106 protein-coding genes, 3 tRNA genes and 2 pseudogenes (1 of these 111 cut by a window edge) are annotated in these 111230 nt (G+C 67.1%); 44 read left to right on the forward strand and 67 right to left on the reverse strand.

Annotated elements, in window-relative coordinates; genetic code table 11:
* Window positions 1-88 precede the first annotated feature (88 nt).
* Window positions 89-541, forward strand: a complete 453-nt coding sequence (locus FGL94_RS01430) for a hypothetical protein (RefSeq protein WP_144920241.1) — start codon at window positions 89-91, stop codon at window positions 539-541.
* Window positions 542-676: 135 nt separating this feature from the next.
* Here the strand turns inward: FGL94_RS01430 and FGL94_RS01435 are convergent, their stop codons facing one another.
* A complete protein-coding gene (locus FGL94_RS01435; RefSeq protein WP_144920243.1) occupies window positions 677-877 on the reverse strand; it encodes a VNG_1110C family protein in 201 nt (66 codons plus the stop codon).
* Window positions 878-1079: 202 nt separating this feature from the next.
* Here FGL94_RS01435 and FGL94_RS01440 point away from each other — a divergent pair, with 202 nt between their 5' ends.
* The 4 genes from FGL94_RS01440 (at window position 1080) to FGL94_RS01455 (ending at window position 5281) form a co-directional block, all read left to right on the forward strand.
* Window positions 1080-2189 (forward strand): OBG GTPase family GTP-binding protein, encoded by a 1110-nt coding sequence (locus tag FGL94_RS01440; RefSeq protein ID WP_144920246.1) that lies wholly within the window; start codon window positions 1080-1082, stop codon window positions 2187-2189.
* 408 nt (window positions 2190-2597) lie between these two features.
* Window positions 2598-3785: a redox-regulated ATPase YchF gene (locus tag FGL94_RS01445; protein ID WP_144920248.1), complete on the forward strand. Its 1188-nt coding sequence runs from the start codon at window positions 2598-2600 to the stop codon at window positions 3783-3785.
* Window positions 3786-3882: 97 nt separating this feature from the next.
* A complete protein-coding gene (locus FGL94_RS01450) occupies window positions 3883-4713 on the forward strand; it encodes an amidohydrolase family protein (protein WP_144920250.1) in 831 nt (276 codons plus the stop codon).
* Window positions 4714-4753: 40 nt separating this feature from the next.
* The gene (locus tag FGL94_RS01455; protein WP_144920252.1) at window positions 4754-5281 is read left to right on the forward strand and encodes a DUF371 domain-containing protein; all 528 of its coding nucleotides are present in this window, start codon (window positions 4754-4756) and stop codon (window positions 5279-5281) included.
* A 112-nt stretch (window positions 5282-5393) separates the two neighbouring features.
* On the opposite strand, the gene FGL94_RS01460 is transcribed toward FGL94_RS01455, so the two are convergent.
* Window positions 5394-5996 carry an NUDIX hydrolase gene (locus FGL94_RS01460; protein WP_144920253.1) on the reverse strand — a complete coding sequence of 201 codons (603 nt, stop codon included), beginning with the start codon at window positions 5994-5996 and terminating at the stop codon, window positions 5394-5396.
* 160 nt (window positions 5997-6156) lie between these two features.
* Between FGL94_RS01460 and proS the strand changes: the two genes are divergently transcribed.
* From proS to FGL94_RS01475, 3 genes are all read left to right on the forward strand, one after another.
* Entirely contained in the window at window positions 6157-7632 is a 1476-nt protein-coding gene (proS, locus tag FGL94_RS01465; RefSeq protein ID WP_144920255.1) for a proline--tRNA ligase, read from the forward strand.
* 115 nt (window positions 7633-7747) lie between these two features.
* Complete coding sequence (locus tag FGL94_RS01470; RefSeq protein ID WP_144920257.1) at window positions 7748-8851, forward strand: hypothetical protein; 1104 nt, start codon at window positions 7748-7750, stop codon at window positions 8849-8851.
* A 143-nt stretch (window positions 8852-8994) separates the two neighbouring features.
* Window positions 8995-10161, forward strand: a complete 1167-nt coding sequence (locus FGL94_RS01475) for a helix-turn-helix transcriptional regulator (RefSeq protein ID WP_144920259.1) — start codon at window positions 8995-8997, stop codon at window positions 10159-10161.
* A gap of 12 nt (window positions 10162-10173) precedes the next feature.
* On the opposite strand, the gene FGL94_RS01480 is transcribed toward FGL94_RS01475, so the two are convergent.
* From FGL94_RS01480 to FGL94_RS01495, 4 genes are all read right to left on the reverse strand, one after another.
* Window positions 10174-10305 carry a rubrerythrin-like domain-containing protein gene (locus tag FGL94_RS01480; protein ID WP_144920261.1) on the reverse strand — a complete coding sequence of 44 codons (132 nt, stop codon included), beginning with the start codon at window positions 10303-10305 and terminating at the stop codon, window positions 10174-10176.
* A gap of 234 nt (window positions 10306-10539) precedes the next feature.
* Window positions 10540-10612 (reverse strand) — tRNA-Thr (locus tag FGL94_RS01485).
* 565 nt (window positions 10613-11177) lie between these two features.
* A complete protein-coding gene (locus FGL94_RS01490) occupies window positions 11178-12167 on the reverse strand; it encodes a class I SAM-dependent methyltransferase (RefSeq protein ID WP_144920263.1) in 990 nt (329 codons plus the stop codon).
* Window positions 12168-12243: 76 nt separating this feature from the next.
* Window positions 12244-12522 carry a ribonuclease P protein component 4 gene (locus FGL94_RS01495; protein ID WP_144920265.1) on the reverse strand — a complete coding sequence of 93 codons (279 nt, stop codon included), beginning with the start codon at window positions 12520-12522 and terminating at the stop codon, window positions 12244-12246.
* A gap of 133 nt (window positions 12523-12655) precedes the next feature.
* On the opposite strand from FGL94_RS01495, the gene FGL94_RS01500 reads away from it, so the two are divergent.
* From FGL94_RS01500 to FGL94_RS01520, 5 genes are all read left to right on the forward strand, one after another.
* On the forward strand, window positions 12656-12850 hold the full coding sequence (locus FGL94_RS01500) for a methytransferase partner Trm112 (protein WP_186313309.1): 195 nt from the start codon (window positions 12656-12658) through the stop codon (window positions 12848-12850).
* Between the two features lie 90 nt (window positions 12851-12940).
* The gene (locus FGL94_RS01505) at window positions 12941-13522 is read left to right on the forward strand and encodes a DUF7524 family protein (RefSeq protein ID WP_144920267.1); all 582 of its coding nucleotides are present in this window, start codon (window positions 12941-12943) and stop codon (window positions 13520-13522) included.
* A 101-nt stretch (window positions 13523-13623) separates the two neighbouring features.
* Complete coding sequence (locus FGL94_RS01510; RefSeq protein ID WP_144920269.1) at window positions 13624-13812, forward strand: DUF1918 domain-containing protein; 189 nt, start codon at window positions 13624-13626, stop codon at window positions 13810-13812.
* A gap of 21 nt (window positions 13813-13833) precedes the next feature.
* Window positions 13834-14343 (forward strand): RNA-binding protein, encoded by a 510-nt coding sequence (locus tag FGL94_RS01515; protein ID WP_144920271.1) that lies wholly within the window; start codon window positions 13834-13836, stop codon window positions 14341-14343.
* 82 nt (window positions 14344-14425) lie between these two features.
* Entirely contained in the window at window positions 14426-15859 is a 1434-nt protein-coding gene (locus FGL94_RS01520; protein WP_144920273.1) for an FAD-dependent oxidoreductase, read from the forward strand.
* Window positions 15860-15934: 75 nt separating this feature from the next.
* Here FGL94_RS01520 and FGL94_RS01530 read toward each other — a convergent pair whose 3' ends face one another.
* The 5 genes from FGL94_RS01530 to FGL94_RS01550 all read right to left on the reverse strand — a co-directional run bounded on the left by FGL94_RS01530 (window position 15935) and on the right by FGL94_RS01550 (window position 20234).
* The gene (locus FGL94_RS01530; protein ID WP_144920275.1) at window positions 15935-17179 is read right to left on the reverse strand and encodes an RNA-guided endonuclease InsQ/TnpB family protein; all 1245 of its coding nucleotides are present in this window, start codon (window positions 17177-17179) and stop codon (window positions 15935-15937) included.
* A 162-nt stretch (window positions 17180-17341) separates the two neighbouring features.
* Complete coding sequence (locus tag FGL94_RS01535; protein ID WP_144920277.1) at window positions 17342-17902, reverse strand: hypothetical protein; 561 nt, start codon at window positions 17900-17902, stop codon at window positions 17342-17344.
* On the reverse strand, window positions 17899-18393 hold the full coding sequence (locus FGL94_RS01540; protein ID WP_144920279.1) for a phosphopantetheine adenylyltransferase: 495 nt from the start codon (window positions 18391-18393) through the stop codon (window positions 17899-17901). Before FGL94_RS01540 ends, FGL94_RS01535 begins: the two co-directional genes overlap by 4 nt.
* Window positions 18394-18452: 59 nt before the next feature.
* Window positions 18453-19079 carry a winged helix-turn-helix domain-containing protein gene (locus FGL94_RS01545; protein WP_144920281.1) on the reverse strand — a complete coding sequence of 209 codons (627 nt, stop codon included), beginning with the start codon at window positions 19077-19079 and terminating at the stop codon, window positions 18453-18455.
* Window positions 19080-19154: 75 nt separating this feature from the next.
* Complete coding sequence (locus tag FGL94_RS01550; RefSeq protein WP_144920283.1) at window positions 19155-20234, reverse strand: glutamate--cysteine ligase; 1080 nt, start codon at window positions 20232-20234, stop codon at window positions 19155-19157.
* A gap of 916 nt (window positions 20235-21150) precedes the next feature.
* On the opposite strand from FGL94_RS01550, the gene FGL94_RS01555 reads away from it, so the two are divergent.
* Window positions 21151-21513: a hypothetical protein gene (locus FGL94_RS01555; protein ID WP_144920285.1), complete on the forward strand. Its 363-nt coding sequence runs from the start codon at window positions 21151-21153 to the stop codon at window positions 21511-21513.
* Window positions 21514-21847: 334 nt separating this feature from the next.
* Here the strand turns inward: FGL94_RS01555 and FGL94_RS01560 are convergent, their stop codons facing one another.
* Window positions 21848-22402: a DoxX family protein gene (locus tag FGL94_RS01560; RefSeq protein WP_144920287.1), complete on the reverse strand. Its 555-nt coding sequence runs from the start codon at window positions 22400-22402 to the stop codon at window positions 21848-21850.
* 155 nt (window positions 22403-22557) lie between these two features.
* Complete coding sequence (gene nth, locus FGL94_RS01565) at window positions 22558-23241, reverse strand: endonuclease III (protein WP_144920289.1); 684 nt, start codon at window positions 23239-23241, stop codon at window positions 22558-22560.
* A gap of 125 nt (window positions 23242-23366) precedes the next feature.
* Here nth and FGL94_RS01570 point away from each other — a divergent pair, with 125 nt between their 5' ends.
* The 4 genes from FGL94_RS01570 to FGL94_RS01590 all read left to right on the forward strand — a co-directional run bounded on the left by FGL94_RS01570 (window position 23367) and on the right by FGL94_RS01590 (window position 26106).
* On the forward strand, window positions 23367-23732 hold the full coding sequence (locus tag FGL94_RS01570) for a hypothetical protein (RefSeq protein ID WP_144920291.1): 366 nt from the start codon (window positions 23367-23369) through the stop codon (window positions 23730-23732).
* Between the two features lie 91 nt (window positions 23733-23823).
* Entirely contained in the window at window positions 23824-24879 is a 1056-nt protein-coding gene (locus tag FGL94_RS01575; protein ID WP_144920293.1) for a VOC family protein, read from the forward strand.
* On the forward strand, window positions 24876-25589 hold the full coding sequence (locus FGL94_RS01580; RefSeq protein WP_144920295.1) for an alpha/beta hydrolase: 714 nt from the start codon (window positions 24876-24878) through the stop codon (window positions 25587-25589). Before FGL94_RS01575 ends, FGL94_RS01580 begins: the two co-directional genes overlap by 4 nt.
* A gap of 241 nt (window positions 25590-25830) precedes the next feature.
* Window positions 25831-26106, forward strand: coding sequence for a transcriptional regulator (locus tag FGL94_RS01590; protein ID WP_144920297.1), 276 nt, complete (start codon window positions 25831-25833; stop codon window positions 26104-26106).
* A gap of 21 nt (window positions 26107-26127) precedes the next feature.
* On the opposite strand, the gene FGL94_RS01595 is transcribed toward FGL94_RS01590, so the two are convergent.
* Both FGL94_RS01595 and FGL94_RS01600 read right to left on the reverse strand, forming a co-directional pair.
* Complete coding sequence (locus tag FGL94_RS01595) at window positions 26128-26805, reverse strand: type 1 glutamine amidotransferase domain-containing protein (protein WP_144920299.1); 678 nt, start codon at window positions 26803-26805, stop codon at window positions 26128-26130.
* Window positions 26806-26937: 132 nt separating this feature from the next.
* On the reverse strand, window positions 26938-27222 hold the full coding sequence (locus tag FGL94_RS01600; RefSeq protein WP_144920301.1) for a DUF357 domain-containing protein: 285 nt from the start codon (window positions 27220-27222) through the stop codon (window positions 26938-26940).
* 80 nt (window positions 27223-27302) lie between these two features.
* Here FGL94_RS01600 and FGL94_RS01605 point away from each other — a divergent pair, with 80 nt between their 5' ends.
* The 5 genes from FGL94_RS01605 (at window position 27303) to FGL94_RS01625 (ending at window position 30902) form a co-directional block, all read left to right on the forward strand.
* Window positions 27303-28037, forward strand: coding sequence for an RNase P subunit p30 family protein (locus tag FGL94_RS01605; protein ID WP_144920303.1), 735 nt, complete (start codon window positions 27303-27305; stop codon window positions 28035-28037).
* Window positions 28021-28650 (forward strand): class I SAM-dependent methyltransferase, encoded by a 630-nt coding sequence (locus tag FGL94_RS01610; RefSeq protein WP_144920305.1) that lies wholly within the window; start codon window positions 28021-28023, stop codon window positions 28648-28650. Before FGL94_RS01605 ends, FGL94_RS01610 begins: the two co-directional genes overlap by 17 nt.
* A gap of 4 nt (window positions 28651-28654) precedes the next feature.
* Window positions 28655-29134, forward strand: coding sequence for an Rpp14/Pop5 family protein (locus tag FGL94_RS01615; protein ID WP_144920307.1), 480 nt, complete (start codon window positions 28655-28657; stop codon window positions 29132-29134).
* 4 nt (window positions 29135-29138) lie between these two features.
* Complete coding sequence (gene psmA, locus FGL94_RS01620; protein ID WP_144920308.1) at window positions 29139-29930, forward strand: archaeal proteasome endopeptidase complex subunit alpha; 792 nt, start codon at window positions 29139-29141, stop codon at window positions 29928-29930.
* Window positions 29931-30008: 78 nt separating this feature from the next.
* Window positions 30009-30902 (forward strand): SDR family oxidoreductase, encoded by an 894-nt coding sequence (locus tag FGL94_RS01625; RefSeq protein WP_144920310.1) that lies wholly within the window; start codon window positions 30009-30011, stop codon window positions 30900-30902.
* Between the two features lie 29 nt (window positions 30903-30931).
* On the opposite strand, the gene FGL94_RS01630 is transcribed toward FGL94_RS01625, so the two are convergent.
* Window positions 30932-31441, reverse strand: coding sequence for a hypothetical protein (locus tag FGL94_RS01630; RefSeq protein WP_144920312.1), 510 nt, complete (start codon window positions 31439-31441; stop codon window positions 30932-30934).
* A 221-nt stretch (window positions 31442-31662) separates the two neighbouring features.
* Between FGL94_RS01630 and FGL94_RS01635 the strand changes: the two genes are divergently transcribed.
* The 3 genes from FGL94_RS01635 (at window position 31663) to FGL94_RS01645 (ending at window position 34704) form a co-directional block, all read left to right on the forward strand.
* The gene (locus FGL94_RS01635) at window positions 31663-33588 is read left to right on the forward strand and encodes a beta-CASP ribonuclease aCPSF1 (RefSeq protein ID WP_144920314.1); all 1926 of its coding nucleotides are present in this window, start codon (window positions 31663-31665) and stop codon (window positions 33586-33588) included.
* 93 nt (window positions 33589-33681) lie between these two features.
* Complete coding sequence (locus FGL94_RS01640; RefSeq protein WP_144920316.1) at window positions 33682-34053, forward strand: methylglyoxal synthase; 372 nt, start codon at window positions 33682-33684, stop codon at window positions 34051-34053.
* Between the two features lie 117 nt (window positions 34054-34170).
* Window positions 34171-34704 carry a DUF7332 family protein gene (locus tag FGL94_RS01645; protein WP_144920318.1) on the forward strand — a complete coding sequence of 178 codons (534 nt, stop codon included), beginning with the start codon at window positions 34171-34173 and terminating at the stop codon, window positions 34702-34704.
* Window positions 34705-34718: 14 nt separating this feature from the next.
* On the opposite strand, the gene FGL94_RS01650 is transcribed toward FGL94_RS01645, so the two are convergent.
* The 11 genes from FGL94_RS01650 to sugE all read right to left on the reverse strand — a co-directional run bounded on the left by FGL94_RS01650 (window position 34719) and on the right by sugE (window position 46457).
* Complete coding sequence (locus FGL94_RS01650) at window positions 34719-35282, reverse strand: hypothetical protein (RefSeq protein WP_144920320.1); 564 nt, start codon at window positions 35280-35282, stop codon at window positions 34719-34721.
* 70 nt (window positions 35283-35352) lie between these two features.
* Window positions 35353-35673 carry a transcription factor S gene (locus tag FGL94_RS01655; protein ID WP_050023206.1) on the reverse strand — a complete coding sequence of 107 codons (321 nt, stop codon included), beginning with the start codon at window positions 35671-35673 and terminating at the stop codon, window positions 35353-35355.
* A 100-nt stretch (window positions 35674-35773) separates the two neighbouring features.
* Complete coding sequence (locus FGL94_RS01660; RefSeq protein WP_144920322.1) at window positions 35774-36667, reverse strand: alanyl-tRNA editing protein; 894 nt, start codon at window positions 36665-36667, stop codon at window positions 35774-35776.
* Window positions 36668-36730: 63 nt separating this feature from the next.
* A complete protein-coding gene (locus tag FGL94_RS01665) occupies window positions 36731-37537 on the reverse strand; it encodes a DUF7289 family protein (RefSeq protein WP_144920324.1) in 807 nt (268 codons plus the stop codon).
* Window positions 37534-38043: a DUF7266 family protein gene (locus FGL94_RS01670; RefSeq protein ID WP_144920325.1), complete on the reverse strand. Its 510-nt coding sequence runs from the start codon at window positions 38041-38043 to the stop codon at window positions 37534-37536. Before FGL94_RS01670 ends, FGL94_RS01665 begins: the two co-directional genes overlap by 4 nt.
* Complete coding sequence (locus FGL94_RS01675; RefSeq protein WP_144920327.1) at window positions 38036-39025, reverse strand: DUF7261 family protein; 990 nt, start codon at window positions 39023-39025, stop codon at window positions 38036-38038. Before FGL94_RS01675 ends, FGL94_RS01670 begins: the two co-directional genes overlap by 8 nt.
* The gene (locus FGL94_RS01680) at window positions 39013-39657 is read right to left on the reverse strand and encodes a DUF7288 family protein (protein ID WP_144920329.1); all 645 of its coding nucleotides are present in this window, start codon (window positions 39655-39657) and stop codon (window positions 39013-39015) included. Before FGL94_RS01680 ends, FGL94_RS01675 begins: the two co-directional genes overlap by 13 nt.
* Window positions 39658-39659: 2 nt before the next feature.
* On the reverse strand, window positions 39660-40232 hold the full coding sequence (locus FGL94_RS01685) for a DUF7287 family protein (protein ID WP_144920331.1): 573 nt from the start codon (window positions 40230-40232) through the stop codon (window positions 39660-39662).
* Complete coding sequence (locus tag FGL94_RS01690; protein WP_144920333.1) at window positions 40222-42264, reverse strand: type II secretion system F family protein; 2043 nt, start codon at window positions 42262-42264, stop codon at window positions 40222-40224. The genes FGL94_RS01685 and FGL94_RS01690 overlap by 11 nt, the downstream gene beginning before the upstream one ends.
* A gap of 27 nt (window positions 42265-42291) precedes the next feature.
* Window positions 42292-45984 (reverse strand): ATPase, T2SS/T4P/T4SS family, encoded by a 3693-nt coding sequence (locus tag FGL94_RS01695; RefSeq protein ID WP_144920335.1) that lies wholly within the window; start codon window positions 45982-45984, stop codon window positions 42292-42294.
* Between the two features lie 149 nt (window positions 45985-46133).
* The gene (gene sugE, locus FGL94_RS01700; protein ID WP_144921391.1) at window positions 46134-46457 is read right to left on the reverse strand and encodes a quaternary ammonium compound efflux SMR transporter SugE; all 324 of its coding nucleotides are present in this window, start codon (window positions 46455-46457) and stop codon (window positions 46134-46136) included.
* Between the two features lie 140 nt (window positions 46458-46597).
* On the opposite strand from sugE, the gene FGL94_RS01705 reads away from it, so the two are divergent.
* Both FGL94_RS01705 and FGL94_RS01710 read left to right on the forward strand, forming a co-directional pair.
* Window positions 46598-47206: a trimeric intracellular cation channel family protein gene (locus FGL94_RS01705; RefSeq protein WP_394348592.1), complete on the forward strand. Its 609-nt coding sequence runs from the start codon at window positions 46598-46600 to the stop codon at window positions 47204-47206.
* Between the two features lie 53 nt (window positions 47207-47259).
* Window positions 47260-47961 (forward strand): DUF1405 domain-containing protein, encoded by a 702-nt coding sequence (locus tag FGL94_RS01710; protein ID WP_144920339.1) that lies wholly within the window; start codon window positions 47260-47262, stop codon window positions 47959-47961.
* Window positions 47962-48047: 86 nt separating this feature from the next.
* On the opposite strand, the gene FGL94_RS01715 is transcribed toward FGL94_RS01710, so the two are convergent.
* Window positions 48048-48120, reverse strand: a tRNA-Arg gene (locus tag FGL94_RS01715).
* 52 nt (window positions 48121-48172) lie between these two features.
* Complete coding sequence (locus FGL94_RS01720) at window positions 48173-48469, reverse strand: Sec-independent protein translocase subunit TatA/TatB (RefSeq protein ID WP_144920341.1); 297 nt, start codon at window positions 48467-48469, stop codon at window positions 48173-48175.
* Between the two features lie 189 nt (window positions 48470-48658).
* Between FGL94_RS01720 and FGL94_RS01725 the strand changes: the two genes are divergently transcribed.
* A complete protein-coding gene (locus tag FGL94_RS01725) occupies window positions 48659-49129 on the forward strand; it encodes a redoxin domain-containing protein (RefSeq protein WP_144920343.1) in 471 nt (156 codons plus the stop codon).
* Between the two features lie 11 nt (window positions 49130-49140).
* On the opposite strand, the gene FGL94_RS01730 is transcribed toward FGL94_RS01725, so the two are convergent.
* From FGL94_RS01730 to FGL94_RS01750, 5 genes are all read right to left on the reverse strand, one after another.
* On the reverse strand, window positions 49141-51159 hold the full coding sequence (locus FGL94_RS01730; RefSeq protein WP_144920345.1) for an AMP-binding protein: 2019 nt from the start codon (window positions 51157-51159) through the stop codon (window positions 49141-49143).
* A 51-nt stretch (window positions 51160-51210) separates the two neighbouring features.
* The gene (locus tag FGL94_RS18755) at window positions 51211-51336 is read right to left on the reverse strand and encodes a hypothetical protein (protein ID WP_277752599.1); all 126 of its coding nucleotides are present in this window, start codon (window positions 51334-51336) and stop codon (window positions 51211-51213) included.
* A gap of 690 nt (window positions 51337-52026) precedes the next feature.
* The gene (gene gyrA / locus FGL94_RS01740; RefSeq protein ID WP_144920347.1) at window positions 52027-54537 is read right to left on the reverse strand and encodes a DNA gyrase subunit A; all 2511 of its coding nucleotides are present in this window, start codon (window positions 54535-54537) and stop codon (window positions 52027-52029) included.
* Window positions 54534-56471: a DNA topoisomerase (ATP-hydrolyzing) subunit B gene (gene gyrB / locus FGL94_RS01745; protein ID WP_144920349.1), complete on the reverse strand. Its 1938-nt coding sequence runs from the start codon at window positions 56469-56471 to the stop codon at window positions 54534-54536. Before gyrB ends, gyrA begins: the two co-directional genes overlap by 4 nt.
* An 89-nt stretch (window positions 56472-56560) precedes the next feature.
* Window positions 56561-57535, reverse strand: coding sequence for a hypothetical protein (locus FGL94_RS01750; protein ID WP_144920351.1), 975 nt, complete (start codon window positions 57533-57535; stop codon window positions 56561-56563).
* Between the two features lie 142 nt (window positions 57536-57677).
* Here FGL94_RS01750 and FGL94_RS01755 point away from each other — a divergent pair, with 142 nt between their 5' ends.
* Window positions 57678-58889 (forward strand): iron-containing alcohol dehydrogenase family protein, encoded by a 1212-nt coding sequence (locus FGL94_RS01755; protein WP_144920353.1) that lies wholly within the window; start codon window positions 57678-57680, stop codon window positions 58887-58889.
* Window positions 58890-59331: 442 nt separating this feature from the next.
* Here FGL94_RS01755 and FGL94_RS01760 read toward each other — a convergent pair whose 3' ends face one another.
* The 4 genes from FGL94_RS01760 to FGL94_RS01775 form a co-directional block, all read right to left on the reverse strand.
* Window positions 59332-60834, reverse strand: coding sequence for an MATE family efflux transporter (locus FGL94_RS01760; protein ID WP_186313310.1), 1503 nt, complete (start codon window positions 60832-60834; stop codon window positions 59332-59334).
* A gap of 99 nt (window positions 60835-60933) precedes the next feature.
* The gene (locus FGL94_RS01765) at window positions 60934-61362 is read right to left on the reverse strand and encodes an EamA family transporter (RefSeq protein ID WP_144920356.1); all 429 of its coding nucleotides are present in this window, start codon (window positions 61360-61362) and stop codon (window positions 60934-60936) included.
* A gap of 30 nt (window positions 61363-61392) precedes the next feature.
* Window positions 61393-63102, reverse strand: coding sequence for a histidine kinase N-terminal 7TM domain-containing protein (locus FGL94_RS01770; RefSeq protein ID WP_144920358.1), 1710 nt, complete (start codon window positions 63100-63102; stop codon window positions 61393-61395).
* A gap of 158 nt (window positions 63103-63260) precedes the next feature.
* Window positions 63261-64484: a UbiA family prenyltransferase gene (locus FGL94_RS01775; RefSeq protein ID WP_186313311.1), complete on the reverse strand. Its 1224-nt coding sequence runs from the start codon at window positions 64482-64484 to the stop codon at window positions 63261-63263.
* 193 nt (window positions 64485-64677) lie between these two features.
* Between FGL94_RS01775 and FGL94_RS01780 the strand changes: the two genes are divergently transcribed.
* Window positions 64678-65445 (forward strand): VOC family protein, encoded by a 768-nt coding sequence (locus FGL94_RS01780; RefSeq protein ID WP_144920360.1) that lies wholly within the window; start codon window positions 64678-64680, stop codon window positions 65443-65445.
* Window positions 65446-66126: 681 nt separating this feature from the next.
* Here FGL94_RS01780 and FGL94_RS01785 read toward each other — a convergent pair.
* From FGL94_RS01785 to FGL94_RS01825, 9 genes are all read right to left on the reverse strand, one after another.
* The gene (locus FGL94_RS01785; protein WP_144920362.1) at window positions 66127-68952 is read right to left on the reverse strand and encodes a hybrid sensor histidine kinase/response regulator; all 2826 of its coding nucleotides are present in this window, start codon (window positions 68950-68952) and stop codon (window positions 66127-66129) included.
* 49 nt (window positions 68953-69001) lie between these two features.
* Window positions 69002-69421 carry a Zn-ribbon domain-containing OB-fold protein gene (locus tag FGL94_RS01790; protein ID WP_144920364.1) on the reverse strand — a complete coding sequence of 140 codons (420 nt, stop codon included), beginning with the start codon at window positions 69419-69421 and terminating at the stop codon, window positions 69002-69004.
* Window positions 69418-70584, reverse strand: a complete 1167-nt coding sequence (locus FGL94_RS01795) for a thiolase domain-containing protein (RefSeq protein ID WP_144920366.1) — start codon at window positions 70582-70584, stop codon at window positions 69418-69420. Before FGL94_RS01795 ends, FGL94_RS01790 begins: the two co-directional genes overlap by 4 nt.
* Before the next feature lie 73 nt (window positions 70585-70657).
* Window positions 70658-71410: a proteasome assembly chaperone family protein gene (locus FGL94_RS01800; protein WP_144920368.1), complete on the reverse strand. Its 753-nt coding sequence runs from the start codon at window positions 71408-71410 to the stop codon at window positions 70658-70660.
* Between the two features lie 98 nt (window positions 71411-71508).
* Window positions 71509-71691: an RNA-protein complex protein Nop10 gene (locus FGL94_RS01805; protein ID WP_050034107.1), complete on the reverse strand. Its 183-nt coding sequence runs from the start codon at window positions 71689-71691 to the stop codon at window positions 71509-71511.
* A gap of 37 nt (window positions 71692-71728) precedes the next feature.
* The gene (locus FGL94_RS01810) at window positions 71729-72529 is read right to left on the reverse strand and encodes a translation initiation factor IF-2 subunit alpha (RefSeq protein WP_144920369.1); all 801 of its coding nucleotides are present in this window, start codon (window positions 72527-72529) and stop codon (window positions 71729-71731) included.
* Between the two features lie 18 nt (window positions 72530-72547).
* Window positions 72548-72721, reverse strand: a complete 174-nt coding sequence (locus tag FGL94_RS01815) for a 30S ribosomal protein S27e (RefSeq protein ID WP_004050354.1) — start codon at window positions 72719-72721, stop codon at window positions 72548-72550.
* Between the two features lie 2 nt (window positions 72722-72723).
* On the reverse strand, window positions 72724-73005 hold the full coding sequence (locus FGL94_RS01820; RefSeq protein WP_053771189.1) for a 50S ribosomal protein L44e: 282 nt from the start codon (window positions 73003-73005) through the stop codon (window positions 72724-72726).
* 101 nt (window positions 73006-73106) lie between these two features.
* On the reverse strand, window positions 73107-73784 hold the full coding sequence (locus FGL94_RS01825; protein WP_186313312.1) for a cyclase family protein: 678 nt from the start codon (window positions 73782-73784) through the stop codon (window positions 73107-73109).
* A 100-nt stretch (window positions 73785-73884) separates the two neighbouring features.
* Between FGL94_RS01825 and FGL94_RS01830 the strand changes: the two genes are divergently transcribed.
* Complete coding sequence (locus tag FGL94_RS01830) at window positions 73885-76122, forward strand: S9 family peptidase (RefSeq protein ID WP_144920373.1); 2238 nt, start codon at window positions 73885-73887, stop codon at window positions 76120-76122.
* A 74-nt stretch (window positions 76123-76196) separates the two neighbouring features.
* Here the strand turns inward: FGL94_RS01830 and mce are convergent, their stop codons facing one another.
* Window positions 76197-76583: a methylmalonyl-CoA epimerase gene (mce, locus tag FGL94_RS01835; protein WP_144920375.1), complete on the reverse strand. Its 387-nt coding sequence runs from the start codon at window positions 76581-76583 to the stop codon at window positions 76197-76199.
* Between the two features lie 125 nt (window positions 76584-76708).
* Between mce and FGL94_RS01840 the strand changes: the two genes are divergently transcribed.
* Window positions 76709-77509: a formate/nitrite transporter family protein gene (locus FGL94_RS01840; protein WP_144920377.1), complete on the forward strand. Its 801-nt coding sequence runs from the start codon at window positions 76709-76711 to the stop codon at window positions 77507-77509.
* 37 nt (window positions 77510-77546) lie between these two features.
* Here the strand turns inward: FGL94_RS01840 and FGL94_RS01845 are convergent, their stop codons facing one another.
* On the reverse strand, window positions 77547-79223 hold the full coding sequence (locus tag FGL94_RS01845) for an acyl-CoA mutase large subunit family protein (protein ID WP_144920379.1): 1677 nt from the start codon (window positions 79221-79223) through the stop codon (window positions 77547-77549).
* Window positions 79224-79356: 133 nt separating this feature from the next.
* On the opposite strand from FGL94_RS01845, the gene FGL94_RS01850 reads away from it, so the two are divergent.
* Window positions 79357-80022, forward strand: a complete 666-nt coding sequence (locus tag FGL94_RS01850) for an O-methyltransferase (protein WP_144920381.1) — start codon at window positions 79357-79359, stop codon at window positions 80020-80022.
* 47 nt (window positions 80023-80069) lie between these two features.
* Here FGL94_RS01850 and FGL94_RS01855 read toward each other — a convergent pair whose 3' ends face one another.
* The gene (locus tag FGL94_RS01855) at window positions 80070-80726 is read right to left on the reverse strand and encodes an HAD family hydrolase (RefSeq protein ID WP_206664906.1); all 657 of its coding nucleotides are present in this window, start codon (window positions 80724-80726) and stop codon (window positions 80070-80072) included.
* A gap of 95 nt (window positions 80727-80821) precedes the next feature.
* On the opposite strand from FGL94_RS01855, the gene FGL94_RS01860 reads away from it, so the two are divergent.
* Window positions 80822-81493 (forward strand): metallophosphoesterase family protein, encoded by a 672-nt coding sequence (locus FGL94_RS01860; protein WP_144920383.1) that lies wholly within the window; start codon window positions 80822-80824, stop codon window positions 81491-81493.
* A 40-nt stretch (window positions 81494-81533) separates the two neighbouring features.
* Here the strand turns inward: FGL94_RS01860 and FGL94_RS01865 are convergent, their stop codons facing one another.
* Window positions 81534-81851 (reverse strand): hypothetical protein, encoded by a 318-nt coding sequence (locus FGL94_RS01865; protein WP_144920385.1) that lies wholly within the window; start codon window positions 81849-81851, stop codon window positions 81534-81536.
* 149 nt (window positions 81852-82000) lie between these two features.
* Here FGL94_RS01865 and FGL94_RS01870 point away from each other — a divergent pair, with 149 nt between their 5' ends.
* The gene (locus FGL94_RS01870; RefSeq protein ID WP_144920387.1) at window positions 82001-83077 is read left to right on the forward strand and encodes an NAD(P)/FAD-dependent oxidoreductase; all 1077 of its coding nucleotides are present in this window, start codon (window positions 82001-82003) and stop codon (window positions 83075-83077) included.
* Between the two features lie 600 nt (window positions 83078-83677).
* On the opposite strand, the gene FGL94_RS01875 is transcribed toward FGL94_RS01870, so the two are convergent.
* Entirely contained in the window at window positions 83678-84028 is a 351-nt protein-coding gene (locus tag FGL94_RS01875) for a hypothetical protein (protein ID WP_144920389.1), read from the reverse strand.
* Between the two features lie 97 nt (window positions 84029-84125).
* Between FGL94_RS01875 and FGL94_RS18135 the strand changes: the two genes are divergently transcribed.
* Entirely contained in the window at window positions 84126-84278 is a 153-nt protein-coding gene (locus tag FGL94_RS18135) for a hypothetical protein (protein ID WP_186313313.1), read from the forward strand.
* Between the two features lie 913 nt (window positions 84279-85191).
* Here the strand turns inward: FGL94_RS18135 and FGL94_RS01880 are convergent.
* The 8 genes from FGL94_RS01880 to FGL94_RS01915 form a co-directional block, all read right to left on the reverse strand.
* On the reverse strand, window positions 85192-85914 hold the full coding sequence (locus tag FGL94_RS01880; RefSeq protein ID WP_144920391.1) for a M48 family metallopeptidase: 723 nt from the start codon (window positions 85912-85914) through the stop codon (window positions 85192-85194).
* On the reverse strand, window positions 85907-88867 hold the full coding sequence (locus FGL94_RS01885; RefSeq protein ID WP_144920393.1) for a type I restriction endonuclease subunit R: 2961 nt from the start codon (window positions 88865-88867) through the stop codon (window positions 85907-85909). The genes FGL94_RS01880 and FGL94_RS01885 overlap by 8 nt, the downstream gene beginning before the upstream one ends.
* Window positions 88860-90266, reverse strand: a complete 1407-nt coding sequence (locus FGL94_RS01890; protein WP_144920395.1) for a restriction endonuclease subunit S — start codon at window positions 90264-90266, stop codon at window positions 88860-88862. Before FGL94_RS01890 ends, FGL94_RS01885 begins: the two co-directional genes overlap by 8 nt.
* On the reverse strand, window positions 90259-91761 hold the full coding sequence (locus tag FGL94_RS01895) for a type I restriction-modification system subunit M (RefSeq protein WP_144920397.1): 1503 nt from the start codon (window positions 91759-91761) through the stop codon (window positions 90259-90261). Before FGL94_RS01895 ends, FGL94_RS01890 begins: the two co-directional genes overlap by 8 nt.
* A 425-nt stretch (window positions 91762-92186) precedes the next feature.
* Complete coding sequence (locus FGL94_RS01900) at window positions 92187-92849, reverse strand: hypothetical protein (RefSeq protein ID WP_144920399.1); 663 nt, start codon at window positions 92847-92849, stop codon at window positions 92187-92189.
* 271 nt (window positions 92850-93120) lie between these two features.
* Window positions 93121-93651 carry a hypothetical protein gene (locus tag FGL94_RS01905; RefSeq protein ID WP_144920401.1) on the reverse strand — a complete coding sequence of 177 codons (531 nt, stop codon included), beginning with the start codon at window positions 93649-93651 and terminating at the stop codon, window positions 93121-93123.
* 270 nt (window positions 93652-93921) lie between these two features.
* Window positions 93922-95067, reverse strand: a complete 1146-nt coding sequence (locus tag FGL94_RS01910; protein ID WP_144920403.1) for a tyrosine-type recombinase/integrase — start codon at window positions 95065-95067, stop codon at window positions 93922-93924.
* A 186-nt stretch (window positions 95068-95253) separates the two neighbouring features.
* Window positions 95254-95324, reverse strand: a tRNA-Gly gene (locus tag FGL94_RS01915).
* Window positions 95325-95557: 233 nt separating this feature from the next.
* On the opposite strand from FGL94_RS01915, the gene FGL94_RS01920 reads away from it, so the two are divergent.
* Together FGL94_RS01920 and FGL94_RS01925 are read left to right on the forward strand one after the other, a co-directional pair.
* Entirely contained in the window at window positions 95558-96082 is a 525-nt protein-coding gene (locus FGL94_RS01920) for a DoxX family protein (RefSeq protein WP_144920405.1), read from the forward strand.
* Window positions 96083-96095: 13 nt separating this feature from the next.
* On the forward strand, window positions 96096-96380 hold the full coding sequence (locus FGL94_RS01925; protein WP_144920407.1) for a hypothetical protein: 285 nt from the start codon (window positions 96096-96098) through the stop codon (window positions 96378-96380).
* Window positions 96381-96615: 235 nt separating this feature from the next.
* Here FGL94_RS01925 and FGL94_RS01930 read toward each other — a convergent pair whose 3' ends face one another.
* The 3 genes from FGL94_RS01930 to FGL94_RS01940 form a co-directional block, all read right to left on the reverse strand.
* On the reverse strand, window positions 96616-97320 hold the full coding sequence (locus FGL94_RS01930; protein WP_144920409.1) for a class I SAM-dependent methyltransferase: 705 nt from the start codon (window positions 97318-97320) through the stop codon (window positions 96616-96618).
* Window positions 97321-97404: 84 nt separating this feature from the next.
* A complete protein-coding gene (locus FGL94_RS01935) occupies window positions 97405-99645 on the reverse strand; it encodes a type II secretion system F family protein (protein ID WP_144920411.1) in 2241 nt (746 codons plus the stop codon).
* Window positions 99642-101312, reverse strand: coding sequence for a type II/IV secretion system ATPase subunit (locus tag FGL94_RS01940; RefSeq protein WP_144920413.1), 1671 nt, complete (start codon window positions 101310-101312; stop codon window positions 99642-99644). Before FGL94_RS01940 ends, FGL94_RS01935 begins: the two co-directional genes overlap by 4 nt.
* Before the next feature lie 128 nt (window positions 101313-101440).
* Between FGL94_RS01940 and FGL94_RS01945 the strand changes: the two genes are divergently transcribed.
* Complete coding sequence (locus tag FGL94_RS01945; RefSeq protein WP_144920415.1) at window positions 101441-101902, forward strand: DUF5793 family protein; 462 nt, start codon at window positions 101441-101443, stop codon at window positions 101900-101902.
* A 140-nt stretch (window positions 101903-102042) separates the two neighbouring features.
* Window positions 102043-102369 (forward strand): HalOD1 output domain-containing protein, encoded by a 327-nt coding sequence (locus FGL94_RS01950; RefSeq protein WP_186313314.1) that lies wholly within the window; start codon window positions 102043-102045, stop codon window positions 102367-102369.
* A gap of 24 nt (window positions 102370-102393) precedes the next feature.
* Here the strand turns inward: FGL94_RS01950 and FGL94_RS01955 are convergent, their stop codons facing one another.
* Window positions 102394-103122: a helix-turn-helix domain-containing protein gene (locus tag FGL94_RS01955; protein ID WP_144920417.1), complete on the reverse strand. Its 729-nt coding sequence runs from the start codon at window positions 103120-103122 to the stop codon at window positions 102394-102396.
* A gap of 295 nt (window positions 103123-103417) precedes the next feature.
* On the opposite strand from FGL94_RS01955, the gene FGL94_RS01960 reads away from it, so the two are divergent.
* Complete coding sequence (locus FGL94_RS01960; RefSeq protein WP_186313315.1) at window positions 103418-104917, forward strand: lipopolysaccharide biosynthesis protein; 1500 nt, start codon at window positions 103418-103420, stop codon at window positions 104915-104917.
* 11 nt (window positions 104918-104928) lie between these two features.
* Here FGL94_RS01960 and FGL94_RS01965 read toward each other — a convergent pair.
* Window positions 104929-105423 (reverse strand): annotated as a pseudogene (locus tag FGL94_RS01965) (RNA-guided endonuclease InsQ/TnpB family protein); the annotation flags it as partial.
* Between FGL94_RS01965 and FGL94_RS01970 the strand changes: the two are divergent.
* A pseudogene (locus tag FGL94_RS01970) lies at window positions 105422-106315 on the forward strand (IS200/IS605 family accessory protein TnpB-related protein); the annotation flags it as partial. The pseudogenes FGL94_RS01965 and FGL94_RS01970 sit on opposite strands and share 2 nt — an antisense overlap.
* A gap of 807 nt (window positions 106316-107122) precedes the next feature.
* Here FGL94_RS01970 and FGL94_RS01975 read toward each other — a convergent pair.
* Both FGL94_RS01975 and FGL94_RS01980 read right to left on the reverse strand, forming a co-directional pair.
* Entirely contained in the window at window positions 107123-108778 is a 1656-nt protein-coding gene (locus tag FGL94_RS01975) for a DUF2070 family protein (protein ID WP_144920419.1), read from the reverse strand.
* Window positions 108779-109810, reverse strand: a complete 1032-nt coding sequence (locus FGL94_RS01980; protein WP_144920421.1) for a glycosyltransferase — start codon at window positions 109808-109810, stop codon at window positions 108779-108781.
* A gap of 310 nt (window positions 109811-110120) precedes the next feature.
* On the opposite strand from FGL94_RS01980, the gene FGL94_RS01985 reads away from it, so the two are divergent.
* Window positions 110121-111230, forward strand: partial view of an NAD(P)H-hydrate dehydratase gene (locus tag FGL94_RS01985; protein WP_144920423.1) — the 5' portion only. 363 nt of this gene lie beyond the right edge of the window; 1110 of the gene's 1473 nt are visible here — the first part of the coding sequence; the start codon lies at window positions 110121-110123; the stop codon falls past the right edge of the window.

Below are 111230 nucleotides of genomic sequence, written 5' to 3' on the forward strand. Positions count from 1 at the left end.
TGACTCGACGGACTGACGCGGAGCCGATCGGCGGAACATACGAAGGCTATTTGTACGCGGGAACGGACCGGCTAACAACGAACTCACTATGGTCTCACTCACGCTCTTGAGCACGGCACTGATGGGGCTGCTCGTCGTGGCCACCTTCGTCGCCGTCGCGCAGATCGGCGGGAAGCGCACCGCTCCCGGCGCCGGATCGACCAGCAGGTACGACGCGATAACTGGGACCCTCGGCGAGATCGCCCGGAAGCCGGTGACCTGGGCCGTTACCTTCGTCGCCATCGCGGTCGGCATCGGCGCGGTCGCGCTCCTCGCCGTCGGCAACTTCGGACTGTCGGAAGGGCTCTCCGGAAGCCTCCTCACCGCCGTGTACGCCGCTGTCGGACTCCTGCTGACTGGCTTCGTCTTCCTCGGCGCCTACTTCGGCGCCCGCGGCCGCGGTCTCGGGAACGCCCACGGGGTCGCTGCCGGGTCGTTCGCGTCGGGGCTCGTGTTCCTCGTGCTCATCGCGGTCGAGTTGCTCATCGGCATCGTCGGGTAGCTCGGTCGGGCGGGACGTTTCACCCCGCCCGGGGTCATTATCCTCGTCCCTCGACTCCGAGTAAAGACCGTCAGCTTCGGCGTGGATCGCCGTCTCGTAGGGACAGGCCCCTTTTCGAATTCCTCGTACGGACCGTCAGGCGACTGCGACGCCGTTTCGGGCGAGGAAGTCGCTCGCGGCCTTGATCTCGACGGGACTGCCGATGATTCGGTAGTGGTCGTCGCCTTCGACCACCGTCACGGTGAACTGCTCGCAGACACCGTCTCGCAGCCCGTCGAGCGCACGTCGCGGAAGGACGATCTGCGTGCTGTCACGGAGGCTCGACGGATCGGGCATTCGACGTGTCGTCCGTCGCGGTAAGCCGATATAATCGTGTCGAAAAATTGCCGAATAGAGCCAGACCCCTTCGACCGCGTCGGCAGCGGCGTGTCGCGCGTCGAGCCGCGGAGCGCTCGCTGAAAATCGGATCGCGAACGGATGACGCGGCCGCGAGGCGGAAGGAACAACTTTAACGAGCCGAGCGGCCGACTGTACGCCAATGGGACTGGAGGACGAGATCGAGGACCTCCGCGAGGAGATCGCCAACACGCCCTACAACAAGGCCACGGAGGCCCACGTCGGGCGGTTGAAGGCGAAGCTCGCGGAGAAGAAGGAGAAGCTGGAGAACCAGTCCTCCGCCGGCGGTGGCCACGGGTACGCCGTCGAGAAACACGGGGACGCCACGGTCGCGCTCGTCGGGTTCCCGAGCGTGGGGAAGTCCACCCTCATCAACGCCCTCACCAACGCCGACAGCGAGGTGGGCTCCTACGAGTTCACGACCCTCGACGTCAACCCCGGTATGCTGCAGTACCGCGGCGCGAACATCCAGATCCTCGACGTTCCGGGGCTGATCGAGGGCGCCGCGGGCGGGCGCGGGGGCGGCAAGGAGGTGCTCTCCGTCGTCCGGACCGCGGATCTGGTCGTGTTCATGCTCTCCGTGTTCGAGATCGAACAGTACGATCGCCTCCGCGAGGAGCTGTACAACACCAACATCCGTCTCGACACGGAGCCGCCGAACATCAACATCCGGAAGACGCATAAAGACGGGATCGGGGTGACGATGAGCGACGACGTGAGCCTCGCCGAGGACACCGTCAAGCAGGTGCTCCGCGAGTACGGCTACGTCAACGCGAAGGTGACGATCCCCCACGACCTCACGATCGACGAGCTGGTCGACGCCGTGATGGACAACCGCGAGTACCTCCCCTCGATGGTCACCGTGAACAAGGCGGACCTCATCGACAAGAGCTACCTCCCGACAGTCAAGGAGGAGCTCCGCGAGCGCGACCTCGACCCCGACGACGTGCTGTTCATCTCCGCCGAGGAGGAGCTCGGGCTCGACGGGCTCAAAGAGCGGCTCTGGGAGGAGCTCGGGCTCATCCGCATCTACATGGACAAGCCCGGCCGCGGCGTCGACTACGAGGAGCCGCTGGTCCTCTTCGAGGGCGACACGGTTGGCGACGCCTGCACGAAGATCGGCGGGGAGTTCGACGAGCGGTTCAAGTTCGCGCGGGTGTCGGGGCCGAGCGCGAAACACGACGACCAGCAGGTCGGAAAGGGGCACGAACTGGCCGACGAGGACGTGCTCCGAATCGTCGCTCGGAAGTGAGCTTTTAAACTGCTGTTGGCGGCGGATCGGTCTTGACTGGGTTCGAGCCACCGGTTGATTGCTTATAAGTCGTTGCTGGCAGAGCGATGGTGAACACCGCCAAAGCCCCAGCCGCTCGGCAATACGTGATCGACCGTTTCCCGATAAACACCGCCAAAGCCCCAGCCGCTCGGCAATACGTGATCGCGACTGTCCCTTTGAGTCCCACCACCCACACACCGCAGCCTCACGCCTCCCCAGCCTCGCGGTTCGCGCTCTCCGAGCGCTCACCGCGTCCCTCGCGCGTGCGACTCGCGGCCGCTGGCCGCTCGTCGGCACGCGCCACCGCAACTGCATAGTGGATCCGTTGTCGGTCGCCTCCCGGAGTCCGACCGAAAGGCGCTTTTCGCGCGGCTGCGACCGTCGGGTATGATCACGGTCGCGCTCGCGGGCAAGCCGAACGCCGGCAAGTCCACCTTCTACACCGCCGCCACGATGGCCGACGTCGACGTGGCCAACTACCCGTTCACGACGATCGACGCCAACCGCGGCGTGACACACGTCCGCACCGAGTGCCCCTGCCTCGACCGCGACGAGCGCTGCGGCAACGAGAACTGCCGCGACGGGAAGCGGTACGTCCCCGTCGAACTCCTCGACGTGGCCGGGTTGGTCCCGGGCGCTCACGAGGGAAAGGGGCTCGGCAACCAGTTCCTCGACGAGCTGACGAACGCGGACGTGGTGCTCAACGTCGTCGACGCCTCGGGCGCGACCAACGCGGAGGGAGAGCCCGTGGAGGTCGGTGCGCACGATCCCCTCGACGACGTGGACTTCGTCGAGGAGGAGATGGACCTGTGGCTCGCGGGGATCGTCGACCGCAACTGGGAGAGCGTCGAGCGGCAGTCGCGCTCGCCCGACTTCGACCTGGAGGCGGCGGTCACCGACCTGCTGACCGGATTCGGCGCGACCGAACACGACGTGACGGCGGTCCTCCGCGATCTGGAGTACCCCGACGATCCGAAGGCGTGGACCGACGCCGACCGCGAGGATCTCGCGCGGGCGATCCGGCGTCGGACCAAGCCGATCGTCGTCGTCGCCAACAAGGTCGACGCCGCTCCCCAGGGGGCGGTCGACCGGCTCCGCGAGGGGACGGACAAGCCGGTCGTTCCCGCCACGGCCGACGGGGAGCTCGCCCTGCGCCGCGCCGCGGAGGCCGGCGTCCTCGACTACGATCCGGGCGACGAGACGTTCGACGTGGTCGGCGAGGTTTCGGACGGCCAACGTGAGGGGTTGGAGGCGATCCGCGGCGCGATGGACGAGCACGGCGGCACGGGAGTCCAGACCGCGCTGAACGCGGCCGTCTACGACCTGCTGGACCGGATCACGGTTTACCCCGTGCAGGACGCCTCGAAGTGGACGGACGGGACCGGGAACGTCCTCCCGGACGCGTTCCTCCTTCCGACGGGGGCGACTCCCCCGGACCTGGCCTACGCGGTTCACACCGATATCGGCGAGGGGTATCTCCACGCCGTCGACGCGCGCTCCTCGCGCCGGATCGGCGAGGGTCACGATCTCTCGGAGGGCGACGTGGTGAAGATCGTCTCGACCGCTGGCCCGTGAGGGCGGTGAACGGGGAGCGTGGAGGCGGTAGACGGCGGCTCAGCGAGCGACGGTGAGACCGACAGGCACATGCGGATCGCCCGAGACGGGCCGGTAGATGCTCGGGCTCGAACACGACTTCCGGATCGTCGACACCCGCGCGACGCTCGACCCCGACGAGTCGTCGGTCGCGACTCACGGACGGGACATCTCTCCCGAGCTGCTGGAACGCGAGATGCTGCAGGCCGGCGTCGTCCGCGCGGTCGCGAGCCCGGGGCGGCGCGCGCCCGGACGGAGCTACCTCCGCGCGAACAACGCGGTCGCGCGCCTCTCGATCGACCGCCCGTTCGTCGCGTTCGCTCGTCTCAACGGCCCCCGCGACCCGGGAAGCGGTCCCCTCTCCGCAGTGAAGAACCTCCGCGCCGAGCGCGACGACCACCACGCCCGCCCCGACGACGTCGAGCAGTACTCCTACGACGACCGGTTCCACGGGTTCACCCTCGTTCCGCACGCCGACGGCCTCCCGAACGAGGACGTGCTCACCCGGCTGGAGGACGCAGACCTCCCCGTGATCGTCCACGCCGGCAGGGAGTTCCCGCCGGAAGCGGTCGAGCGCGAGCTGCTCGGCTACGACGTGCCGATCGTGCTCGCCAGCTTCGGCGGCTACCCCCTCGACGCGGACCTGATGAACGAGACGCTCGACCTGTTGGACGAGCACGACCGACTGTACGTCGAGACGAGCGCCGTGCGGTACCGCGAGGTGCTCGAACGCGGCGTCTTAGAACACCCCGACCGCGTCCTCTTCGGGTCCGGCGCGCCCGACGTGCACCCGAACGTCGGCGTGATGGAGGTGCTCACCCTCGACGTCTCGGAAGACCTGATGCGCCGCGTGCTCGCGAAGAACCCCGCCCGACTGATCCCCGCGCTCGCCGAGGGCGCCGACGTCTGAAGCGACGGGCACTTGTCGCGGCGCCGCGGACCGAGGTGGCATGAGCGACGCCGAGAGCGCCGATCCGAACGACGCCGAGTCCGCCGGCGACCCCGGCGACGACCCCCTCGTCGAGCTCGTCCGCGCCGTCGGCCACGAGCACGTCACCGCCGAGCACGCGAGCACCGTCGAGATCACGACGGACGACTGGCTCACCCCCGCCGGCGACTGCATCGTCGGCGTCGAAGCGGACCGCGCGCCCCGAGACTTCTCGGCCGCGTTCCGCGACGCGTGCCGAGACGCGGCCGCGACGATCACGGCGACGTTCGCGGTCGGCGAGCCGGGCGACGACGCGGTCGACACCGGCGATCCCGCCCACGTCGACGAGATCGTCGGCCGCGGCGACCCCGGACTCGCCCTCCTCGACGATCGATCGATGGTCGGTCGGACGAGCGACTACACCGACGACGAGCGCACGATCTTCGTCGACGGCGACGGCGCCGCCGCGGACCTCGACCGCGACCTCGTGACCGCGCTCGCCGAGGGCGCGCCCGTGGCTCTGCGGCTGGAAGTCGAACCCGCTGAGTGAGGCGAGCGACTCAGTCAGTTATAAGCGAACGGCGGCGGAGCCGGCCGTCGGTTACTTATAAGTGAGTGACCGTCGATTCGGAGAATTCTGTCATCGACTTACTTCCAACCGTTTAAATCGGTAGCTCCGCGTCCGCCCCGACCACCCGATCGACCTCCTCGGGCGCGCGCCAGTCGGTCGTCCGCTCGAGGAGCTGTACGACCATCTGGCCGGTCGCGCCCCAGACGGTGTATCCGTCGATGTGGAAGAAGTGGATGCGGTGATCGCCGTACTCCGGGTGGCCAACGCGACGCTCCGTCTCGTAGTTCGCGGGGTCGATCAGTCCGCTGACGGGGAGCACCGCGACCTCGGCGACCTCCGACTCGTCCGGGACGTACTCGCGGTCGGGCGCGACGCCGACGAACGGCCGGATCCGGTAGGCGGAGGAGGTCCGGGTGTCGTCGAGCCGGCCGACCACGTCGACCTCGTCGGGGCGCATGCCGACCTCCTCGTCGGCCTCGCGGAGCGCGGTGTCGGTCAGCGTCCGGTCGATCGGCTCGCGGCCGCCGCCGGGGAAGCTCATCTGTCCGGGGTGTCTCCCGAGGTGGGCGGCGCGCTTGGTGAACAGCAGGTGGGCCTCGCCGTCCCGTTCGATGACGGGCGCCAGCACGGCGGCCTCGCGACGTGCCCGGGTCACCTCCTCGGGCGTGTGCCGACGCAGCCCCGTCAGGTCCATACCGGGCGTAGGCGCCCGGACGGGGTTAACGTTTCTCCGTGTTCCGGCGGTTTGAAACGACCCGGCGGGCGGCCGACGAGCCGACGAGGCGGTTTCGGATTCGAGACGCGGCCGCACGGCTTCGGACGTTTTAAGCACGCGACCCACCCTTCACAGGACAATGAGCGACGACGACCAGGAGCTCGGCATCACCGAGTCCAAGTCACACAACACCGGCGAGTGGTACGCCGAGGTCGTACAGAAGGCGGGGCTGGCGGACTACGGCCCCGAGGGGATGAGCGGGTTCATCGTCACCCGCCCCCGCGCGTACGCGGTGTGGGAGCGACTGCAGGGGTTCCTCGACGCGAAGTTCAAGGACACCGGGGTCCAGAACGCCTACTTCCCGCTGTTCATCCCCGAGTCGTACCTCGAACGCGAGAAGGACATCGTCGAGGGGTTCGACCCCGAGGTCGCGTGGGTGACCGAGGCGGGCAACAAGGAACTCGAAGAGCGGCTCGCGGTCCGACCCACCTCCGAGTCGATCATCACGCCGTACATCAGCCAGTGGGTGCGGAGCCACCGCGATCTCCCGCTGCGCGTGAACCAGTGGTGTTCGGTCGTGCGCTGGGAGGCGACGGAGACGAAGCCGTTCTTCCGTACGAAGGAGTTCCTCTGGCAGGAGGGCCACACCGCGCACGCGACCAGGGAGGACGCGTGGGAGGAGACGATGACCCGTCTCGACCAGTACGCCTCCGTCTACGAGGACCTGCTGGCGATGCCCGTGCTGAAGGGGCAAAAGCCCGACCACGACAAGTTCCCCGGCGCGGAGACGACGACGACCGTCGAGGCGCTGATGCCGGACGGCAAATCGGTGCAGGCGGGCACCTCTCACCACCTCGGGCAGTCGTTCGCCGAGGCGTTCGACATCACCTTCTCCGACGAAGACGAGGAGGAGCGGCTCGCGCACACCACCTCGTGGGGGCTCTCGTGGCGCGCGCTCGGCGCGCTGATCATGACCCACTCCGACGAGCAGGGGCTGGTGCTCCCGCCCGGCGTCGCCCCCGAGCAGGTCGTCGTCGTCCCCATCTGGCAGGAGGACACGAAAGACGACGTGTTGGAGTACGCCCAGGGCGTCGCCGACGACCTCGACGACGCGGGGGTCCGCGTCGAACTCGACGACCGCGACGAGCGCAACCCCGGGTTCAAGTTCAACGAACACGAGCTCAACGGGGTCCCGCTCCGGATCGAGATCGGCCCCCACGAGGTCGAGGACGGCGAACTCACCCTCGTCCACCGACCCGACGGCGAGAGCGTCGTCGAGGACCGCGACGGGGTCGTCGAGACGGTCCGCGACCACTTCGACGAGGTGTACGCGAAGCTGTACGCCGCCGCCGAGGAGACCCTCGACGGCGAGGTGCGCGAGGCCGACGACCGCGCAGACATCCTCGGGACGCTCGGCCAGCACGGCGGCTACGTGAAGGCCCCGTGGTGCGGCGACGAGGACTGCGAGGAGCCGATCAAGGAACCGATGGCCGCCGAAATCGTGATGGTCCCGTTCGAGGACGAAGACCCCCTCGCCGAGGGAGACCACGACGAGACCTGCGCGATCTGCGACGACGACGCCGAGCGGACGGCGTACTTCGCGAAGTCGTACTGAGCCGAGACGGTCGCTCCCGCGAAATTCTCTCCCGCCGCCGTCCCGCGTTTAATCCGCGTTGATCCGGCTTAACGGAGATCGGTTTATATAGGGATACGTCGCGTACCGTCAGGTAATGAACCGAGGGATCGCGCTCATCGCCGTCGCGGTCGTGTTGGTCGGCGTCGCCGGGATCGCCGCGGCCGGCCCGGTCGGAACGGCCGTCGCGCAGGACGACCCGGCGGCGACGAACGAGACGGGCGAGGGCAACGAGACGACGAACGGGACCGACATCAGCCCCGGCGAGCGCCTCTCCGGGGTGATCGGGGTCCAGCAGGCCGAGATCTCCGGCGAGGTCGACTCGCGGGCGTTCGAGGTCGCGCTCAACCGAACGGAGACGCCCGAGGAACGGGCCGAACTGATCGCCGAGCGACTGAACGGGACCGAGGAGCGATTGACCGAGATCGAGCGGCGCCAGCGGGAGCTCCGCGAGCGCCGCGACGCCGGAGAGCTGAGTCAGGGCGGGTTCGCCGCGCGGATGGCGGAGACGGGCGCTCGGGCCGAGACGATCAAACGCGAGGCGAACCGGAGCGCAGACGTTGCCCGCGAGCTCCCGCAGGCGGCGAGAGAGAACCGCCGGCTCGACGAGGAGCGGCTCAACGAGGTCCGCCAGCGGGCGAGCGAGGCGAGCGGCCCCGAGGTCGCGGCCGTCGCCCGCGGCGTCGCCGGCGACGACGTGGGCGGCCCGCTGGCGTCCGAGCGGCGCGGGCCGCCGGAAGACGTTCGGACCGGCGGGGGCCCCGATCGCGGCGACGGACCCGGCGCCGGCAACGGTTCGGAGACGGGCGACAACCCGGACGCGGGTGGCGGTCCGCCGGACCGAGGTAACGGGACGGACGCCACCGGCAACGCGACTGAGCCGACGAACGCCGCCGACGACTCGACGAACGCGGTCGAGAGTCCGATGAGCGACGCCGGGAACGTCGCGAACGCGAGCAAGGACGGCGACCGTGGGACCGGAGCCAACGACGGGAACGCGACGCCCCCGCGCGACGACTCGTCTCCGCCTGCCGACGGTGGTGACGGCGGCGACGGCAGTGACGGAGCGAGCGCCGGCAACGGGAACGGACCCGGTGCCGACGCCGCGAACGCCGTCGGTACGGTCGCGCAGCGTCTCGTCGGACCGTTGACTGACGGGACAGACCTCGTCCGGCGGATCGTCGTCGGCATCGATGGATAGGCCGGAATCAGTGCGGTTGCGCCGCGGGGTCACCGCGAGCGGACGGACTGGCGCTCGCGTGCGAGCGCCGAGCGGTCCGACCGCGACCCGCCCTCACTCGCGAGATGGGAAGCGATTTATCCGAGCCTCGTAACTGTCCGTTCGTGCAGCGAACGGTGCTCCTCCTCGTCGTCATCGCGATCGTCGCCAGCGCCGGTTTCGCGTCGATCGGGACCGCACAGAGCGCTGCCGGAGTCCCGGCCGGCGGCTTCGAGCAGATGGACGTCGACCCGGACGACGTCCTGATCGAGATCTCGGTCGAGCCCGACGGCGACGCGGTCTGGGAGACGCAGTATCGGGTCCGTCTCGCGAGCGACGACGAGAAGCAGGCCTTCGAGGAACTCCACGCGGACGTAGAGTCCGATCCGGACGCGTACACGGGGCGGTTCGGCGAGCGGATGAACGCGACGGCCGGCGCGGCCGAGAACGCGACGGGCAGGGAGATGGCCGTCTCGAACGTCACGGTGACCGCCGAGCGGCGCGAGCTCCCCCAGTCGTACGGCGTCCTCACGTATCGGTTCGAGTGGAGCAACTTCGCGGCCGTCGACGGCGACCGGCTCGTCGTCGGGGACGCGATCGACGCGCTGTTCCTCGACGAGGCCTCGTCGCTCATCGTCTCGTGGGAGGACGGCTACCGGCTCGGCGAGGCGTCGCCGTCGCCGACCGAGACCCGCGACAGCGCGGTCGTCTGGCAGGGTCCGAAGGACTTCACGGAAGGTCAGCCGCGCGTGGCGATCGAGCCGGAAGGCCGCTCCGCCGGCCCGGTCCTGTTCGTCGCGGTCGGCCTGCTCGTGGCGGTCGTCGCGGCGATCGGCTACCGGCGTCGACCGCGGGGCGGTTCGGGTCCCGAACGCTCGTCGGACGCGCCGGCCGCGGCCGTCAGCGAGTCGGCTGCCGACGCCGACGACGCGGAAGCCTCGGAGGGCGCAGGGCCCGCGGCGGCCGCGACCGACGCCGACGAGGGGTCCGACTCGGCGCCGCCGATCGACGACGACCTGTTGAGCAACGAAGAGCAGGTGATCCGGCTCGTCGAGGCCAACGGCGGTCGGATGAAACAGAAGCAGGTCGCCGAGGAGCTCGACTGGACCGCCGCCAAGACGAGTCAGGTCGTGACGGGGCTCCGAGACGAGGGTGACCTCGACGGGTTCCGACTCGGCCGCGAGAACGTCCTCTCGCTCCCCGACTACGACGCGACGACCGACAACGGCGAGTCGGACGGCGACGACAACAGCGAGGCGAACGACGACGACAACGCCGACGACGAGGCGTGACGCCCGCCCTCGTTACAGGTCTCTCGACCGTCCGAGGTGTCGGAGCTCGCCGCCGCACTCGCAGGTGCCGCCCGTCTCGGAGCGCTCGCCGCATTCGAAACACTCGTACAGTTCTCGCCCGTCCGTGTCTGATTCCGGTCGCATATCGTGCGGTATGCTACCGAAGTGTATAGATTCGCCCCTAATATTATTTACAGACTATAATCAAAACTCCGTGTTTCTGTGGACGAATGATCGACTCGGGAGGGAAACACGAAACGACGAGGGAGATACGTGGCAAAAAATGGAGGTGAAGAGAGGATCGCGATCGCTCTGAATCGCTTCACCCACGATCCAAAATTCTCCCGCGGCTCTTCACTCACGGTGTTCCGTCAGAAGAGCCGGAGGAGGGATTTGAACCCTCGACCTATTCCTTACGAAGGAATCGCTCTGCCAGCTGAGCTACCCCGGCGCGCGTCTTACCATTCCCGAACGGAAAAATAAGGGTTCCGAAACCGCGGCGCCACGCCCAGCGAGATCACGCGAAACCGGCCGGTTCCGCGCGAGTCGATCGGCTGTGGGCGTCTGTCCCGGAATGCGGTCGATATCGTCCGAATAGATGAGTAGAATAAGCGATCGTCACAGGAATATAAGGAAAAAACACATATACGTGTTCGAACCTCGATTATCCCGTGATCGCACCGATCGTGCGCCGCGATGGCGGGGATCGACTCCCCCGACGGTGTCTGCCCGGTCGGAGCCCGTACCGGGCGTCGCTCGTCCGCCGGTCGCGACCCCCACCGCGACCCGGCGCGGCAGTCACCCCTATCAGCGATCCAACACGGCCGGCGTGTGACTCACGTCTCCGACGTGCCAAGCGCGAAATCGCCTCTGGCCCGACCGTCTCGCGGCCGTGGACTCTTGTCATGTGACGGGCCCGCAGCCGTCCCGACCCGTCGGCGTTCCCCGGGCGGGACGGCGCTCACGCTGTCGCTGGTCCTGCATCGGACAGCGCCGCCACTCCCGGAACGCCTCGCTCACGCCCGCGAGAGGCGAACGTCCAGACAGACGTTGTACTCGTGTGGCGCGTACGACCGAACGACGCGTTCGGTCTCGACGGTCACGTCGTACGCGTCGCCGGCGGCCTCGCGGATCGCCCGCGTCCCGGGGCCGAACGGGTCGTCCTCGTGTTGGATGTCGTAGTAGTGGACGACGCAGTCGTCGCCCGCCAGCCGAACGGCCGTGTCGAGGAACTCGCCGGCCGAGTGCGGGAGGTTCATCACGAGCCGGTCGGCGGCCCCGGCGTACTCGTCGGCGATCGCCCGCACGTCGCCGGCGATCGCGGTCACGCGGTCTGCGACGCCGTTGCGCTCGGCGTTCTCCCGGAGGTACTCGACCGCGCGCTCGTTAAGGTCGCAGGCGACCACGTCGGCGCCGCGAGTCGCCATCGGGACGGCGTAGGGGCCGACGCCGGCGAACATGTCGATCGCGGTCTCGTCGGGGTCGACCTGCTCGATCACGCGGTGGCGCTCGGTGGCGAGCCGCGGGGAGAAGTACACCTCGGCCACGTCCAACAGGAACTCGTGGCCGTACTCGCGGTGGACCGTCTCGGTGCCGTCCCCCGCTAGCACGTCCCAGCGGCGGACGCGCAGTTCGCCCTCGATCGGGGAGGCCCGGTTGAGAACCGTCTCGCAGGGCACGTCGGAGGCCATCACCGCGTCGGCGATCTCGCGGGCGCGCTCGTCGTCGTCCTCGTCGACGATGACGATGTCGCCGAGCCGCTCCAGCGAGGGCTCGTAGCCGAGGATCGCGGCGGGGGTCCGCGGGCGGTCGCGCTCGGCGGCGTCGCGCTCGACGATCGCCGTCGTGAGTTCGCCGGGGACCGCCTCGGGGTCCGCGACGGGGATGTAGATCGTGTCGCCGTCGACCGCGATCTCGTGGTCGCCGTCGAGGGCGTCGGCGTCGGCGAGCCGCTCGCGGACCGCCTCGCCGCGCTCGCGCTCGACCGCGACGCAGGGGACGCTCATTGTCGCGAGAACGCGGGGCGAGCCATAAACGCTGACGCTTTCGCGGTCCGAGGGCGGGGCTGGGGGCCGCGGCGGGTCACTCGAACGGGTACCGCGCGGTCGACCCGCACTCGCGACACCGGACGACGACCCGTCCGGGTCGGAGACGGACGCGGCTCGTCTTCCCCGGGCGGAGGTAGACGCCGCAGTCGTCGCAGGTCTTCCGGGAGAACTCGGCGGGGACGCCGCAGCGGTTCCGCTCCGCGATCCGGCGCGCGAGCGCGACGTACTCCCGCGCGCGGTCGTACTCGTCGTCGACGACGGCCTCGCGAGCGAGCGCGAACAGCCGGTCGATCCGTTCCGACGGGATCCCCATACCTCGCCGGGCGTGACCGACCGGCAAAGTCGTTGCCATCGAGGAGCGGATCTCCGGGGACGTCCAGAAACGCTCTGGGCCACGCGCTCGTCAACCCGCACGCTTTTTTAACGGTCCGCGCGAACGACGCCGCATGAAGGAATCCCTGATGGACGTCGTCTGCTGCCCGCTCGACAAGGCCGACCTGGATCTCGACGTCGACGAGCGAGACGACGAGGAGATCCTCGCGGGGACGCTCACGTGTACCGACTGCGGCGAGACCTACCCGATCGAGGACGGTATCCCGAACCTCCTCCCGCCGGACATGCGCGAGGAAGCGGCGGCGTAGGACGCGCACGCTTCCCCTCTTCCCTCGTCCCGCACTGACAGCCTCCATCCGTACTGCATCTTTTTTTAGTGTGAGTGCGTCGACCCGAACGTGTCGACACTCTCCGTCGAACTGAACGGGGACGCGGTTCACTCGATCGGGGCGCCCAACCGGTTCGAGACGACCGGCCCGTTCGCGGTCTCGCTCGAAAACGCGGGCCGTTCCACGCACGTCCACCTGCACTTCGACGACGACCTCGACCGGGTCGTGTCGGTCGACGAGGCGAACCACTTCGTCGACGACGAGTCCACGAGACACGTCCACGTCTCCGTCGACGACGTGACCGAACCGGTCCGGGGAAAGCTGAAGATCGTCACCGGCTACGGCTCTGAGACCCGGTACGTGAACCTCCGGATCGACCCTCCCGAGGACACCGTCCGCGAGGAGGTCGTCGTCGACGAGGCGTTCACGAAGCCGCCGGAGCGCACGCCGGAGGTCACGCCGTCTCAGCGCGCGGCGAACGCGGTCGAGCGGCTGATCGAGCGGGGCGGCGTCCCCGGGGCGATCGCCGCGTTCCTCGCGCTCGCCGCCGGTGTCGCCATCGCGCTCGCGCTCGACAGCGCGGTCGTCACGGCGGCCGTCGTCGTCGTGCTGACGGTGTCGCTCGGGGCGGCGATTCTGGCGGTGTGGTGACGGAAGCGGGCGGGAGCGGCGGCGTCTCTCTCGCCGCCGGCTCCTCCCGCCGATCGCCGCGAATCCGGGCGCTTTTAAGCGTGCCAGCGGAAGGTTGGCGCATGAGCTTCGAGAAGGAAGACGAGGTCGTGCTCCACGACAAACACAGCGAGCACGACGGCGAGACAGGTACGATCACGCAGGTGATGGAGACGATGTTCGGCGACGCGACCTACACGGTCAGCTTCGAGGACGGTCAGGAGACCGGCGTCCCCGAGGACGACCTCGACGCCGTCGAGAGCGAGGAGTAACTCTCCGTTTTCCCGACCCGCATGCCTACAGTCCCCTTCCACTACGTCGACCTCCGGGCGTTCGCGTACGCCACAGAGGACGAAAAGCGGGTCGCGGACGCCCTCCGGACGTTCCTCCCCGAGCAAACCGAACTAGACCGCGTCGAGAACGTCGGCCACCACGGCGACCGGATCGTCGTGCTCTCGGCTCGGATCGAGAACGCCGACGGGATGCGTCACGTACTCGATCGGCTCTCCGGGCTCGACGAGGTCGACCGCGTTATCGACGAGCTAGACCAGCGGGTCGACGACAACTGCGCGCTGTTCCTCCGCGTCGACAAGCAGGCCGCGTTCCGGGGCGAGGTCCGACTCGGCCCCGGAATCACCGTCCGCGCGAAGGTCGAGGCGTACCCGGCGAAGAAGGAGGCCGCCGTCGAAAACGCCCGGGAGACGCTCGGGCGGTTGGCCGACGGCGGGGACGACGGCGGTGACGGCGACAACGACAGCGCCGACGACGCCGCCGGGGACGGCGACAGCGCCGACGAAGCGTAACCGGACGGCGGGCGCGGCGTTCCGGGCGCCCGATCCGCACTCCCGGCGTGGATTTTTACGACCTCCTGCCGTCGGTGCGTTCATGAGCGATCCGTTCGTCGTCGTCGGTGCCGACGCGGCAGGACTGAGCGCGGCCAGCAAGTTCCGCCGCGAGGCGCCCGATCGCGACGTCGTCGTCTTCGAGATGGGCCGGTGGATCTCGTACGCCTACTGCGGGATGCCGTACTTCATCGAGGGGCGCGTCGAGCGCATGTCGAACCTCCTCTCGCTGTCGCCGAGCGAGGTCGACGAGCGCGGGATCGACCTCCGGCGGGGCCACAAAGTCGTCGGCGTCGACCCGGACGCGGAGACCGTCGCCGTCGAGACCACCGAGGGCGACTCCTTCGAGCAGCCCTACGACGACCTGCTCGTCGCCACGGGCGGTCGCGCCTCGACCGGCTCCTTCGACGTGCGCGGGGTGGACGGCGCCTTCACCCTTCATAACATGGACGCCGCCGCCGCGATCGACGCGTACATCGCCGAGCCGGACGCGTACGACCACGAACGCGCCGACGTGAGCGCGGTCGACCGCGAGCGCGTCGAGCGCAACGCCGCGATGCCGGCCCCCGAGACGGCCGCGATCGTCGGCGGCGGCTACGTCGGCGTCGAGATGGCCGAGGCGCTCTCCGGTCGCGGGCTCGACGTACACCTGTTCCATCGCTCCGGACACCTCCTCTCGGACTTCGGCGAGGCCGTCGGTGAGCGCGTCGAGACCGAGCTGGACGCGAAGGGCGTGACGGTCCACACGAACGCTCCCGTCGTGGAACTCGTCGGCGACGACCGGATCGAGGCGGTCGTGATCGAGGGGGAGGACCCGATCGAGGCCGACCTCGCGGTCGTCGGCGTCGGGATCCGACCGAACACCGAACTCCTCGACGGTACCGGCGCCGAACTCGGCGAGGGCGGCGCGATCCGCACGGACGAGTACGGGCGGACGAGCCTCCCCGACGTGTACGCCGCAGGCGACTGCGCGACCGCGATCCACGCCGTCACCGGCGAGGAGGCGTGGATGCCGCTCGGTCTCACCGCGAACCGAGCCGGGCGAGCGATCGGCGCCACGGTCGCCGGCGACCCCTCGCCGGTGGGCGAGATCGCGGGCACCGCGGTCGTGAAGGCCTTCGACATGGAGGCCGGCCGCGTCGGACTCGTCGGGGACGAGGCGGCCCGGGATGCCGGCTTCGACCCGGTCCGCGAGACCGTGACCGCCGGCTCTCGGTCCGGCTACTACCCCGGCGCGGCGCCGACCGACGTGACCCTCGTCGCCGACCGCGACACGGGACGTCTCATCGGCGGGAGCATCGTCGGTCCCGACCGGGCCGCGATCCGGATCGACACGCTCGCGACCGCGCTGGAGGCGGACATGACCGTTCCCGAGGTCGAGCGGCTGGATCTCGCGTACGCGCCCCCATTCTCGCCGGTGTGGGACCCGATACTCGTCGCTGCGAAGGTGCTTAACGGAACGCTCGACGGGCAGTAAACTACCCTACCCTACTCCCTCGGCGCTCTGCGCCTCGGTCCTTGAGGGTAGGGCTTTGATGTGGACTCCCGGCAATCAGTCGCCAGCAATAGGCTGGTAACTCTCACCGTTCAACATCCCACCATTTATACGCACGTCTACTGGTGCGTCTCCGCTCCCCGACTTGGGCGAGGAACGGAGGCTGTGTTTCCGCTTTCGGGCGTATCGCACCCCGATATTCTTCGCCGCGTTGTAATCCGCGTTCACTTCGTACCCGCACTTCTGGCACTCGAACTGTTCTCCCTGACGGTTCGCTTCGTGCGTGAACCCACAGTCTGTCCGAGAACACCGTTGGGACGTGTGGTTCGGCTCAACCTCCACCACGGAGACACCTTGTTCAGGCCCCTTGTAGGAGATGTACTCGTAGAGGCGTCGGAACGCCCAGACGTGGTGCCACTTCGCGTCCGGAAGCCGCTCACGGATGTCCGTTAGGTCCTCGAACACGATCAGGTTGCAGTCGTGTTCGACGGCTTCCGAAACGATCTCGTTGGCAACCGTGTGGATGTACTGTTTCCGCCACGCTTCTTCGCGCTTCCCGAGCCGAAGCAGGGCGTTGTGTGCGGCCTGCGTACCGCGCTGTTGCATCTCACCGCGCCGCTTCTCGAACTCGCGGCACCAATGGTCGTACTCGTCTCCCTGCCAGAACGTGCCGGTCGAAGCAACTGCAAGGCTGTTGACGCCGAGGTCGATACCGAGGACTGTTTGGTGCCCGGTATCTGCCGAACCCTCGGACTCGTCGTCATCGTCCTTCCGGGTCGTAATGTGGAAGTAGAACTCGTCGGTCGCCTTGTCGTACTGTAGTGTACTCGCCCGGAACTCGTACTCGTCCGAAAGAACATACCGTTCGTAGGGTGTCGGGCTGTCTGCTGGGAGTTCAAACTCGCACTCAACACGCCCGTTGACGGTTGAAAGCGAGACTTTATTCCGGTAGAACGTCGCACTCCGCTTGTCGTAGACCATGCTCCACGACGTGAACTCTGGTTGGCTCACACGCTTCCCTTGTTTCCACCGTTTAACGACACCTTTCGTTGCTTGGACGGCACGTCGGATAGCCTCTTGGACGAGGTTCGCGGTGAGTTCAGTTTCCGCTCGCAGTTCCTCATAGAGCGCGTCTCGCGCAGTTGAGTTCGCCGTAACGCAGTTCGTGTAGGAGCGCTCGTCCCAACAGAACTCGGCGGCATGGTTCGCACAGTGAAGGAACTGGCGAGCTGACTCGTGGAGGTCGTCGCGTCGCTCGCCGGGAACGACGAGCTTGACCGGCGCGGTTCGACGCACCTCCATGCTTCAGATGAAGAGCTATCGGTTCTTAACTATTTGGGAGTCAGGTGGCCACAGTATGTCGGTTGTGTCGTACCATGTCGGTTTCCTCTCCGACCTACTCGCTCGCTACACTCGCTCCTTGAGGTCGGAGGCTCCACCTTGTATAATGCTGAACGAAGAGAATCAGTCGTCCGCGCCTGCGCTTTCCCCCTTCCCCTCCCGCTCCTCCCTCTCCTCCGCGGGGACCGCGTCGCTTTCTCTCTCATTCCCTCCGATCCCGGCGATAACGCGCCCGATCGCGTAGCCGGCGAGACCGACCGCGGCCGCGCCAGCGACGGCGACGCCGAGCGGTTCGGCTACGGCGGCGAGGAAGGGGACGGGGTCGGAAAGCGGGATCGCGTACGGTTCCGGACCGGTCGTCCGCAGGAGGACCGCCGCGAAGGGGCCGTACGCGAGGAGGACCGCGGGGAGCACGCCCCCACCGACCGCGGCGAAGGCGACGACGCCGACCGCGGTCAGCACCGCGAGTGTCCCGGCGACGGGCGCGGCGAGGCTCTGCGGGACCCCTGTCGCCCCCAGCGCGGCCGCCGTTGAGGCGCCGATCGAGACCGCGTCGAAGGCGACGTACGAGACCGCGAAGCCGACCGCGCTCCAGACCGCGGCGCGTTCGAACCCCGTCTCGCCGAGGGCGACGCGGGCGAGGAGCGCGGGGCGTCCGGAGTCGTCGTCGTTGTCCGTCGTCATTCCGGGCGAGTCGCCCCCCGCCCCTCCCGGTCGGGGGTGAGGTTGCCGTGTTCGTCGATCTCGCCGGCGACGATCCGGGTCGAGGAGATGCGCTCGCCGTCCTCGGCCGCCACGTGGTCGACCACGACGAGTTCGAGGGGGTCGTGGCCGCGCTCCTGGCGTATCTCGTTGATCTGCTTCCCGCCCTCCCTCGTCTCCGGGGAGACGATCAGTGCGTCGAACTCGGGCTCGACGGCGATGCCGGTCGGGTCCGTCAGCTCGCGGACCTCGAACTCGCGGCCGTGCTCGTCGGCGAGGCCGGACAGTTCGGCTTCGAGGTCGCGCTTCCGGCGGTCGTACGGGCGGACGTACCGCTCGACGTGTCGGGTCTTCGGCGCGAGCTCGTCCGACGTGAGCCCGACGGTCACGTCACCCAGCTCGAACGCCCGTTCGAACAGCTTCCGGTGGCCGTCGTGAACGGGATCGAACGTACCACCCAGCGCGACGTTCATGCGCACTGATTGCGCGGACGGGACTTAAAAGGTCTCGAAGCGGGAGCGCGTGGTGTGGCCTAGCGGTCGTCCCCGTCTTCGTCGCCGTCGTCGGCCTCGCCGTCCTCGTCGGCTTGTTCCCCCTCGTCTTCCTCTTCTTCGTCATCCCCGTTGACCGAGATCTGGACCGGCTCCGCGTCGCCGTCGGGCGACTCGCCGCCGAGTCGGCGGTCGAGGTTGAACACGGCGTTGAGCTCCCGCTGCACGTCGCCGACGACGCCCTGTACCAGCTCGCTCGGCGCGATCGCCTCGTACTCGTAGGGGTTGTTGCCGGCGCCGCTCGCCTCCCGCTTGTCGCGCTCGACGGTGCCCTCGTCGTGCAGCTCCGCGAGCGCCTCGCGGACCGTGCTCGGGTAGAGCCCGGTGCCGTCGGCGACTTCGTCGCTGGTGCTGTTCGGGTTATCGCGGAGGTAGACGTAGATCCGCGCGCGGGTCTCCGTGTCGAGCAGCCACGACAGGAGATCGACGACGTTGTCGTCGAATCCCTTGACGGCCTTGTCCGCGCTCTCGCCGAGCCGCTCCTTGGTCTTCCGGAGCTCCTCGCGGGTCCGCTCGGTCGGCGACTCGTCGGCGGTGGAACCGGGACCGTCGGCGGCGTCGGAAGCGGGATCGTCGTCGGGGTCGTCGACGGAATCGTCCGTGGTCATACCGGAAACTCCGGTCCGCGCGCCCAAAAGCGTTTCTCGTCGTTTCGGTTCCAACGGAACCTCGCGTCCTCCCGCCTACGGTGACAACACGAGGTCCTCACAGAGCGCGTCGAGACCGCCCTCGTCACGGAGCCGGCGCTGGCGTTGACTGCCGCTCTCGGCGTCGTACACGTCTCGGATCCCCTCGATTCCGAGGCGGTCGCACTCGTCGGCGACGACCTCGCCCAGCGAGACCGTCTCCTCGCCGTCGCGTGCGATGAAGGAGGCGTCGTGACCGTGGCGGATCGCCCGCCACTTGTTCTCGTCTAACAGCTCCCGGCGGAGGGCCGGTGCAGATTCGTCGTCCGCGTAGCGCTCGGCGTAGTCGACGACGAGCGCGTGGACGTACTCGACGAGCGCGAGGGTGACCGCCGGGTCGCGCTGGGCGTCGGGCGCGCGCACCTCGACCGTGCCGTGGCCGGTGTGGGGGCGCACGTCGAACCAGAGCTCGCCGCGGTCGTCGATGGATCCCCGCTCGACCATCCGGCGCTCGAAAGCGTGGAAGGCGTCGAAGTCGTCGAACGCCGATGGAACACCGGTGTTCGGGAGGTTCTCGAAGACCTTCGCGCGGGCCGAGGCGAGCCCGGTGTCGAAGCCGTTCCAGAACGGGGAGTTCGCCGAGAGGGCGAGCAGGATCGGGCAGTGCCACCGGAGCCGGTTGGCGATCCACACCGCCTTGTCCGCGTCGTCGACGCCAACGTGGACGTGGAGCCCCGCCGTGGTGTTGCGGTGTTGGGGGTACTGAATCCGGTCCAACTGCGCCTGATACCGCGGCTTCTCGGCGTGGTCGAGTTCGCGCCACTTCGCGGCCGGGTGGAGCCCCGCGGCCGCGATCCGGTAGCCGTCGGCGGCGGCGTGGTCGACGAGCGCCTCCCGAACCGTCGAGAGGGCGGCGGCCGCGTTCGACGGGTCCTCGATCAGCTCCGTCTGCGCCTCGATGGTGCACTTGAACAGCTCGTGGTCGAACCCCTCCGGGACTTCCGCCGGGGGGTCGCGGCCGTAGACGAGATCGTCGGTCCCCGAGGTCGGGCGGCCGTCGGCATCGACGATGTAGAACTCCTCTTCGATGCCGAGGGTCCCCATCCGGGCGAACGCGTCCCGCGAACCGAGTTCCATTACCGCACCGTATCGGCCGCGCGGTCTTATAAGGATTGGAAGCCGAAACGGCGAGCCGGTGTCGACGGTTCGAACTTAAAAACACGACTGCGGCGGCGCGTGCCTGCGAGTGGCCGCCGAAGGCGGCCGCGAGGAGCACGCGGGAGGTAGCCGGCGCTACGCGCCGACTACCAGAGGGACCTTCGATCCCTCGCTGGAGTCGGTCGCCGAGCGAAGCGACGGCGACCGACGAGGCTGGGGAGGTGTGAGGTGCCGTGCGAGGTGGGACTCGAAGGGGCAGCCGCGAGGCGGGCGCAGGCGATGCGAGCACCGCAGCGAGCAATGCGAGCGAGGAGCGCGGCGAGCGTGCGCCCGCCTCGCGGCTGGGGCTTCGGCGGTGTTGGTCGAGATCAGCTCTTTATAAGATCTTGGCTCCCTTGGAATCCTATTCTTCAGGCGATTTCTCGCCTGAAACAGCTGGTCGATGAGAGGTGCGAACTATCCTATGCTCGGAGATAAAACTAATAGACAGCGCATGGTACTCGGTTCTATGGGGTACAACGCCCTCGGCTTGGAGCAGGTCTTGATACTCTTGCTGGGCGTCAGCATGGTTTTGATTGGTGGAGCAGGTCTACTCGGATTCTTCTAACTGAGCTTACTGTACTGAGCGGTTCGTGAGTCCACTGTATTGACCGCAACCGCTGCGGAATGTGTCACTTATCGAGGTTTTAAATAGAGTCAACATGTTCCATCGTACGGCCGAGCGGTTGGAGGTTCGGAAGCGTTCACCGTCGGTCCGTCAGCACCGATTTATAAACGATCGGCTCTGTTGAAATCCTATTCTTCAGACAGGTTCCCACCAGAAACAGCCGGTCACTGAAGAGTGCTTCGTGACTAATAACTGTAATTTATTATGTTCGGACGAAAAGGAGTTACCATGCCCTCCCTAAAGCGCGGTTATATTGTTGCGGCGCTGGTGCTGATTGGCGTCTGTGGACTTGCGTATTGGACAGTCATGGCCCGAGTTCTAATCGGAGCGGGGTTCCTGCTTTCAGCGCTCGTCGTCGCCGTGCTAGTGTATTACGGCGGCGCGGAACGCCACACACTCACTCGCGCTGTGATCGCTGTCACGGTTGTCTACGGCGTCTTCACGGTCCAACTGCTACCGGCTGTCGTCGCCGCCAGTGTCGTCTACCTCTCCGCGTGGCTCACCGGACCTGACAGTCCGTTCGACGCACCCGACACGGAGATACTCCCAGTTAGACAGACGACTACCGAGGAGTCGGAAGGCGCTGACTGACTGCCCGGATAACTCGTACAGATCGGTCTGCTATCGTTCTTTACCGAGCGATTCCTAAGGCACCTGTACTGACCGCGAGTGGGTTAAAATATATCACTTGCTGAGGATTTCAACAGAGCCAAACGATCGGCTGTGGCCTCGTCCGTGTCTTCCGTGATTCGATCGCCTCACACATCGCGATCGATCGCGAAATCGTCGCTCCCATTCACAAATCGAGCATCAAAAGCGAACCGACCGAGCCGGACTCAGCGTGTCGAAAACGAGTCGGCGGCGCGCGTTCACGCGCCCGATCGATTCTCTCACCCCGATTCCTCTCGCCCGATACCGTCCCCGTTCAGCCGAGGACGTACCGGAGCGCCGGGAACTTCTCGATCAGCGCCTGCCCGCCGACCTCCAGTTGCTCGATGTAGGCGTCGAGGCCGAGGACGCGGCCCGCGCCGAACGCGGCGACCGTGAGGAACACGATCGCGTACACCAGCGTCGAGTCGAACAGCGCGAGCGCGTCGCCGCTCCACCCGCCGAGGTAGAACAGCGCCATCTGCATCGCGCCGCCGAACGCGGCCAGCCGGACGAACGCCCCGGCGATGAGCGCCGCACCGATGAGCAGCTGCGTGACCGGGACGACGACGTTGACGACCTCCATCAGCGCCGCGTTCGACGCCATCGCGGCGAACAGGCCGCTGACCGGGCTCGCGGGGTCGATGTTCGCGAGGTACCCGGCCGCGTCGAACGGCCACTCCGAGACCTTCCCGAGGCCGGCGAACAGGATCATTCCGCCGATGGTCGCCCGAAGCAGGACGATGAACAGCGCCGACAGCGAGTGCGCCTTCCCCAGGAGCGTGACGCCGCCGATCTCTCCGCCGAACTCGTTTGTGGTTTTCGTGGACATAGTGTCTCTCCTCACTTACGGATACGCCGTGTGTATGAATAAACCCGGAAGCGAGTTCCCTTTCAGAGGGAACGGATCGGCGATCTCCCCCGATCGTTTGGGTCTTTAAGTACTCTGTCCCGAACACGGTAGTCCGCTGCGTCTCCCTACCCGGTTCACCACGCCTCGCCGCTCGCTAAGTCCACGTCGCCGTCGCCCTTCTCGGAGGGGCACACGTCCGCGAGCACGCAGTCGGCGCACTCCGGGTTGATCGCGGTGCAGGTGGCGCGGCCGTGGTCGATCATGAGGTGCGTGAACTGCTGCCAGTCCTCCTCGGGAACCACGTCGAGGAGGTCCTGTTCGATCTTCGTCGGGCTCTCTTCCTCCGTGATCGCGAGCCGGCGGGTGAGGCGCTGGACGTGGGTGTCGACGACGATCCCCTCCACCACGTCGTGGCCGTGCTGGAGCACGACGTTGGCGGTCTTACGACCGACGCCCGCCAGATCGGTCAGCTCCGACATCGTGTCGGGGACCTCGCCGTCGTGTTTCTCGGCGATATCGGCGCAGGCCGACCGGATGTACTTCGCCTTGTTGTTGTAGTAGGTGATCGAGTTGATCGCCTCCGCGAGCTCCTCTTGGGGCGCGTTCGCGTACTCCTCGGGCGTCTCGTACGTCTCGAACAGATCCGCGCACACCTCGTTCACGCGCTCGTCGGTACACTGCGCGGAGAGGATCACGGCGATGAGCAGTTCCAGCCGGTTCGAGTAGTTCAGCGAGATCGTCGAATCGGGGTACTCCTCGTAGAGCCGGTCGAGGACCTCCTCGACCTGCTCCTCCCGCGGCTCCAGTGGCGTTCCCATGCCGATCCCTCCGCGCGGGCGCCATTGAACGATCCGGAAGCGTCGCGCTCTCCCCCTCTGCGCCTCCGCTCCCCGTCTCCAAACCGAACCGGCAGATTCACGTCGTCCCCCCGACACGTCGAGGCGTGTCCCGGTCCCGCGATCGACGGCGACGACGCCCGACCTACCGCCGACGGCCACAGCAGTTCTACTGGCTGTGGATCGCCGCGACGGCGACGTACGGGGTCGGTGACATCGTCTCGACGATCGCCTTTCTGGAGTACGTCCCGGCCATCCGAGAGGCGAACCCGCTCGTCGTCTTCGCGCTCGACGCGTTCGGACTCGGCGGCCTCGTCGCCCTGAAGATCGCCGTGTACCTGTTCCTGATCTGGGTCAGCGTCCGCGGCGCCCGCGAGGGCGACGGACTCCTCTACTACTACCCGCCGATTCTGCTGACGGTCGTCGGGACCTACCTCACCGCGAGCAACGTTCGACTGCTGTGGCTCTCCTGAGGCGGCCGGCGGCGATCTCTACCCGATCGCCTCTCCGTTGCCTCCTTCCCCGACCGACACCGGTTTGCGCCGGCGCGACCCACCTCTAGGCATGCCCTCGGACACCCCCGGCCTTCACCACGTGACGGGGATCGTCGGCGATCCCGGCGAGCACGCCGCGTTCTGCGCGGAGACCCTCGGGCTCCGCCTCCTGCGCCGGACCGTGAACTACGAGGACACCCACCAGTACCACCTCTACTTCGGCGACGCGACCGGCTCGCCCGGCTCGGTGTTCACCGTCTTCCCGGACCCCCACGGCGACCCCGGCCGCGCCGGGAAGCCCGGGTACGCCGCCGTCGCCTTCGCGGTCCCGCCCGGCTCGCTCGGCTACTGGCGCGAGCGACTGGCCGACCGAGAGGTCGCGGTCGGGGACGCCGCCGGGCCTGACGAACCCGCCGCTTCCGACCGATTCGGCGACCGCGTCCTCTCCGTCTCCGACCCCTCCGGCACCCGAGTCGAACTGGTCGAAAGCGACGCGGACGGCGACCCGTGGATCAGCGACGTCGACGGAGACACCGGCAACCGCGACCCGACCCCCGGGTCCGATCCGGTCCCCGAGTCGGCCGCGATCCGCGGGCTGTACGGCGTCACCGCGCTCCCCGCGGACCCGTACGGGACGGCGAGCGTGCTCGACACGCTCGGCTTCGAGTACGAGGCGGAGACCGGCGACCGGATCCGGTACCGCGCCCCGGGCGACCGCGCGACCGTCGTCGACCTCCTCGACCGGGACGCGCCGTACCTCCGCGAGGGACCGGGCGCGCTCCACCACGCCGCCGTGCGCGTCCCCGACCGCGAGGCGCTGCTCGAGTGGCACGACCTGTTCCGCGACCGCGGCTACGACGTGTCTCGGGTGAAGGACCGCCACTTCTTCCACTCGCTGTACGTGCGCGGCCCCGGCGGGCTCCTCGTCGAACTCGCGACGGAGGCACCGACGCCCGACGGCCCGCAGACCGCCGGACTCGCGGACCCCGACGCCTCCGGCCACGCGACCGAGCTGTACCTCCCGCCGCGGTTCGAGGACGACCGCGAGCTGATCGAGAGCCAGCTTCCCGACTTCGAGATCGGGAGGGGAGGGGACGCGAGCACCCGAGCGGACGCCGACCGATGACTCGGACGCTCTCCGGCGTCGAAGGGCCGCACGCCGCCGCCACGTTGGAGACCGGCGGCGCCCCGGCCGCGGCCGCGGAAGTCGCGGTCGTGCTCGTCCACGGTCGCGGCGGGACGGCCGAGGGACTGCTCCGCCTCGCCGACGAGTTCTACCGCCCGGGCGCGGCGCTGCTCGCCCCGAACGCGGTCCGCTCGAACTGGTTCCCGGCCGGCCACGACGCGCCGATCGCCGCCAACGAGCCGGCGCTGACCTCGGCCGTCGACTGCGTCGCCGCGGCCGTCGACGCCGCCGGCGATATCGGGCTCCCTCCCGAGCGCGTCGTCCTCGTCGGTGTCTCGCAGGGCGGCGCGGTCGTGAGCGAGTTCCTCCGCCGTCGCCCGCGGCGGTACGGAGGCGCGTTCGTCGTCTCCGCGGCGCTTCCGGGCGAGGACCCGACGGAGCGATCGGTGATCGTCGGAGAGGACGGCGGGGCGGCTGAGAACGGAGACCTCGCCGGCACGCCCGTCGCGCTCGACAGCAGCGAGGGCGACCCGTACGCCCCGGTCGAGCGCGTGCGTGCGACCGCGGATGTGTTCCGCCGGGCCGGCGCGGCGGTCGACCTCCGGATCGACGAGGGCGACGGCCACGGCCTCTCGGACGCGACGATGGCGCGGATCGGCGATCGGATTTCGGCGCTGCTCGACGGCGACGACGCCTCAGACGCCGAGTGAGAGACGACCCACGATCCCACGCCGCTCTCCCACGAGATGGCGGCGGAGGCGCCCTCGTTCGACGCCGGCGGCTACGCGGTCGCGCGCGAGAGGGATATCCCGGTTCGACGGCGAGGCGGTGGTCGAACCGACCGCGGACGCCACCGCGCTGGCGGTGTTGGCGCCGAACGCCGACGAGTGAGGCGGGGAGAGAAGTTGACCGCGCCGTCGGCGTTTTATATGTCGCCGTCGAATTCGGCCCATGGAGACGACCCGCCAGCGCATCGCCGACATGCTTCGGGAGGAGCCGGCGACCGCGAGCGACCTCGGGGAGACGCTGTCGCTGCCGACTCCGGTGGTGTACGACCACGTGGAACACGTCTCGCGGTCGGTCGACGGCGACGCGGAGCTGCTGGTCGCGCCGCCCGAGTGCCGCGACTGCGGCTTCGACGGCTTCGACGACCCGATCAACGAGCCCTCTCGGTGCCCGGAGTGTAAGAGCGAGCGGATCGAAGAGCCGGCGTTCGTGATTCGGTAGCGGCCGGTCCTTTTAAATGGCCTACAGCTCGTCCAGTAGCGTCGCCGCCGCGTCGGCCGACGAGCCCGGTCCGCGCGCGGTGATCAGGTCGCCGTCGACCGTGACGCTCGTGTCGGCGTCGAGCTCGGCGTCCCAGTCGGCGCCCGCGAGGACGACCTCGTCTTCCACCCAGTACGGGAGCTTCCGGCCGTCCGGCATCACGTCGTCGTCGTCGACGATGTCCTCCTCCCACGCGTTCGGGAAGCCGGTGACGGAGCGCCCCTCGACGAGGGGCGTCCCGTCGGCCTCGCGAGTGAACGCGAGGATGCCGACCGCGTGACAGACGACGAGCGCGACGCCCTCCTCGCCCGCGACCGCGTCGAGCAGGAGCTGGCGAGCGTGCCGGTCCTGGTTCACGTCCCAGACGGTGCCGTGGCCGCCGGGGAACACGACGGCGTCGTAGCCGTCGGCGCCGACCGTCGCGATCGGTTCGGGGTCGTTGAGTCCCGGATGCTCCTCGTCGACCTCGCGGAGCTCCGCGACCCGTTCCTCGCCCCCCGCGGCCTCCGGGTCGAGCGATCGCTCGTCGACGACCGGCGGCGACCCCGAGGGGGTCGCGACCGTCACGTCGACGCCCTCCGCTTCGAGCGTGGTCAGCGGCTCGATACACTCCTCGGCCCAGTACCCCTCCTCGCTTACGACGAATAGCGCGCTACTCATGCGTGGTTCCCCGTTGGCGCGCTCGACGTAAAAGGCGCCCGCGCCCGGAAGCGACGAGGGGCGTCGCGAGGTTTATAAGTGCACGATCGAGGCGGGCGCCGCGGCGCCGTCTCGCGGTGCCGCGGTCTCGGCTCAGGTCGTGAACAGCTCGGTGTCGTCGGGGACGGCGAACAGCCCCATCCGAACCCCGGCGTCGAGCCACCCGTAGCCGTACGAGTACGACGCGAGCGCGTTGACGGGGTCGCCGTCGTCGCGGAAGTGCCGCCCGTCGTCTAAGTACGACTCGGCCATCTCCAGCACGTCGGCGGCGGCCTCGCCGAGCGGGGTGTCGGCGGGCGGACGTGACTCCGCGACCGCCAGCGCGTCGGCGAGCATCCGCTCGTAGCGGTCCGTCTTCTCCTCTAAGTCCGCGGCCATGCGAGCCGTTCCGGGGAGCGGTTCAAAAAACCCGTCGGCGAAGCGCAACCTCGATACCCCCGGAGCCGAAACGGGCGGGCATGTACGAGGCCGTCCACGCTCACCCCGACGGCGACGCGACCGCCGCCCGTCACGCCGCCACCGCGGCGCGGTACGGCTACGAGGGGGTCGTCGTCCGGACGCGGGAGGCGCTCGATCCGGCCGGGAGTGGAGGCGGGCCCGGCCGATCCCCATCGGAGGCCGCCGCGCTCCGCGAGGAGTACGGGATCGACGTCGTCGACGCGGTCGAGATCGACGCCGACGACGCCACGAGCGCCTCGGGCGCGGTGGGTAACTACCGGTCGAGCCGCACGGTCGTCTGCGTCGTCGGCGGCGACGACGGCCTCAACCGGTTCGCGGTCGAGGAGCCGCGCGTCGACGTGTTGGTCCGGCCGATGGACGGCTCGGGGGACTTCAACCACGTCCTCGCGAAGGCCGCGCGCGACAACGGGGTCCACGTCGAGTTCGACCTCGGCCCGCTGTTCCGGGCGACCGGCGGGAAGCGGGTCCGGGCGCTGTCCGACCTCCGGAAGCTCCGCGAGATCGCCACCTACTACGACGCGCCCCACGTCGTCAGCGCGAACCCCCGATCGCACCTCGAACTCCGGGCGCCGCGCGAGGTCGTCGCCGCCGCGGAGGCGGTCGGGTTCGACGCCGAGTGGGTCAGGGAGGGGATCCGCGCGTGGAGCGAGATCGCGGCCCGAAACCGGGAGCGACGCTCCGAGGCCTTCATAGAGCCGGGGGTCCGACGGGGCAGGTATGAAGAAGACGGTTGAGGAGCACGCCGCGCGCTTCTCGGAGAAGGCGGCCGAGTACGACGACTCGAAGAGCGACGAGTACCACGCCTGCGCGGGCCTCGTCGTCGACTACGCCGACCCGAACCCGGACGACGTCGTCCTCGATCTGGGCGCCGGCACCGGCGCCATCGCGCTCGCGCTCGCACCAGATGCCGAGCGCGTGCTCGCCCGGGACGTCAGCGAGGGGATGATGGACGAGGGGCGCCGCAAGGCCGACGAGCGCGGGCTCTCGAACGTCGAGTTCACCTACGGCGAGTTCCGCGATCCCGAGGTCGACCCCGACCAGCGGGTCGATATCGTCACCTCGAACTTCGCGCTCCACCACCTCGCGGACGACGAGAAGCGCGAGGCGATCCGCGAGATGGCCGCCACGGGCGCCCGTCGGATCGTCCTCGGCGACGTGGCGTTCTTCGAGGAGCCGGACCCCGACGCGCCCTTCTACGGCCCCGAGGTCGACGACCCGGCGACCGTCGGCACCCTCGTCGAGGCGTTCACGGGCGAGGGGTTCGCGGTGACCGCGGTCGAGCGCGTCCACGACCAGGTGACCGTGATCGTCGCCGAGCGGCTCGACGGCGACTCGGACGAGGAGTAGACCGATGAAACACCTCCCCAAACACCTCCGACCGCGCTGGCGCTACCTCGCGGTCGGGATCGAGACGTGGCCCGACGCCGACCTCGGACGGCGAGGCTTCCAGCGCGCGCTGTGGTACGCCGCGGGCAACCTCCTCGGCGACGCCGGGAGCGCCGACGCCGACCTCACGCTGCTGTCCTTCTCGCACGACGGCGGCGAGGGCGAGGCGATCGTCCGGGCCCGCCACGGCCACGTCGACGACGCTCGCGCGGTGATCGGATGCGTGAGCGACGTCGACGGCGACCCCGTCGGGATCCGCGTCCGCGGGATTTCGGGGACGGTACGTGCCTGTGAGGAAAGATATATGGGTCGCGCGGGCGGTAACTCGACACAGCGAGACGTCGCGTTCGAGGACGCCGAGCGGTCCGCTGTCGTGCGCGGCGACGCGCGCGACGTGCGGACCGGGTCGGGATACGTCGGCGCGGCGGCGTTCGACACCGAGTGATATCATGCAGGGACAATCCCAACAGCAGGCGTACGACCGAGGAATCACAATCTTCTCTCCCGACGGCAGGCTCTACCAGGTCGAGTACGCCCGGGAGGCGGTGAAACGCGGGACCGCGAGCGTCGGCGTTCGCGCCGAGGACGGCGTCGTCCTCGCGGCGGACAAGCGCGCCCGGTCCCCGCTGATGGAGCCGGAGAGCATCGAGAAGCTGCACAAGGCCGACGACCACGTCGGCGTCGCGAGCGCGGGCCACGTCGCCGACGCCCGCCAGCTCATCGACTTCGCGCGCCGGCAGGCGCAGGTGAACCGCCTGCGCTACGGCGAGGCGATCGGCATCGAGACCCTGACGAAGAACATCACCGACCACATCCAGCAGTACACGCAGGTCGGCGGCGCGCGCCCCTTCGGCGTCGCGCTGATCGTCGGCGGGATCGAGAACGGCGAGCCGCGCCTCTTCGAGACCGACCCGTCCGGGACCCCCTACGAGTGGCAGGCGCTCTCGATCGGCTCCGACCGGAGCGACCTCCGGGACTACCTCGAAGAGGAGTACGAGGAGGGCCTCTCGACCGACGAGGCGCTCGCGCTCGCGCTCGACACCCTCGCGCAGTCGAACGACGGCGAGCTGTCGCCCGACGGCGTCGGCGTCGCCACGATCACGGTCGAGGACGAACAGTACGAGGAGCGGTCGGCCGACGAGATCGAGGAGATCCTCGCCGATCGCGATCTGCTCCCGAACGACGACGAGGAGGCGGACACCGCTGACGCCGACGACGCGGACGCCGACGACGAGGAGTAACGCGACGGCGGGCGGTCTGCGTGCGCGCTCTGTTTTTGCCGGCGTGGTCCCCGTTCCCCGCCAGCGGTCGGGAGAGTTATGCCGCCGGGGACCGACCGGCGACGCGTGCAGAAGACGGTACTCATCACCGGCTGTTCCTCGGGCATCGGACGCGCCGCGGCGCGCGCGTTCCTCGACGAGGGGTGGACCGTGTACGCGACCGCGCGGAACCCCGCGGACATCGAGACGCTCGGCGAGGCGGGCTGTGAGCTGGCGACGCTCGACGTCACGGACCAGAGCGACGTGGACCGCGTCGTCGACCGCATCTTGGACGAGGAGGGGGCGATCGACGCGCTGATCAACAACGCGGGCTACGGCCAGTTCGGCCCGGTCGAGGACGTGCCGACCGCGAAGGTTCACGAGCAGTTCGACGTGAACGTATACGGCCCGCATCGGCTCATCAAGGCCGTCCTCCCCGGGATGCGCCGCGAACGCGACGGGACGATCGTCAACGTCTCCTCCGTCTCCGGGCGGGTGTCGTTCCCCGGCGGCGGCGTCTACAGCGGCTCGAAGTTCGCGATCGAGGCGCTGTCTGACGCCCTCCGCAACGAGGTCGCCGAGTTCGGGATCGACGTGGTCGTCGTCGAACCGGGGCCCGTGCGGACGAACTTCTCGAGGCGCGCGGAGCGGGAGGCGGGGAACGGCGACGGAGACGATAGCGCGGACGACGCGGACGACAGCGGGCTCGACCGCTCCGGCGCTTACGAGGAGTTCTACGCGATCTTCGAGGACACGCAGCTGCTCGGGGGCGACGGTCCCGGCGCGGTCGAGCCCGAAGTGGTCGCCGACGCTATCGTCAACGCCGCGAGCGCGACGCAGCCGCCGGCGCGGGTCCAGCCGGGAACCGTCGCCCGGGTCGGCGTGCTCGCGCGGTTCCTCCCCGACGCGATCCTCGACGCGGGGTACGGCCTCGTCCGGAAGTTCACGAGCTGACCGCAGCTCGGCGGCGGTCGAATCGACCGCTACTCGTCGCCACCCGGAGTAACCGCGAACGGGCTCTCCTCCTCCCGCCAGTCCCAGCCGGGGACCCGCGTCTGGAACCCCGCCGCGATCGCGGCGTCGAGGTCGTCGGCGCCGGCCGCGCCCGCGCCGTCGGCGGTCGCGTCCTCGCTCACGTGCACGTCGACGAAGTGGAACGTCGCCTGCGCGAGCAGCGAGAGGGGCCGTCCGCCGGCGATGGTCGCGGCGAGTTCGCGACCGAGGACCTCGTCGACGACGAATCCGGGGTAGTCGCCCGCGACGTCGAGGTCGCGGAGCAGCGCGACGCAGCCGGCGACGTTGACCGCGACCTCGCCGTCCGCGAACACCGCGTCGACCTCGCTTCGGTACGTCTCGGGGGTGACGGAGTCCACCTCGGTCTCGAATATCCGTCCGAGCCGTTCGCGGGTCTCGTTGACGACGGGGACGACGACCGGCGCGCGGTCGCGGACCCACGCGTGCTCGTCTCTGACCGTCTCGGGCGTGATACGCATGTCCCGCCGTTCGCGGGCAGGGGGTTTGCCATTTGCGAAGGGTTTTATAACGACCGGGATAATCATCAGACAAGCGGGTTTTCGCTGGCTGTTCCCGCACGGAACCACCTACGGACAGTACTACCACTATGCCTACCCCGTCACGGTCGACCGTTCGGCGTCGTACCGCGTACCCGCACGCGGCGCGACTCGACGGCGACCACGACGATCCGCGGTGAGATATGAGTCAAGTCGATAAGCAACTCGATACCCTGAAATCAGAGATCGAACAGGAGATTCCGAACGACATCACGGTCACCGACGTGAAATACGAGGGACCGGAGCTGGTCGTGTACACGCGCGACCCCAAGGAGTTCGCCGGCGACGGCGATCTCATCCGACGGCTCGCCTCCAAGCTCCGGAAGCGGATCACCGTCCGCCCGGACCCGAGCGCCCTCGCCCCTCCGACGCGCGCCGAGGAGGAGGTCCGGTCGGTGATCCCGGAGGAGGCCGGCGTGACCGACCTCGACTTCCACGAGGACACCGGCGAGGTCGTCATCGAGGCCGAAAAGCCCGGGATGGTGATCGGCCGCCGGGGATCGACGCTCCGAGAGATCACCCAGCAGGTCGGCTGGACCCCCGAGGTCGTTCGGACGCCCCCGATCGAGTCCTCCACAGTCTCGAACGTGCGCGGCTTCCTGAAGAACGAGCGCGAGGAGCGGCGCGACATCCTCGAACGCGTCGGCCGGCAGATCCACCGCGAGGAGATGTCCGACGACGAGTGGGTCCGGATCACGACGCTCGGCTGCTGTCGCGAGGTCGGCCGCGCCGCCTTCATCCTCTCGACGCCCGAAACGCGCGTCCTGATCGACTGCGGCGACAAGCCCGGAGCGGAGGGCGAGGTGCCGTATCTGCAGGTCCCCGAGGCGCTCGGCGCCGGCGCCGCGACCCTCGACGCGGTCATCCTGACGCACGCCCACCTCGACCACTCGGCGCTCATCCCGCTTCTCTTTAAGTACGGCTACGACGGCCCGATCTACACGACGGAGCCCACCCGCGACCTCATGGGCCTGCTCACCCTCGACTACCTCGACGTCGCCGCTAAGGACGGGCGCACGCCCCCCTACGAGTCGTCGCAGGTCCGCGAGGCGATCAAACACACCATCCCGCTGGAGTACGGTGACGTGACCGACATCGCGCCGGACGTGAAGCTCACCTTCCACAACGCGGGCCACATCCTCGGCAGCGCGGTGACGCACTTCCACATCGGCGACGGCCTCTACAACGTCGCCTTCTCCGGGGACATTCACTACGAGGACACCCGGCTGTTCAACGGCGCGGTCAACGACTTCCCGCGGGTCGAAACCCTCGTCTTGGAGTCCACCTACGGCGGCCGAGACGATTACCAGACCGACCAGGCCGACTCCGAGGAGGCGCTCAAGGAGGTCATCAACGAGACGTACGAGCAGGGCGGGAAGGTCGTCATCCCCGCGTTCGCCGTGGGACGCTCTCAGGAGATTATGCTCGTCTTAGAGGAGGCGATGCGGAACGGCGATATCCCGGAGATGCCCGTCCACCTCGACGGGATGATCTGGGAGGCGACCGCGATCCACACCACCTACCCCGAGTACCTCCGAGACGACCTCCGCGACCGGATCTTCCACGAGGACGAGAACCCGTTCCTCGCCGACCAGTTCAACCACATCGACGCCGGCGAGGACGAGCGGCAGGACGTCGCCGACGGCGACGAGTGCATCATCATCTCCACCTCGGGGATGATCGAGGGCGGTCCGATCATGTCGTGGCTCCGCCACATCGGCCCCGACCCGGACTCGAACCTCGTGTTCGTCGGCTACCAGGCGCAGGGGACGCTCGGCCGCCGGATCCAGAACGGCTGGGACGAGATTCCGGTCGACGGCTGGGGCGGCGGCGGCCGCGGCGACACTCTCACCCTGGAGATGGGGACCGAGGTCGTCGACGGCTTCTCCGGCCACGCCGACCGGCAGGGGTTAGAGAACTTCGTGAAGACGATGAACCCGCGCCCCGAGAAGGTGCTGTGCGTCCACGGGGACGAGCGCTCCGTGCAGGACCTCTCGTCGGCGCTGTACCACGACTACAACATGCGGACGTTCGCGCCGAAGAACCTGGAGACGTTCCGGTTCAAGTGAGGCCCGTCCGGCGCGACCGCTGAGCGGGACCCACCCGCCCGGCGCGTTGCACCGAGGAGAGTTTTTAAGCACCACCGCGGCGACCCTCCGCCCATGCGTATCGCGCTCATCGCTCACGACGAGCTGAAAGACGAGATGGTCGAGTTCGTCACCGCCCACGCCGACGCGCTCGGCGAGTGCGACCTTGTCACCACCGGCACAACGGGGAAACGCATTGCCGACGAGACGGGGCTGGCGGTGAACCGGCAGGCCTCGGGACCGTACGGCGGCGACCTCCAGATCGGCGGAATGATCGCCGACGACGCGATCGACGGCGTCGTCTTCCTCCGCGACCCGCTCACCGCGCAGGCCCACGAGCCCGACATCTCCGCGCTCCTGCGCGTCTGCGACGTGAAAGACGTCCCGCTCGCGACGAACGTCGCCTCCGCGGAGCTGCTCGTCGACGGGCTCCTCGACGAGGGATAACCGCGACAGCGGTGTTCGCAGTCGCTTCTCGACGTTCCCCGACTCCCACCGTTCCGAGTATCAAACAGGATAACCGACCCCGCGCCGTTTTTATCTGTCGGGGCGTACCCCTCGTCGATGACCAGTCGCCCCCGGACCGGGATCGCCCCCCTCGCCGCGCTTTCCGTCGCGCTGCTGCTCGTCTCGGCGGCCGTTGCCGGTGGGGCGTTCGTCGGCGGCGCGGCGGCGACGCCGAGCGGTGGCGACGCCACGGGCGGCTCGAACGACGGAGGCGCCGAGAGCGACGTCGACCGCGTCGATCCCCCGACGCGGTGCTTCGCCGGCGAGGGGTACCCGATCTCGATCGGTGACGAGGGACCCGCGATCGAGGCGCTCGTTCACCTCTCCGTGCTGACTGACCCCGCCGCCGGCAACGAGTTCGGAATGGAGGCGGCGGGGACGCTCGACGGCGATCCGATCGTGACGATCGGCGCCGGCGCCAGGCTGACCGCGCGGGAGGCCGTCGCGAACGGGGTCGACCCGTTCGCGGCGTTCGACGTGTTGTACGCCTACGAGCTTCGGCTCCCGATGTTCGACGGGTCGATCGACGACTCGGAGTACCGAGACGACGGGTCCCCGATCGAATCAAGCGCGGGCGCGGTGCCGTGTTAGGCAAACGGAGTCCCTTATAAATCACTCCCGTCGCGGTCCGCGGGCGACTCGATCCCCCGCACGATCCCCAGGAGATCCCGACGCGCGTCCGACGGGCTCCCTCCGGACGGATACGACGCCCCGTCGAGGGGGTACGCTCCCCCGCCGAGCAGGTACTTGTCGGCCGCCCAGACCGCGAGCAGCGCCTCGACCGGCACGCGCCGGCCGCCAGCGCCGACACGGGCGACGCCGCGGAACGTCGAGAGCGTCGCCCGCGACGCGCTCGGATCGTCGACCGCGATCTCCCGATCGCCGCGGTGTTCCACTTCCTCTATGTCACGATCGGCGAGGCGGTCGCGAAATCCCGATCGGGCCTGTCGCTCGACGAGCGCGGTGAGGGCGGGGTTCGGTGCGGTCGCCGGGCGAATTCGCAGGCAACTCGCGAAGCAGAACGGGCGAGGCGGTTCCGTCCCGTCGCGCTCGTACCGCACCGTGCTTGCGTCGACCGAGACGAAGCCGGCGGCGAACGCCCGTTCCGTCGTCTCGTCGACGCGTCGCCAGCCGTCGAGACGCTCGCGGGGAACGACGGGCGGGTCCATGGGCGGCGTTCTCCGCCGAGGTAGTAAAAGGGACGCGGCGATCGGCGGCGTTCGACGACCGCGGGCCGTCTCAGTGGTCGTCTTCGCGCCACTTGTGTTCGCACTCGGTACAGACGAAGAATCGGGTCTCGGACTCGTCGGCCGACCGGATCTGCTGCATGTACCAGTACGCGCGGTCGTTCCCGCACTCCGGACAGTGGGCCGTCGTCTTCGGGAGCCCCTTGTCCTCCGCGTCGCTCACGTCGACGATCTCCGACTCGACCTGCGACTCGGTGGTCCACTGGTCGTCCTCCTCCTCGCGTCCGATCTCGTAGCCGCAGGAGCCGCATACCCAGTGGTCCTCGCCCTCGCCGGACTTCATCATCGATCCGCACTCGTCGCAGAACTTCATGGCGGAACCAACCGCGGATCGTATATAAACGGCGGGATCGCGGGCCGAGGAGCGGCGGGATCGCGGGCCGAGGAGCGGCGGGATCGCGGGGCGGTGCCGCTCACTCCTCCCCGGCGACGTGCTCGGCCAGCGCGAACCGGACGCGCTCCTCGTCGCTCCCCTTCGTCTCCCGGCCGGTGACGATTATCTCGCCGATATCGGCTGTGTTGCCGACGTGCGTCCCCGCGCAGGCGGTGCGGTCGTACGGTTCCGCGCCGCTATCGCCGCCGTCGCCGTCACCGTCGGCATCGCCGCCATCGCCGACCTCCGCCCTCCCGACCGCGCCGATCTCGACGATCCGGAGCTCCGCGATCGAGTCGGGAAGGAGATCGATCCGGGTGCGGTCGGTGTCGAGGGTCGCCTCGGCCTCTCCTCGGTCCATCGCGTAGCTCCGGACGGGGCGTTCGTCGCCGACGAGCTCGTTGAGTCGAGTCTCGATCCTCGCGAGGTCGCCGTCGGTGAACCGATCGTAGGCCGCGTCGAGGTGCGCGTGGTCGTCGTAGAGCTGGTTTCCCGTCGTCTTCGCGTCGAACTCGGCCAAGAGCAGCGCGGAGAGCAGGTGCTGTGCGGTGTGGTACCGCGAGTGCGCACGCCGCCGCGCCGCGTCGATCTCGCCGACAACGGTTGTCCCGGGTTCCGGGGATGAGACGGTGTCGGCACTCGGATCTACCGGTTCGAGGGTGTGGTACACGGCGTCTTTCTTCTGGACGTCGACAACGCGCCAGCGTCGATCGTCGGCGTCCCCGTCGGCCGCGACATCGTTGCCGTCTCCGACATCGCCGCCGTCGGCCCCCTCCCCGTCCGCGACCCGGAGCGCGCCCGTGTCGTGAGGCTGCCCCCCGCCCGCGGGGTAGAAGTGCGTCCGGTCGAGGACGACCCGGTCGTCGAGCGCGCGGTCGACGGTCGCCTCGAAGGTCGTCACCGTGTCGTCGGCGAGGTACAGCTCCTCAGTCATACCCGAAGGGTGCGGCGCCGCCGGCTTAGGTGGTGCGTTCGGGGATTCCGACGGGAGCCCCGATCAGCGCTGGAGTCGGATGTCGACTGCGGCGTCCGAAATGAACACCTCGTCGCCGTGATCGAGGTCCACGACGACGGTGCCGTTGGCGGTGTCGGTCGCTTCGTTCACCGAGAACCCGTCCGTCCGCTCGAAGTACCGGCGCCACGCGTCCGCGTGCGTCGACTCGATCCGGAGGTCGAAGGGGCCGTTGTCGGCGTCGGCGTCGGCGACCTGAACGAGATTCGGCGGAGAGCGTCGGTCCACCGCGATCTGCACCGTTCCGTCCCGGTCGACGGTCTCGGGACCGAGCGCGTACAGCCGGACGATCGGGAGCGTCGTCCGCCCGTCGGCCGCGACGAACCGCGGCCCCGAGCGCATCACCGCTGCGCCGTCGTCGCTTCGGAACCACGCCCCGCCCTCGTACGCGATGGACGTGTCCCCGTGCGCGTACGTCAGGGCGCGGAACTCGAACCCCCTGACCACCCCGTCGGACGCGTTTCGCAGTTCCACGCTGGTCGTCTCCGCGACCGACAGCGTCCCGCCGCTGAGTCGGATCTCCGTCGATCGGCTCGGGTCCCCGTACCGCTGGATGTCCCTGACATTGTCGTCGAACACGTCGAAGGCGCGCTCGACGTTCTCGACGCGCTCGGCCTCCTGTCTGTCCTCGATACCGGTGATGCCGACCGCGAACACCGCTCCGATCGTCACCGTGACGAGCGAGAACACCAACACGTAGCCGACGACGTTGCTCACGCCCCGCTTGTCGCCCGCGAACGCGGCCAGCCCGCAGTCGCCGGTCGAAACGGTCGACCGTCGGCGGTCAGTCATCGTTCGACCACCGTCAGATTGCCGGTGCCCGCGCCGCCGTGGTCGTACTCGATCCGGATCGGTCCGCCGCGAACGCTTGCCGGCGTGACGTTCACCCGTGCCGCGTGCTCGACCACGAGCCTCGCCTCCGGGCGGTCGGTGCGTAGCGTCACGGCGTCGTCGTCGACCGCGATCCGATAGGGAACCCCCGCCACCCGCGTCGGGAGGTCGACGGAGACCGAGACGGTGGCGTTCGTCGCGTCGGCCGCGTTCGACCGGTCGGTCTCCGCCGCGCGGGCGAGCCGGTCGGCGCTCTCGACGTTCGCGGTCGCGGTCTGTCCGAGGACGGAGAGTTCGCTCTGTACGGTTCGGTCGGTCTGGGAGTCGACGACGCCGCCGACGCCGATGACGACTCCGGAGAGCAACACCGCCCCGATCGCGAGCGTCAGGACGTAGCCGACGGTGACACTCACGCCGCGCTCGTCGCCGAGGAGGCGCGTCGGCCCCGAGTCGGAGCGCTCACGCATCGGGCTCACCCGGGGCGACCCGGACGGCGGTCTCGAACCGGAGTTCCGCGGTCCGGTAGCGGAGGTTGATCGCGGCCTCGTACACTGCCGGCGTCGCCGTGAGATCGGGATTGGAGGCGACGGCGTCCTCCGAGACGGGCCGCACGGTCGCGGTCACCTCGCCGTCGGCGGCGTCCGCGTTCATGAGGGCGATCTCGTAAGCGTCGTCGGGCGCGACGAGCGTGGTCGGCCAGGTCCCCGGACAGGGGCGGTCGCCCAGCCGCTCGTCGGTCAGGTCGACGGCGACGCGGTCGCGTCCGTCCGGCGGCGTCTCGCACCGGACCGTCGGGTCTCCGCCGTCGTTGCCGACCGCGACGGTGACGTTGCCGTCGGTTCCGTCGTACACGTACACTTGGTGGCTCCCGCCGGTCGAGTCGTTGAGGTCGGCGTGGAACGCGTCGTCGACGGCACTGGTCGCGTCCGTCTCTGCGAGAGAGCCCGGGTCGACGTCGAGCACGAAGCCGCGCGTCCGGTCGACGTCGGCGGCGAGGGTCGCCGCGTTCGGGTCGACCGTGCCGTTCCCGGCGATGTCCCCCGTGATCCGGCTCCCGTTCCGAATCTCCAACAGCTCGATCCGCGTCACGCCGCCCCGTTCAGCGTACGATCGGGAGGCCTCCGCGTCGAGGTCCGCGACCCCGTCCCGGACCGTCTCGGCGGCGTCGGCGTGATTCTCCGGTCCCGCGCGGTTGGTCGCGTCGATCAGCTCACCGGTCCCGCCGACCGCGGTCGCTCTCACCTCCAACGCCTCGCCGTCGGCCGATTCTATCCCGCGGGTCGCGACGTTCTCGCTGTAGATTGTCGCATTTAAAAGCACCACCAGCGTCACCAGCGAGACCGCCATCACCAGTCCCGCGACGAGCAGGAGCTGGCCGCGGTCGGCCACGGAGGCGTTCCCGCCGAAGAGGCGGTCCCGGTCCGGCGGTCCGATGCTCACATCCGCCATACGACGATGCGCACCTCCACGTAAGCGAACAGCGGCCCGGGCCCGGTCTCGGTCGCGTAGAACTCCCGATCGGCATCGTCAGCCACCCCTCGAAGCGTCGTTTCCTCGTACCCCGGCGCGGTCAGGTTCGCGTCGGCGGCGAGCGCGACCGTCCGCGTCGCGCTCACCGCGTTGTCGCTCGGCGTCCCCATGTCGATCAGCGACGTCGTGATCCGCTCCGTGCGGGCCGACGTGTTGTAGTGGCGGAGGTCCACGTTGACGGCGATCCGTCGGTCGACGAACGTCCGATTCAGCGCCTCTCCGAAGCCGCCGAGCGCGGCGTCGAACCCGTTCGGCCCGTCGGCCCGCGGGTAGCCCTCCCCGTCGACCTCCGCCGGACTCGACGCGAACGTCTCGTTTTCCGGGTTCCAGTGCAGGATCGCCGCCTGCAGGTCGCCGCTCTCGGCGCTCGTCGCCAGCAGGTCGGTCGCGACCGCCCGCTGTTGGTTCTCGATGTGCTGGTTCGACGTGCTGGCCGACAAGGGGGTCACCGCGGTCGCTTGCAGGGCGAACGTGAGTCCCGCGACGAGCAGGATCGCCGCCGCGAACGCCTCCAGCGTGTGCGCCTGTGCCCGATCGTGTGTCGTGTTCATGATCACCACACCCGCACCGTGAGTCGGTACTGCGTCCCGCCGATCGAGACGAGCCGCTGTGAGACGGTGACGTCCTCGCCGGCCACGTCGCTCGGATCGGCGGTGGTCCGATCGGGCTCGACGTCGAACCGGCCGTGACGCGTCGCGATCGAGAGGTTCGACGCGTTCGTACTCGGATTCCGCTGGTCGGGCGGGTGGATCACCACCTGTACGTCGCCGTCGATCCCGAACTGAGTCGCCGGGTCCGCGGCGATGTCGGGGTGGCAGTCGGCGTCGGTCCCGAGCGTCGCGTTCGAGCCGAGGAAGGCGACGGTACAGGCCGGCGACAGCACGCCGGGTTCCGCCGGCGACGCCGCGAGCAGATCGCCGGCGACGCCGGCGGCGACGCGGTCGCTCACTACCGGCGAAGCGGTCGACGCCGCCGAGAAGGGGTCGAAAAGCGTCGGCACGAAGGCGATCACGAACGCGAGCGTCAACAGGAACACGCTCGCGCCGACCGCGAAGTCGATCGGGGTCTGCGCGCGGGCGGTCGTCTGTCGCCGCCGATCGCTCGGCGCGGTGCGTCTACCCCACATAGATCCACACCCCCAACGCGAGCGTCATCAGGACCACGGCGAACTTGACGCCGGAGACGATGTCGGCGTTCCGGATGTATCCGCTGATGAATCCGGAGAGGATCGCCTGCAGCGTCACGGCGTGGAAGAACAGAAGCGAGAGCACGTCCGGGTCGACGCCCCCGCCGCCCCCGAAGCCGGCGCCGCCTGCGCCCCCGGCCGACCCGCCGTCCGCCTGCGAGGAGAGCCCGCCCATCACGTCGATGAACTGCGTCTGGAGAATTGCCATCACGCCCAGCAGGGTGACGTACGTCATCACGATGATCGCCACCTGCATCCGGGTCTGGGAGATCCGATTGCGCTCGATGTCGTCCTGGTTCTCGGAGGCCTGCGCCGCCGTGGTCAACACGTCCGTGATCTGCGAGGACGCCTCCTGCGCCTCCGAGATGAGCTTCACCGTCCGGGCGAGTCGCGGGACCGCGTACTTGTTGTTGAACTCCACCAAGGCGTCTCGCAGGCTCATCCCGTAGTTCACCTTCGCGTGGACCACTTCGAACTCCTCGGCGAGTTTCCCGGTCGACGTCTCCGAGACCGTCTCCACCGATTCGAGCAGCGTCTGTCCGGTGTCGTTCGCGGACGAGAGCTTCCGGAGGCTCTCGGAGAGCTTCCCCGTGATCGCCCGCTTGGACCGCTGGCTCCACTCGTGGAACACCGCCAGCGGCGCCAGCACGAGGTACGCGGGGACGTACACCCAGACGAACGTCGACCACACCGGGCGGTCCACCCAGCCGTCGAAGGCCGTCGGCGCGTTCCCCGAGGCGACCGTGACGCCGACGATGACGAGCGCGGTCGGCACGGTCAACGCGAGCGTGTACAGCGGATTATCCCGGAGGAAGATGTGCGGCGCGGAGACGATCTGTTTGGTCTTGTACGTCCCCTCTCGGTTCCGGATCCGATCGAAGACGCCGAACCGACCGACGAACGCCTCGATCAACCCGAAGTGGAATAACCCCTCTTTGCTTGTCTGTCGGAGCCGCTCGCTGCCGCCGTCGGGGCGAAGGTAGCCGTCGCCGGGCTCGTCCTGCTTGACGGTGGAGACGAGCACGAGGAAGCCGACCCCGGTCAGCGGGATGAGGGCGTACACGGTCGCGTACAGCAGCCGTTCGTCGGACTCGCCCATCATCCCCATGATGACGAGGATGATGATGAGAAGCAGGGGGAACAGCGACAGCGTCATGTACATCTCGCCGAACAGCTCCAGCGTCTCTAAGGTCATCTCGCGCTCCTGTTTCGACGTGCGGAGGTGTTTCTCCTTTTTGTCCTTCAGGAAGCTCTCCATGTCGCCGCCGGAGTTGACGATCGAGAGCATGTCCGCGAGGAACTGCGAGAGCTCGTCGGAGGGGGTCTCAAGCGACTGCTGACGGATCGCGTTCCGGTAGTCGGTGCCGAAGTACTCGGTCTCGTTCACGATGCTCTGGAACTCGCGAGACACCTCGCCGTAGGTGTCCTCCGCCGTCGCCATCGCGCGCAGAATTTCCAACTGGTTGAGCCCTCCGACCGACAGCGCGTACATGAACGACACCGAGTCCGCGAGCAGGAGGTTGATCTCGCGTTCCCGCGCCGACGCCCGCGAGTACGGGATCGCGACCACGCCGCCGAACCCGATCGCGAACCCGATCGATCCGAACACGAGCCCGCTGACGAGGACCGCAGTGGGCACGACGAGCGAGCGCAGGAACTCCTGGATCGCCGGCGTGGGCGCCGGCACGCCGAGCGAGAGCGCCTCGGGGTCGATCAGCCCGAGCGAGAACACGCCGTAGCCGGTCAGCGTCCCGAGCGCCCAGAGGAGCCCGCCGACGAGCAGGCCGACGCCGAGCGCCCGGGAGACGTACATCTCCACCTGGTCCGGCATGCGGGCCTCCGCGAGCTTGCGCTCCACGTCGCCGACGAAGTCGCCGTCGGCGTCGAACAGTAGCTCGAAGACCGGGTAGAACAGCTCCGCGAGGATGTTCCCGCCGACGGAGCCGTCGCCGACGCCGGTGTCGAGGCTCACGCGACCCACCTCGTTCGGGTCATGAGATTACCGCTCCTCCGAGGACTCGACGGAGCCGAACCCCCAGTCGTCGATGTCGCCGTCGCCATCGGTGGCTTCGTCCTCGCTCTCGCCGTCGCTTTCTTCGGCGCCCCCGTCTCCGCTTTCGGCCGGGATTTCCCCGCCATCGGCGTCCGCTCTGACGCCGGAATCGGTCTGTTCCGGGGTCGGTTCTGGCGTCGGCTCCGAGTTCGTCTCCGGCTCCGAGTCGAGCACGTTGACCCCCTCGTCGAACGGTTCGTCAAAGTCGATGCCGCCGTCCGCGTCCCCCGTGTCCCCCGCGTCGCTCCCCTCGCTCAGATCCGACGCGTCGCTCGCGTCACCTCCCCCTCCGGCGTCGCTCTCGGCGGTGAAACCGTCTGTCGCCGTCGAACCGGCTCCGAACTCCTCGTTCGGCGGTGTCGCGTCAGCGACGACGCGTCCCTCGTCGGGCGCAGCACCCTCGTCGGGACCGTCGGTTTCGCCGACGTCGTCGACCGCACCCGACGCCGCCCCGGCCGGGAGTTCCCCGTCGAGCGCCGCGGCCTCGTCGGCCGCCCGCGCGAGCGCCTCGCGGTCGGATCCGGGCTCCGCCTCCACGTCGCGGGCCGGCGCGACGTCGAGCAGGGCGTCGGCGACCGAGTCGGGCATCCGGCCGCGGTACTCCGCGAACAGATCTTCGGCCTCCGCCAAGATCCGCTCGACCTCCTCGCGGCCCGCCTCGTCGGGGTCCGGTCGCGGCACCATCTCCTCTTTGTCGCGGTCGACGTTGATCAGGACCGACTCCATCTCCCGGAGGTCCTCCAGCGAGCGCTCTAACTCCTCGTTGGCCATCAGCGCGAGCACCGTCTCCGGATCGTTGATGAACGCCTGGAACGTCGCCGCCACCTGCGCGTAGCTGTTGAGCCCCCGGTCGATGAGGTACGCCAGCACGACGCGGCGCTTCCGCAGCTCCTCGTCGAGCGTCTCGCGGCTCCACCCGCGGTCGAACATGATGTCTTCGAGGGTGTTCGAGTCGCCCATCTGGAGGAACTCGTCGGTCTCCGCCTGCCACTGGAACACGTCCTGAACGTTTATCTCGTCGTTCTCGGCGTCGTAGTGGTTGATCTCGGTCAGCGACTTGTTCCGGCGCACCTTCTTGCCCTGCACCCGCGTGGAGGTCTGGACGGAGACCAGATCGAGGGCGGTGAACATCGTCTTCGAGACGTTGATCGGGTCGGTGGTGAACCGCTTGAGCACCTCGCCGACCGTGTCGGCGTGGAACGTGGTGTAGGTGGTGTGGCCGGTCGACATCACCTGGAAGGCCGTGCGGCCCTCCTCGCCGCGGATCTCGCCCATCACGATGTAGTCGGGGCGTTGGCGGAGCGCGGCCTCCAGTAAGTCGAACTCGTCGATGTCGCCCTTGTCGTCGTCGGAGAAGGAGGGACGGGTGACGGAGGCGATCCAGTTTCGCTGGGGGAGTTCGACCTCGCGGGTGTCCTCGATCGAGACGATCTTCGCGTTCGAGGGGATGAAGAGGGAGACGGCGTTCAGGCTCGTCGTCTTCCCGGAGGCGGTGCCGCCCGCGAAGATCAGGCTCTTGTGGTTCTCGATCGAGAGCCAGAGGAACGCCATCTCGTCGAGCGAGAACGTCTTCCAGTTGATCAGGTCGATCGGGGTAAAGGGCACGTCGTTGAACTGCCGGATCGTGTAGTTGGTCCCGTGGTCAGACACCTCGCGGCCGAGCGTGAGCTGGGCGCGGGAGCCGTCCGGGAGGGTGGCGTCCACCTGCGGGCGCCGCTTCGAGATCCCCTTCCCGGAGCGCTGCGCGAGCTTCACGACGAAGTCGTCGAGCTCGTCGGTGCCGTGGTAGACGTTGGTGATGATCTGCTCGTAGTCGGAGTGATAGACGAAGACGGGTGAGCTGTACCCGTCACAGGAGATGTCCTCGACGTTGATGTCGTACTTGATCGGGTCGATCCGCTCGTAGCCGATGAAGTCCCGCTTGAGGTAGTACAGCAGCTTCTCGACCTGGTGCTCCGAGAGGGTCTTCGAATCCTCTGCGAGCACCGCGGGCTCGGGTCGGGCGAGTATCTTTGCGGGCGCCGGGTTCGACTCGGTCGGCGGCTCGTACCCGAGCGATTCGGTGATCCGCCCGGCGATCCCCTCCGTGAGGTCGAAGCCGAAGCGGTCGACGAGGTCGTCCACGAGGTCGTCGACGGGCCCTCGGTCGCCGTCCGCGCGCTCGTAGAGGTCGTACCGGTCGAGCAGCGTCAGCGTCTCGTCGACGATCACGCCCTCGCGGAACTCCTCGTCGCCGCCCGCGATCGACTCGTCGGCGTACTTGATCGAGGTCCGGAGCTTCCCGGTGAGGAACTCGACCAGATCGGTCTCGATCTCCGTCCGGTATGGCTGGACGGCGTAGTACTTCACCTCGTTCTCCTTCGTCGACCGGAACACGATCACGAACGCGTACGGCTTGTTCACCCAGTACCGCTCGATCTCGCGGAAGTGGCGCTTCTTGGGCATCGGCACCGCCTTCTCCAGGTCGTACCGGTTCGCGAGGGTGGTGTCGCCCTCGTCGCTCGAGAAGAACGCGTCCTCGTCGATCTCCGGGTTCACGTCGACCGTGCGCTCGTCGACCAGGTCGGCGAGGTCGGCCGCGGCGCCCCCACCGGCCCCCAACAGCTCCTCGGTCCGATCGGGGTCGAAGCCCAGCGCCTCGACCTTGTCGTCGTGCGTGAACTCCAGCGGTTCCTCTTCCCCCTCCTCGTTCTCCTCGGTCGGCGGGTTCCCCTCCTCGTCGAGGAAGTACTCGTCGCGGTAGTCGTCCCACGTGTAGTAGCCCTTCAGCACCGGCACCTCGTAGAGGTTGTACCGGGCCGAACACAGGTCCCAGAGAACGTCTCCGACCGCCGCGGCCGCCCCCACGCGGTAGCCGGTCTCTGACGGGTCGAACCCGAGGAAACCGCTCGGATCGATGTCGATCCGGTCCCACTCCTCGCCCGTCGGCGCGCGGCGCGGAACCGACTCCACGTCGGCGCCCGCGGCGACCACGACTCCGGAGACGCCCGCGCCGTCGACCGCGATACCGGGGCGCTCGCTCGTCTCGCCCGCCTTGTCGACCGCTTCGGTTGGGTCGTCGGCTTCGGCGACCTCATCGCTTCCGTCCCCGTCACCGACTTCTTCGTCGCCGCCCTCACCGTCGCCGTCGCTGTCAGTCTCGTCTCCAGTGTCCTCGTCTCCGGCTTCTTCGTCGCTGTCGGCCTCATCGCTGTCGGCCTCGTCGCCGTCGTCCCCTTCAGTGGTCTTCTCGGCCGGCTCTGCAGGATCGGGAGCCACCGCCGCGGTCGAGATCCCGGCGGGGGCGACGGCCGCGCCGCTGAGAACGACGTGGTCGGGCCCGACCACGAGGGTGCCCGCCTCGGGCGTCCCGTGTCCCGGCACGGAGGTGTCGCCGTCGGCCTCGTACGGTTCGTCGACGCCGGCAGCGCGGACCACTCGATCGACGCCCTCCTCGAAGTGAGCGTCGACGGCGGTCGCGGGAACGACCGGCTCCTCACCGATGTCGGCGTACAGCTCGTTCGCGGCGTCGTCGCGGCCGCGTTCGCGGAGGAACGAGCGCCACGAATACCGCCCCACCGACACCGGCGGATCGGACGCCGGCGATCCCGCCGTCTCGTCGGACGGGAGGGGCGAACGCTCGGCATCCCCGGTTGTCATACTTACGGGAACACTTCGATCGTTGAAAAAGGTGTCTCGCAAAAACCCGCGACTGATAATCTCCGGATGGAAGCCGTGTTCCCTCACTGGAACGTCCCTCGCGGTTCGCCAGCCGTCAGTCGTTCATTGCAGGTTTGATCGCGGGGTCCTCAGTGCCCGCCGGAGACGATGTGGAGCCCGACGATTCCGAAGACGATCACGGAGATAAAGAGGAGGCGAGCGCCCGTCGCCGGCTCGTCGAACAGGACGATCCCGAGCGACGCGGTTCCGACGGCGCCGATCCCGGTCCACACGGCGTAAGCGGTTCCGATCGGGAGGTCCTGTACCGCCTTTCCCAGCAACACCATGCTGACGACGAGCGCGGCGACGGTGCCCGCCGTCGGTATCGGCTCCGAGAAGCCGTCGGAGTACTCTAGCCCGACGGCCCACGCGATCTCGAACAGGCCGGCGACGAACAGGATAAGCCACGACATCACGCCGAGTTCGCCCACCGCGTCGAGAAGGGTTTCGATGTGCTCCGGCGACTGCGGCACACTCAATATTCCCGCGCTCGTAGCCGGCAGCAGTGACCCAGAGCCTCGTTACGGTGTTGTTCGGCGACCCGTTTGCCGTCATGAACACGATCGGCTTGGTCGCGTTCGCACTCGTCGGGTCGTCGAAGGCGATCCGCGAGGAGTTCGACCTCTTGGGGATCGTCATCGTCGGGCTGGCGATGGCGTTCGCCGGTGGGGCGACCCGCGACCTCCTCGTGTCCCGCGTTCCGCTCGCGCTGCAGTCCCCGATCGAGATCGGGCTAGGGCTCCTCGGCGTCGCCCTGGCGATCGGGCTGAACGCCGTGCTGTCAACCCCGGAGACGCATCCGGTCACCCTCGTCTCGGACGCCATCGGACTGGCGGCCTTCGCGACGGCCGGCGCGATCGTCGCGACCGAGGTCGGCGTGTCGGCGTTCGGCGTCGTGACGATCGCGACGATCAACGCCGTCGGCGGCGGCGCGTTCGCGGACATCCTCCTCGACCGGGCGCCGTTCATCCTCTTCGAGGACTTCTACGCGAGCTGTGCGGTCCTCGGCGGCAGCGCGTACTGGGTCGTGGGAACGCTGGGGGCGACCGCGGGGGCCGCCGCCGCGGCGTGTGCGATCGTGACGGTGGGAACCCGGCTGGCCGCGGTCACGTACGGCTGGAACCTCCCGACGGCACAGAACCTGGAACTGGAGCGGGAGTGATCCGACCGCACGCAGAAGGCGGCCTTTAGGTCGTCGCGGTCGAAACGGGCGGTGTGACACGCTCCGACGCTCCCGGAGGGCTCCGATCGCTCGGTCGGCTCCGACGCGCGCCCGTCCGGCGTCGCGTCCGGGACGCGATCGCCGAGGAACTGCTCGGTACGCCGCGGAGTCTCGCCGTCGTGCTCGGGTTTACCGGGTTCATGCTCGCGGTCGGGATCGGGTACTACGCGCCGACCGCCGGCGGGGTGCCGGTCCCGCTGTGGCCGTTGTACGCGGACTCGGCCGTCGCGGTCGCGCTCGGCGGGATCGCCCTGTTGAGCCTCGTTCCGACGGTCCGCCGCGGGGGACACGTGACCGACGTCCCGGTCTCTCGCGGGCTGGCGTACCTCCAGACCGTCGCGTTCGTCTGGCTGATCCAGTTCGGCCTCTGGCCGCTCGTCTCCCTGAACCTCGCGTTCGGCGAATATCTCGCAGCCCCCGACGCGTGGATCTACTACTGGGGCGTGCTCGGGACGCACCTCTGTTTCGTCGGGCTCGCGCTGCTGTTCCCGGCGTTCGGCCGGACCACCCGCGGCGCGCTGGCGCTGGCGCTGGCGCTCGCCGTCGGCAACGTCGCCCTCGACTACGGGGTCGGCTACCACCCCCCGCTCCTGTACGAGCCCGGCCCCCTGCTGGCGGGCGCGACGCTCGCGATCGGCGTAGTGTCGGTGTGGCTCGCGAACCGATCGTTCCGGCGGCTCGGCGATGATACTTAAAAACCCGGCACGGCGGGATCCACGCGAGCGAGCGCAGTGAGCGAGTGAGGGTCAGCCGTGTCCGCGACTGAGCGGTAGCGAAGGAGCGGGCACGGCGGGATTCGAACCCGCGATCGAGAGGTTAGGAACCTCTCGCCCTGTCCGCTAGGCCACGCGCCCGAGGCGGGTAAAGAAAACGTCGCTGCGGGATCGGTCGGCGCCGCGGAGCCGATTACGCGCTGGTCTCTTTCTCGGTCTCGGTCTCGAAGTCGTCGTCCTCGTCGTCGATCGTGGAGTCGGTCGTGGAGTCGGCCTCGATCGGCGACTCGTCTTTCTCGTCGCCCTGCATCTCCTGTAGTTCTTCCTCGACCTGTTCACGCCCCTTCTTGAACTCGCCCATCGCCTGGCCGGTCGATCGAGCGAGCTTCGGGATCTTGTTCGCCCCGAACAGCAGGACCAACACGAGCAGGATGATGAGGAGCTCCGGGCCCGCCGGAATGCCGCCGATCAGTGGAATCGCACTTGCCATCTCTACACGACCGTAGCTCTCTGGCGACTATAGTCTTTTTGCCTCGACGAACGGGACGCAGATACCGCCCAAGCGCGCCCAAATCCACCGATCGCGGCGGTCCCACGTTCAAGGCGATCCGGACCGGATCCGAGCCGAACACGCTGCCGACGACGAAACGGTGATACCTCGCCGCCGCGACCGATCGATATGACCGACGTCGGCGACGACGCTCCGACCTTCACCGCTTCGCTCGTGACCGACGAGATAGAACCGTTCGACCTGTCCGACCACCTCGGCGCCGAGCCGGTCGTGCTCGCCTTCTTCCCGGCCGCCTTCTCGAACACCTGCACGGACGAGATGGAGGCGCTCCGCGACGAGTTCGACCGCGACGACTGCACGCTGTTCGGCGTGAGCACCGACCTCCCGCACGCGCTCGCCGCGTACCGCGCCCAGTACGACCTCCCGTTCGCGCTCGTCGCCGACCCGGCCCACCGCGGGATCGAGGCGTACGACGCGATCGAGTCGTTCGAGCGCTACGGCGTCGACACGGTCGCACAGCGCGCCGTGTTCGTGATCGACGGCGACGGCGTCGTGACGTACCGGTGGCTCGCGGACGACTCCGGACAGGAGCCCGACTACGACGCCCTCGAAGCGGCGGTAGACGAGGCGACCGACTGAGCGGAGGCCCCTCACGCCGGATCGCGCAGGTCCTCTAACGCCTCCGGGTTCTCCATCGACGAGAGGTCGCCGGGGTCCTCACCGTTATAAACGGACGCGATCGCGCGCCGGATGATCTTCCCGGACTGCGTCTTCGGGAAGGCGTCGACGAACAGCAGCTCGCGCGGCCGGAACGGCTTCCCGTGCTCCTCGCCGACCAAGGCCCGTAGCTCCTCGCGGAGATCGTCGCTCGGCTCCACGCCGGGTTCGAGCACGACGTACGCGACCACCGCGGTCCCGGTGGTGTCGTCTGGGACGCCGACCGCGGCCGCCTGATTGACGGCGTCGTGGTCGATGAGCACGCCCTCGATCTCGGCCGGACCGACCTTCCGGCCGGCGACGTTCAGGGCGTCGTCGGCGCGCCCGTGGAGGAACCAGAACCCGTCCGAATCCTTCTGCGCGAAGTCGCCGTGGTCCCACAGATCGTCCCACGTCGACCAGTACTCCTCGAGGTAGCGCTCGTCGCCCGACCACAGCGACTTCGTCATCGAGGGACAGGAGTCGCGCGCGACGAGGAACCCGCGCTCGCCCGACTCCCTGACCGACTCGCCGCTCTCGTCAACGATGTCGACGTCCATCCCGAGTCCCGGCCCGCCGAGGGTGCAGGGCTTCAGCGGTTGGTTCGGCATCGGCATCAGGAAGCAGCCGCAGATCTCCGTGCCGCCGGAGATGTTGATTATCGGGCACTCCCCGCCGCCGACCGCGTCGTAGAACCAGCGCCACGACTCCGGGTCCCACGGCTCGCCGGTGGATCCGAGGATGCGGAGCGAGGAGAGGTCGTGGCCCTCGACCCATTCGTCCCCGTGCTTGCGGAGCGCCCGGATCGCGGTCGGCGAGATGCCGAACTGGGTGACGCCGTGCCGGTCGATCAGCTCCCAGAACCGGTCGGGCTCCGGGTGGTCGGGCGCGCCCTCGTACATCACCACGGTGCCGCCGAAGGCGTGGTTGCCGATCAGCGTCCACGGACCCATCATCCAGCCGATATCGGAGACCCAGAAGAACCGGTCCGCGGGCTTCTGGTCGAAGCCGAAGTGGATCTCCTTCGCGCACTGCGTGAGGACGCCAGCGTGGGTGTGGACGATCCCCTTCGGCTCGCCGGTGGTCCCCGACGAGTACAGCAGCATGGACTCCTGGCCGCTCGGGAGGCGCTTCGTCTCGTAGCCGACCGGCTGCGACCCGACCGCCTCGTCCCACGTGGCGTCGCGGTCGGGGGTCCACGGGATCGGTTCCTCGGCGTCCCCGTCGCCCGCGGGAGTCGCCCCCAGCCGGTCGTACACCACGGTGTGCTCGACGCGGCCCGCCTCCTCGATCGCCGCGTCGGCGGTCGCTTTCAGCCGCACCTCGCTCCCGCGGCGGTAGAATCCGTCGCCCGTGAAGAGGACGGACGGCTCGGCGTCCGCGATCCGGGTCGCGGTCGCCTCCGTGCCGAACCCGGAGAAGATCGGCACCGCGATCGCGCCCACTTTTAAACAGCCGTAGAGGATCGAGACGACCTCGGGTACCATCGGCATGTAGAGCCCGACCGTGTCGCCGGTCTCGACACCGACCGACTCCAGGTAGTTGGCGACGCGGTCGCTCTCGCGTTTGAGCTCGTGAAACGTGATCTCCCGGACGTCGCCGGGTTCTCCCTCCCAGATCAGCGCCACCCGGTTGCGGTTCGGTGAGTCGACCGCGGCGTGTCGGTCGACGACGTTGTGCGCGACGTTGATCTCGCCGCCGGGGTACCAGTCGGTGAACTGCGGGCCGTCGGCGTCGTCGCGGACCGCGTCGTACTCCGTATAAAAATCGACGTCGAGGTAGTCGACGATCTCGTCCCAGAACCAGTCGACGCCGGATTCAGGTTCGCCCGCGATTCCTGAGGTGGTCCGGGCGATCAGCTCCTCGTAGTCGTCGATCCCGTACTCGCGCATGAACGCGGCGACGTTCGTCGACTCGGCGAACGACACGCTCGGCTCGTGTACGATCTCGTCTATCCCCTCGTACTCGTCCATCTCGTCTCGCCGTTTTCGCGGTGACCGTAAGTAATTTTCCTGAACGTTCGGTTACCGCGGACCGACGCACTCGCCGGCGACCGAGACGGTCTCGGCGTCGACGGCGACCGTCCCGTCGTACAGGGCGCAGACCCCGGCGTCCCACGCGAGTTGCCCCTCCCAGTCGGCACCCGTCACTGTGACCTCGTGGCGACCGGTCGTCCCGACCGTCGCCTCGAACGCGCGGGCGACGCCGGGGGGCGATCCGGTCGGTTTCCTCCGGGTACGTCGTCCCCCTCGACTAAACCGTCCGCGTCGACCGGCTCGTCGCCGGCGTTTCCGGATTTGAATCCCGTACACCCGGCCGTTGCGAACGCGACGCGAAGCGTGGCGCTGTTGGTGTTCTATTCTCTAGGGACTTCTCGGTCGAAGCAGTTGGTCGCTGACGATTGTCTCTCGATCGATAGTGGGAGTGAGTATATCGAATTGGGTGAGTGGTTGTTTATAAGTGATCGAGCGGTGTTGCTGTCGGCTGTTTATAAGCGACCGACGGCGGGGTGAACACCTCCAAAGCCCCAGCCTCGTCGCTGGCGGCGATCGCCGCCAGCGACTCCCTCGCGCGGCGTTCCTCGCGGCCTGTCGGCCACTCGGAGGCGCGCGCCACCGCGTCGTTTTTTTATAAGCGATCGTCGCGATCGCTCATGTCATTTTAAATATCGCATCTCCACAACCGATCTGCAACACTCACTCCCGCCATCGAGCGCCGCTGTGTCCGTATCGACTGTACCCGAGAAGACTGAACACTTACCAGGGATCTCATCGAGGCCGGGCCACGGTAAAAGCGATCGAGCCGCGGGGTACCGAAACAGGACGACTCGACCGGTGCGCTTACTCGGCGTCGCCGTCAGTCGTTTCGACGTCCTCCCCGTCAACGGCCTCGTCGGCGGCGTACGCCGACTCGGGGACGATATCGACGGAGGCGACCGTGTCGTCCGGTTCGAGGTTCATCACGATGACGCCCTTCGTGTTGCGGCTCACGGTCGAGATCTCCTCGACGCGCGTCCGCATGATCTGGCCGTCGTCGCTCATCGCGAGCAGGTGGTCGCCGTGGGTGACCGCCTCGATGGCGACCGCCTCGCCGTTGCGGTCGCCGGTCTTGATGTCGATCAGCCCCTTCCCGTTGCGGGACTGCAGACGGTACTCGTCCAGATCTGACCGCTTCCCGTACCCGTTCTCGGTCACGGTGAGCACCCAGTTGTGGTACTCCTCGTCGATGGCGGCGACGCCGGCGACCGCGTCGCCCTCGCGCAGGTCGATGCCGATCACGCCGCGGGCCGTGCGGCCCATCGCGCGGGCTTCCGACTCGTCGAACCGGATCGCCATCCCGTTCCGGCTGCCGATGACGATGTCCCGCTCGCCGTCCGTCACCTCGACGTCGACGAGCTCGTCGCCGTCCTCCAGCCGGATCGCGCGGATCCCCGTGGTGCGGATGTTGCCGAACTGGTCGACGGCGGTCCGCTTGATGTACCCGTCGCGGGTGACCATCGTGAGGAACTCGTCGTCGTCGAGGTCCTCGGTGTTGACGACCGCCTCGATCTCCTCGCCGTCGTCGAGGTCGATGAGGTTGACCGCGGACTTCCCGCGGGCGGTCCGGGACATCTCCGGGATCTCGTAGGTCTTCAGCTCGTAGATCTGCCCGCGGTTGGTGAAGACGAGCAGGTAGTCGTGGGAGTTGGCGGCGAACACGGAGGAGACGCGGTCGCCCTCTTTCAGGTCGGTGCCGATGATCCCCTTCCCGCCGCGGTTCTGCGCCCGGAACGTGTCGAGCGACATCCGCTTGATGTAGTCGTCCTCGCTCATCACGACGACGCACTCCTCCTCGGGGATGAGGTCCTCGTGAGTCACGTCGCCGACGTCCTCGATGAAGCTCGTGCGGCGCTCGTCGTCGTACTCGTCTTTGATCTCCCGGAGCTCTTTGATGATCACCTGATCGAGCTCGTCGGGGTCGCCGAGGATCGTCTCCAGCCGCTCGATCCGGGCGGTCACGTCCTCGTACTCGGACTCGATCTCCTGGGTCTCCAGCGAGGTGAGCGACCCGAGCTGCATCCGGACGATGTGTTCTGCCTGCGCCTCGCTGAACTCGTAGTCGGCCTCGAGCGCCGCCTTCGCGGCGTCTCGGTCGTCGGAGTTCTGGATCGTCTCGACCACGTCGTCGACCTGTTCGAGCGCCTTCAGGCGACCTTCGAGGATGTGCGCGCGGTCCTCGCGCTCTTCGAGCTCGTGTTCGGAGCGTCGCCGGACCACGTCGCGGCGGTGCTCGACGTAGTGTTCGAGCGTCTCTTTCAGATTCAGCACCTGCGGCGAGCCGTCGACCAGCGCGAGGTTGATGACGCCGAAGGTGCGTTCGAGGTGACTCTCGAGCAGTTGATTCTTGACTACCTCGGCCATCGCGTCGCGTTTGAGGTCGACGACGACGCGGATCCCGTCGCGGTCGGACTCGTCGCGGAGGTCGCGGATCCCCTCGATCGACCCCTCGTTGACGTCCTCGGCGATGCGCTCGACGAGCCGGGACTTGTTCTGCTGGAAGGGGAGCTCCGAGATGACGATCCGGCCCTCCTCCTCGTCGACCTCGAACTCGGCGCGGACGCGGAGCCGCCCCCGGCCCGTCTTGTACGCCTTGTGGACCGCGTTCCGGCCGACGATGTTCGCGCCGGTCGGGAAGTCGGGCCCCTTGACGTGTTCCATCAGGTCCTCGACCGTGCAGTCGGGACTCTCGATCAGTTCGACGGTGGCGTCGATCACCTCGCCGAGGTTGTGCGGCGGGATGTTCGTCGACATCCCGACCGCGATCCCGGAGGAACCGTTGACGAGCAGGTGCGGGAGCGCCGACGGGAGCACCTCGGGCTCCTCGAGCCGGTCGTCGTAGTTGGAGGTGAAGTCGACCGTGTCGCGCTCGATGTCGGCAAGCAGCTCCTCGGCGATCGGAGCCATCCGGGCCTCCGTGTACCGCATCGCCGCCGGCGGGTCGCCGTCCACGGAGCCGAAGTTCCCCTGCCCGTCGATGAGGGGGTACCGCATCGAGAAGTCCTGGGCCATCCGCGCGAGCGTGTCGTAGATGGCGCTGTCGCCGTGCGGGTGGTAGTCACCCATCGTCTCGCCGACGACGGAGGAGGACTTGCGGTGCGAGGAGTTGCTGGTGACGCCCGCCTCGTGCATCGCGAAGAGGATGCGCCGGTGGACGGGTTTGAGCCCGTCGCGGACGTCGGGGAGCGCGCGGCCCGCGATCACCGACATCGCGTAGTCGATGTACGACTGCTCCATCTCGTCTTCGATGCGGGCGTTCGTCACCTGCGCGGCGCGGACGTCGTCGGGGTCGACGTCGGGCACGTCCGAGCTCATATGTCCACCCACTCCGCCTCGGTGGCGTGCTCCTTGATGAACTGCTTGCGCGGCTCGACCGCGTCACCCATCAGCACGTTGAACATGCGGTCGGCGGCGGCCGCGTCGTCGACGTTGATCCGCTTGAGCCGCCGGTTCTCTGGGTCCATCGTCGTGTCCCACAGCTGGTCGGGGTTCATCTCGCCGAGTCCCTTGAACCGCTGGACCTGGTCCGGGTCGCCGTCACACTCCTCCGCGACGATCCGGTCGCGCTCCGCCTCGGTCATCGCGTCGTACGTCTCGCCGCGGTACCGGACGCGGTACAGGGGCGGCTGGGCCGCGTACACGTAGCCGGCCTCTAGGAGGGGCTTCATGTGGCGGTACAGGAGAGTGAGGAGGAGCGTCCGGATGTGGGCGCCGTCGACGTCGGCGTCCGTCATGATGATGATCTTGTTGTACCGGACGTCGTCGATGTCGAACTCCTCGCCGATCCCCGCGCCGATCGCGGTGATCAGCGCGCGGATCTCGTCGTTTTCGAGAATCCGATCGAGTCGGTGCTTCTCGACGTTGAGGATCTTGCCTTTAAGCGGGAGGATCGCCTGATTCTCGCGGTTGCGGCCCTGCTTGGCCGAGCCGCCGGCGGAGTCGCCCTCCACGACGAACAGCTCCGCCTCCGTGGGGTCGCGGGTCTGACAGTCGGCGAGCTTGCCGGGCAGCGCCGTCGACTCCAGCGCCGACTTCCGTCGGGTCAGCTCCTCGGCCTTCTTCGCCGCCTTGCGCGCTCTGGCGGCCTCCGCGGCCTTGTGAACGACCTTCCGGGCGGTGTCGGGGTTCTCCTCGAAGAAGGTGCCGAGCTTCTCGTGGGTCGCGGACTCGACGATGCCGCGGACCTCGCTGTTGCCGAGCTTCGTCTTCGTCTGCCCCTCGAACTGCGGGTCGGGGTGTTTCACCGAGATGACCGCCGTGAGCCCCTCGCGAACGTCTTCGCCCTTGAGGTTCGCGTCGAGGTCGTTGACGAGCCCGTGCTCGTTGGCGTAGTCGTTGACGGTTCGGGTCAGGGCGGTCTTGAAGCCGGTGAGGTGGGTGCCGCCCTCGCGGGTGTTGATGTTGTTCGCGAACGCGTGGACGGAGCCCTGCAGCTCCTCGGTCGCCTGCATCGCGACCTCGACGTGGATGTCGTCCTGCTCGTCCTCGAAGTAGATGACCTCGTCGTGGATCGGCGTCCGCGTCTCGTTGAGGTAGCCGACGAACTCGCGGATGCCGCCCTCGTAGCGGAACGTCTCCTCGTCGCCCGCGTCGGCGGCGGACTCCTCGTCGCGCTCGTCGACCAGCGAGACGGCGACGCCGGAGTTGAGGAACGCGAGCTCGCGCAGGCGGTTGGCCAGCGTCGAGAACTCGAAGGCGGTCGTCTCGAAGATATCCTCGTCGGGCCAGAACCGGATGTACGTGCCCGTCTCCTCGCCGTCGTCGAGGTCGCGCACGCGCTCGAACCCGTCTTCTGCGGGCTCGCCGCGGGCGAACTCGTGGCGGTAGACGCCGCCGTCGCGTTTCACCTCGACCTCCAGGCGCTCGGAGAGGGCGTTGACGACGCTGACCCCGACGCCGTGAAGCCCGCCGGAGACCTGATAGGACTTAGAGTCGAACTTCCCGCCGGCGTGGAGGACGGTCATGATGACTTCGAGGGCCGGTCGGTCGTACTTCTCGTGGGTGTCGACCGGGATCCCGCGGCCGTCGTCGCTGACGCTAACCGAGCTGTCGTCGTGGATCGTGACCGTGATCTCGTCGCAGTACCCCGCGAGCGCCTCGTCGATGGAGTTGTCGACGACCTCGTAGACGAGATGGTGGAGCCCCCGACCGTCCGTGGACCCGATATACATCGCCGGACGTTTACGGACGGCCTGCAGGCCCTCGAGGACCTGGATCTGGCCGGCTCCGTATTCGCTCTGCTCTGACATAGAACTTGGTGGAGGTAATCCATGCCGGGTTATAAAGGCGGCGCACGCGCGCGGGCGTGTGAGAGCCACCGTATAAAGAATCCGACAACTCACCGTCCGTCGAGTACAGACCGGGCCCGTTCGATGACCGCGGCGCGGACCCGCCTCGGATCCGCGTTCGCCCCGCCGCCGAACCGAACGGGCGTCTCCCTCGCGATCGACTCGACGACTCGGTCCGCGACCGCGTCGACGGTCGCGCCCTCCTTCCGCCGGGCGAGGTCGTCGACGACGCGCTCGAATCGCTCGTCGGTGGCGTACGCCGCGGCGATCGCCTCGGGGTCGTCGAGCGGCGGAACGTCGCGGTCGCCCCCTCGGCGGCTCTCGTCTGCATCTGTCGCCTCTCCCCCCGCGAGCAGCTTCCCGCGTCCCCCGCGCTTGTTGCGCACGACGACCCCGGCGGCGGGACCGTCGCGCCACGCCGACTCGGGAATCACGTACGCGCCTGGGTCGAAGTCGCGGCCGTTCACCTCGCGCTCGACCGCGTTGACCGGATCGAGGCCGACCCCCTCGAAGATGGACGCGGCGGCGTCGGGCGGTCGGAACGCCCCCGCCTTCGGTCCCTCTCGCGACTTCGCCTTCGGTCCCTCTCGCGACTTCGCCTTCGGTCCCTCTCGCGACTTCGCCTTCGGTCCCTCTCGCGATCCCGCCTCCGACCCCTCCCCCCTCCCGATCCACACGTCGGATCCGAGGAACGGCGGGAGCCGGTCCCAGTCGTAGTCAGTTCCCCGATGGTGGGTGGCGACGCCGAAGAAGACCACGTCCTCGGGGTCGTCGACGGCGTCTCGGAGGGCTTCGCGATCGAAGCGATCTCGGACATGCCTCACGGCGGACCGGAGCGCGAGCGGGACCGCTTCCGGCCCCGAGTACGTCGTTTCGGGGTCGCCGAAGCTGAGGAGGCCGGACTCGTCCATCCGAAATCGGAGTCCCGTCCCGTCGATCAGTTCGAGGAGCCAGAGGTGACCCGTGAGGAGCCCCTCGGCGGCCTGCGAGCCGCGAACGTCGGGGAGGGATGGAAACGAGCGCATGATGGCGTCGGTGATCGTCGAAGCGTGGGGCCCGGAGCGGGTTGGCTCTTTGGGGTCGCCCGCGGGACCGCGTGTGACGGACGCCCAGAGTGTGCCGCTCGTTCCCACAGCTACAAACCGCCGCCCGGCGTACCGGCGTTCGATGCTACCGATCGCGGACTCCTTCGAGCACGACTATCAGGGCTGTGAGATCCGGTACGGCCGCGGCCGCGTCGCCGAGCTCGGTGACGCCCTCAGAGAGCGAGGGCTCGGCGACGCGCTCGTCGTCTGCGGCTCGAACGTCGGCGCCAACGACGACCTGATGGGACCGATACGCGAGGGGCTCGGCGACCGGCTCGCGGGGGTATTCGACGGGACGACCCCGGACAAGCGCGTCGAGACCGCGTTCGACCTGCTCGACAAGCGGGCCGAGGCCGGCGCGGACGCCCTCGTCGCGGTCGGCGGCGGGAGCAGCCTCGACATCGCGCGGCAGGCGACGCTGCTCGACGTCGACGGACGGGACATCGCCGACCTCCGAGCGGACGCGGAGGAGGGAGCGGACGCGCTCGGCGACCTCGCGCCCGGAACCGACCCCGCGCTCCCCGTTGTCGTCATTCCGACGACGTTCGCGGGCGCGGACGTCTCCACGGGCGGCTCGTTGGAGGTGCTCGACGCGGACGCGTCGCCGACCGGTCAGCCGATGACCGTCAGCGGCGAGGGCGCGATGCCCGCGATCGACCTCGTGGACCCGGCGCTGTTCGAGACGACCCCGCGGTCGGCGCTGGCGGGCTCGGCGATGAACGGGTTCAACAAGGGGATCGAGACGCCGTACGCCGTCGACGCCTCGCCCGTGAGCGACGCGACCGCGGTCCACGGGACCCGGCTCCTGCGGGACGCGCTCCCGCACGTCGCCGGCGACCGCCCCGACGACCCCGCGGCGACCGACCGCGCCGTGGTCGGCGCGCTGCTCGTCCAGCTCGGGCGGAAGATCTCGGTGATCCACGCGTTCGGTCACGGGTTCGCGCGCCGGTACGACGTACAGCAGGGGGCCGTCCACGCGGTGGTCGCGCCGCACGTCCTCGCGTACCTCTTCGACGAGGTGGACGCGAGCCGGCGGGCGCTCGCGAACGGCCTCGGCGTCGCGACCGCGGGCCGCGACGACGCCGCGATCGCCGAGGACGTGGTCAGCGAGGTCGCCGCGGTCCGCGACTCCCTCCCGGTCCCCTCGCGACTCCGCGAGCTGGACCCGGTCGAGGAAGGCGACTTCCCCGCGATCGCCGAGTACATCGCCGACGACTGGTCGATGGACCGCGCGCCCGCCGCACTCGACGCGACGCCCGAGGCGATCGCGGGCGTGTTGCGCGAAGCGTGGTGAGGTCGATACGTCGATAGCGACGGGTGACTGCGAGGACCATTTATAAACAGATATGCGGTGGCGCGTGCCTGCGAGCGGGCCGGAGGCCCGCGAGTCAGCACGCGCGAGGGAGCCCGCGGCCGCCAGAGGCGGCCGCGGCGAGGCTGGGGAGGCGTGAGGCTGTGCGGTCGGGTGGGACTCAAAGGGGCAGCCGGCGAGGCGGGCGCAGGCGACGTAAGCACCGCAGGAACGAGCGAAGCGAGTGACGAGGAGCGCAGCGAGCGTGCGCCCGCCTCGCCGGCTGGGGCTTTAGAGGGGTGTTCGTCGTCGATCTGTGGTTAACCATTTATAAATAAGCGGCTGGGCCCTTGGAGGCTGACACTATCGGTTTTTCGTCAACCATTTATAAGCGAGTGGCTAGCACTTTGACGTTGTTCGCTACCGAGTTCCCGACGCTCTCGTCTTAATCATCAGCAGGCGCGTCCGGCCGGTACGCCTCGCTTATTTTCTTCCACTTCCCGGAGTGGAACCGCCAGTAGTTGATCGCGGCGGGGATCGTCGTCTCGGCGACGAACGCGAGATACACCCCCCACAGCCCGATCGCGGGGAGCGCGATCTCCGGGATCGTTACGCCGATCCCCGGCACGTCGATCGCGGGCGTCGCCTCGCGGGCCCCGACGTACGCCAGCGGGATCGACACGCAGAACATTCCGAGGAACTGGCTCGCGAAGGGGATCTTCGTGTCGCCGGCCGCGTCGAGCGGCCCCGCGGCGCCGCCGGAGATCCCCTGGAAGACGACGGCGACGCAGGCCGCGTACACGAGGTTCACGGCGATCGGGATCTCGGGGCTCTCCGGCGTCTCGGCGAACAGCGTCACGATGTCGGTCGCGAAGACGGCCGTCACCGCCGCGAAGACCACGTACGTCGCCACGGAGAAGCGGATGATGTCGCGGGCGTACGCCTCCGCCTCCGCGGGGTCCTCGCCGCCGAGTTCCTGCCCGACGAGACTGGAGGAGGCGAGCCCGAACCCCCAGCCGGGGGCGTTCATGATCCCCCAGATGCGGCGGGCGATGACGAACGCGGCGACGGTGTTCTCGCCGAACACGTCGAGGATGGCGAGCATCGGGAACTCCGCGACGGTCCACACGAGGTTGCGCGCGCCCACCGGGAGCCCGATCTCGACGAGGTCGCGGAGCATGTCCGGGTTCACGTACGAGCCGAACGGACTGATCGAGATCGGGAACTCGCCGATCCCGGGGACCCGGCCCCGCACGAGTCCGATCGCGAACGCGGCGACGGCGAGCACGTTCGAGAGGACGGTGCCGAGCGCGGCGCCCTCGACGCCCCAGCCCAGCCCGAAGATGAACGCGGCGCTGAACACGATGTTCGCGAGCGCGCCGCCCGCCCGGACCTGCATCGCGGTGTACGCGTCGTCGCAGCCGACGAGCACCCGGCTGCCGACGAGGTTGAGCGCCGCGAAGGGGACGCCGAGCCCGACGATCCGGAGGTAGTCGGCGCCGAACGCGATCGCGTCCTCGTTGCTACTTAACACGTCGATAAACCGCGTCGGGTACGTCCAGAAGGCGGCCGACACGGGGACCGTGATGAGGATCGCGAGGAGGACACTCGCACGGATCGCATCGCCCAGCTCCCCGTACGCCTCCGCGCCGAAGCGCTGGGAGACGAGGGCGATGGTACCGCCGGCGACGCCGCCGCCGAGCGCGAACGCGAGCCCCCAGTAAGGGCCGGCGAAGCCGACGCCGGCGACCGCGCTGGTGCCGACGGCGACGCCGACCATCGCCACGTCGACCGCGTTCTTCGACATCCGGGCGATCCCCGTGACGATCCGCGGCCACGCGAGGTCCGTGGTCCGGACCACGCGGTGGCGGTCGATCACCCCCGCCTTCGCGAGGGCGAAGCCGATGTAGAGGATGAGCGCGCGGAAGAGGTTCGGGAGGCGGGCCACTGCGGATACGCCCCTTTTTCCGTAGGTGATAAAGGGATTTCGTCACGCGGCGGGCCTTTCCGGATCGGGAGACCGAAACGAGCGACGACGAGGCCGACTTCAGGCACCCGACACGAGGTACACCGACGCCACGGCGAAGGCGATCCCCAGCGCCTTCCGCGCTGTGAACGACTCCCCCAGGAGGAGGAAGCCGATCACGGAGGAGAACACGAGGAACATCGCGAAGATGGGCGTCACGACGCTCACCGGACCGAGCGCGAGCGAGCGGTACAGCGCCAGGATTCCGATCCCGAGAAAGACCCCGGCGGCGAGCACGTGCACGATTTTCGGCGAGGCGAGGTGCCCGGTGAATCCCTGTCCGGTGTACGCGAGCACGCCGACCGCCATGCAGATGAGAAGCGAGTTCGAGACGACGACGGCCACGTCGCTCGGGATCGCGTCGGGGCCGGTCGTCGCGACGCGCATCAGCGGCGAGACCAGAGCGTACGCGCCCATCGCGAGCAGGGCGTACGGGAGATAGGTGTCCATAGTTCGGCATGGCCGGCGGCGGACAAGTGCCTACCGACCTGCGTTTCTCCCACCGGCCGCGCCCTCGTCGCCCCCGATCGGTACCGAGACCGCGACGACCGTCCCCCGCGGCTCCCGCTCCGCGAACGAGACGCTCCCGCCGACCTGATCGACCCCCCACTTCACGATCCAGAGCCCCAGCCCGCTGCCGTGTTCCAGCGGCGTCTCCGTGCCGCGTTTCAGGACCTCGCGCTCCGCGTCGTCGATCCCGGGGCCGTCGTCGGCCACGGAGAGCTCGACCCACCCCTCGTCCGTCACGGCGCTGAGCCACACCGAGGGCGGCTCGCTGTCGTTGTGCCGGACCGCGTTCGAACACAGGCTCTCCGCGACCACCCGCAACACCGCCGGGACCCGGACCGCCGGCACGTCGCCCTCGACGGAGACGTTCGCGTCCGGGTACTCGGTCCGAAGCGCCGCGGTCACCTCCCCGACGAGCGCGTCGAGCGCGACCGGCGGCGCCGACTTCGCCATCGGATCGAACAGCTCGCTGGCGGTCCGGGTGCGCTCGCTGAGGTCGAGGATGCGAGAGGCGCTTTTCTTGACCACCGTCAGCGCGTGCTCGTCGGTCGGATCCTCGCGGAGCAGGTCGGCGTACCCGTGGATCAGGTTCGTCTCCGTCCGCACGTCGTGTCTGAACACCCGGTTGAGCACGTCCAGCCGCTGCTGTTGCCCGAGGTACTCGCCCACGTCGTGGAACACCACCACCTCGCCGGTCGGCCGGTCGTGTCCGTCGGAGATACTCCGGACGGTGATATCGTACGGATGGCGGCCGTTCGTCCCCACGATCGAGAGCGGGGACCGGTCCGACTCCTCGACCGAGATGTCGCCGTACCGCGGGACGACCGCGTCGACCGGTTCCCCGACTGCGGCCCGCCGGTCGATGCCGAACGTGTCCGCGGCGCTCTGGTTCAAGTCGATCACGTACCCCTCGGTCCCGATCACGAACGCCGGGTCGTGGAGGTGTTCGAACACGAGCTGTCGCGCGCGACGACGCGGCGCCGGCGCGAGCGTGAGCAGCCGGAACCGGGAGAGCGCCAGCAGGTACGCGACCCCCGACACCGCGAACGCCAGCGGGGTCGGGTCGAGTCCGGCGACCGGGAACGCCCCGGTGAGGTGGAGGAGACTGCTGGCCCACGGCGCCGCCGTTCCCACCAGCAGTGCGGCGCTTTGGCCCCGGAAGGATCGCGCGTCGTCGCGGATGAGTTGCAGGATCGGGAACGACCCGAACAGTCCGAGCAGGTACGTGTACCCGGCGATGACGTAGTACCACGGCCCCGTGTCGACGCGGAGGAACGAGCCGACCGCGGTCGACGCGACCTCGCGGTCGGCGACGATGAGCCCCCACGGATCGCCGGCCGCCACGAGGGCGATCGTGACGACGGGCGTGACAAAGAGCGCCGCCACGAACCCCGGCGTCACGTACCGCTCTCGCCCCGTGTACTCCAGCGCGAACAGCAGCCACCCCACCGGAATGACCACCACGCCGAGCCACTGCACGTCGTACCAGAGCGATTTCGCCGCGACCGTCGGCGCCTCCAACTCGAAGACGAGGAACGTCGTCCACCAGACCTGCCCGACGAGCAGCACCGTCAGCCACGTCGCACCGGCCTCCGGCCGCTCGCGCCACGCGAGGATCGCCGCGGACGTGCCGGTAACGACGGCGGCAAGCAGCGCGACCGAAAGCGGGCTCAGCCCGATCACGGTTATTTTGCACGTAATCGGAATATAAATCATTTTGCTCTAGCGGTCGGTGATTCCCGTCTCCCGCAGGGTCGCGAGGCGGGAGACAGCGAGGCCGGCTCACGCTCGGTTCCCACGGTCTCCCATCCTGCGTCGGGTCCAGCAGACCCGGCGGTTCCTCACGCCGCGACGAACACGAGCGCGACCGCCACGACGAGGTAGCTGCAGTCGGGGGCGATACCCAACACCGCGTCGTTGGCGACGCGACCGGCGAGCGCGGTGACCCCGAGCGACGCCGCGATCCCGACGCCGAGCGCCGCGGCGACCCCCGGCGCGAGGACCCCGGCCGCCGTCGCCGCCGCCAGCGTCGCCGCCGTGGCGGTGTCGACCCCGTACAGCACGCGGCGAGTCCGAGCGACACCGAGGACGATCGGGAGCGTCGCGACGCCCGCCGCGGCGTCCGCCTCCACGTCCCGGACGTTCGGGAGCTCGGCGTCGACGAACGACCGAAGCAGGAAGTACGCGAACGCGACCGCGACGGCCGGCCCGATCGGCGCCGCGCCGGGCGACGCGGGACCGAGAGCCACGGAACCGGCGAACGCCAGCGGGAGGAGCGTGACCGCGAGCGCCCACCCGGAGGCGACGACGACGGAGCTGACGACGGGCACCTCTTTCAGTCGCGGGAGCCGCAGCCCGGTCCCGAAGTCGCCGTCAGGTGTGATCGATCGGACCGCCCGCCCGAGGTTCGGGAGCCAGTCGGAGGCGTACGCGATCCAGAACGCACCCGGGAGCAGCGCGACGCCCAGCGCGAGCGGTCCGCCGACGGTCGCGAGCGCCAGGGCGAACCCGTAGGCGACGGCGGCGGCGACCATCAGCTGATCGCCGTACCGGCGCGCGATCCGCGCGCGTTCGGGTGTCGACCGGGCGTCTGCCGCCGCGTCGGAGACGTGGTCGACGGTGTACACCGCGAACGCGACGAGCCCGACCACGGCCGGCGCGGGCGAGAGCGGCACGCCCAGCAGGACGGTCGCGATGACCGTCTCGATCGCGGCGATCGCCGCCACGAAGGGGGAGCCGGAGGCGAACCCGACGATCGACTGTAACAGTGCGGAACCGGGGGCGGTCGGTTCGGTTGCGGTCGATCGGACCGGTCCGGTTGCGGTCGGTTCGGTCGACACCGCCTCGGTAGGCGGCGACGAATCCGCGGTGGCGGCCGGTTCGGTGGGTCGTGTCGGGTCTCTCTCGACCGTCGCTCCGGTCCGAGCGGATCCGGCTGCGACCGTCGCTTCGGTGTCGATCCCCCTCGATTCGGGGATCGGTTCCGCGTCGAGAGTTGGTTCGGCGCGATACGACTCGTCGATGCCGTCGATCGTGGTCGACGGCGGGTCTCGTGTGTCTTGCATCGATCGGCGGGCGGCGCCGTCCGCGGCACCCCCCGCGGATTACGTATCAGACCGAGAGAATATCTATCAATCCCAAAGTAACCGAAGAAAACGCGGACGAGGTTTGTCGCGACCCCCGCCGCGCGACGGGTGGGGCGCGGCCAGCCTCCCACCCCTTCAGTACGCTTTTGAGGCGAGCGACCGATGATCGGGTATGGACGGAACCTTCGATCACGTGATGATCCGCGTCGAGGACCTCGAAGAGAGCCTCGACTGGTATCAGACGCACCTGAACTACGAGGAGAAGGGCCGCTGGGAGGCCGACACCTTCACCAACGTCTACCTCGGCCCCGAGGAGATGCACGAGGACGGCGCGACCCTAGAGCTCACCTACAACCACGGCGACCACACCTACGAGATCGGTGACGCGTGGGGCCACATCGCCGTGCGCGTCCCGGAGGACGCCCTTCAGGAGTCGTACGATCAGCTGATGGCGGAGGGCGTCGAGGACTACCGCGACCCCGAGTCCTGCGGGAACCGCTACGCGTTCGTGAAGGACCCCGACGGCCACGAGATCGAGATCGTCAAGCGCGACTACGGCGCGAAGTGGAGCATCGACCACACGATGATCCGCGTCGAGGACGCCGACGAGGCGCTCGGCTACTGGACCCGCAAGTTCGAGCACACCGAGGCGCGCGGGCGCTGGGAGGCCGACACCTTCGCGAACTACTTCATGGCCCCCGAGGACGCGCCGAAGGAGGCGATGAAACTGGAGCTCACCTACAACTACGACGGCCGCGAGTACACGATGGGCGACGGCTGGGGCCACCTCTGCGTCCGCGTCGACGACCTCGACGAGGCGTGGGACACCCTGATGACTCGCGAGGCGGTCGACTACCGCGATCCGGAGTCGTGTGACCACAACTACGCGTTCACGAAGGACCAGGACGGCCACGAGATCGAACTGCTCACCCGGGAGTAAGTCGGGTCGGGCGGGCGTTCGGGTTTTTGAGACGGTTGCGATCCGTGTTCGCTGAGCGTCCAGCGTCGCACGCGGTCAGTTCCGACAGCCAGTGATCGATAGCGAGAGTACGTATCGCACGTCGTGAGTGGGTACGTATCGTACGTCGTGAGTGGGTACGTATCGTACGTCGTGAGTGGGTACGTATCGCACGTCGTGAGTGGGTACGTATCGTACGTCGTGAGTGTGGTCGTTTATAAGGCGGATCGTGGTGTTGCTATCGGCTGTTTATAAGCGATCGACGGCTTTGCGGTGAACACTTCCAAAGCCCCAGCCGTGAGGCCGCAGTACGCTCGGTGTGCTCCTCGCTCGTGTTGCTCGCTCGTGTTGCTCGCTGCGGTGCTTCCGTCGCCTACTGCGGCCTCACGGCTGCCCCTTTGAGTCCCGCCCGGCACCGCAACCGCACAGCCTCACACCTCCCCAGCCTCGTCGCTGGCGGCAGTAGCCGCCAGCGACTCCCTCGCGCGGTGCTGCTCGGCCGCGAAGCGGCCTCGCAGGCACGCGCCACCGCACAGCCGCGTTCATTTATAAGCGATCGTCGCCATCGCTTACGACAATTTAAATACCGGATCGCGATCACCGATCTGCAACACCCACCCCCGCTATCGATCGGGGGTCGGCTCGTAACAACCGCCTATCACGTCACTCGCCCGCCGGCTCCACGCCGGTCACCTCGAACCGGGCGCCTCCCTCACGCCCCGCCGTGACCCGAACCGACCAGCCGTGGGCCGTCGCCACCTGCTCGACGATCCGCAGGCCGAAGCCGGTCCCCTCCTGTGAGGTCGAGTAGCCGACGTCGAACACCTGATCGCGCTCGTCTTCGGGGATCCCCGGGCCGTCGTCCTCGACGAAGAAGCCGACCTCGTCGCTCGCGTCGCCTCCCGCTCCGTCGTCGCCGCCATTCGCACCGCCCCCGAGCGCGCCCACGGCGATCGCCACGTCGTCGCCGCCATTCGCACCGCCCCCGAGCGCGCCCACGGCGATCGCCACGTCGTCGCCCCCGTGTTCGACCGCGTTCCGCATTAAGTTCTCGACGAGCTGCCTGAGCCGGCTCTCGTCGGCCCGGAGCCACAGGTCATCGTCGACGGTCAGCGTCGCGTCCGCGGTCTCGACGGTCTGCCAGCAGGACTCGACGACGGCGGAGAGCCGAACCGGCTCCGTCTCGCTGACCCGCTCGCCCTCGCGGGCGAGCGTGAGCAGGTCGGCGATCAGCGTGTTCATCCGCTCGTGGGCGGCCGCGGCCGCGTCGAGGTGCTCGCTGTCGCACTCGTCGCCGGCCAGTTCCACCCGCCCTTGCGCCACGTTCAGGGGGTTTCGGAGGTCGTGGGAGACGACGCTGGCGAACTCAGCCAGCCGGTCGTTCTGGCGCTCCAGTTCCGCGCTCCGCTCGTGGAGGCGGCTGGTCCGCGCCGCCGCGTTGAGCGCCGTTTCGGCCGCGGTCGCGAGGATCCGCGCGAGGTGCTCGTCGGTCCCGTCGAACACGCCGGGCTCGGTCTCGCCGACGGAGATGGTCCCGTGTGCACCGACGGGGAGGATCATCAGACTCCGGAGTCCCGTCCCGCTGTCGACCGCGCCCGCCGTCTCGATGTCGTCGTACACGCGGGGGTCGCCCGCCTCGAACGCCCTCCAGTTGAGGCTCCCACTGTCGGGAGTGAACACGCCCCGCTCGGGGAGCACCTCCTCGACCGCTTCCGACACCGCGACGGGCACGAGCCCGCCGGCGTCCTCGTCGTACAGCCGGACGGTGACCACGGAGAACCCGAGCACCTCCTCGGCGGCCTCGACGACGCGCTCGGCGATCTCTTCCGGGGAGTCGGCTCGGATCAGGCTCCGCGTCGCGTCGTGGAGTCGCTCTAAGCTGGTCTCACGGGCGACGCGGTCCAACGCGGCCTCGAGGTGGTTCGCGAGGATCTCCGCGATGAGCACGTCGGTCTCGGTGAACGCGTGTGGCTCCGACGAAGAGATGACGAACAGCCCGTGGTCGCCGATCGGATGGAGGACGATGCTCTCGGCGGGCGTCTCCTCGTCGAGCGACTCGGCCGCCGACAGGTCGCCGACGGAGAACGGCTCGTCGCCGCGGTACGCCTCCCACGCGAGGGCGTCCCGCGTCCCGGGCGGGGAGTCACGGTCGTAGGAGGGCTGTTCGTCGAAGAACGACGGCACCGACTCGGCGAGCGCGGCGGGCTCGAGCGTGTCTCCGGTCTCGCTCACGAGGTGGATCCCGCTTAGCCCCGCTCCGACGATTTCGTCCGCGGCGTCGACGGCCAGCTGTGTCGTCTCCTCGATCGTCCGCGTGTAGTTGAGGTCTCGCGTCCACTCGCGGAGCCGCGACAGCTTCTCCTCGCGCCGCTTGCGGTCCGAGATGTCGCGGGTGTTGATCACGAACCCGCCGACTCCGTGTTCGTCGAGTCGGTTGCTCCCGACCGACTCGACCCACAGGTACCCGCCGTCCGCGTCCTCCAGCCGGTATTCGACCGTCGGTTCGGTCTCGTCGCCGGTGATCGACCGCGAGAACGCCTCGACGACCCGCTCGCGGTCCTTCGGGTGGACGTACGAGAACGCGTCCTCGCCGACCAGATCCGCCGGATCGTGACCGAGGATCCCCTCGACCGAGGGGCTCGCGTACTGGAACGTCCCGTTCGCGTCGAGCGCGGTGACGATGTCGCCGGACTGCTCCACGAACGCCCGGTGACGCTCTCGCTCCGTCACGTCCCGGATGATGCCGACGAACCGCCGCTCGCCGTCCTCCTCGAACTCTCCGAAGGAGATCGACAGGGCGATCTCGCGGCCGTCGCGGTGCTTTCCGGGAAACTCGACGGCCGACCAGTCCATCGAGCGCTCACCGGTCGCGCAGTACCGCTCGACCGCCTCGTAGTGCACCTCTTGCTTCCGTTCCGGCATCAGCGTCCCCAGCGACTCGCCCTCCAGCTCAGCGGGCGAGTAGCCGAACAGCCGTTCGACCGCCGGGTTCGCGAACCGGATCCGGCTGTCGGCGTCGATGGTGACGATCGCGTCCATCGAGTGGTCGGTGATCGCCCGCAGGTGGGCCTGCGTCCGGTCGGCCTCGCGCTCGATCCGGCACTTCTCGACCGCGTCGGTGACGCGGTTCGCCAGGATCTCGTACTGCTCGGTGCCGCCGTCCTTCTGGAGGTAGTCGGTCACGCCCGCGGAGATCGCCTCGCTGGCGACCGACTCCGACCCCTTTCCGGTGTAGAGGATGAAGGGGATCTCCGGGTCGCGCTCGCGGACCGCCTCGAGGAACTCGATCCCGTTCGGCCCCGGCATGTCGTGGTCGGAGACGACACAGTCGACCTCGGTGTCCGGGTCGCCGAGGCGTTCGAGCCCCTCAGTGGCGTTCGAGGCGGTTTCGACCGCGATCCGCGGATCCTCTCGTTCGAGGAACGACGCCGTGATCTCCGCGAGATCCGGGTCGTCGTCGACGTGGAGCACGCGGATGCGGTCACCCATGGACTCGGGGTACTCGTGACGCCGGCATAACCGTTTGGACCGTCGGTCCCTACTCCCCGTCCGCCGGCCGGAAGACCACGAGCGGATCGCCGTCGGTCGCGCGCTCCTCGACGCCGACCGCGACTCGATCGCCGACTGCGACCCGGTCAGCGATCTCGACGGCGTCGGTCGCGGGCTCGGCCCCCCGGAGGACGCCGGTGAGACGGACCGGCCCGAACTCGGCGATCGCGTTCACGTAGGGGGTGTCGTCGGCGAACCGCGGTCCGGCGACGTGGACGACGCTGTACGTCTCGACGGTCCCGGTCTCGGCGAGCGGCTCCTCGGAGAGCGCCGTCGATCCGCACTCCGGGCACACCCGGCGCGGCGGGAGCGATCCGTGTCCGTCCGGGCAGACGAGGGCGTACCCCTCGCCGTCCGCGAGGGCGTCGAGCCACTCGTCGTAGCCCGCGTTGCTCGCGGGGGCGCTCATTCCGCCACCTCCAGCACGTGGACGACCGCGCTGGCCACCGTCCCGCCGGCGTTGTGCGCGACGCCGACCTCGGCGTCGGCGACGCGCTCGCTGTTCGGGTGGTCGCCCCGCAGTAGCCGGGTGAGTTCCGCGATCTGCGAGCCGCCGGTCGCGCCGACCGGGTGGCCCTTCGCCTTCAGCCCGCCCGAGAGGTTCACGGGGAGGTCACCGCCGGCGGTCGTGACTCCGTCGCGGGCGGCCCCGATCCCCTCACCGTGCGCGAAGAAGCCGAGCGACTCCAGCGCGAGCACCTCCGCGATGGTGAAGCAGTCGTGGACCTCCGCCACGTCGACGTCGTCTGGGCCGACCCCGGCGTCCGCGTAGGCCGCGTCGGCCGCGTCGTCGGCGGCGGGGGTGCGCGCGAGGTGTTCGCGGTCCGCGAGCGCCATCCGGTCGGTCCCCTGTCCGGTCCCCGTTACCGCGACGGGAGCGTCCACGTCGTGGCCGGCGGCGTACTCCTCGGAGACGATCACGAGCGCGCTCGCGCCGTCGGTGATCGGACAGGCGTCGTAGAGGTGAAGCGGTTCGGCGACGGGCGGGGCGTCCAGCGCCTTCTCGACGGGCACCTCCTTCCGGTACTGGGCGTACTCGTTGGGGACCGCGTTCGCGTGGTTCTTCGCGGCGACGTGTGCCAGATCGCGACGCCCCCCGCCGTACGCGTCGAAGTAGGCGGTCGCCATCAGCGCGTACGCGCCGGGGAACGTCACTCCGGCCCGCACCTCGAACAGGTCGTCGGCGGCGATGGCGAGCCCCTCGGTCACCTCGTCGGTCGGGAGGTTGGTCATGCGCTCCATCCCGCCGGCCAACACCACGTCGGCCTCGCCCGCGCGGACGGTCCGGACCGCCTCGCGGACCGCGACGCCGGCCGAGGCGCACGCCTCCTCGTAGCGGGTCGACGGGCAGTTCACCCCGGCCGCCTCGGCCATCAGCGGCGCCTGGTGACCCTGGTGCTCGGCGAGCGCGCCCATGAAGTTGCCGTAGTTCAGCTCGTCGACGTCCTCGCGGGGGACGCCGGCGTCCTCGAACGCCCGCAGCGCGGCCGTCGCGAAGAGGTCGCGGCCCGTCCGGTCCGGGTGGCTCCCGAACTGCGTGAGCCCGACTCCGGCGACGCGTACGTCGGTCATACACGAACAATAGTCCGGATCCGGTTTATCGCTGCCGGAACCGGTGGCGAATCGTCGATATCGGGGGGACGGACTACCCGATGTACCGCAGGTCGTCGTCCGGCACCGCCGGCCCGTCCTGCATCTCCTGGATCTTGCCGACGACCTCCTCCATCTCCTCGGCGCGGTCCTCTAAGCTCTCGTAGCCGACGGAGAAGTCGAGGCGGTCCGCGAGCACTTCGAGCACCGCCTGCGCGCTCTTCGGGTCGACGAGGTAGCCGCTCGTCTCGCCCATCAGGCAGGCGGCGTCGAAGCCGCGTCGACCGCCGAGCCCGAGCACGAGCCCGGAGACGCCGACGATGCCGCCCGCGGGTTCGTCCGGTCGGAACTCGACGCCGACCTCCTCCAGCTCGTCGACGAGATCGCCGTTAGAGACCGCGCCGAGCACGGTGTACTCCTCGACGAGCTCGCCGGTCGGCACGCCGCCGAGCGCGTACGCGCGGGTCGCGCCGAACTCCTCGGCGACGTCGAGGAACGTCGTGGTGAGCGTGTAGTGGCCCTTGTTCGAGCCGGCCTGGTGGTCGCCGGTCAACACGAGCAGGTCGGCGCCGTCGGTCTCGACCGCGTGGAACTCCGCGCAGGTCAGATCCGCGACGCCGTCGCCGTCGACGTTCACCTGCGGCGGGAACTCGGTGGTGTACACGCGGCGGACTAACTCGCCGTCGAACTCCTCTAACAGGTGCTCGGCCGCGAGCTTTCCCACGTGGCCGACGCCCGGCAACCCCTCGATGAGCACCGGGTCGTCGAGCTCCGGCGTCGCGACCTCGTCGATCTCGATGTCGTCCATACCGGGGTACTCCGGGCGGGGCTCACAAGAGGGTGGCTATTCCGGTGTTGCGCGCGGCTCGGCGTCGAAAGGGAGCGTCGGCGACGTCGGGACTCGCGCTACTCCGACGCCCGCCGCCGCGCCCGCCGCCGGTACTCCCCGTAGGGGTCCTCGGGGCTGAACGGCGCCGGCGCGCTGTTCTCGGTCGGGCCGTCGCACTCCGGGCAGCGCTCGCCGAGCGCGTACACCGGTCGGTCGTGGGCGGTCTCCCAGTTCGCGCAGACGCGGATGTCGGATTTCACGGGTTCGGAGGTAGAGTGAAAAGCGAACCGCGGGCGACTACTCGTCGTCCTCGCGGCGCTCGCGGTGGAACTCGCCGATGCCGCCGGCGGCCTCGATAGCCTCGCGGGCGCGGGCCGCGGCGGCCTCGAGCTGGTCCTCGGCCGTCTTGTAGTCGGGCGCGCGGACCTTGATCCGGTACTCGGGCGAGCCGACGTAGCCGACCTCGAGGTCGACTCCGTCCGGGATCTCGCCGTTGCCCTCGGCCGCGGTGAGCGCCTCGCGCACGTCGTCGACGCCGTCGGGGGCCGCGGACTCCAAGTCGACGTAGCCGGTCACGTCGACGTACGGGACGGAGACGTTGTCGCGAGCGGCCTCGACGACCGCGTCGCGGGCGTCGTCGTCGATGTCGACGTCTTCGAGCGCCTCGTCGCCGCTGATAGCGGCCGCCTCGAAGGCGTCGTACAGCGAGTCGTACTCGACGAGGAGGGCGTTGGCGACCTCGGTGTAGCGGTCGTCGTCGACGTCCTCGCCGAGCGCGATCAGCATCCAGTTGTCGGCCTTCTGCGAGTTCTTCCAGGCCTGTATCTTGTCCTTGCGCTGGTGTTCGTTGACGTCTTTGATCGAGAGGTCGATCTGGTTCGACGACTCGTCGACGTCGAGCACCTTCGCGACGACCGTCTGCCCCTCGCGGACGTGGTCGCGGACGTTCTTGATCCAGCCGGAAGCGACCTCGCTGATGTGGCAGAGGCCGCGCTTGTCCTCGTACTCGTCGAGGTCGACGAACACGCCGAAGTCGGCGATCTCGTCGACGTCGCCGACCACCAGCTCGCCGGGTTCGGGCCAGCCGCTGTACTTCATACGGGGGTGGTGAGGCGGTTACCGCGCCTCAACGGTTTCGACGATCTCGCCGTGGAGCTCGGCCTCCCCGCCGGTCGGGGTCGCGAGGGTCGTGCCGCAGACCGCGCACGACACCGTCGAGGAGGCTTTGCCGAAGACGACCTGTTCGTTCTCGCAGTCGCCGCAGGCGACGCGGTGGAAGCTTCCCGCCATGCTTACTCCTGGAACGTGAGCCGGCCGGCGCGCCATCCCTCGCGCATGTGGGCCTTGCCGCAGTCGCCGCAGCGGTACTTCAGGTGGGTCTTCTTGGTCGGCTTGTCGCCACCGGGCACCTTCGAGTACCCGCCGGCGTTGCCGATCGTCGCGAGCGCGCGGCGTCGCTGGCGCGCGTCGCGTTTCATTCCGGTCGCCCGACCCGATCGAACCTTCTCCACTTCGTGCTCCTGGTGGGAGTCACAGTGTGGACAGTACGTGTTGAAACGACGTGGCATCTCCATGGATATCGACCTTGAATCGCGGTTCGTCGCCGACGCTTAAAACGGGTTTGGTCTTGCCCGCTGGCGGCGGCACGCTCGCCGCCTCCCTCCCTCACCGACTCTCACGCCTCCTCCCACTCCGCGACCGCCCGCACCGGCGACCCGTCCCCGTCGCGGAGCCGGAGCGGGAAGGCGTACAGCCGGAACCGCGCGGGGAGGCCGTCGAGTCCGCACAGGTTCTCGACGATCGGCAGCGAGTCTTTTAAAAGGGAGTCGTGGGCGGGTGTGCCGTCGGGCTCGTCCGCGCGGGAGGGTCCGGTTTCCCCCGACTTCGCGGGCGGCGTCGGGTCCGGTCCGAACGTGTCGAGCCCGACGCCGACGCCGAGCTCTCGGCACCGCTCCGCGGCCGCCTCGGTCAGGTACGGATGGTCGCGGTACCGGTCGGTTCTCCAGTGAGCGGCCCAGCCGGTCCGGAGGACGAGGAGGTCGACCGCGGCGTCGATGGCGTCCGGGTCGGGCAGCGCCTCGGCCGTGATCGGCTCCCGCGGCTCCAGCGGCCGGAGATCGACGAGGCGGGCGTCGAACGCGAACGCTCCGGCGTCGCGCTCGTCGATCGCCTCCCCCTCGGAGAGCGTGTGCCGCGGCGCGTCCACGTGCGTCCCCGCGTGCGTCCCGGTCCGAAGCTCGCTCGTCGCGTAGCCGTCGGTCTCGTGGGTCGCGTCCGGCGCGAGCGTCACGTCCGGGTCGCCGGGATACGTCGGCATCCCCGTCTCGATCGGTCGCGAGAGGTCGCGGAACACGGCCGGCGGTCGGCCCGCCGCGCGGTTAAATCGGTCGCCGTCGTCGGGACGGCCTTCCGCGGCCCGAACGTATTTCCTCCGCCCGCGGCACGGTGGGTGCATGTCGGAACTGCCGCTGGACGCCTACTACGACCTCACGCGGATCGGCGAGGTCGCCGTCTCGCCCGCGGGCGACCGCGTCGCCTTCACCGCGACCGAGTACGACCAGGCCGCCGACGAGGCGGTCGACTCGCTGTTCGTCGTCCCGACCGACGGCTCCCGCGATCCGCACCGGCTGACGAGCGCGTCCGGCGCTTCCTCCCCGACGTGGGGGCCAGACGGCGACCGCCTCGCGTTTCTGGCGGCCCGCGAGCGCGACGCCGAGCGACGCGTCGGCTGGCGGGGCCAGGCGGGGGAGAACGGGGACGACGAGGAGAGCGCAGCGGGCGTGACGGACGACGAATCGTCCGACGGGGCGGACGAAACCGACGGAGAGTCCCTCGAAAACGGCGACGACGAACCGAGGCCGCAGGTGTGGCTGTTCGACCTCGCGCTGGGCGGCGACGCCCGACAGGTCACGGAGCGCGACGAGGGGGTGGCCGACTTCGACTGGTCGCCCGACGGCGACCGGCTGGTGATCGAGTCGCGCGACCCGACCGACGAGGAGTCCGAGTACCTCGATCAGGTGCGCGAGGAGGGCGGCCCCGTCGAGACGACACGGCTCCAGCACAAGGTGAACGGCGCGGGGTGGACCGACGACGTGACGACGTACCTCTTCGTGGTCGACCTCGCGGACCTCGACGACCCCGAGAGCGACCCCCGCCGGCTCGACGACGCGTACGGCGGCGGCGCGTTCCAAGACGTCGCCGGCATGGACCCCGCGTGGGGCGAGGACGACCGGATCGCGTTCACGTCCTGCCGGCTCGACCGTCCCGACGACACCACCGTCCGGGACCTCTACGCGATATCTCCGGATGGCGGCGACGCCGAACGGCTCACGGACGGCGACCTCACCCACGGTGCGCCGGCGTGGCGACCCGGAGGCGAGGCGATCGCGACCGTCGCGAGCGATCCGGGGGACCCGCCCGCTCCGGCGGAGGTGTACCTGACGGGAGGGGACGCCGACGGCCCCGCCTCCCTCACCGCCGACCTCGACCGGACCGTCGCCCGCGGCGGCGGGATCGAGTGGGTCGACGGCGCGATATACACCCGTATCGCCGACGAGAGCAGCACGCGCTTGGTTCGCGTGGCGACCGACGGGACCGCGGAGCGCGTCTTCGAGGCGCAGGGCCGCGACCGCGCCATGACGGCGTTCGACGTGGCCGCAGACGTGTCGACGGCGGTGTCGGTCCTCTCGGACCCGGAAGACGGAGCCGACCTGTACGCGGTCGCCGTCGACGAGATCGACGCGGCGACCGGCGGGTGCCGCGCAGGTGACGACGCGGCGACCGGCGGGTGCCGCGCAGGTGACGACGCGGCGACCGACGGGTGCCGCGCAGGTGACGACGCGGCGACCGAGCCCGACTCCCTCCGGCGACTCACTCGCGTCAACGAGTCGCTCACCGACGAGTTCTCCATGCCGACGGCCCGCCGCGTCGAGTGGGAATCGGACGGCTGGACGATCGACGGCGTGCTCTACCGCGATCCGGACGTGAACCCCGAGGACGGCGACCACCCGCTGGTGGTGGCGATCCACGGCGGGCCGATGTCGTACGACGAGCCCGTCTTCAGCTTCGCGCACGCCGCGCTGACGAGCCGCGGGTACCTCGTGCTCCGCTCGAACTACCGGGGCGGAACCTCCCGCGGCCGGGCGTTCACCGCCGAGCTGACCGGGGCGTGGGGGACCGCCGAGGTCGACGACATCGCGGCGGGCGTCGAGTCGCTCGCGGACCGCGGCTGGGCCGACCCCGACCGCGTGTTCGGTCACGGCTTCTCGTACGGCGGGATCGCGCAGGGGTTCCTCGTCACGCGGAAGCCCGACCTCTTCGCGGCGGCGGCGCCCGAACACGGCATCTACGACCTCCGGTCGGCGTTCGGTACGGACGACACGCACACGTGGTTGGAGACGGAGTTCGGGCTCCCGTGGGAGAACCCCGAGGCGTACGACGCGTCGACGGCGATCCTCGACGCCGGGAACATCGAGACGCCCCTGCTAGTGATGGCCGGCGGCGAGGACTGGCGGTGCCCCTCCTCGCAGTCGGAGCAGCTGTACGTCGCCGCTCGGAAGCGAGGCGTCGACGCCGAGCTGGTGGTCTACCCCGACGAGCACCACGACATCGGGGACCCCGACCGCGCGATCCACCGGCTGGAGAAGATCCTCGACTGGTACGAGACGCACGACCCGGCGGTCGACGGATAGGAGGCTGAGTCGTCGACGCATGCGGACCGCGGGTACCGTCGCCCACGAGGGGCCTTCAGTGTTCGACGACGCCCTCAGTGCTCGACGAACTCCACGAGCACCCCGCCCGTCGAGCGCGGGTGCAGGAAGGCGACCTCGTGGCCCCACGCACCGGAGCGCGGCTCCTCGTCGACGAGGTCGATCCCGAGCCCGCGAGCGCGGTCGAGCGCCCCCGCGACGTCGTCGGTCGCGAGCGCGACGTGGTGGATCCCCGGTCCCTCGCGGTCGAGGTAGTCGTCGATCGCGCCGCCCGCGGTCGGTTCCAATAGCTCGAAGTACCCCCCGTCGTCGAGTTCGAGGAAGACGACGTCCATGCCGTCGAACGTCTCCTCGTGGGCGACCGGCGCGTCGAGCAGGCCGTCGAACAGGTCGGCGAGGTCGGCGGCGTCGCGCGTCGCGACGCCGACGTGGTCGAATCGCATACGTTCCGGATCGACCGCCGTCGACTTATAAGAACCGAGCGGTGGACGGGGCGGTTCCCCCCGCTCCCCCGCCGGGATCCAAAGGTTTGGGTGCGATCCGGATGTAGGGGAGAGGGGCTCCACCCGTGAGCGACTCACAGACCGACTCGACGGAGCAGATGACCTCGCGGAGCATCCTCGACTCGCTGCTCGAGAGCGGGCTCCACGAGATGAATCGGGAGCGTTCCGGACTGCTGCTCTCGGGGCTGTCCGCCGGCCTCGACATCGGCTTCGGCCCGCTGATGATGGCGGTGGTGTTGACGCTGTCACCGGGTGGCTTCGGCGATCTACCGACCGAACTCCTGCTCGCCAGCGTCTACTCCATCGGCTTCATGTTCGTGATCTTGGGCCGCTCGGAGCTGTTCACCGAGCACACGACGCTGGCCGTGATCCCGGTCCTCGACCGGCAGGCCTCAGTCAAACAGCTGGGTCGACTCTGGGGGCTGGTGTACGCGGGGAACGTCGTCGGCGGCTTCCTGTTCACCCTCCTCGTGACCCTGTTGATGCCGGAGCTGGGGGTCGTCGACCCCCAGTCCTTCGAGACCATCGCCCTGAAGCTCGTCGACCACGACCTCCCGTGGCTGTTCATCGGCGGCGTCTTCGCCGGGTGGCTGATGGGGCTGCTGGCGTGGCTCGTGACGGCGGCTCAAGACACGACCGCCCGGATCCTCCTCGTGTTGATCGTCACCGGGACCATCGGCCTCCTCCACCTCCCCCACTCGATCGCGGGCAACGTCGAGGTGCTGTTCGGGCTACTCGTCTCGCCCGCGATCACGCCGATCGACTACCTCGCGTTCCTCGTGCTGGCGACGATCGGCAACGCCTTCGGCGGCGGGGTGTTCGTCGCGCTGCTGAAGTACGGCCACGTCGTCCGCGGCGCGAACTGAGGGGAGGGAGTGGGACCGACGCGAGTACCCGATCGACCTACCGCCCCGGCTTGTACTCCCCGAACTCGTCGCGGAGCACGTCGGAGACCTCCTGGACCGTCGCGTACGCCTTCACGGCGTCGACGATGTGCGGCATCACGTTCTCGGAGCCCCGCGCGGCCTCCCGAAGCGACGCGAGCGCGTCGTCGACGGCGTCGCCGTCGCGGTCGGCCTTGACCTCCCGGAGGCGTTCGCGCTGGTTCTGCTCCTGGTCCGGATCGACCTCCTCTAAGTCCATCTCCGGCTCCTCGTCGACTTCGAATTCGTTGACGCCGACGATGACGCGCTCGCCGTCCTCGATCTCGCGCTGGCGCTCGAAGGCCACGTCCTGGATCTGCCGCTGGACCCACTGGCTCTTGACGGCCTCTAACATTCCGCCGCGGCGGTCGACCTCCTCCAGTATCTCGAAGGCGTCCTCCTCGATCCCGTCGGTGAGGTTCTCGACGTAGTACGACCCCGCCAGCGGGTCGATCGTGTCGGCGGCGCCCGACTCGTGCGCGAGGATCTGCTGGGTGCGGAGCGCGGTGCGGACCGACTGTTCGGTGGGGAGCGCGAGCGCCTCGTCCTTCCCGTTCGTGTGGAGGCTCTGCGTCCCGCCGAGCACCGCCGCGAGCGCCTGATACGCCACGCGGACGACGTTGTTCTCGATCTGCTGGGCGGTCAGGGTGGAGCCGCCGGTCTGGGTGTGGAACTTGAGCTGCTTCGACTTCGGGTTCTGGGCGTCGAAGCGCTCCTCCATGATCTGCGCCCACATCCGGCGGGCGGCGCGGAACTTCGCGGCCTCCTCGAAGATGTTGTTGTGGGCGTTGAAGAAGAAGGAGAGCTGGGGGGCGAACGCGTCGACGTCGAGCCCGGCGTCGATCGCGGCCTGCACGTACTCGATCCCGTTGCCGAGCGTGAACGCGACCTCCTGTGCCGCGGTCGAGCCGGCCTCGCGGATGTGGTACCCCGAGATGGAGATGGTGTTGAAGTTAGGGGTCTCGGCGGCGCAAAAGTCGAAGATATCCGTGATGAGACGCATCGAGGGCTCGGGCGGGTAGATGTAGAGATTCCGCGCGACGTACTCCTTCATGATGTCGTTCTGGATCGTACCCCGGAGCTCCTCGCGCGGGACGCCCTGTTCGTCCCCCATCGCGACGTACATCGCGAGGAGGACGGCGGCGGGGGCGTTGATCGTCATCGACGTGGACACCTCGTCGAGCGGGATCCCGTCGAAGACGGTCTCGAAGTCGTCGAGGGTGTCGATGGCGACGCCCGAGCGGCCCACCTCGCCCTCGGCCATGGCCGCGTCGGAGTCGTACCCCATCTGCGTCGGGAGGTCGAACGCCATCGAGAGCCCGGAGGAGCCCTGATCGATGAGGTAGTTGAAGCGCTCGTTCGTCTCCGCCGCGGTGCCCATCCCCGCGTACTGGCGCATCGTCCAGAGCCGCCCCCGGTGCATCGTCGAGTAGACGCCGCGCGTGTACGGCTCCTCGCCCGGGTTCCCGACGTCCTCGCGGTAGTCGTGGTCCGGAATATCAGCGGGCGTGTACAGCGGGTCGACCTCCTGCCCGCCCGTGTCGGTGGTGAACGACTCCTTACGCTCCCCGAACCGGTCGACAGTCTCGCCGTAGGTCCCCTCCTCCCACGACTCCTTGGCGTCCCGGATCGCGTCCAGTTCCTCAGGATCGTACATTAGTAAACGGGTCGCGCGAGCGGGACTTAACACTTTTCGGCGGCCTCCGCGCCGGTTTCCTCCGATCCACCGCCGAACGCCCCGGACCCCCGCCGACGGTCGGTTTCAAGTGACGCGCGGTCGAACGCCAGACATGGACGTTCTCGCCGGCACCACCGAGCGCTTCCTCGCCGCGACGGCGCCCGAGCACACCGCGACGCAGGCGGAGATGGCGGCCCTCGCCGACGACTCGGGCTTCCCCATCATCGGACCGGAGGCGGGCGCGGTCCTCCGGCTGCTCGCTCGCCTGACCGACGCCGGACGCGTCTTCGAGTTCGGCTCCGGCTTCGGCTACTCCGCGACGTGGTTCCTGCGCGGCGGCGCCGACGCCGTGATCTGCACCGAGTTCGACGAGGAGGAGGCGAAACGCGGGGTCCAGTTCGCCGCGGACGGCGGGTACGCCGACAGCGTCGCCTTCGAGGTGGGCGACGCGATGGAGGCGATCGAGCGCTACGACGGTCCCTTCGACATCGTTCTCATCGACCACCAGAAGGAACGGTACGCCGACGCCTACCGCACCGTTCTCCCGAAGGTCCGGACGGGCGGCGTGATCGTCGCCGACAACATCACCAGAGGGCCGAGCGACCTCGACGACCTCGTCGCGCACTTCGAGGACGGCGCGCCACTGCCCGACCCCGAGGTCGACGGGAAGACCCGAGGGATCGGCGAGTACGTCGGGACGGTGCGCTCCGACGACGCGGTCGAGACCGCTCTCCTGTCGGTCGGCTCCGGGCTCGCGGTGTCGACGAAGGTGGTGTGACCCACGCGGCGCCTAATTCGCCGTTTTTGGCGTGGAATCGCCGGAGATCAGCGTTCAGTGCCGTCCGTCAGCAGGGGGACCAGTAGTGATGCCAACGCCTCCGTTCCAGGGGCCGTCACGGACCGATCGGACGGATCCTCGTCGCCGACGTAGACCGTTTCGAACCCCGCTTCGCGTGCCGGGACGATGTCTTCATCGTAGGTGTCGCCGACGTAGACCGTCGTCTCCGCGGGCAGCCGTTCCCTCGCCGCGTCGAAGATCGCTCGGCTCGGCTTCCGAGCGCCGACCTCGTTAGAGACGATAACTGCGTCGATGAGGTCGTCGAGGCCGTGTTCCGCGAGCTTGCGGCGTTGCATTCGGCCGTCGCCGTTCGTGAGGACGCCGACATCGTGCCGGTCCGCGACGGTCGCCACAAGTGCGCGCACCGCGGGGGCGAGGCGCGTCGCCCCGGCTTCCAGTTCGACGTATTCCGTCGCGAGCGCTGCCGGGTTCACATCGAGGTCGTATCGCTCGCGAACGGCGTCGAAGGCTCGCTCGTAGGGGTCCGACTCCACGCGTTCGATCCCTCGGAGCACCCGTTCGGAGTACGTCTTGACCATCTCCTCGGTCGGATCCGTCGGGAGCGTTCGCGCAAAGAGCTCCTCGAAGGGCACCGCGTAATCGAGGAGTGTCCCGTCGAGGTCGAAGTACACTGTCGCCGTCACGGGATGTGACTTTCCCCGCGACGAGAAGTAGATTCCGAACGGAGGGTAACCCGACGTCCGAACCTATTCGGGCGTCGACCCCGAACCCCCACCCGATGAAGGTGGGGCTCATCTCGGACGTCCACGCGAACCTGCCCGCGCTCGAAGCCGTCCTCGACGACATGCCGGCGGTCGACCGGATCGTCTGCGCCGGCGACGTGATCGGGTACAACCCGTGGCCGGCCGAGTGCGTCGAGCGCGTGCGCGAGGTCGCCGCGATGACCGTCCGCGGCAACCACGACCGCACCGTCGGCACGCCCGAGCGCTACCGGGCCAACCGCATGGCCGAGGCCGGTCTCGAACACGCGAAAAACGCTCTCTCGGACGACCAGCGCGCGTGGCTCGACGGCCTCCCGCGCGCCGAGACGTTCGCGGGCGACCGGTACCTCCTCGTCCACTCACACCCCGCGGCGGAGCGCGAGGACGCCTACGTCTACCCGGAGGAGTTCCCGAACCTGGACCGCCACATGGGCGAGCACGACGGGATCGTCCTCGGACACACCCACGTCCAGGGGAAGCGCGCGGTCGCGGGCGGGGTCGTGGTCAACCCGGGGAGCGTCGGCCAGCCGCGCGACGGCGACCCGGACGCGGGGTACGCCGTGCTCGACACCCAGAGCGACGAGGTCGACCTCCGGCGCGTCGCGTACGACATCGACCGCGTGAGCGAGGCGGTCGACGACGCCGGTCTCCCCGAGCGAACCGCCGCGAGACTTTATAAGGGTGAGTGACCGGAGCGGAACGAGCGACGAGTCGGTGGCGAGCGACGCGTCACGGCCAGACGCCCGCCACGAAGAGGACGTTCCGCACCGCGGTCGCGAGCGACAGGACGCCGACGCCGGCGCACATCAGCGTCGCGACGACCCGGCGGGTCCCGCCGGCGACCGCGACGGGAATCCCGATGAGGACCATCCCGGCGGCCTTGGTGAGCAACATGCCGGGGACGAGTCCGAACGTCCCGATGAACGCGGCGCCGACGGGCGACCCCTCGACGTACTGCCCGCCCGAGATGGCGACGTATGTCGAGGCGATGTCGGCGACTGCGCCGACGAGGAAGATCCCGATGGCGGCGGCGAGTCGCGGGAACACTGCCAGACCGGAGGCGATGAACCGTAATAAGCTTCCGGGGATCCGCGGAACCGGCGGACGTGAAAGGGATATGCGGTACTTAACGGGCTGGCCGCGGCGCGCGCACAGCACGACTCCTTTTAAACCGCCGCGGCGCGTACGATCCGGTAATGAGTTCGTCCGACGACGAGTACGATATCGCGGTTGTCGGCGGTGGTCCGGCCGGCCTGACGACAGCCCTGTACGGCGCCCGACTGGGCCACGAAACGGTGCTGATCGATCGCGGCGGCGGCCGCGCGGCGATGATGGCCGACACGCACAACGTGATCGGCGTCACCGAGGAGACCTCCGGCAACGAGTTCCTCGCCACCGGCCGCGAGCAGGTGCAGTCGTACGGCGGGGAGTTCGAGCGCGGCTTCGTCACCGACGTGGAGCGCACCGACGACGACCGGTTCCGGCTCTCGACGAACGGTGCCGAGCTGGTCGCCGAGCGCGTCGTGCTCGCGACCGGCTTCTCCGACGAGCGCCCGGACCCCCCGCTCCCGCGGACCGGCAAGGGGCTCCACTACTGCCTCCACTGCGACGCCTACATGTTCGTCGACGAACCGGTGTACGTGATGGGCCACGGCGAGGCGGCCGCCCACGTCGCGATGATCATGCTCAACGTGACCGACGACGTGGACGTTCTGACCCGCGGCGAAGCGCCGACGTGGAGCGACGAGACCGCGGCGCAACTGGAGGCGCACCCGATCGATATCATCCACGAAGACGTGGCGGGCGTCGAGAACGACCCCGACTCCGGCTGGCTCGAGGCCTTGGAGTTCGAGGACGGAACCCGCCGCGAGTACCGGGGCGGCTTCCCGATGTACGGCTCCGACTACAACACCGCGCTGGCGGAGGGGCTCGGCTGCGATCTGACCGAGAGCGGCGAGATCGACGTCGACGACCACGGCCGCACCAGCGAGGACGGCGTGTTCGCTGTCGGCGACATCACCCCCGGCCACAACCAGGTGCCCGTCGCGATGGGGCAGGGCGCGAAGGCCGGCCTCGCGATCCACAAAGAGATCCGCGAATTCCCGCGCTCGAAGGAGGCGATCGAGGCCGACGGCCCGGTCGATCCCGACGAGGTACCCGCCATCTCACCGGAGCTCATGGCGACCGCGGTCGCCCACGAGGGGCATGCGGGTGGGCCGCGGGAGGCCGCGGCGGTCGAAGGCAGCGAGCCGCCGGCAGCGGACGACGACTGAGCGAGACCGGCGTCGGTGATTCCCGCGCCACTATTCGAGAGACTACGCTCACCGCGCGTGGCTGATAGGGTCCAAATCCCTCTCGGTGATTTCTCTCACTTCGTTCGAGAGTTCGCTGAGCGGAGCGAAGCGAACGCTGACTGACGGAGTCAGTCAGAAAATGCGCCGGCCGGGATTTGAACCCGGGCCATGAGCTTGGAAGGCCGCTCGCGCAAAGCGCTCGCGCTGTGCCCTACGACCCCCGTTTTCGGCGTTTCCGGTGTGCGTCCAATCTGCGCCCATTGGGTTATCGCACACGACTGACAAAAAAGTGTCGGATAAACCGACACGATGATACCCAGAAAATCTCTGTGTAGGACTAAACCAGCGTTTAAAGAGATGTAACCAATTTCTTCTTTACTCCTATTTCATATTAGAGCTGATATTTCGGTTCAAAATTGGAAGTGATAGAATGGTAGATCCCCCTTGGAAGCAGAAGATCCGATGCCGGGTGATCACAGATGGTGAGTTCGCCGCCGTTTCTGGGCTTAGCTACCCTCGTAGAGATTGAAACTCTAATTCCCACTTCGTCGGGTCCGGTGGATAATAAAGCGGTGACGCTCAGTAGATCACATTCTGTTCGAGTTCAGCAGCAATCTCGTCTTGAGTGTCCCATAAGACGCGAAGTAGTTGGTTCACCTCATCGAGGTCGGCGTTACCCTCCGCGTCGATCTTCTCGTTCAGGTCTTCGAGTAGACCTTGTTGGTGTTCGAGGACCTCGCGGATTTCATTCGGGTCAGTAGACTGTGGCGGTTGGAGCTGATCGAGTGTTCCGGTGTAGTCAGCCACCACGAGTTGGAGTAGTTCGTTGGCGTCGTCCACGTCTTGGTTGTTTGCGGCGGCCTGTTCCAGTTGGTCGATCTGGTCGGGAAAGAGTGCGACTGTGATCGGCTCTGGCTCAACGACCGTCATACCGGCGACCGGACACTCCGGGGGCAAATATCCACGTGGTTCACCGCATCGAGTCGGTGTTCCTTTAGCCGTCCATTGATTTTGCCGAGGTTGTACGATGGACAGTAGCGATCACATTGACGAGATCGTTTGCCGGATAGAGCGCGAGATCCAGCGCAATTCAGAAGCGCTTGAGGAGTACGAGGAGGTCAGCTATGAGGAGGAAGTGGCTTCGCAAAGAGACGTTGATGCCGAGGAGTTGTTCAGTTAGCTGACTGCTTCCATTCGTCCGGTTTTGTTATCCTCAATACGGCTGTATTTTACCGGCTGAGCAACCCGAACCCTGATGAAATACCCGAAAATTCTCGCACGGGCTTACTAACTACACACAGGGCGGGGGTGGGTCGATTGTTCTAACTGGGGGCGGGACCCCAGAATTTTACAATTGTAAAGTTTTGGTATGTTGGCGTCGGAGATGTACCCACCTAAACACAAACGCTATCAGACTGCTCACAGAGCGTTTCTCGTGGCGTCATAATGTTTCCCTCGTGTCTCTATCTGCGATCGATCTGACGGGCTATCAGATGCCCTCTCGCGGATCTGACACGTGGACATCCGCCGGCCTAACTACACTCCCGTCTGTCGGTACCCTGTATTTCCTCTGTGGGTAACCACGTACCTACACTAACAGGCTGTACACAGTGGATCTAACGAGTGGATTAATTCATCGAGGGGGGTACACGTCAAAGGTGTACACTTTCAGCAGGACACTAAACGAGTGATCCACAGGAGAGTAGATCACTCATGGGGTCTGTGCTTGGGGGGTATCTACTGTATATATATACTGTGTATGGTGGGGGGGTCACCGGGGGTCGCGCAGGTGCGGGAGCTGATAGCTCAGACAATTATTTTAGAATTGTTTAATTATGTCCCTAATTGGTTTATTATTGTTAGCACGCAGTATGAGGAATGGGCTGGGCACTCTCGTTACAATACGGCCGTGGACTCGCTGTTAAGGGTCACTCACAATGGGTGATACTGGATCGAGAGGTCCTATTCGGAATCGTTGTTCGATAGCCTCGGGTAGCAGCTGTGCCCTATCCCGATCCAAGACGCAAGCAACATTTTCCCGCTCGATGCGGCTGTCCACATTTGCTGGATTCAACTGAGGTTGACGGCCTATGTTATAGGTCGTCTTCCGAAAAGACGAGCCGGGAGCTGTTCTCCGTCAACCAGTCAGAGTGTGCCTCATACTCCGGATCGTATTCCGCAACCAACGACCAGAACTCGGAGCTGTGATTCGGCTCTCGAAGATGGGCAAGCTCGTGAACGACGATGTAGTCAACGACCTCTGGCGGAGCCATCATCAGCCGCCAGTTGAGGCTGATCGTCCCTGTCGTCGAACAGCTTCCCCACTTCGTCCGTTGATTCCGTATCTCGATCTTCTCGTACTCGACTCCCATTCGCTCCGCATAGTGGTCAGCCCGCTCGGAGAAGTGTTCCCGGGCCTTTCGCCGATAGACGTTCTCCAATACCTGCTTGACCGTGGACTGTTCGACCGTACTCTTTCTAAGCCGAATCGATGCGCCAGTGATCTCGTGGCTTCGTGCCGGTTCGATGATCAGCTCTCGCTCCGTGCCGAGTAACGGGAACGTCTCACCCGCCTCGAAGGTGCGACTCGGAATTTGTTCCCGATACTGCTCAAACCCGCGTTGTTTCTCGATGACCCACGCCGCATTTTCGCGGAGAACCTCTGACGGTCGAACCTCCGATGAGTCGGGAACGACGACTGTGACACCGTGGATGTCCACATCGATGCGGGCTTTCGTCGCCTCGGAACTGTTCCGTACCTCGAACTCGACATCGTTCCCCAGCAGGTCGATGGTTCGAGACTGCGACTTAGCCATGGTTCTCGATCAGGTAGGTCCGAACGGCGTCCACGAACCCGTCGTCGTCGCTAATCAGATGCCCGAGGTCGTACTGTTTCACCAGCACATCGAGGAGAAGCCGTTCGACCTCAGCGATGGTCTGCTGGTTCGTCTGCCAGCCGGCATAGTTCCGGTCAACCCGATCACGGAACTGCGAGACGATCTCGTTAGCGACCTCCTCGGCCTGCTCGTCGGAATCGATCGCATCCGACGTCTCCTCCGTTAGGTGCGTGTAGATGGCGAACTCGGCGTCGTCCATCCCCTCGTCTTCGGCTTCACGTTCGACTTCGAGAACCTCTCCTTCGACCGTCTTCAGCGCCTCAACTGCTTCGGGATCGGTGATCTCGTCGCCCTGCCAGCGCTCCACGATATCGGTGACGCGTTCACTCAGGCGCTTGTACCGAGGGTTCTGGTTCTCCCGTGGGTGGAGATGTTCGCGGGTAGCATGGGCGATCTGTGACGCCTTCACGCCGGGGTTATCGAGTCCTTCGACGTCTTCGAGGTACTCCTCTCCGAGCTTGTACGTGGGGAAGTCACGCTTGATCTCGGAGATTTCCACGTTGTCTCCGATGATGTCGCGCGTCTTCTCTCGCATGTCCTCCTCGGGGTCGTCCTCGCCGGCTGTCGTACGCTTGAACGCAACGTGGATTCGGCTGAGCCACTTGTAGTCGTCCTCGATGCCTTCGCTCACGAGGCGTCCATCGGGCGCAACGGCCTCGTAGAGATTCTGGAGACGTCGGAAGCCCTGCTTGAACTGGCGGCGCTCCGGATGGGTACTGATTCGTTCGACCGCCGCGTAGGTCGCCTCTTGGGAGTCGGTCTGCGAGATGCCGTCGAAGATGTCCAGCACGTTTGCCAGCTGCTCGTTGAGGTCGTCGAACAGCTCGTCCTTGTCGCGGGCGGCGTAGGCCTTCGTCTCGGCGTCGTAGTCAAGCGCCTCGTCGATGTTCTCGAACACGCCCTGGAAGTCCACGATCTCGCCGTTCTCTTTCCCCTCGGCGGGTCGGTTCGTCCGAGCGATAGCCTGCATCAGATTGTGGTTCTTCAGGTTCCGGTCGAGGTACATCGTCTTCAGGATCGGCGCGTCGAACCCCGTCAGGAGCATGTTGTGGACGACGAGGAGTTTGGGGTTCCCGTCTTCCTTGAACTCCTTGACGATGCTATCACGCTCCTCCGAGTCGGTGTGGAACCGCTGGATGAGGTCGGGGTCGCCCTTGTTGGAGGTGTAGAGGACCTCGATCTCGTCTTCGTCCCGCCGCTCGATGAGGCGTTTCCCGTACATCGCCGCCGACCGTCGGCTCGGTGTGACGACCATGCCCTTCCAGCCGTTCGGGGCAACGTGTTCGTCGTAGTGGGCGTCGATCTCGGCAACGGCGCGGTCCACCCGCGGTTCGAGTTCCGCCATGGTCCGACTGGTCACGGTTTCCTGTATGAACTCCCGCTTCTCGTCAGTCGTCATCCCGCGGAACTCGTGTTCGAACTCCTCGTCGAGTCCGGCCTCATCGATGTCCCACTCCATCTCGTGTCGGAGCGTGAAGTAGACCGGCAGGATCAGGCCGTCGTCGATGCCCTGTTTCACGGAGTAGCGATGGAGGTAGTCCTCACCCTCGGGGGAGAACTCGCGGAACGTGTTTCGATCCTCGTGTCGCTCTCCCTCTCGGACGGGCGTCCCGGTAAACCCGAAGTGGTAGCAGTCGGGTAAGGCCGCATCGAGGCGGCTTCCGAGGTCGGCTTCCATAAACCGGTGGGCCTCGTCAGACATGACCACGACCTCGTCGTTGCCCTGTACGTCGGGGTCAACGTCCTCGAACTTCTGGATGGTCGTGAGAACCAGCTGGCTCTGTCCCTCCTCGATGAGGCGTTGTAGGTGGTCGATGCTCTCGGCTTCCTCCCACTGTTCGAGCGTGAGGTTCGCCAGCTGATCGCGCATCTGGCTGTTGAGCTTGTCCGTATCGACGATGATGAAGACCTGCGGGTTTCGGACGACGTCGCTCCGAGAGAGGAGATTCTCGGCGGCGTACAGCATCGTGAACGACTTGCCCGACCCTTGGGTGTGCCAGATGAGGCCGCGGTCGTGTTCCCCTTCTTCGACGCGTTCGAGGATACGGTTCACCGCGTAGTACTGCATGTAGCGCGGAACGATCTTCGCGTCACCGCCGGCCCGCCGCTCGTAGAAGACGAAGTGCTTCAGCAGATCGAGGATCGTCTCGGGGTTACACAGCGCCCTCACCGCCTGCCGCATCTCGTTGTCGTCTGCGAACACCTCCGGCGCGTCGTTCCACGGCTCGTAGAACTCCTTGGGAGCGCCGACCGCGCCGTAGCGGAGTTCCATCGTGTCGGCGGCGACGTTGAACAGACCGGGGACGAACAGCCGAGGCACGTCGTCCTCGTAGTCTTTGAGGTCGCTGACGGCGTCGTGCCAGTCGTTGTCCTGTGCGAGGCTTTTCAGCTCCATCGTCACGAGCGGAATCCCGTTGACGAACAGATTCACGTCGGGTCGGATGGTCGTTTCGCGGGAAATGGAGAACTGGTTGACGGCGTGAAAGCGATTGTTCTCAGGAGTCTCGTGATCGATGAGATCGACGTAGACCGTCTCGCTCGTGCCGTCGTCACGCTGAACGGAGAAGCTCTTGCCCTTGGTAAGCAGTCGATAGATGGTTCGGTTGCCATCCATGAGGTTCTCCGCATCGAGGTCGCGTTTGAGCGAGGAGAGGAACTTCTCGACGTTGCCCTCGGTCACCTCGTCGTTGATCTCGATGAGCCGCTCGCCAAGGAGATCCCAGTAGATGACCTCGTGGCTGTCGCGTTCGTAGATCTCATCGAGAACGTTCGCACCACGTCCACCGTCCTGTCCGTGTGTCTCCCATCCGACGCCGTCGAGCCACGAGAGAAGCGAGCGTTCGACGCCGCCCTCGGATGGGATGCTACCCATGTTGTGCGATTTCGTCGGGCACCTCTATGTTAGTGTCGGTTGTTCTGACTGTTCCGGAGAGGAAGTCTTGCATTAGACCGCGCTTGAGGCGTTTGAGTTGACTCGTCACCTCCCGATTGTGTAGAATTTGCTCATCGAACTGTGAAAGAAGGGACGCAATCTCTTTTTGTTCCTCTATTCTGGGAACAGGTACGTCGATATTTCCGGTTGCACTCTTGCTGATTTCGGGGAAGGTACTGCCTCCGCTTATAGAGACGACGTAATCCATTATGTAGTTAAAATAATAGTAGAAGAACTCTGTATCGAGCGATTCACCGCACTCAAACGCGGTGATTCCCTGATTAGTAGCTGCCGGAACAGTACAAATAGCCGTTCGTCCGATTCCGTATGAACGACTCGTGAACATAACAGAGTCAGGCTCAACTACTGTGAGCGACGAACTTTCTACCCCTTCTGGGGTAAGTTTCCGACCTGAATCAGAGATGTACTTTCCGTTCCCCTCTTCATTCAGGTCGGAAAGGTCATCTGGAGTTACCCACGCAAGATCTCCTCCGTAATACTCATCGTGAGAAGTCCGTGGAGTGTTCCCACGTTCAATCTCTGCTAAGTTTGAAACCTTGTCGAACTCCCAACCCTGTGGAAAGTCACCGATATGATGGCTTTGGGTATCTTCGTTGTTTAGCCCATAGGTGAATAACTTCTGTGTGGCTCCTTTTTTTACTCGTTGTAACTGTACATCTATCTCTTCCGCGTTCTCAATCGCCCGGTCAACCGTGTAGAGTACGGTAGCGATTTTTCGCTGTTCGGGGAGTGGTGGAATCGGAAGTAAGAGCGAACCGTACTCGCCTGTATTGATATTTGATTGTGCTGTGGTCTTAGCACGGCGGCGAACCCAATCCCAATATCGGTCACTCAAAGTGTACTCCGAGATGTACTTGTGGTTTAATCCGGCATCTTGGAGCTGATGGCGGATTGAATAACCCCCGAAACAACAGTCACCATCGTCCGAATCGTAGAGGTAGGTCTTCCCGAGAGACGCGCCAACCGACCCACTTCGAGCGAAAAGCATATCTCCTTTTTCCAGCATTCCATCTTTCGCTTTCTCGTGGGAGAGGCTTGCTCTGCTATCTTCTTTTAGCCCTCCAAAGTCATCAAAATCTTGCGTTCGGATATACCGAGGTTTGTCAGGGTCATAGTCCTCGGCTGATTCGGTTAAACCATATTCCGTTTCCTCAGCAATGTTCTCAAGCCTCGTCGCTATCCAGTCCTCTGGAATCTTTCCAACCGACGTTTCATCAAGACTTGACTTCACCGAGGACTCCAGAACAGCTTCAATTGCTTCGTTATTACCTTCCCTTTGCTCTTCAGCGAAGTCATCTAACGTAGCCTCCTCACTCATAATTCAGCGCCTCCATATGCTCGCTCATCGTCGCCTCGATCTCGTCCCGTTCTGCCTGTAGTTCGCGCAACTTCGCCAATTCCTCCTCAACATCAATATCCTCCTCTGGCTCCGTTGTATCGACGTACAGCGCGATGTTCAGATTGTAGTCGTTCTCTCGAATCTCATCGAGCGACACCGTTCGACTCACACGCTCCTCGGTCGCCCATTCGCGGACATTCTCAACGACGTGGTCAACTCCTTCTTCGGTGAGTTCGCTCTGGTTCGATAACTCCTCGTAGAACGCCTCATCAGCGGCGTGGACGAACTGTACCTCGCCCTCTCGCTCCGCGGGTTTGTCCGTGTTCAGTACGAGGACGGCAGAGGGAATCGAGACGTTCTGGAACAGATTCTCCGGAAGCCCAACGATCGCCTCCACCATGTCGTTCTCCAGCATCGGCTTCCGATAGCGCGACTCGTGCTTGCGGAACAGCACGCCGTGCGGAATAACGACCGCTGCCTTCCCACCGACTCCGTCCTCGTCAGGACGCTTCAACTGCTTCGCCATGTGCATAATGAAGGCGTAGTCTCCGCGATCGGCACGTGGGAGTTTCTTGTGCCAGTCGAAGCGTCCGTAGGGGTCGTCCTGAAGTTCGTCTTTCGCCCAATTAGCGGAGAATGGGAAGTTAGCGAGAACCCGGTCGAAGCGTTCGAGTTCGTCTTGTTCCTCGTTCGTAAACCCGGGATTCGAGAGGGAATCTTCGCGCTGTATCTCTCCATCGAGGCCGTGGATGGAGAGGTTCATCTTCGCAATCGCAGCGATATCGGGGTTGATCTCTTGCCCCGTGAAGGTCAGCTTCGTCGGGTCGCCGTCCTGCTCCTCGCGGTAGTACCGTGCCGCCTCGATGAGCATTCCACCCGAGCCGACAGTCGGGTCGTGGAACGTCATCCCGTCCTCAAACTCATCGACGAGCCGCACGCAGAGGTTGACGATGTGCGGAGGCGTGAAGAACTGCCCGCCGGACTTCCCTTCTTCCTCCGCGAAGTGGCGCACCAAGTCCATGTACGCCTCGCCGAGCATGTCCGGCGGAACGCTGTCTCGATCGAGATCGTACTTCGAGAGGTGTTCGACCAGCCGGCCGAGCCGATCGTCATCGAGGGCGTCGGCGTCGATGTAATCGGCGCGGAATACACCAGTCAGCTCGGGGTTCGCCTCGGTTAGCGCATCGAACGCTTCGTTCAGCTCTTGGTCGATGTTGTCGCTGACGGCGCGGATGTCGTCCCACAGGTAGCCTTCGGGAACGACAGGGATGTCGTAGAGGTTCTCCCGACGAGCGAAGTCCTCGCCGTACTCGTCGAGGTTCTCGGCGTACTGCTTCTCGAACTCGTCGGAGATCGACTTATAGTAGACGAGCGGGAGGATGAACTCCTTGTAGTCGGTGGGGTCAACGGCGTCTCGAATAATATCGGCACACTTGAACAGGTGAGATTCGAGGTCGTCCAAGGAGATTGGCATACGATCGAAGTCCCACCCGACCAGTATATGCTCTGCGGTAGCCGGGACCGTGTTGTCGATCCCACCGGACTGCTCTCTGAGCAGGAAGACGTTCAAGCTGGCTAACTCGCAGAAAGCGATTCAGTCTGAGGGGATCGCTCGACGTGATTCACCGCATCGAGCGGGATGGAACACACGGACCGAAACGCCCCCAACAGGATCGCTTGACGTGATTCACCGCATCGAGGCGGGGGCCGAACGCACGGAGCAGAACACTTCTAACTGGATCGCTTGGTGTGAGTGGGATTACCCGAATCCCGCTCGATGCGGTGGAACACGTGACCCAACAGCGAGTAGGGTGGTACTGGCTGATGTGTCAGTTCGTCTTCCACCAACACAGTACATGAGGAGGGATTTATATACCCCATCCCCTCATCCGATGGGGTTCATTTGCTCGCTGAATCCAACGAATCCGGATACGCCATTTCGTTTTCGGTGACCCTGTCGATATTGTACCCGTCCATTTCCTCCCCATCTGGTGTCTCAGCCGCGCGAATTCTATACGCAACCTTCCCGTACATGCTCTCAATTTCGTCCTCACGAAACCCGCACATGTCGCTCAGTTCCGCTACGGTGATCGACTTGTCCGTTGGGTCTACGTTCGGGTGGGCGCGTCGGTTATCCTTGGCGTCGGTGTCCAGCACATAGGCGCAGAGACAGCAGATCACCAGCTCCTTTTTTCGGCCGAAGTCCTCCAGATTGAACGAGGCGGTCCAGCGTTTCGCCCTGTTTACCTCCCGAGGGAGCAACTCCATCGACCGGGCGATTCGCTCGGTCAGATCTCGGTTTGTTTGAAACCTGAAATATCGATCGTTCCACCAGTTCAGGCCCCGCTTACGCCCTCGGTTGATTTCCGCGAGATGCTGGTAGTACGCACCCTTTTCGGACGACTGGCTCTTACTGTTGGGACGATTCCATTCCGAAGAAGCCAGCCACTCCCCCTCGATATCGTCGGAGAAATCGAACCATGTCGCGTTGTTCGTGTCGGGAGCATTCAGCGAGCTGTTCGTGTTAGTTGCCGATAGCGTGCGCTGCGTAGTTGAGTTCATATCAAATATACCACAATTATCGGACCGCGGGGATTCGACTCAGAAGACGAGAGACGGAGGGACCTGCCTTCACTCTCAAGTAGTGGACCCAGATTCTTATTTCTTGCGCATTGGTTTTGTACTGTCTGTCTATGGCATTTTAGCGGATTCAGAATATAAGGAATTGAGGGTGATTTCCAACCCACTTACCCCGGGAGAAGTTGGTCGAGATCACCCCTCCACATCTGCAAACGCGAACACACTCCCTCGATGAGGCCGTTATCGGGCCGAGTCAGTCAAGCTCGAAGAAGGCCTCCTTCTGGAAAGCGCAAAGGTACGGCACACGTGTCTCCTGATCGGGGCCGGTGTTCGAGTGCGCTCCTACGTAGTCCTGACACGTGAAGATCGGCTCTGACCCCTCCGAGACAGCGTCAGAGAGCGACCAATCTGACTTCAGGCCTAAATCAATCGCAACCGCGTTCACCACGAGGTCCCGGTACGACTCGTACGGTTCACCGTGTTCGTGAAATTCGGTCTCGTGGGGACGTGGCGATTTCGGTGATTTCGGGTGCGTCACTTCGTCCCGGTCGCGTTGAAGCGACGAGAGATCGCGATTCTGAACGAATATTTCCATGTGGATGTGGTCGTCGTACTCCGTGATGTGGATCACCGCATTCTCGTGCTTCACAGCGATGAACGGCACTCGCAGCGAAACCTCAAGCTGGTCGGTCGCATCCATCGAGTGTAGCTCTGGGATGAGCTGATCTTCGATCGATGTTCGAATTTTAGACTCCGACGTCATCTCTGCCTTTCCGACGTTCATCGTGCCACCTCCCCCTCGATGAGTGTGAACACGCTTTCGTGGGAAATTCCGTCTGGACTGACCGAGTTCATGTTCTTACATATGCTACCATTTGACTTAAAACTTATCAAATATCTTATTAAAGGGTTAAAGACGCTACTCTAAGTCTTTGAGCTTTCAATCGGATGTTAGGGTGGAAATTTGGGGAACATTTTTTCCAAAACATCATTATTCTGTCTGTTAGAAGACGTCGATCAAACGGTTAGTGAAGGAAGCCCTGATCGACCGCTATCACCACATGGAGTCGGCAGCTTTCGTCGCCGCATCAACGGAACCGCGCGTGTATCGCATCGTCGTTTCGACGTTGTTGTGACGGAGCTGGTTCTTCGCAACGTAGATCCCTTCCTGTTCGGCCCACATCGAGGCCGCACCGTGCCGGAAGGAGTACCACGAGAGGTCACGGCCCTGCTGGTTAAACTCTGCCCGCTCGATGAACTTATCCAGCAGTCGATTCAGCGAACCCGAATTGTAGCCGTTCCCGTTCCGGGTCAGCCACATCGCGTCACGTCCGTCGTAGAGGTCGTAACTGTCCCGCTCGGAGAGCCAGTTCTCGATCGCGGTGACCGAACGGCCCGACAGAGCGCACTCCCATTCGTCGTCGTTCTTCGTCGATTCCTCTTTCGGGACGAGCATCTTCCGGTTGTCCAGATCGAACCAATTCACCTTCGCGCGCCCGACCTCGATGGGTCGAAGCCCGCAGTCCGATGCCACCGAGACGATCGATGCGTACTTCCACGAGTTCGCCTGCTCGAACTCGTCCGGTCCGATCTCCGATTTGGGCTTCTCGAACCGCTGAGCGAGATACGCCTTGATCTGATCGCGTTCCTCGGCGCTGACGCTGTGATAGCTCTTGACGGAGCCGATGGAGAGCGCGGCTTCGTAGAGCGACCGCATCTCCTCGGGGTAGAACTTGTCCTTGGTAGAGGTGTCCGAGTTCGTATCGAGCGGAACGTCGTGATTCCACTCATCGAGGTCATTGTTCCGCTTCTCGCGGAAGTACTTGAACAGGCGCTTCAGCGATTTCTCGAAGGTGTACACGTACGACTCCGGGTGAGTGGTCCGGCGAACGAGGAACTCGATCAGCTCCGTCGCGTCTTCGGGCGTGAACTCCTTCGTGTACGCGTCGTCCCGATCCCAGAGCCACCGGTACGCTTCCTCGACCTTGTAGTGGGTCGTCCGGACTGTTGCGTCCGAGTAGCCCTGTCGCTTGTAGGTGTTCCGCCCCTCGATGAGGAGCCACTCGATGAAGTCTTCCTTGAACTCTTGATAGTCGTCGCTAAGGAGCGCGGAGAAGTCTTCGAGTCGTTCCTCGGTCGCTTCGGCTACTGGGGGAACGGGTGATTCGACCGTTTCGTTGGTGTCTTCCTTGAGTTCCATGGGTATCACCACCCGTGTCGGCGTTAGGATAACCCCGTGAGCTTGGGGCTTCTCTGGTTACCCGCGTAAATCGCCATACGGCGACGGGGTAACGCTCGTTAGCCGAATCGGATGATTTTCTTCTTGTTTGATTACTTACTACTCAAGGGCGAAGAATGGACGTTCGAGGCGTGAAACGCCGAGAAGTGCGCCGGCCGGGATTTGAACCCGGGCCATGAGCTTGGAAGGCTCAGGTCCTACCACTAGACCACCGGCGCGCGAGTGCGTCCGTCGCTGACGCATCTACACGTAGGCCGAACAGTTCTGATAAACGTTCCGTGTTCTCGACGACGGGACGGCCCCTCGTCGCCGACAATCGTCAACACCCCTACTTAAAGAGCCACAATATTGAGGGCCGTTACAGCGTACGTAGAACCGTTTTCAAAGGTATAGAAGCGTTCTAGGTACATATGTGGGTACCCACCCAACGTACACCCGTAAGGTGACGACGATGTCATACCAATCGAGCAACCCCCTGATCGGCGAGGTCGAGTTCGCACTGGACGGCCCATGGGCGGCGTACTGGATCGCCTTCCTGCGCGTCGTCACCGGATGGTGGTTCTTCCACGCCGGCATCACGAAGATCATCGAGAGCGGGTTCTCGTACAGCTACGGGGCGATGTACATGCAGGAGATGTCGGGCACTGCGCTCGGCGGCATCCCGGTCTGGATGGGGAACAACCTCGCGTGGCTCATCGAGCCGGGCGTTCCCCTCTTCGAGACGCTGATCGGGTTAGCCCTGATGGCCGGGGCGCTCACCCGGCTGGCCGCGTTCGGCGGGGTCATCTTCATGGTCCTGTTCTGGATCGGAAACGCCGGGTTCGGAAACGGCGTCGTCAACAGCGACTTCATGGGTCTGCTGTTGTTCATGACGATGATCGTGCTCGCGGCCGGCCGGTACTACGGACTCGACGCGGTGATCGAGAAGCTCGACGTGGTCGAACAGCACCCGAAACTCCGCTACCTGCTCGGTTAAGAGGTGACATCCAATGACTGATATCATCGACAAGGCGGCGATGGCGCTGAGCGCGGGACTGATGCTGCTCGGAATCGTCGGGCTCGGGCTCGTCGAACTGATCGCGGGGCAGCCGTACAGTCCCGTCCCGATCACGAACGAGGCGGGCGACGTGGTCGCGACCCCGCTGATCTCGCCGGAGATCCGCACGGGCGTCGTGCTGGCCGGTATCGCAGTGCTCGGGCTGTACGCGGCCTACAAGATCGTGACGCCGCTCGCCGAGGACGCACGGACCGGCCACGAGACGGTCGCCGACTGAGACGACCCGTGACTCGACCGCCGCGGTAGGCGGTGCGGCTGGCTACCCTTCTGCGTTCCCGTCGGACGACCCGTCGAGCCACGCGTCCGTCTCCTCCGTGCAGAGCGTGACGCGGGGTCTTCCGACCCCGGATCGGCGTGGGTCTCCGAGCCGCTCTCGCCTTCCGGTTCGCTCTCGGCGTCGACGCGTCGACGCGGTCCCGTTGACCCGCCGACGGCGGTATCGGAAGTGACGCTCACTCGGAAGGGCCGGTGACGGTCGCGTAGCAGTTCCCGCTTGACAGTTCGAGTTCGACGAGATCGAGGGCGCTCTCCGCGAGGTCGGCCTCGAACTCCGCGGGCGAGTAGATGTGATAGTACCGGGGCACCGTCTCGCCGCCCGGCAGGGTCCAGTCGACCGTCGTGTCGAACCCCTCATCCCGGTCGAACCGGTCGTGCGCCGTGCTCCACGCGCTCACCAGCGCGGTCCCGCCCGGCGCGAGGACCCGCGCGAGCTCGTCGAGGCTCCGGACTCGGGCCTCGCGCGACGGGAGGTGGTGGAGGGTGGCGACGTAGACGGCGAGCCCGACCGCGTCGGTCGCGACCGGCAGGCTCGCGGCGTCGCCGTGGACGAACGACGCGGTTTTGTCGTATCCGCGCTCTCGGGCCCGCTCGATCGCCTCGCGCAGGAGTTCGCGGCTGAGGTCCACGCCGACGACCGCCTCCCCGCGTCCGGCGAGCGACTCCGTGTGTCGCCCGTTGCCACAGCCGACGTCGAGCGCACGCGCTGCGGTGCGTCCGTCGAGAAACGACTCGACCTCCGGCCACGCGTACTCCCTCGTCTTCGAGAAGTGCGCGGCGATGCGGTCGTACGTCGACCGGGGATCGCCGGCGGACTGCGGGTCGGCGGTCCGCTCGGGCCCGCCGGTCGGGTCGGGATCACGAGTCGACTCCGGGTCCATATCGGCCGGTCGTTCCGGACCGATTTAGCTTCGGTGGCCGCGGCCGCCGAGCGACGGCGACGCCATCGGTCGCCCGGGAGTGGCTCACAACAGGTCGATGACGAAGAACGCGGCGAGCGTCAGCAGAAGCAGGACGACGACGTGTTTCACCCCGTCCTTCACCGTTCCCTCACCGAGCTGACCGGCGACGAGCCCGGAGCAGACCGCCTGTATCGCGGCGGCGTGGAAGAACAGCTGCTCGTAGGCGCTCGCGTCGATGTCTCCGAGGCCGTCCGTGATCCCCGAGGGGCCGCCCGGCGCGCCGGGGAGGTCGCTTGCGCCGGTTCCGGCGCCGGAACCGGAGATCGCCGCCTCCTCGATCGCGGGGATGAACGACACCGACAGCGAGGCGATGATCCCCAAGAACACGAGGAAGGAGATGTAGATGACGAGGAGATACGTCAGCATGACCTGTCGGCGCTCTCGGCGGAGCGACCACGTCGAGCGCGACTCGTCGGCCGCGATTCGGAGCACGGGACCGATGTCGCCGCTGGCGCGCATCGCGTTCGTGATCAGCGCGACCGCCCGCGAGGTCATCGGCGACCGAACCCGTCGCTCCAGCCGCCGGAGCGCGGTGCCCACGTCGGCGCCCCAGTCGATGTCGCGCCGGGTGCGCCGCAGGTCGTCGCTCAGCGCCTCCAGGTTCGAGTCCGCGACGCGGCGGACGCTTCCGACCACGGAGGTGCCGGCCTCGTTGACGCTGGCGAGCCGGTCGAGGAAGTCGGGGACCGCCGACTCGATCCGGCGGACTCGGCGCTTGCGCGCCTCGTAGACGACGGCGTAGCTCGCGAGCACGAGCGCGGTCGCGGCGACGACCGGCGTCTCGACCTGCGCGACCATCTCGGTCGGCGGTCCGAGGGCGATCGGGAAGGCGGTCACGAGCAGGCCGACGACCGCGAGCGGAACGGAGAGGAGGAACGCCGTGCGCGGCTCCGCGAGCACGCTCTCGACGGGCGAGGCGACCCACCGACGGAGGGACCGGATCCCGTCGTACGCCCGGAGTCGCTCGCGGCTCGTCGTCCAGCGGTCGCCCACTGACGACCCGCGCGTCGCGCCCCCGTCGGTCTGTGCGCCCCCGTCGGTCTGCGCGCCCCCGTCGGTCTGCGCGCCCCCGTCGGTCTGCGCGCCCCCGTCGGTCTGCGCGCCCCCGTCGGTCTGCGTCGCGTCGCCCGCGGAGGCCGGGCCGCCGTTGCTCCTCGCCTTCGATCCGTCCTCGGTCGCCTCCGAGAGGTCGACGGTCTCGGTGCCGCCGATCCCCTGCGTGACGCTGTCGACGTAGACCACGAACCCGAACGTCGCCAGCGGCACGCCGAGGTAGACCACGACGCGCAACAGGGGGAGCGTGTCCTCCAACACGAGCCCGATCACGACGAGGATGGTGATGAAAAAGAGCGGGCCGGCGACCAAGGCGGTGACGTACGCCTCCGCGAACGTGGAGAGGAGTTCGAGGTACTGCTGCTGTTTCGACTCGGCCTCCTCCTGATACAGCTCGTACTGGTCGCTGAGGAACGTCGAAATGGGCTGGCCGGTGCCGAGCACGGACGCGAGGTTCTCCGCGAAGTCGGCCAGGTCGTCGCTGGGAGTGCGTCGGGAGATGCGCTGGAGCGCGGTGAGCGCGTCGGTGCCGAAGGCGTTCATGTCGCGGACGGCGACCGACAGCTCCGTCGCCGCCTCGCCGTACACTGCCTCGTTCTCCGCGAGGGTGTCCATCACGCGGGGGAACGGCATCCCCGACCGAGAGAGCGCGTACATGAACGCGACGGTGCGCGGGAGGGTGGCGTCGATCTCCGCCCCCCGGGCGTGGGCGCGCTGGTCGAGCAGCTCCCATCGCCCGTAGTACATCCCGATCGCGAGCGCGGCGCCGAGCGTCGCCGACGCCAGCGTCAACAGGAGGAACAGCTCGGGGAGCCCGAGCTCCGTGAGCCGGGTCACCCCCGCGACGAACGCGATCGACGCGGGGAGCGTCTCGCCCAGGGCCGCCTCGCTCACCTCGAGCGCCGAGAGGAGCCCGGCCGCGCCGTACACGCCGATGACGCTGCCGGCGACGCCGAGCACGCCCGCGTACAGGAGCGTCTTGGCGGCGTACGTCCGATGGGTGCCCGCGACGTGGGCGGCGCGCATCAGGTCGCGCTGACGGCGGCGCCGCGGTCCGTCCTCGCCGACGTAGTCACCGAAGAGCGACAGCGCGACGCGGGTGACGACCAGGTCGGCCCCGTCGTCGACCGCGGGCAGCAGCAGCGCCAGACAACACCCGAGCGCGGCGAGCAAGGGGAGGTACGCGATCATCCGTCGCCGGCGTCCGTCTCGGCGCGATCGTCTGTCTCGCTCGGACAGCCGTCGCCGTCGCTCCGTTCTTCGAGCCGGTCCATCACGCTCTCGGGGTCGGCGTAGTACTCGTTGACGAGGGCGGTGAACGCCCGGTAGTCGGTGACGCCGAGCCCGCGGAGCAGTTCGAGGAACCGCTCGCGCCGCCGGACCTCGCGGAGCAGCTCCGACCGTGACCAGCCGCGCTCGTCGGCGATCTCCTCCATCAGCGACGAGTCGTTCCGGCTGAACTCGTCGGTCTCCGCGTCCCACTCGAACGCCGAGGAGTAGTCGAGCTCTCCGGTGCGCTGGTCGATCCCGCCGATCTCGCCGACCGTCTTCGCGCGCCGGACGCGCTGGTCGCCCGAGCGGGTCAGCGTCTGGATCGACAGCATGTCGAGCGACTGGACCATCGCGCGCGGCACGTTGATCGGCTCGTTCTCCAACCGGTTGATCACCGTCTCGATCGAGTCCGCGTGCATCGTCGAGAAGGTGGTGTGGCCCGTGTTCATCGCCTGGAACAGGGTGATCGCCTCCTCCCCGCGGACCTCCCCGACCACGATGTACTCGGGGCGGTGGCGCAGCGCGGAGCGGAGCAGGTCGTACATGTCGATGTCGGCGCCCTCGTAGCGGCGCTCGCGAGTGACCGAGGAGAGCCAGTTGTCGTGGTATAAGGAGAGCTCGCGGGTGTCCTCGATGGTGAGGACCTTCGCGCGCGGCGGGACGAACATCGACACCGCGTTCATCGAGGTGGTCTTCCCGGAGGCGGTGCCGCCCGCGAAGATGAGGCTCTTGTTGTGCTCGATACAGAGCCAGAAGTACGCCATCTGCTCGACCGAGAACGTGCCGTACTCGATCAGGTCGATCGGCGTGAACGGGTCCTCGGCGTACTGGCGGATCGTGAACGCGGAGCCGCGGGGGGTCACCTCCTCGCCGAGCGCGAGCTCCGCGCGCGACCCGTCCGGGAGCGTCGTCTCCACCATGGGATCCCCCACGGAGACGTGGCGCCCGGACTGCTGGGCGAGGCGGATCACGTAGTTGTCGAGCTCCGACTCCCCGAACGAGACGTCGGTCTCGATGTCGGTGTAGTCGTCGTGGTAGACGAAGATCGGGAGGTCGTAGCCGTCACACGAGATGTCTTCGATGTGACGGTCGTTGAGGAGGGGGTCGACCTTCCCGTAGCCGCGGAAGTCGCGGTAGAGGTAGTACGAGAGGGCGTGGAACGTGTCCATGCCGACGTCGACGCCGTACCCCTCCAACAGTCCCTCAAGCTCCGTCCGAAGGGTCTCCTCGTCGGTCCGTCCGGTGCCCTCGCGGTATAGTAACGGGTCGCGGATGTCGTCGACCACGCGGTCGAGGAGGTCGCGCTCGAACCGGTCCAGCTCCGGCTCGACCGCGTAGTACCGGTGTTCGCTCTCCGTCTCGTCGTAGGTGATCACGACGTACGCGTACGGGGCGTTCACCCAGTACCGGTCGATCTCGCGCTCCCCGTCGGGGACTGCGAAGGCGGCGAGCGGACCGTCCGCGCCCGGTCTGAAGGGTCGAACGTCGATGTCGGACCCCCGTAGCACTTCCCACGTCCGCGAGAGCCGCCGCCGGAGGGCCTCGATGCGGTCCCCGACGTCCTCCTCGCGCGCGTCACTCGCCATCGTCGTTACGGAGCCGTATGCGTCGTGGCGGTTTAAAATCCCCCCGGCGATTATCAGCGGCGAGTCGCCCACAGCGGGGATCCGCCCGTTACGTTCATACGGGACGACCGCAAAGTACCGGACAGGAAATGCGGCGTGACTATTTCGAGCTGACCGTCGAGGGCGTCGACGACGACGCCGACCAGCCGGCGACGCCGCTGGTCCGCATCGATTTCCACGGACCGGACGGGCTCCTCCGAGACCGGCTCTCGGGGACCGACGGCGACCTCCTCGACGCTGGCGACGTCGACGTGGCGTTCCGGCTCCGTGAGCCCCTCTCGACCGAGGACGACCCGGAGGGCGTGGTCGGCGTGACGAACCGCTACACTGGAGACTTCGTCCTCGAGCTCAACGAGACGGCCACGGACGTACTCCCCTTCATTCACGCCGCTCGCGACTCGGCGGGAGACGAGGACGCCCACTATCGGGTCGAGATCGACGTCGACGGCGAGCGGCTCGTCAGCTACGACAAACACACCTTCCTCGTGTACGACCACGAGGGGAACCTCCTGCGCAACGAGAGCCTGATCCCGTCGGGAGTCGAGCTCTGACCGGGCGTCGGGCGTCGATTCCGCCCGTTCGGCGGTGTCGGGATCGCCGGGACCGTCACAACCCTTCAGAGATAGGGACGGAGCATAAGGCCACTTGCCCGCTCTGTTCTACCGGACAGCAGCCAAACCACAGTGATCTCATGGCCCAACGCAACTACTCTCGACTGGAAGCTGAAGATCTGTGCTCCGATATCGCGCCAAACGCGTACACGTCGAAGTTCGTCCGTGGACCCGATACGCCCACCTCGATCCGCGTCGTCGAGACGGTTGCGGACGCTCTCGGAACGGAGCCGAATGAGCTGGGGCCGCTCTACGAGACGGTCGACCCCGACGCGCTTGATCTGCTCTTCGAATCTCCACGCCGGTTCACGAGCGGCTGTGTAACGTTCACATTCGAGGGGTGTAACGTCACCGTCGACGCAGACGGGTGGATCGCCGTTTCGCCCGGAACGGACGACGAAGAGTGACGTTCGGCCGCTTCTCACACCCTGTCACGCGTCTCCGGCCGCGCGACCGTCGTCGGAATTTTCAAACAGGAACGTGAGGATCTTGCGCTCGGCTGCGAAGACGTGTTCCGAGAAGGTAGCCGACGTGATCCCGAGTTCGTCAGCGACGTCTTGTCCCGTACAGCCGCGCGGCCACTCGTAGTAACCCATCTCAAACGCGCTCTGCAGGACTTCCCGCTGTCTATCGGTCAGATCGTTGAGGACCGGTTGCTGGAGCGTCGAGGGAGTTAACATCGACGCGTGCGTATCTCTCGTCCGCTTCGCTATCAGTTCGAACTCCGGATGTTCCTCGAGGAACTGCTCTGTAACTCCTGCCGGATCGTATCTCAATGGGATCTCGGCGACGATGCGCCCCTGGCCGTCGACGCCTTCGACGGTTTGCGGGAGGGCCCCGAGTTCGGCGAGCCGATACGCCGGACAGTTCCCCGATACGACGAATTCGAATAAGCCACCGTCGTCGTATTCGCTGAGAAGCGATGTTTCGACGGTCTCGTACGTGTCCGTGTGGCGCGTAATTCGGGCGGGAGGCGCACCTAACACGTTGAAGAACTCTGCGTATTGCGCTTCCGGACGTGGGATGATGTTTGCGAGTTCAACCCGACAGTGCTCTTTCTCGGACACGCCGACGAACGGATACGCGGGGTCCTGAACGGTGAGTTCGATCTCGACCACCGAATCGGCCTGGTTGTTACTTTGGTCTTCTATTTCGCCCATTATACATGATTTTTAGTGATTGTTCTAAGCTTTTATGGAAATAGTTATATAATTTATGTTTTGTGTTCGTCTGGCTCGTCTATACGAGACAGCGGTAAGTGGCGATGAGAGTCCCTCATCCCGGTCCGCGTTCTCGAGCAGTATCCCTCGAGTTGTGAAGTCGGTAACCGAGTTACACTGTGATTACCTTTGTCCCGCTCTCGCGAACTCCGATCGTTCGAGTGAGACTACCGTATGAGCAGACCGTCCACGGACCACCTATGAGGTTCCACTCTGAGCGCATCGAGAGACGACCGTGAAGGACCGTCTCCGTGCCCTCTTGGAAAAGGTCATTCCAAGCGGATCGTTACTCGATCGCACTGTCCAGAGCGGGATGTGGGCCGGGGGGATCAAGCTCTCGAGTCGATTCCTGCAGGTCCTGATGTTGATCGTTCTCGCTCGACTGCTCGCGCCCCGGCAGTTCGGGCTCGTCGGGATCGCGCTGATATCGTTGAGCGCGACGCGGAACTTCTCGCAAATCGGCCTGAAAACGGCGCTCATCCAGCACAAGTCCGAAAACATCGATGACTATCTGGATACAGCGTGGTGTCTCGAGGCGGCTCGGGGTGCCGTGATATTCGGTGTGCTTTTCGCCTTCGCTCCCGTCATTGCGGGCGTTTTCGACGAGCCGTCCGCGACGCCGCTGATCCGGGTCATCGGGGTCGGTCCGCTCCTGTTCGGACTCCGAAACCCGGGAGTCGTCTACTTCCGCAAGGACCTCGAGTTCCACAAGGAGTTCATTTATAAGGTCAGCGGCGGGTTCGTCCAGTTTTTCGTCGGCGTCGGCTACGCACTCGTCTCGCCGACCGTCTGGGCGCTCGTCTTCGCGTACGCGTCGGCGGACGTCTTCCGGTTCGGACTCTCGTATTTCGTCCACGACTACCGACCGTGGCCGTCGTTCGACGTCTCGATCGCGAAAGAGCTGATCGACTACGGGAAGTGGATCACGGCGTCGTCGGTCTTCTACTTTCTGTATAAGGAAGGCGACGACGCCTTCGTCGGCTGGTTCATCTCCGCGACCGCGCTCGGATTCTACCAGTACGCGTACCGGATCGCCGACACGCCGTCATCGGAGGTGTCGGAGGTCTTCGCCAGCGTCAGCTTCCCCGCGTACTCGAAACTCCAAGACGACCCGGCGGAGTTCCGTCAGGCGCTGCTCGCGACGACGCGCCTCACGGGATTCGTCACGATCCCGATGTCGCTCGGTATCGCGCTCGTCGCCCCGAGTTTCGTCCCGGTGGTCCTCGGGTCAGAGTGGACGCGGATAATCCTCCCGATGCAGTTACTGGCGCTGTACGGGCTGTTTCACTCCATCACGCGGAACTTCGGGTCCGTCTACAAGGCGCTTGACCGCCCGGATTTGATAGCGAAGCTTTCCGCGCTCCGGGTCGCTTGTATCGCGATACTGATCTGGCCGGCGGCCGAACGGTTCGGTATCGAGGGCGTCGCGCTCGTCGTCGTCGGGGTGTACGTGTTCCCGATGCTGCCCCTCGACGTGTACATCGTCTCACGGCTCACCGAAACCGACTCGATGGCGCTCGTCAGGGAGTGGTTCTACCCGGCTGTCGCTGCTGGCGGTATGTTCGGGGGCCTCTGGCAGGTGCGCAAGCTGATCGAGGTGAGTCCGCTCGTCGAACTCGTCGTCTTGATTCCGACCGGCGTCGTCGTCTACACGGCGATCTGCTTCCCCTTAGCCCGGTACTCGCCGTGGCAGATCGAGAGTGACATTCGGTCGATCGCCGGTAGCCTCGGGTAAACTACCCCGCCCTACTCGCTCACGGCTTCGCCGTTCGCTTCGTTGTGAGTGGGGCTTTCGCGTGGACTCCTGTTCTGGCCATCGCTGGCAGGCTCGTAATCGCCGTTCACATTCAACGTCCCGCGATTCAAGCGCACGTTTACGGGTGCGCCTCCGCCCGACGACGTTTGCGCCGAGCGGAGATGCTTCAGGCCGATATTCTTCGCCGCGTTGTAGTCGGCGTTCACTTCGTAACCGCACTTCTGGCAACAGAACCGTTCTTGCGTCTCGCGGTTCTCTCGGAGTGTCGTCCCGCACTTCGAACATCGCTGGGAGGTGTACGCGGGACTCACCTGCTCGACCGAGATGCCGATGACTTCGGCTTTGTACTCGACGTACTCGAATAAGCGTCGGAACGCCCACGCGTGGAACTTCTTGGCGTTCGCCATCCGTTCACGAATTCCGGTCAGGTTCTCGAACGCGATCACGTCACAGTCGTGTTCGATGGCTTCTGCGACGAGTTCCCTCCGTGAAACGCGAGAAGCCTACCAGCACGCCCTTCAAGACGCATTCGACGCTGAATGTACCTCGCAGACCGAAGCGAACGATGTGGCGGTCAACTACGATCTGAGTGGGTACGCGAAGAACGCGCTCAAACAATACGTTCCGCAACTCACGACGACATATAACGCGGACGAACTCCACGACGACCATCCTGTCCGCTTCACCAATGAGGGACTACGGATCGACCACAAGCCCGAGAACGCTATCGAGTGGTACGTCAAAATTCCGCACCACGAGGACTACCACCTCTGGATGCCAGCACAACCGAATCCCGACCAACGGGACTGGTTGGAAGCGTTGAACGCAGGAGACGCGGAGATGGGCGAGAGCCAGCTGTTTGAGCGGGACGGGACGTGGTATCTCCACGTCACCGCCACCCGCGAAATCGTGGAGTACGCCGAGTCCGCCGAGAATCCCGTTCTCGTTCTGGAGGATCTGACGTACATACGGGAGTCGATGGACTACGGCGACTTCATGAACCGGCGTCTCCACGGATGGGGATTCGCCAAACTCCACGCGCAGATACGCTACAAAGCCGTCGAGAAGGGGATCCCCGTCGAGACGGTGAACCCACGCAACACGTCGAAGGAGTGCCACGCTTGCGGTGAGGTCGGGTATCGTCCGCGATAGGCGACGTTCAAGTGTACGAACGACGCTTGCTGGATGGGCGAGTACCAAGCGGACGTGAACGGCGCGATAAATATCGCAGATCGCTACCTCAGTGGAGAGCGCCATTCAAGAGAACACACGGATGGCAATGACTCGGCTGAGGATGGGGGGCGTTTGACCGCCCCACAAGACACCCAAGCCGATGCTGAAACCCAGCAGGAGACGCTTGAGACGTATGCGTCTTGAAACCAGAGGGCTACACTCGGCCTGAAATCCCGTGGTGGGATTCCCGCGTCTTCAGGCGCGGGAGGAGGTCAATACGGGGGAATGTACCTCCATCTAACGGGGCCGCTTTTGTCAGTGGAGTCGGTATCTCGGACGGTATACATGGGCGACCAGGCTCTCAGTGCCTCGGCCTCGCGTACGTCGAGGGCGTCGCCGACGCTCACGGCCGGGGAAAGCGCCACGGAGGCGCGCGGTTCGAAGTGTCCGACGCGGCCGTCCCGTAGCGGGTGAGGGCGTGTCGGTCGATGATGACCACCGATTAATCGCGGGAATGAGTGTCGCTGTTTGGCGGCAGTGATACGATATTTAAATAGTGGTAAGTAGTGACGACGATCGCTTATAAAAAAGCGGCGCGGTGGCGCGTCCCGGTGCGAGGTCGCCGGCGCGTAGCGCCGGCTGCCAGAGGGACCGGAGGTCCCTCGTTGGAGTCGGTCGCCCGGAGTGACGCGGAGGGCGACCGACGAGGCTGGGGAGGTGTGAGGCTGCGGTTGCGGTCCCGGTCCGGCGAGTGGAACGAGCGGGAGCGCGGAAGTCGCGGCCCGCGCAGCGAAGCGAGCAGGAACGTCTTCCAGTGGTACGGGGCGGAACTCAGAGGGACAGCCTGGAGGTCCGCCACGGGAGAGCCGTCGATCGCGTATAAACAGCTGCCAGCGACACCACTCGGTCACTCATACAGAACCACCGACCGATCCACGTCACCCGCTCCCGCTATCGATCGCCACTGTTCGCATACCGGCCGTACTCGGGACGGAGAGAAAGTCCCGCCGGTCAGAAGAACAGCCAGATGACGAGCAGCGCGTACAGCATCGCGAGCGCGATGATCGTCAGCCGGATCAGGATGTTGACGCTGAACACGAGCCCGTTGTAGTCGTTTTTCAGGAGCTTGAGCGGGCGAGTCGTCCGACTCGTCAGGCCGACCGTCGCAGGAGCCACGTCGTCGGCGGCGCGCTCGACCGCCTCGCGCAGCGCGTCGGTGTCCGACCGCGTCGTGTTGGCGAGCTCGTGGATCGAGGCGTGGGTGTCCGTCGAGAAGACGAGGACCTCGTCGAACTCCTCGCGGTAGTCGGCCGCCAGCTCCCGCACGTCCGGCGTGATCCCGTTGGTGTCGATCCCCATCAGCAGGACTTCTTGCCCGTCGACCGACTCGACGAGCGCCGCCACGTCCTGGTCCGCGCGGCGGACCGCGAAGCCCGCCGCGTAGTCGCGGAGGGGCGCGTCGGCGAGCCGGTCGCGGAAGTCGTCGAAGTGGCGCTTCAGCCGGTCCGCCTCCGAGGAGCCGTACAACACCTCCTTCTCCGGGCCGTTCTGGAGGTCGTGTTTGTGGAGGTCCACGAGCAGCACCTCCGACTCGTCCACGTCGCCCATGAACACGCCCGTGTCGTAGTCGTCGATCCCCTCGCCGTGGAGGTAGATCACCTGCTTGTCGCCGATCCGCCGGCCGTGAAACTCGATCTCGCCGTAGTCGTGGTGCACCAGCCGCGACGCACGGGCGACGCAATCGGGGTCGGCGACGGCGTCGAGGATCGTCTCGGCGTCGTCCGGGTTCGAGAGGTCCTCCTTGTGCGTGCAGGGGACGTGGAGGAAGAACCCGCTTTCCCCCTCGGCGCCGTCGTTTAACGCGTCGATGACGTTCCCGCTCAGCTGGCCCCCGCCGAACCCGCCGAGCGGGCCGGGGTGGACCCACGGCGCGGCGAGGGTCAGCCGGTCGCCGTTGTCGATCGCGAGCGTCTCGACGGCGGGCTCGGCCTCGACCCCCAGATCGAGCGAGGCGCGGTCGTTCCGCAGGATGCCGGAGGTGAGTTCGAACGCGGAGACGTCGGTGTTGCTCCGGATGAGGTAGTCCACGATCCCGAGCACCAGCACGAGGAACGCCGCCGCGATGAGGAGCGAGGCGAACGCGAACACGTGCCGGTACGTCGTGAACCCGAGGTCCCCCCCGGCGAACGCGTAGAACGCGGCGATCAGCGCCGCCGGCTCCGCGAGCCCGACGACGAGGATCCGCTTGTAGCGGTCGATCCCCGTCGAGAGGACGAGCGCGAGGATGTTGATCAGGTAGATGGTGATAAACAGGAGCCAGACGATGCTCCACGCGTTCCCCACGTCGTTGGCCCCGGAGAGGATCAACGCGTAGACGAACGTGACGAACTGGTTGATCAGCGCCAGGAAGAAGCTCCACGTCCGCGGATACCGCGGGAGGACGCGGTGGAACAGCTCTCCGGCGAACAGGAAGGGGAGCAAGAAGAGCAGGACGGCGATCGGAAGGAGGGTCGACGGTTCCGGAGACAGCGGCGTGAACGCCGAGAAGGCGGCGAACGCGACGACGCTGTAGGCCAGAGCGAGGACCGCTATCGCGGGGAGCTGCCGCGAGAGCGCCGGCACGCTGAACACCAGCCGCTGGAAGACGTCGACGTTGTCCGCGCCCATCTACGACACCCCGTATATCTCCTCTAGGTCGTCTATCGTTCGCTCGACGGAGAACCCCCCGACCGCCGCGCGGGTCGGCCTGTCGCCGTCGAGGCAGTCGGTGACGGCGCGCTCCATATCGTCGAGATCGCCGTGTTCGAAGCGGGCCCCGTTGTCGTCGCCGATAGTGCGGTCGAACGGGGGCACGTCGGCGGCGGCGACCGGAGTCCCGCAGGCGTTCGCCTCCAGCGTCGAGAGCCCGAGCGTGTCGCAGGTCGACGCGGTGACGAAGACGTCGAGCGCGGAGTAGAACGCCGGGAGGTCCTCTCGCGGCAGGAAATCGCGGAACTGCACGTTCGCCGGCGCGATCGCTTCGAGGTCGTCCCGGACCGGCCCCTCGCCCACCAGCTCGAACCGCAAATCGGGCCGCCGGTCGGCGAGTCGGAGGATCTCGTCGACGTGCTTCTTCCGGGTCATCCGACCGCTGTACCCCACCGTCGGCTCGTCGCTCGCGAACTTCGAGCCTTCCACCGGCCGAAACGTGTCGGTCTCGATGCCGACGGGGAGCTTCCGCGGCGTCACGTCCCGCCGGATCCGCGAGGTGGACGCGGTGACGCAGTCGAACGACCGGAGGAACCGGTTCTCGTAGGCCACGTACGCCCGACCGGCGATCCCCGCTAGAAACTCGAGCTTGAGCCCCTGAACGAAGTAGTCTTCCACGGGCGTGTGGTGGGTGTACACGGAAGTCACGTCGTGCTTCTTCGCGTATCGACGGCCCATCAGTCCGGTGGAGGCCGGGCCGTGACAGTGTACCACGTCGAGGTCCGGAAGCGTCGAGAGGCGTCGGTAGGTCGGGACTCGGTACTGGCTGTAAAAGGGATTCGGCAGCGACGGCACCGGTATCTCGCGCTCGTCGGGGTCGTGGCTGCTCGCCGGGTAGACGACGTACACCTCGTGGCCGCGGTCCTCGAGCCGGTCCCGCCACGCGCGGATCGTATACGTCACGCCGTCGATGCCGGGGAAGTAGCTGTCGGTGAAGAATCCGATGTTCATGCGAGGGCTCGCCGTCGACGTGTCGTCTGTCGCGCACCACCGTCGGAACACTCACCGGGGGCAGGCGACTGCGCCGATCCACCGCTGACCGCGGCCGTCATCGCCTCATCGGCCGCCGTCGCGCCGTCGTCGCGCGCGGATCGTCCCGCAGCGCCGTTGTCGTATCCAGGCTGTGCCACGGTTGTTACGTCGCGGATTTCCCTCGGACGTGCATCAACATTTTCATTTCCCGACCGACGCGATTCCGGTGGGAAGACGCCCGTCGCCCTGCAGCCCCACCATTAATCACTCGGAGCGCGAACGCCCGCCCATGATCACCAGCGATCGGATGGCGGCGGTCGACGCCAACGCCGCCGCCCTCGGCGTCCCTCGGAAGCAGCTGATGGAGTCGTCCGGCAACGCGGTCGCCCGCGAAGTCCGGGCGCTCGCCGACCCCGGTGCGAGCGTCGAACTGCTCTGCGGACGCGGGAACAACGGCGGGGACGCGTTCGTCGCGGCTCGCTTCCTCTCCGCGTACGACGTGGCCGTCCGCCTGCTCGGGCGCCCCGAGTCGATCCGGACCGAGATCGCCCGCGAGAACTGGGAGGCGCTCGAGAGCGCCGAGATTCCGACCGAGGCCGTCACCGACGCCGCCGATCTCGCGCTCGACGACCCGGACGTGATCGTCGACGCGATGCTCGGAACCGGGGTGGCGGGCGCGCTCCGAGAGCCGGAGCGCACCGCGGCGCGGCTGGTGAACGGGAGCGACGCCGCGGTCGTCGCCGTCGACGTTCCCTCCGGGATCGACGCCGACACCGGCGAGCCGACCGGGAGCGGCGCCGGGTCGGGTGGACCCGCCGAGAGCGAGGCCGGCGAGCCGGTTCGTGTCGACGCCGACCGCGTCGTCACCTTCCACGACGAGAAGCCCGGGCTGGCGGCGCTCGACGCCGACGTGACCGTCGCGGACATCGGCATCCCGGCGGCCGCGGAACGGTTCGCCGGTCCCGGCGACCTGCTCGGGCTCGCGCGCGATCCGAACTCCCACAAGGGGGAGAACGGCGAGGTGCTCGTGATCGGGGGCGGCCCGTACACCGGCGCGCCCTCGCTCTCGGCCCGGTCGGCCCTCCGGACGGGCGCCGACCTCGTCCGCGTCGCCTGCCCGGAGACGGTCGCGCGGACGGTACAGGGGTACTCCGCGGACCTGATCGTCCGCGGGCTTCCCGGCGACCGGATCGGTCCCGCCCACGTCGACCGCGCGCTGGAGCTCGCCGCCGGCAACGACGTCGTCGTCATCGGTCCGGGGCTCGGCGACGGCGCGAGCGAGTTCGTCCGGCGGTTCCTGTCGCGGTACGACGGGCGCGCGGTCGTCGACGCCGACGCGCTGCGCGTCGTCCCCGAGACCGACACGGACGCCGAGCTGGTCTGCACGCCGCATCAGGGC

Origin of the sequence: Halorubrum salsamenti (assembly GCF_007671685.1) — an archaeon.
Taxonomy (GTDB): domain Archaea; phylum Halobacteriota; class Halobacteria; order Halobacteriales; family Haloferacaceae; genus Halorubrum; species Halorubrum salsamenti.

Excerpts from the sequence above, each read along its gene's own strand:
- FGL94_RS01460 (WP_144920253.1), bottom strand. The coding sequence starts at position 5,996 with ATGGACCTGACGGGGCTGCGTCGGCACACGCCCGAGGAGGTGACCCGG.
- FGL94_RS01540 (WP_144920279.1), bottom strand. The coding sequence starts at position 18,393 with ATGAACGTCGCGCTGGGTGGTACGTTCGATCCCGTTCACGACGGCCAC.
- gyrA (WP_144920347.1), bottom strand. The coding sequence starts at position 54,537 with ATGAGCTCGGACGTGCCCGACGTCGACCCCGACGACGTCCGCGCCGCG.
- FGL94_RS01605 (WP_144920303.1), top strand. The coding sequence starts at position 27,303 with ATGTACGAGGCCGTCCACGCTCACCCCGACGGCGACGCGACCGCCGCC.
- gyrB (WP_144920349.1), bottom strand. The coding sequence starts at position 56,471 with ATGTCAGAGCAGAGCGAATACGGAGCCGGCCAGATCCAGGTCCTCGAG.
- FGL94_RS01665 (WP_144920324.1), bottom strand. The coding sequence starts at position 37,537 with ATGACTGACCGCCGACGGTCGACCGTTTCGACCGGCGACTGCGGGCTG.
- FGL94_RS01975 (WP_144920419.1), bottom strand. The coding sequence starts at position 108,778 with ATGGGCGCGGACAACGTCGACGTCTTCCAGCGGCTGGTGTTCAGCGTG.
- FGL94_RS01470 (WP_144920257.1), top strand. The coding sequence starts at position 7,748 with ATGAACCGAGGGATCGCGCTCATCGCCGTCGCGGTCGTGTTGGTCGGC.
- FGL94_RS01705 (WP_394348592.1), top strand. The coding sequence starts at position 46,598 with ATGAACACGATCGGCTTGGTCGCGTTCGCACTCGTCGGGTCGTCGAAG.
- FGL94_RS01625 (WP_144920310.1), top strand. The coding sequence starts at position 30,009 with ATGCCGCCGGGGACCGACCGGCGACGCGTGCAGAAGACGGTACTCATC.
- FGL94_RS01450 (WP_144920250.1), top strand. The coding sequence starts at position 3,883 with ATGCTCGGGCTCGAACACGACTTCCGGATCGTCGACACCCGCGCGACG.
- FGL94_RS01955 (WP_144920417.1), bottom strand. The coding sequence starts at position 103,122 with ATGGGCGAAATAGAAGACCAAAGTAACAACCAGGCCGATTCGGTGGTC.
- FGL94_RS01645 (WP_144920318.1), top strand. The coding sequence starts at position 34,171 with ATGACCAGTCGCCCCCGGACCGGGATCGCCCCCCTCGCCGCGCTTTCC.
- FGL94_RS01680 (WP_144920329.1), bottom strand. The coding sequence starts at position 39,657 with ATGAACACGACACACGATCGGGCACAGGCGCACACGCTGGAGGCGTTC.
- FGL94_RS01500 (WP_186313309.1), top strand. The coding sequence starts at position 12,656 with ATGAAGGAATCCCTGATGGACGTCGTCTGCTGCCCGCTCGACAAGGCC.
- FGL94_RS01790 (WP_144920364.1), bottom strand. The coding sequence starts at position 69,421 with ATGAGCGCCCCCGCGAGCAACGCGGGCTACGACGAGTGGCTCGACGCC.
- FGL94_RS01580 (WP_144920295.1), top strand. The coding sequence starts at position 24,876 with ATGACTCGGACGCTCTCCGGCGTCGAAGGGCCGCACGCCGCCGCCACG.
- FGL94_RS01885 (WP_144920393.1), bottom strand. The coding sequence starts at position 88,867 with ATGGGTAGCATCCCATCCGAGGGCGGCGTCGAACGCTCGCTTCTCTCG.
- FGL94_RS01860 (WP_144920383.1), top strand. The coding sequence starts at position 80,822 with ATGAAGGTGGGGCTCATCTCGGACGTCCACGCGAACCTGCCCGCGCTC.
- FGL94_RS01850 (WP_144920381.1), top strand. The coding sequence starts at position 79,357 with ATGGACGTTCTCGCCGGCACCACCGAGCGCTTCCTCGCCGCGACGGCG.
- FGL94_RS01455 (WP_144920252.1), top strand. The coding sequence starts at position 4,754 with ATGAGCGACGCCGAGAGCGCCGATCCGAACGACGCCGAGTCCGCCGGC.
- FGL94_RS01935 (WP_144920411.1), bottom strand. The coding sequence starts at position 99,645 with ATGATCGCGTACCTCCCCTTGCTCGCCGCGCTCGGGTGTTGTCTGGCG.
- FGL94_RS01615 (WP_144920307.1), top strand. The coding sequence starts at position 28,655 with ATGAAACACCTCCCCAAACACCTCCGACCGCGCTGGCGCTACCTCGCG.
- FGL94_RS01435 (WP_144920243.1), bottom strand. The coding sequence starts at position 877 with ATGCCCGATCCGTCGAGCCTCCGTGACAGCACGCAGATCGTCCTTCCG.
- FGL94_RS01515 (WP_144920271.1), top strand. The coding sequence starts at position 13,834 with ATGCCTACAGTCCCCTTCCACTACGTCGACCTCCGGGCGTTCGCGTAC.
- FGL94_RS01925 (WP_144920407.1), top strand. The coding sequence starts at position 96,096 with ATGACTGATATCATCGACAAGGCGGCGATGGCGCTGAGCGCGGGACTG.
- FGL94_RS01795 (WP_144920366.1), bottom strand. The coding sequence starts at position 70,584 with ATGACCGACGTACGCGTCGCCGGAGTCGGGCTCACGCAGTTCGGGAGC.
- FGL94_RS01785 (WP_144920362.1), bottom strand. The coding sequence starts at position 68,952 with ATGGGTGACCGCATCCGCGTGCTCCACGTCGACGACGACCCGGATCTC.
- sugE (WP_144921391.1), bottom strand. The coding sequence starts at position 46,457 with ATGTCGTGGCTTATCCTGTTCGTCGCCGGCCTGTTCGAGATCGCGTGG.
- FGL94_RS01775 (WP_186313311.1), bottom strand. The coding sequence starts at position 64,484 with ATGCAAGACACACGAGACCCGCCGTCGACCACGATCGACGGCATCGAC.
- FGL94_RS01930 (WP_144920409.1), bottom strand. The coding sequence starts at position 97,320 with ATGGACCCGGAGTCGACTCGTGATCCCGACCCGACCGGCGGGCCCGAG.
- FGL94_RS01905 (WP_144920401.1), bottom strand. The coding sequence starts at position 93,651 with ATGAACGTCGGAAAGGCAGAGATGACGTCGGAGTCTAAAATTCGAACA.
- FGL94_RS01750 (WP_144920351.1), bottom strand. The coding sequence starts at position 57,535 with ATGCGCTCGTTTCCATCCCTCCCCGACGTTCGCGGCTCGCAGGCCGCC.
- FGL94_RS01600 (WP_144920301.1), bottom strand. The coding sequence starts at position 27,222 with ATGGCCGCGGACTTAGAGGAGAAGACGGACCGCTACGAGCGGATGCTC.
- FGL94_RS01545 (WP_144920281.1), bottom strand. The coding sequence starts at position 19,079 with ATGACCACGGACGATTCCGTCGACGACCCCGACGACGATCCCGCTTCC.
- FGL94_RS01900 (WP_144920399.1), bottom strand. The coding sequence starts at position 92,849 with ATGAACTCAACTACGCAGCGCACGCTATCGGCAACTAACACGAACAGC.
- FGL94_RS01575 (WP_144920293.1), top strand. The coding sequence starts at position 23,824 with ATGCCCTCGGACACCCCCGGCCTTCACCACGTGACGGGGATCGTCGGC.
- FGL94_RS01635 (WP_144920314.1), top strand. The coding sequence starts at position 31,663 with ATGAGTCAAGTCGATAAGCAACTCGATACCCTGAAATCAGAGATCGAA.
- FGL94_RS01660 (WP_144920322.1), bottom strand. The coding sequence starts at position 36,667 with ATGACTGAGGAGCTGTACCTCGCCGACGACACGGTGACGACCTTCGAG.
- FGL94_RS01630 (WP_144920312.1), bottom strand. The coding sequence starts at position 31,441 with ATGCGTATCACGCCCGAGACGGTCAGAGACGAGCACGCGTGGGTCCGC.
- FGL94_RS01720 (WP_144920341.1), bottom strand. The coding sequence starts at position 48,469 with ATGGCAAGTGCGATTCCACTGATCGGCGGCATTCCGGCGGGCCCGGAG.
- FGL94_RS01490 (WP_144920263.1), bottom strand. The coding sequence starts at position 12,167 with ATGAGCGTCCCCTGCGTCGCGGTCGAGCGCGAGCGCGGCGAGGCGGTC.
- FGL94_RS01430 (WP_144920241.1), top strand. The coding sequence starts at position 89 with ATGGTCTCACTCACGCTCTTGAGCACGGCACTGATGGGGCTGCTCGTC.
- FGL94_RS01675 (WP_144920327.1), bottom strand. The coding sequence starts at position 39,025 with ATGGCGGATGTGAGCATCGGACCGCCGGACCGGGACCGCCTCTTCGGC.
- FGL94_RS01560 (WP_144920287.1), bottom strand. The coding sequence starts at position 22,402 with ATGTCCACGAAAACCACAAACGAGTTCGGCGGAGAGATCGGCGGCGTC.
- FGL94_RS01755 (WP_144920353.1), top strand. The coding sequence starts at position 57,678 with ATGCTACCGATCGCGGACTCCTTCGAGCACGACTATCAGGGCTGTGAG.
- FGL94_RS01725 (WP_144920343.1), top strand. The coding sequence starts at position 48,659 with ATGACCGACGTCGGCGACGACGCTCCGACCTTCACCGCTTCGCTCGTG.
- FGL94_RS01910 (WP_144920403.1), bottom strand. The coding sequence starts at position 95,067 with ATGGAACTCAAGGAAGACACCAACGAAACGGTCGAATCACCCGTTCCC.
- FGL94_RS01765 (WP_144920356.1), bottom strand. The coding sequence starts at position 61,362 with ATGGACACCTATCTCCCGTACGCCCTGCTCGCGATGGGCGCGTACGCT.
- FGL94_RS01640 (WP_144920316.1), top strand. The coding sequence starts at position 33,682 with ATGCGTATCGCGCTCATCGCTCACGACGAGCTGAAAGACGAGATGGTC.
- FGL94_RS01920 (WP_144920405.1), top strand. The coding sequence starts at position 95,558 with ATGTCATACCAATCGAGCAACCCCCTGATCGGCGAGGTCGAGTTCGCA.
- FGL94_RS01880 (WP_144920391.1), bottom strand. The coding sequence starts at position 85,914 with ATGGCTAAGTCGCAGTCTCGAACCATCGACCTGCTGGGGAACGATGTC.
- FGL94_RS01555 (WP_144920285.1), top strand. The coding sequence starts at position 21,151 with ATGCCCTCCCTAAAGCGCGGTTATATTGTTGCGGCGCTGGTGCTGATT.
- FGL94_RS01610 (WP_144920305.1), top strand. The coding sequence starts at position 28,021 with ATGAAGAAGACGGTTGAGGAGCACGCCGCGCGCTTCTCGGAGAAGGCG.
- FGL94_RS01815 (WP_004050354.1), bottom strand. The coding sequence starts at position 72,721 with ATGGCGGGAAGCTTCCACCGCGTCGCCTGCGGCGACTGCGAGAACGAA.
- FGL94_RS01685 (WP_144920331.1), bottom strand. The coding sequence starts at position 40,232 with ATGTGGGGTAGACGCACCGCGCCGAGCGATCGGCGGCGACAGACGACC.
- FGL94_RS01730 (WP_144920345.1), bottom strand. The coding sequence starts at position 51,159 with ATGGACGAGTACGAGGGGATAGACGAGATCGTACACGAGCCGAGCGTG.
- FGL94_RS01440 (WP_144920246.1), top strand. The coding sequence starts at position 1,080 with ATGGGACTGGAGGACGAGATCGAGGACCTCCGCGAGGAGATCGCCAAC.
- FGL94_RS01875 (WP_144920389.1), bottom strand. The coding sequence starts at position 84,028 with ATGACGGTCGTTGAGCCAGAGCCGATCACAGTCGCACTCTTTCCCGAC.
- FGL94_RS01830 (WP_144920373.1), top strand. The coding sequence starts at position 73,885 with ATGTCGGAACTGCCGCTGGACGCCTACTACGACCTCACGCGGATCGGC.
- FGL94_RS01670 (WP_144920325.1), bottom strand. The coding sequence starts at position 38,043 with ATGCGTGAGCGCTCCGACTCGGGGCCGACGCGCCTCCTCGGCGACGAG.
- FGL94_RS01950 (WP_186313314.1), top strand. The coding sequence starts at position 102,043 with ATGGCCCAACGCAACTACTCTCGACTGGAAGCTGAAGATCTGTGCTCC.
- FGL94_RS18135 (WP_186313313.1), top strand. The coding sequence starts at position 84,126 with ATGGACAGTAGCGATCACATTGACGAGATCGTTTGCCGGATAGAGCGC.
- FGL94_RS01510 (WP_144920269.1), top strand. The coding sequence starts at position 13,624 with ATGAGCTTCGAGAAGGAAGACGAGGTCGTGCTCCACGACAAACACAGC.
- FGL94_RS01535 (WP_144920277.1), bottom strand. The coding sequence starts at position 17,902 with ATGACGACGGACAACGACGACGACTCCGGACGCCCCGCGCTCCTCGCC.
- FGL94_RS01780 (WP_144920360.1), top strand. The coding sequence starts at position 64,678 with ATGGACGGAACCTTCGATCACGTGATGATCCGCGTCGAGGACCTCGAA.
- FGL94_RS01695 (WP_144920335.1), bottom strand. The coding sequence starts at position 45,984 with ATGACAACCGGGGATGCCGAGCGTTCGCCCCTCCCGTCCGACGAGACG.
- FGL94_RS01590 (WP_144920297.1), top strand. The coding sequence starts at position 25,831 with ATGGAGACGACCCGCCAGCGCATCGCCGACATGCTTCGGGAGGAGCCG.
- FGL94_RS01550 (WP_144920283.1), bottom strand. The coding sequence starts at position 20,234 with ATGGAACTCGGTTCGCGGGACGCGTTCGCCCGGATGGGGACCCTCGGC.
- FGL94_RS01495 (WP_144920265.1), bottom strand. The coding sequence starts at position 12,522 with ATGGGGATCCCGTCGGAACGGATCGACCGGCTGTTCGCGCTCGCTCGC.
- FGL94_RS01845 (WP_144920379.1), bottom strand. The coding sequence starts at position 79,223 with ATGTACGATCCTGAGGAACTGGACGCGATCCGGGACGCCAAGGAGTCG.
- psmA (WP_144920308.1), top strand. The coding sequence starts at position 29,139 with ATGCAGGGACAATCCCAACAGCAGGCGTACGACCGAGGAATCACAATC.
- proS (WP_144920255.1), top strand. The coding sequence starts at position 6,157 with ATGAGCGACGACGACCAGGAGCTCGGCATCACCGAGTCCAAGTCACAC.
- FGL94_RS01870 (WP_144920387.1), top strand. The coding sequence starts at position 82,001 with ATGAGTTCGTCCGACGACGAGTACGATATCGCGGTTGTCGGCGGTGGT.
- FGL94_RS01655 (WP_050023206.1), bottom strand. The coding sequence starts at position 35,673 with ATGAAGTTCTGCGACGAGTGCGGATCGATGATGAAGTCCGGCGAGGGC.
- FGL94_RS01890 (WP_144920395.1), bottom strand. The coding sequence starts at position 90,266 with ATGAGTGAGGAGGCTACGTTAGATGACTTCGCTGAAGAGCAAAGGGAA.
- FGL94_RS01595 (WP_144920299.1), bottom strand. The coding sequence starts at position 26,805 with ATGAGTAGCGCGCTATTCGTCGTAAGCGAGGAGGGGTACTGGGCCGAG.
- mce (WP_144920375.1), bottom strand. The coding sequence starts at position 76,583 with ATGCGATTCGACCACGTCGGCGTCGCGACGCGCGACGCCGCCGACCTC.
- FGL94_RS01480 (WP_144920261.1), bottom strand. The coding sequence starts at position 10,305 with ATGCGACCGGAATCAGACACGGACGGGCGAGAACTGTACGAGTGTTTC.
- FGL94_RS01820 (WP_053771189.1), bottom strand. The coding sequence starts at position 73,005 with ATGGAGATGCCACGTCGTTTCAACACGTACTGTCCACACTGTGACTCC.
- FGL94_RS01650 (WP_144920320.1), bottom strand. The coding sequence starts at position 35,282 with ATGGACCCGCCCGTCGTTCCCCGCGAGCGTCTCGACGGCTGGCGACGC.
- FGL94_RS01945 (WP_144920415.1), top strand. The coding sequence starts at position 101,441 with ATGCGGCGTGACTATTTCGAGCTGACCGTCGAGGGCGTCGACGACGAC.
- FGL94_RS01940 (WP_144920413.1), bottom strand. The coding sequence starts at position 101,312 with ATGGCGAGTGACGCGCGCGAGGAGGACGTCGGGGACCGCATCGAGGCC.
- FGL94_RS01810 (WP_144920369.1), bottom strand. The coding sequence starts at position 72,529 with ATGAAGTACAGCGGCTGGCCCGAACCCGGCGAGCTGGTGGTCGGCGAC.
- FGL94_RS01980 (WP_144920421.1), bottom strand. The coding sequence starts at position 109,810 with ATGAACATCGGATTCTTCACCGACAGCTACTTCCCCGGCATCGACGGC.
- FGL94_RS01895 (WP_144920397.1), bottom strand. The coding sequence starts at position 91,761 with ATGCCAATCTCCTTGGACGACCTCGAATCTCACCTGTTCAAGTGTGCC.
- FGL94_RS01800 (WP_144920368.1), bottom strand. The coding sequence starts at position 71,410 with ATGGACGACATCGAGATCGACGAGGTCGCGACGCCGGAGCTCGACGAC.
- FGL94_RS01445 (WP_144920248.1), top strand. The coding sequence starts at position 2,598 with ATGATCACGGTCGCGCTCGCGGGCAAGCCGAACGCCGGCAAGTCCACC.
- FGL94_RS01520 (WP_144920273.1), top strand. The coding sequence starts at position 14,426 with ATGAGCGATCCGTTCGTCGTCGTCGGTGCCGACGCGGCAGGACTGAGC.
- FGL94_RS01530 (WP_144920275.1), bottom strand. The coding sequence starts at position 17,179 with ATGGAGGTGCGTCGAACCGCGCCGGTCAAGCTCGTCGTTCCCGGCGAG.
- nth (WP_144920289.1), bottom strand. The coding sequence starts at position 23,241 with ATGGGAACGCCACTGGAGCCGCGGGAGGAGCAGGTCGAGGAGGTCCTC.